The organism is Quatrionicoccus australiensis (assembly GCF_020510425.1).
Lineage (GTDB): Bacteria > Pseudomonadota > Gammaproteobacteria > Burkholderiales > Rhodocyclaceae > Azonexus > Azonexus australiensis_A.
Genome location: NZ_JAHBAH010000001.1, coordinates 3,982,237 through 4,096,984, shown reverse-complemented (window position 1 = coordinate 4,096,984; position 114,748 = coordinate 3,982,237). Strand labels below are relative to the sequence as shown.

Below are 114,748 nucleotides of genomic sequence, written 5' to 3'. Positions count from 1 at the left end.
CTGTATTGCGACACAAGGATCATCCGCCTGCTCGAGCGGAACCAGGGCACTGACCCGCACGCCGAGCAGCCGGATCTTCTGCTCCAGCGGCACGCGCTTCAGGCATTCGCCGGCGGCCTGGCGGATTTCCGGGCCGCTGCTGATCGCGACCGGCAGGCTCAGGTCGCGCGTCACCGCGTGGAAATCGGCATAACGCAGCTTGATGCCGATGGTTCGGCCGGCGTAGCCCTTGCGTTGCAGATCGTCGGCAACGCGCATGCACAAGGCGGTGAAAATCTCCGATAAGGCCGCCCTGTCCTGGCGCGCATGCAGATCCCGCTCGAAGGTGCTTTCCCGGCTGATCGACTTGGGTTCCGATTCGGTGACGACCGGGCGCTCGTCGATGCCGTGCGCGACACGATGCAGCCAGGCGCCGGTACGCTCGCCGAACTTTTCGATCAGGAACCCGAGCGGTGCCGCCGCCAGTTGGCCGATGCTGACAATACCGAGCCGGGCCAGGCGCTCGCTCGCCTTGGGACCGATACCGTTGATCTTCTTGGCGGGCAGCGGCCAGATCCGGCTTGCTACCTCCTCCATGCCGAGAATGGTGATGCCGTCCGGCTTGTCGAGGTCGGAGCAGATTTTTGCCAACAGCTTGTTGGGCGTGATGCCGATCGAGCAGGTCAGGCCGGTGGCGTTGAACACCGCCTGCTTGATACGCCGCGCCAGCGGCTCGCTGGCTTCCGGAATGTCGCTCAGGTCGAGGTAGATCTCGTCGATGCCCCGGTCCTCGATCTTCGGCGCAATGCTTGCCACCGCGGCCTTGAAGCGTCGCGAATAGTCGCGGTAGGCATCGAAATTGGCCGGGAGCAGGATCGCATCCGGGGCAAGCTGCGCCGACTTCATCAGGCCCATGCCGGAAAAAACGCCGAGGGCACGCGCCTCGTAGGTCGAGGTGGTGATGACGCCGCGCCCGACATAATCGCCGAGGCGGGCAAAGCGCTTGCTGCCGTCGGGCTGTTCGACCGGCTGATGCACGTTGCGCCCGCCGACCACCACCGCCTGACCGCGCAGTTCCGGATAGCGCAGCAATTCGACAGAGGCGAAAAACGCGTCCATGTCGAGGTGGGCAATTCGCCGATTACTGTTCATCCACACAGTATAGCGAAATTGCTTACACCCTCGCCGGCCGATTCGGCCTGGGCGCGATGCTGCGTGCGGCAACGCACAGAGAAAAGCAGCCCGGACAAGGATGATTGCGAATACGCAACCACCGACGCGGGCTTGGCCACGCCGTCGATCCACATCGAAGGGGTGCCCTGATCCGCACCGCCCACGGAGACTTTCATGTCACATTCCCGCCTGCTGCTTCCCCCGATATTCCTCGCCCTTTCCCTGAGCCTGTTCTCCCTGCCGGTGATCGCCGATGTCGTTTGCGGCCCGATGCAGGACCATGGCTTTGCCAGCGACTACGGTGCCCAGCGCATGGCGCAACGGCAGCAAAAGCTGCATGCAGCACTGAAACTCGACAGCACGCAGGAAAGCGCTTGGAAAGAGCTGCTTGAGTCCGAGAACGGAATGCGCCGGCAAAGTAGCCGCAATATCGACGGCTGGGCCAGGCTGAGCACCGTGGAGCGGGCCGAACGCATGCAGGAAAGCCTGCAATCCCGGCTGCAGGCAATGCGCGAACATCTCGTCGTCCTCAAGGCCTTCTATGGCGGTTTGAGTGTCGAGCAGAAAAAGATCTTCGATGACTTTCACGTCACCCCTAGCCACCGTCCGCGCGCCAAGCCCATGCCCCAGGCACCGAGAGCGGAAGCGAGTGCGCCTTGAAGAGGAAATTCCTGCGCAGCGCGAGCCTGATCCTGCTCGGCCTGGCGGTCAACCCCGCAAAAGCAGCCGAAACCGGCGCCGACTGTGCCGCCCGCAGCGACGACGCGCAACGCCTGGCATGCTACGACCGCCAGGCCGGCCGCAGCGCCCCGCCTGGCCCGGTAGCGGCCAGCACGGCCGTGGTGCCACAAGCACTCGATGACCACGACGCCGGCCGCACGCCCTCGGTGATGTCCAAGGTCTGGGAGCTGGGCGCGACAGACAAGCGCGGCAAATTCGTCGTCCGCACCTACCTGCCCAATTTCCTGCTGCCGGTGCATTACACGAGCAACATCAACCGCTCGCCGAGCAGTCCAACCCAGCCGGCCGGCGCCGGCAACCCGGACTACCGCAGCATCGAGGCCAAACTGCAGATTTCGCTGCGCGCCAAGATCGCCGAAGACCTCTTCCTGCCCGGCGCCGACCTGTGGTTTGCCTATACCCAGAAATCGCTGTGGCAGATCTGGGACCAAAACGACTCGGCGCCCTTTCGCAGCACCGATTACCAGCCCGAGGCGATCTACGTCATCCCGGTGCCGCCGGCGATTGGCGAGCTGCCTTTCGGCTGGAACCTGCGCATGCTGCAGGTCGGCTTCGCCCACCAGTCGAACGGCCAGAGCGACCCGCTGTCGCGCAGCTGGAACCGGATCTATACCGGCATCGGCCTGGAACACGGCGATGTCGGTGTCAGCCTGCGCCTGAACGGCCGTCTGCCGGAGAACAAGAACGACCAGAACCCTGATCTGACCAGCCATATCGGGCGCGGCGAACTGGCGGTGAACTGGTTTCCCGGCGTCAGCACCCTCGGCCTGACCTGGCGCAGCAATTTCAGCAACTTCAACCGCGGTTCGCTGCAGCTCGACATGACCCACCCGGTCTTTGCCGACAAGCCGGCCGGCCTGCGCTGGTATCTGCAACTGTTCACCGGCTACGGCGAAACCCTGCTCGACTACAACCATCGGCAAAGCCGCATCGGGCTTGGCCTCAGCCTGTTCCAGTTCTGAGCGGAGAGCGTCATGCATTGCAATTAGCAGTTGAAATGCCCGGCAAAAAGGTCGAACATGCTGCCCCTTTCGCCCATCGCCGGCCATCCGTCAGCGACCGGCGCAGCAACCAGAACAGGTATCCGGACCGTGGCTTTCAAAGACAACTCTGCAGAACTCAAGCTGATCGATATTGCACTGATCGAACCTGATCCGGCGCACCCGCGCCGGCATTGCGACGAGGTCGGCCTCAAGGGCCTGGCCAACTCGATCCAGAGCAAGGGGCTGATCCATCCGGTGCTGGTCCGCCCGGCCGATGCCGCCGGGCGCTATCGCCTGATCGTCGGCGAACGCCGCTGGCGTGCAGCCCAACTGGCCGGCGAAACGCAGCTGCCGGCGCTGGTCCGCGCCTGCGACGGCGACGAGGCGCTGGAAATCCAGGTCTTCGAGAATCTCGGCCTGGGCCTGCGTGCACCGCTCGAGCCGCGTGAAATGGCCGGCGCCATCCAGACTATCGCCGAACGCTTCGAGAGCCGCGAGGCCGCGGCCGAACATTTCGGCCGCAACCCGACCTGGCTCAACCAGGCCACCGCCGCCGCCAACCTGTCGCCAAAAGTGACCGCCCTGCTCGACTCCGGCAAGATCGCCAGCACCAGCACGGCAATCCAGCTCGAACGCCTAGCTCAGAAAAACGTCGCCAAGGCCGACACCCTGATCGATCAGGTCGAACAACTGCCGGAAGGTGAAAAACTCTCGAAAACGGTAGTCGACCGTGCGCTGAGCGAAGAAGGCCTGCGCCGCAGCAAGAAGAAGCCGGCTGTGGAAGAAGCCGAAGCGCCCGTTGTGACGACACCTGCCTGGGAAAGCCCGGAGCCGGTCGCCGCAACGACCACCGCCGTCAGTGCTCCGGTCGCCGCCCCGACACCGCAGCCAAGCGCCAGCCGCCGCGTCCATCCTTCGAAGATCCGCCTGGTCGCCGAGATTCTCGGCCTGGCCGATGGCGACGAGGAAGAAGTCCTCTCCCGCCTGGTCGACGAGTTCCTGGCCATGCAGGGCGACGCCGGCTCGGCCGCCTGAAGCGCAGAGAAAGCCCGCCATGAACGCAGACAACCAGAACGACATCGCCGACGACGCAGACAGTGCCATTTTCGAGGCGCTGCTCTGGCGCAACAAGGGCTGGACGGCGCGCGTCATCAAGAACGAGGACGACGAAGGCTGGGCGGTCGCGATGATCAAGGACGGCGAGTCGGAGCCGGCCCTGGTCGGCCCGTGGACCATGGGCCGCGACAAGAAGAACCCGAAGCCGCTCGACGCCAATGCCTTCGCGACCCTGGTCAAGACTGCCTCGGAAGTCCTGCGCCGGCATGAACACCACCTGCATGCGCTGTATCACCAAAAGATCACGGTGACGACCGAAGCCGGCCCGGTCAGCGTCACGCTCGACATCGTGCCCGACGAAGACGACCCCTATGCCGTGCTGGCAGCCTACGATATCGCTGGCGAGCAACTCGCCGAACAAAAGGTCGAGGCCAGTTTCAAGCTCAGCATGAAGAGCGCCAGCGCCTGGATCGCCAGCGAGTTCCGGCGCCCCGGCTAGATCAGATCGCCTCTGCCGCCTGCGCGACCAGGCTGAGCGAGCGCAGGCGCAGCGCCGGATCGAAGACGTCGCAGACCAGCATCATTTCATCGGCCGCCGTTGCCTGCTGCAGTTCGCGCAGACCGGCTGCAACCTTGTCCGGCCCGCCAACCACACCGGCGCCGAGAAAGCCCTCGATGCCGGCAAGTTCCTGGCGCGACAGGCCGGCCAGATAGTTTTCTTGCGGCGGCGGCAGGCAGCGCCGGTCGCCGCGCAGGATGCCGAGCACGCGCTGGTAGGTGCTGCTGGCGAGGAACTCGGCCTCGTCATCGTTGGGCGCAGCGATTACCGGCACGCCGATCATCACGTAAGGCTGAGCCAGTTTTTCCGAAGGACGGAAATTGCGTCGGTAGATTTCGATGGCCTGCAACAGCATGGCCGGTGCGAAATGCGAGGCGAAGGCATAAGGCAGGCCGCGCTCCGCCGCCAGGCGGGCAGAGAACAGGCTGGAGCCGAGCAGCCAGATCGGCACCTCGGTGCCGTTGCCGGGCACGGCGATGACCTGCTGCTCCGGCTGACGCGGTCCGAGCAGGCGCTGCAGTTCGGCGACTTCGCGCGGGAAGTCGGCTTCGGTCTCGATCCGGTCACGCCGCAATGCACGCATGGTTTGCTGGTCGGTGCCCGGCGCCCGGCCGAGTCCGAGGTCGATGCGCCCCGGATAGAGTTCGGCCAGCGTGCCGAAGGCTTCGGCAACGACCAGCGGCGCGTGATTGGGCAGCATGATGCCGCCCGAACCGACACGGATGCGGCTGGTCGCCCCGGCGATGTGGCCGACCAGCACGGCTGTGGCCGAACTGGCGATGCCCGGCATGTTGTGGTGTTCGGCCAGCCAGTAGCGCGTGAAACCGAGATTCTCAACGTGTAGGGCGGTATCGCGGGCGATGTTCAGCGCCTCGCCCACCGTGCCGTTTTCGCGGACGGTGACGAGATCGAGCATAGCCAGTTTCGGCTTCACGAGCGTATTCATGTTTTTTCCTCAATGACCCTGGCCGGATTGCGCCGGCTCGCTGCCCAGCCGAGCAATGAAAGTAGCGCCAGACCGCTGCCGATCAACAGGATTCCGGCAATCTCGGTGCTCTTGAAGGCTTCGCCGAAAATCAGGCGCGACGACAGGATGGCGACGACCGGCGTACCAAGTACCGACAGGCTGGCCTCCCAGGCCGGCACGCGATCGAGGATGTAGATCCACAGCCACCAGCACATGGCGGTGCTGGCAATCGACATGAAAGCAAGGATGCCGAGATAACTGCCGCTCCAGTCGGTCGACCGCTCGGGAATGAGCAAAGCCAGCAGTACCAGCGGTATTGCGCCGATGATCATCTGCCACATGGTCAGAGTCAGCAGGTCGACTGGCGTCTTGCCGCGCAGGCGCTTGATCAGGATGGTGCCAGTCGCCCAGCACAATGCCGCCATCAGGCCGAGGAACTTGCTGAACAGGCTGGCGTGCATGTCCCAGGGCTCGATGATCAGCAACAGGCCGCCCAGCGTACTCGCCGCAGCCAGCCACTGCTTGCCGCGCACGCGCTCGCCGAGAATCGGCCAGGCAAGCAGCAGGGTCCAGATCGGCATCGTGAAGATGAGTACCGCCGTCTTGCCGGGGCCGCCTTCGACCAGCGCCCAGGTCTGGAAAATCATGAAGCCGGCAACCTGCGCCAGGCCGATGGCGATGGTCTGACGTGGCGCGACCAGGCTCAAGCGGCGGCCACTGAGCTTGACCGCGATGATCAGTGCCAGCGCGGCACCGACACAGCGTTCGGCGGCAAAGGCAAAGGGCGGCGCGTAGGCCAGGCCCTGCTTGGCGAGCACCCAGGTGTAACCCCAGGTCAGGGAGAGAACGATCAGGGCGAGCGCAGGCAGCCAGCGGCGGTATTCGGACATGAAATTTCCGGGAAAAACGGCCCCGGCCGGCGGTTGACCGGTCGGGGCACGGGGTGAATCAGAAATCAGGCAGCCAGCGTCGGGTAATCGGTGTAACCCTCGGCACCGCCGCCGTAAAGCTTGTCGGCACGCAGTTCGTTGAACGGCTTGTCTTCACGCAGGCGACGGACGAGGTCCGGCGTGCTGATGAAGGGCCGGCCAAAGGCGACCAGATCGGCCTTGCCGTCGGCGACGTTATCGATCGCCAGTTGGCGCGAATAGCCGTTATTGAGCATCCAGGCGCCCGGGAAAGCACGGTGCAGGGCCTCGTAGTCGAAAGCCTTGCCTTCTGGCGTGCGCGTACCACCGGTTTCGCCTTCGATCACATGCAGGTAAGCCAGACCGAACGGTGCGAGCTGTTCGACGATATAGCCGTAGAGCGCCTGCGGATCGCTGTCGAGCGGTGCCGTGAAGGTGGTCATCGGGCTCAGGCGCACACCGGTGCGACCGGCGCCGATTTCCTTGCTGATCGCTGCGACGACTTCGAGCAGCAGGCGGGCGCGGTTGGCGATGCTGCCGCCGTACGGGCCGCTGCGCTCATTGACGCTGTCGCGCAGGAACTGCTCGATCAGGTAGGTGTTGGCAGCGTGGATCTCGACGCCGTCAAAGCCGGCATCGATGGCATTGCGCGCAGCAAGGCGGTAATCCTCGATCAGGCCGGGAATCTCATCGTCACGCAGGGCGCGCGGCGTGGATACGGGAACGAAGCCGTCCTTGGTGAAGGTCGAGGCATTCGCGACCTTGTCGGTCGACGACACCGGAGCAGCGCCATCCGGCAGCAGCGAGCTGTGCGAGACACGGCCGACGTGCCAGAGTTGCAGCACGATCTTGCCGCCGGCCGCATGCACGGCATCGGTGACCTGGCGCCAGCCGGCGACCTGCTCGGCGCTGTAGATGCCCGGGGTATCGAGGTAACCCTGGGCGATCGGGCTGATCTGGCTGGCTTCGGCAATGATCAGGCCGGCCGTGGCGCGCTGACGGTAATACTCGGCAGTCATCGGACCGGCGACATTGCCGGCGATGGCGCGGTTACGCGTCAGCGGCGCCATGACGATACGGTTGGCGAGTGCGATGTCGCCGATCTGGATGGGGTCGAACAAGGTAGTCATGGGTGATTCTCCTTAACGGGGTATTCCGAAAAATAAATTAGACCGGTCGTCTAAACTTTGATTTAAAAAAAGGCTGATTCAGGACGTCGACCGCTAAAGCACTTTCGCCTTAGCGGGAAAACAGGGTTTGCGTGAACTGCATGGCGTTATCGAGCGCTTCGCTGTTGCGATGCAGCTTGCCGAGCAGGCTGGCACCCAGCCACAGCTGGTAAAGCATTTGCGCGGTAGCGAGCGGCGCCAGCGGCGGCAGCGAGCCATCGGCAACGCCGGCTTCGATCAGCGCGGCAATCCGCGCCACGATCTGGTCGGTACCGTCGCGCAGCGTGATACGCATGGTGTCCGACAGATCGGCGACTTCGGCGCTGAGCTTGACGACCAGGCACTTCTGGTCGGAACAGGCCGCCGCGCACTGCTTGTCCAGCCAGCGCTGCCAGTAGCGCATCAGGCGCTCGTGGCTGGACGCCGCTTCGGCTTGCAGCAACTCGTCGATGCCGACCAGGTAATTGGCGAAATAGTCTTCGAGCAAGGCCTGACCGTACTGCTCCTTGGATTCGAAGTAGTGATAGAAAGAGCCTTTCGGCACACCCGCCGTCTTCAGGATCTCGTTCAGGCCGACGCTGGAAAAGCCCTTGCCGGCGATGATCCCGTAACCGATATCGATGATGTGCTGACGCGTATTGTCGTGACGTAAGTTCATGGGACGGCAGTCTGCCACGAATTAGACCAGTCGTCTAGTAACAAATTTGGGGGCACAGGAAGGTGCTTTTTCAGGCTTACAATTCCGTCTAACTGTTCATGTGTTACATTAGATAAATTATCCTTGTCTTTGTTTTATAACTTATTAACTATTCATCAAGGCAACAAAATTCTCCGCCGACACCGGGTAGCTGAACAGGAAGCCCTGCCCGCCATCACATTTCTCATCGCGCAAGAAAGCCAGTTGTTCGGCCGTTTCTATCCCTTCGGCGACCACCTTCTGCTTCAACTTTTGCCCCATGCCGATCACCGCGCTGACAATGGTGGCGTTGTCAGCGTTGGTCGCGATATCGCGCAGGAAGGACTGGTCGATCTTCAGCGTATCGATCGGAAAGCGGTTCAGGTAGCTGAGGCTGGAATAGCCGGTCCCGAAATCGTCGATCGCCAGATTCAGCCCCATGCCCTTGAGTGCGGTCAGCATCGACTCCGACGATGCCGCCTCGTGCATCAGGATGCTTTCAGTCAGTTCCAGTTCGAGATAGCCCGGTGGCAGGCCGGTTTCCGCAAGAATCGCGGCAACGCTCGGCAGAAAATCGACATGGCGAAACTCCACCGCCGAAATATTGACTGACACCGGCACCGCTGGCTGACCGGCTGCCAGCCAGGCCTGTACCTGGCGACAGGCCTCGCGCAAGACCCAGCGCCCGATCGGCACGATCAGACCGCATTCTTCGGCAACCGGGATGAACTGGCCGGGATAGATCATGCCGAGCTTCGGGTCCTTCCAGCGCAGCAGCGCCTCGCTGCCGATCATCCGGCCGGAGGCGATGTCCATCTTCGGCTGGTAGTGCAGTTCGAACTCGCCTTTGCTCAAGGCACGGCGCAGGCTGTTCTCGACGAGCAGGCGCTGCACGGCGCGGGTATTCATGTCGCTGGTGAAAAACTGGTAATTGTTGCGGCCATTGGCCTTGGCGTAATACATCGCGGTATCGGCGTTCTGCATGGCGCTGTCGGCGCTGATGCCGTCGTTCGGGTAGATGCTGATGCCGATGCTCAGGGTCACATGCAGTTCGTGGCCATCGATCAGATGCGGCGTGAGCAGCGAGGCAAGCAACTTTTCGGCAATCTGCGCCGCGTCCTGCGGCTGTTCGATCTCGGCGAGCAGGATGACGAACTCGTCGCCGCCCTGGCGGCAGACCGTATCGGTATTGCGCACGCAGCTGGCGAGGCGCCCGGCCACCGATTGCAGCAACTGGTCGCCGATGAGGTGCCCGAGCGAGTCGTTGATGTTCTTGAAATAGTCGAGATCGAGAAAAAGCAGCCCGACCTGCTTGCGGTGACGGTGCGCCTGGCCGATCGCCTGCGACAGCCGCTCGGTGAGCAGCAGCCGGTTCGGCAGGCCGGTCAGGAAATCGTGCTGGGCAAGATGCGACATTTTCTGCGCCATCGCCCGCGAGGCGCTGACATCGTGAAAGACGATCACCGCACCGGCCACCTTGCCGTCGCGGTTATGAATCGGCGCCGAGGAATCCTCGATCGCCGCTTCGCTGCCATCGCGCCGGATCAGCATGCTGTTGGCAGCCAGCCCGACCACCCGGTCCTCGCTCATCGCCCGCAGGGCCGGACTCTCTGCCACTTTCCGGCTCTGCCCGTCAACGATCCGGAAGACCTCGGCGAGCGGCCGGCCCAGCGCATCCTCGCGCGACCAGCCAGTCATCGCCTCGGCGACCAGATTGAGATAGGTCACATTGGCCTGCAGATTGGTCGTCAGCACGGCATCGCCGATCGAGTTGAGCGTCACCTGGGCACGCTCCTTCTCCGCGAACAGGTCTTCCTGTATCTGTTTCAACTCGGCTTCGACGGCCTTGCGGGCGGTGATGTCCTCGACGATCTGGACGCGCCCGCGCAAGGTCCAGCCATCGCGCATCGCCGCCGCATTCAGGCGCGTCCAGACGATGCTGCCATCACGGCGCAAAAAGCGCACCTCGGCCTGGAAGGCTTCGTCGCCGCGCACCGCATCGCGCCAGGCGATGACAATGCGTTGCCTGTCGTCCGGGTGAATCGCCATGCTCCAGCTGGTGCCCAGGGTCTGTTCCAGGTTGAGCCCGGATATCTCGTGGTAAGCGGCATTGGTGTAGATGCAGTCGCCCTGCGCATCGGACACGAAAATACCGAGCGGCGACGCGTCGCTCATCGCGCGAAAGCGTGCCTCGCTCTCGCGCAGCGCTTCCCGCGTTGCCTTGCGTTCGATCAGGTAATGCAGGGCACGCGGCAGCCAGTGCGCATCGACGTGGCCCTTGACGAAATAATCCTCGGCACCGCGCTGCACGGCGAGACGGGCGATTTCTTCGTCGGCCGGCGCACAGAGCAGAATGATCAGGATGCCGGGCTGCATCATGAAGACGCGCTCGAAGAGGGCCATGCCCTGCCCGTCCGGCAAGCCCAGATCAATCAGGACGACATCGATTTTGCCCTTTTCCAGGCGGTCGACCGCTGCCGCCTGGCAATTTGCCGTCGCGACAGAAAACACCTGCCCGGGCGCCCCGGCCAGGGCACCGGTAATCAGCCCGATTTCGCCCGGGTTGTCCTCAACCAGCAGAACCGTCGTCAGCAAATCGCTCATCGCGGGGCATCCTTGAAAAGTCGGAAAAGTGGCGATCCGAAAGTAAAAATCGCCGCTGCAAGCTGCTCGTCGGTGATGCGGGTTTGAATGGAGTACGACCCGCTCAGCGTCGACTGAGCAAGGCGCCGATGACCAGGCCGGCGGTCGCTGCAATGCCGACGATGGTCCACGGATTGCGGTGCACGTACTGCCGGGTCGCGGCCGACATGCAGCGTGCCTTGCCGGCAACGACGCCAGCTTCGGCCGCGATGACCTGCCCGGCCTGATCGATGAGTTCGCCGGCACCGCCGACCATTCCCTTGATTTCGTTAGCAACGGGTTTCCTTGCAACCGACGATGGGTGCGCTATTGATTTCGGTAGTCATCATGCCTCCTGGGTAACTGGGAAAACAGGCAAGCCTGCCACCAGGCAAGGCTTGCCGGATACCGGGTTCGCCCGGCATCCGGACAAAAGTTCCCATGGAAGTCATCTCCCGGTCTGTGTGCCAGGCAACAGACTGTGCCGGGGCAATCGCCAAGAATGCGATCACTGCAATCAGTGCAGCCATTTCGCCCGGTTGGGCGGCGCACTTTGCGCGAACTTTCCGTCAGGAGGACTTAAATGACACTGGGAACAATTCTGCTGATCATTCTTGTATTGATGCTGCTCGGCGCCATCCCCGCCTGGCCGCACAGCCGCGGCTGGGGTTACGCGCCAAGCGGCGGTATCGGGCTGGTTGTACTGGTGCTCGTCATCCTGGTCCTGACCGGCCGCCTCTAGCCTTTGTGAAACCCCGCCCCGACTGGCGTCGGCGGCAATTTTCAGCTTTTTCGGAGTAAAACCATGAACACCAAGCAATTCAAGCTACTCGGCTTTTCCCTGATCCTTGCCGCCGGACTCACCGCCTGCGACAAACCCGGCCCCGCCGAATCGGCAGGCAAAAAACTCGACGAGACGGCCAGCGATGCCGGCAAGAAAGTCTCCGAAGCAACCGACAAACTGGACAAAAAGCTGAGCGATGCCGGCAGCAAGACCGGCACCGCAATCGAGGACACCGAGATCACCACCCGCGTCAAGACGGCCTTCCTCGCCGAACCCGGGCTTGACTCCCTGAAGATGACCGTCGATACCGTCAATGGCGTCGTCACCCTGGGCGGCACGGTCGACACCGCTGCGCTCAACGACCGGGCCAAGACGCTGGCTGCCGGTGTCAGCGGCGTCAAGAACGTGGTCAATCACCTGACGACAACCGCTGGCAAATGAGTCAGAACAGAAAAGGAATGAGCGTGGAAAACGAAAACATCTATCAGCAGAAAATGGCAGCCCAACTCAAGGAGTGGAACGCCCAGATCGTTCTGCTCGAAGCCAAGATGGGCAACGTCGCCGCCGATCTTCGCTTGCACCGGACTGAGGAGCTGCAGGCACTCCGCCTGAAGCAGCAGGCCGCCTCCGAGAAAATGCACGAATTGGGCAGGTCGACCGGTGCCGCCTGGGAGCAGCTCAAACTGACCGCCGACAAACTCTGGGACGACTTCCGCGTCGGCATCAATGCCGCCCAGGACAAGTACAAGTAAGCCCACCGGACAGGCCGCGCCCCGCAAGGTCGCGGCCTGTCTTCGCGAAAGAAGCAATTGATGAACCTGAAACTGATCCTGGTGCTGACCCTCTCGGTCCTGGCGGTGCTTTTCATCGCCCAGAACGTGGCGATCGTTGAAATTTCGTTTCTCGTCTGGCAGACCTCGATGTCGAGCGCCCTGCTGATCTTTTTTACCCTGGTGACCGGCGTGCTGCTCGGCTGGTTCCTGCACGCCAACCTGCAGCATCACCGGGTCAAAGCAGCCGCCTGAGCGCTGGCTGCGGCCGGCGAACCGGCGCTTCGGTCGGCGTCACGGTTTTTGCCCCGTCCAGAGGGTCGACCGCTGGCGGAACAAGCGGCGCCCAATGTGCGCACCCCGGATGATTTGCCGGATACAACTTGCCACGGCGCGGCAGTTCTTCGTTCATGCTCTTCTCTCCTGAAAATGCAGGCCGAACGCCGCCGCTAGACATTGAAGCGGTAATCGTCAGCGGCATACAGACGCCAGCTGCCGTCACCGACCAGCTCGAGCACCTGCGGGTGATACTTGAGAATGGTCGGACGATGGCCGATGCTGATCAGCGTCGTGCCGCTCGCCGCCAGTTGGCGGTAGAGACTGTCTTCATTGGCGATGTCGAGGGCGCTGGTCGCCTCGTCGAGAATCGCGTAACGCGGCGCAGCGAGCAGCACGCGCGCCATCGCGACACGCTGTTGCTCACCGACCGATAGCACCTTGGCCCAGTCAAGCTCGGCATCGAGCCCACCGAAATGCGCCGCCAGATTGGGCAGATTGACCCGCTGCAGCAGGGCGAGCAGATCCTCGTCGCCGATTTCCCGCGCCTGCAGCGGGTAAAGCAGTTGCTGGCGCAGGCTGGCCAGCAGCATGTAGGGACGCTGCGGCAGAAAGAGCATTTCATCGGAATCCGGGCGCAGGATGCGGCCGCTGCCGGTGTGCCAGAGGCCGGCGATGGCGCGCAGCAAGGAGCTTTTGCCGCAGCCGCTGGCGCCAACGATGAGCACGCCCTGCCCCGGCGCGATACGCAGCGACAGATCGCGAATCAGCGTGCGTTCGCCGTTCGGCGTTTGCAGGGTGAGGTGCTCGATGATCAGTTCCGGGTTGTCGACAAAGCCGATGCGGGCAGCCGTTGCCGGCGGCGGCTCGCCCCGGCCGGCGAGAAAGTGCGCGAAGCTGTGCAGGCGGTCGATACCGGCCGCGAATTTGCTGAAGCTGTCGAAGTTGTCGATGATCACGGTCAGGGCGCCGAGAATCGCGGCGAAGGCACCGGCCGCCTGGATCGCCCGGCCGACTTCGAGCTCGCCGGCAAGCACCCGGCCGGCGATGATCGCGCTGGGCAGGATGACGGTCATGAAGCTGTAGCCGTACTGAAAGAGATTGAGGTTCAACTGCACCCGGATCAGCTTGCTGAAATTGCTGAAGGCTTCGTTGAAATGCCGGCCAACCTGCGCCGACTCCTGCACCTCGCCGCGATAGAAGGCGATCGCCTCGGCGTTTTCGCGAATGCGCACCAGGCTGAAACGAAAATCCGCCTCGCGCTTCAACTGGTAAAAATTGAGCCCGATCAGCACCTTGCCGAAGACGAGTACGGTAATTGCCGTGCCGGCCAGCGCATAGAAGATCAGGAAGACCACCAGTTCGCGCGAGATCGACCACAGCACGCCGGAAAAGGCGATCAGCTGCAGCAGCGCGCCGATCACGACCAGCAGGAACTGCAGCGACTTCTGGGTGAAGGTGGCGATGTCCTCGGCGACGCGTTGGTCGGGATTGTCGATCTCGGCGCTGCCGTTCAGCTCGTAATAGGCGCGGTTGGCGAAATAACGGCCGAGAAAGTGCCGGGTCAGCCAGCGCCGCCAGTAAAGGCCGAGCGAGTCGCGCACGTAGTAGTAGAAAGCGTAGATCGGCACGCCGACGACCAGGATCGCGAGACAGGTACGGATCGCCGCCCAGAAGCGGTCCTCGTCGCGCGCCGCGAGGGCCGACGTGAATTCGCCGGTCTGCTCGTTGAAGAACACGGCAAAGCCGGTCTGGCCGAGCAGCAAGAGAACAAGCAGGAGCAGCAGGCCGCGCGCCTGCCATTTTTCATCATGCAGCCAGTACGGGGCGGCGATGACCCGAAAGCGTCGCCACAGATGCCGGTCGAACTGGATCATTCGCCCTTGGCGACGAACATCAGCTTGACCGGCGCGCCCGTCCGGCTGGCGCGAATCCGGCGTTCCTGCCAGAACGCATCGATTTCAGCCGCCACCCGATAGGCGCCCGGCGCCAACTTCAGGTAAAGAATCGGGCCGTCGCTGATCCCGGTATAAACGGTACGGCCAGCGCCATCGAGGACGCGAAAGGGAACGCTGGCGAGATAACTGCCGCTGCGACTGCTGAACACGATATGGACGTTATAAGCGGACGCCACCTTGCGTATTTCAAGCAGTGCTTCGTCGCCGATGCCACCGCTCAGCCAGGGCGTTTCGGCCTGGGCTGCACTGTGGGTGTTGGCTTCGGCAACAGCCGGAGGCACCTGCGCCAGCACGGATGTCGACGCCAGCGCGAGGGCCAGGCAGAGGCCGGAACGGGAAAGCGGACGGGAAGTACGGGGAAGGTTGCGCAAGGTATTCATGTTCTGCTCCGAAAAATGGTTTGCGGCGACGGTCGACCGATACAAAACGGCATTTTTGCCGCCCGGTCGTCGTTGCTGCGGATTCAACTGCGCGGTTCGCCGCGGCGATTGACGCTCAGCGTGCGGCCCGGTGGCGAGGTCATCTGCACTTGATGCTCGATGCCGCGAAAGCGGTAGGTGACATCCCAGTAATCCGGCTGCGTCTGGCGCACATTCTCTTCGCAGCGCTGCACATCGCGCCCGACCGTGCGCTGGCCGTCAGTGCTCCTCCCGACATTGGCACCGATCGCGGCGCCGCCGACGGCACCGCCCACCGTGGCGATATCGCGACCGCCGCCGTTGCCGATCTGATGACCAATGATGCCGCCGATCAATGCCCCGGCGAGCGCGCCCGACACATTGGCCCGGCTCTGTTCTTCGACCACCTGTTCACGTTCGATCCAGCAGCGCCGTTCCGGCGGGCCGACTACGGCACGCACGGCAATGACTTCGGCCTCGTAGAGACGTTCGTTGTTACGTCGGCGGTTGTCGTAGACCGGATCGGGCGCGACCATGACCAGATCGTCATCGATTCGTTCGTTGCGGCCAACGCGGCGGACCGAGGAAACCCGGTCGTTGAGCCCCATCGTGGCCAGCGAACGATAACGTCCGGGCGAGAGCACCGCGCAGCGCCCGCCGAACCGGACGTCATCACAGACCTGCCAGCGCTCGCTGAGCACGATCACCGACGAGGCCCGGTCGTTGAAACCCTGGCGCTCGAAATTGGCGATCTGGGGCTTCTGCGGCGAAAAGGAACGCCCGGAAAAGTTTTCCCGTTCGTAAAAGGTGACCTGGGCGAACGCGTGTGTCGCGGCCAGGGTACCGGCAAGCAGCAGGGCCGATTTCAATAAGCTGTTCATGACGTTCTCCGAAGCTGAAAATGGCAAGCCTGCTGGCCTGGCCCGGGCAGCAGATCGCCACCTGGCCGGCTGTTGCCTGCGTGACCAGACAACAGCCGGCCAGGCCGATCTCCGGCACGCTGATCGGGGGTGATGCCCGAACAATCGCACCGGACAAACACTGCTTACTTGCCGTACTTCAGCTTGGCCTGATCGATACAACGATCCTTGGCATTGCCGGCCATCGCGTCGCACTTTTCCTTGGCGACGGCGTAATTGGCATCGGTCTTGTCGGCGCTGGCATCCTTGCGCGCATCGCTGGTCTTTTCGTTGGCCGTGGCATTGGCATCCGAGGTCTTCATCGCGGCCTTGGCATCAGCCTTGGCGGCGGTTTCAGTGGCCTTGGCTTCCTTGACGCAGACATCCTTGACGTTGCCGGCCTTGTCGTCACAACGCTCCTTGGCGACGGCATAATCGGCTTCAGCCTTGACGACGCGAGCTTCATGTTGCGTCTTGGCACTCGGCTTGTAGGCTGCGTCGAGATCGGCCATGCCGACCTTTTCCTTGCCCTTGGCTTCGGCATCGCAGATATCGCCGGCATTGCCGGACATCGACGAACAGGCGGCCTTGGCATTCTTGTACTCGGCGCCAATCTTGTCCTTGGCGGCGCTGTAGTCGGCCTTGTTCATGTTTTCGGCGCTGGCACCGGTACTGAAAGCCAGGCCAAGCGCCAGGGCAAGCATGCTGAGATTGAGTTTGTTCATTGTCGTTCCTTGATGAATGGGTTGCGAATGTGATGCCAGGGCGGGCAAACCCGCCCTTCTCTTCGCCAGGAACGCGCCGCGTCAGGCCTTGCGCATTGGGCAGTACGGCTTGCACCACCGTTGGCTCCGATAGGTCGAGCATAGGCAGCGCCTGGATCGGCGTCTGTGGGCTGACGCACAAAACCGGGAAGCAAAATATTTACGACTTTTTTACGCAAGGCCGGCGAGAATCGTCAGCGTTTTTATACGGGTTTGCCTAATCTGCAATCACCCCAGCACCGGAAGCACGACATGGAAAACAACAGCGCATTACTGGCAAGCCAAGCGGAAAGAATCACGCCGCTCCGGGCACAAGTCCTGACCGTGTTGGCCTGCATCGGCACGACGGCGCTGGCGACGCCGCTGCTCGGCTATCTCGATCTCGCCAACATCGTCATGCTCTTCCTGCTCACCGTGCTGCTGGTGGCGGTCAAGCTCGGCCGCAATGCCGCCATCGTCGCATCGGTGCTCAGCGTCCTGCTCTTCGACATCTTTTTCGTACCGCCGCGCTTCTCGCTGGCGGTCAGCAATATCCAGTACCTGGTGACCTTTGCCGTGATGCTGGTCACCGCTCTGATCACCGCCCACCTCGCCGCCGGACTGCGCCAACGCGCCGAGGAATCGCAACGCCGCGAGCAACAGACGCAAGCCCTCTATCAGCTTGCCCGCCAATTGGCCGGCACGCTGACCATCGAACAGGTTGGCGAAATCGTTCAGGCTTTCCTCGCTCAGCAGCTCGCCGCGCAATCGGCCATCCTGTTGCCCGATGAGCGCGCACCTGCGCTGCAGGCCATTGCCCTGCCCGATACGCTGCTGATCGAATCGCATCTCGCCCAGGTTGCGCTGACCAGCGGTCAACTGGTGCGCAGCGACGAAATTGCCAGCCTCGGCTACGCACCGCTCTACCTGCCGCTGCGCGCCTCGATGCGCATTCGTGGCGTGCTCGCCGTACGCTTTGCCGAAACCTCGCCGGAACCGTCGGCCGAGACGACCTCACTGCTCGAAGCGCTCGCCTCGCTGATTGCCGTCGCCGTCGAGCGCCTGCATTACGTCGATGTCGCCCAGGCCAGCGAGGTCAGGATGCTGACCGAACGCCTGCGCAGTTCCATCCTGTCGGCGCTGTCGCATGACCTGCGCACGCCGCTGACCGCACTGGTCGGTCTCGCCGATTCGCTGTTCCTGGTCAAGCCGGTGCTGCCGCCGACCGCCCTCGAAACGGCGCAGGCCCTGCACGAACAGGCCGAACGCCTGGCCGGACTGGTCGGCAACCTGCTCGACATGGCCCGCCTGAACGCCGGCCAGGTCACCCTGCGCCGCGAATGGCAGCCGCTCGAAGAAGTCGTCGGCGCCAGCATCAAGCTGCTCGGCAGCGCATTGGCCGGGCATCCGCTCAAGGTCGACCTGGCGCGCGACCTGCCGCTGCTTGAGTTCGACGCCGTACTGATCGAACGCGTGCTGTGCAACCTGCTGGAAAACGCCGCCAAATATGCGCCGAGCGGCAGCACCATCGACCTGCAGGCGCAGGTTCGGGGCGAAGCCGTCGAAATCGGCATACTCGACCGCGGCCCGGGCTTCCCCGCACAACAGCGCGACGAGTTGTTCGAGATGTTCGTGCGCGGCGCCAGTGAATCGGGCAAACCCGGCACCGGGCTTGGCCTCGCCATCTGCAAGGCGATCGTCGAGGCGCATGGCGGCAGGATCGCCGCCGAGAACCGGCCGGATGGCGGCGCCTGCGTCAGCTTCACGCTGCCGCGCGGCATCCCGCCCATTGTCGAGGAAGAACTGCCATGAACACGACACCGGCCAAGGTCCTGCTCATCGAGGACGAAAAACAGATCCGCCGCTTTGTCCGCGCCGCCGTCGAAGAGGAAGGCTGCCAGGTCGCGGAGGCGGAAACCATGGCGCAGGGCCTGATCGAAGCCGGCACCCGCAAGCCGGACCTGCTGATTCTCGATCTCGGTCTGCCCGACGGCAACGGCATCGACCTGATCCGCGATCTGCGCAGCTGGTCCGATGTCCCGGTCTTGATTCTTTCGGCCCGCTCGCAGGAAACCGACAAGATCGATGCGCTCGACGCCGGTGCCGACGATTACCTGACCAAGCCATTCAGTGTCGGCGAACTGCGCGCCCGTGTCCGCGCCCTGCTCCGCCGGCGTGCCCGCAGCGGCGAGGCGGCGTCGCCGCTGGTCGAATTCGGCGATGTCGCCGTCGATTTTTCGCGCCGCACGGTGACGCGGGACGGTGTGCCGGTGCATCTGACGCCAATCGAGTATCGCCTGCTGTGCACGCTGCTCGCCCAGCCCGGCAAGGTGCTGACCCAGCGCAACCTGCTGCGCGAGATCTGGGGCCCGTCTTACATCGAAAGCAGCCATTACCTGCGTGTCTATGTCGGCCACCTGCGGCAAAAGCTGGAACTCGACCCGACCCAGCCGGCCCATTTTTTGACGGAAACCGGCGTCGGTTACCGCTTTCAGCCCTGAGGAAACTAGGATGCAACAAAAACAGGACAACAAGCGCCTGGCCACGCTCACGCTCGCTGCGCTGGGCATCGTCTACGGCGACATCGGCACCAGCCCGCTCTATTCGCTGAAGGAAGTCTTCGGCGGCGCCCATCATCCGGTACCGATCACGCCGGACAACGTGCTCGGCATCCTGTCGCTGTTCTTCTGGTCGCTGATCATTGTCGTCACCCTGAAGTACGTCGCCTTCATCATGCGTGCCAACAACAAGGGCGAAGGCGGCATCATTGCGCTGATGACGCTGGCGATGCAAAAAGGCACGCCCGGTTCCTGGCAACAAAAGCTGCTGGTCACGCTCGGCCTGTTCGGCGCCGCGCTGTTCTATGGCGATGGCGTCATCACCCCGGCGATTTCGGTGCTTTCCGCCGTCGAGGGGCTGGAGATCATCACGCCAGCCTTCACGCCCTACATCCTGCCGATCACGCTGATCGTGCTGATCGGCCTGTTCATTTTCCAGCGCAAGGGAACAGCCAGCGTCGGCGCGCTGTTCGGACCGGTCATGCTCATCTGGTTCGCGGTCATTGCCGCACTGGGTGGCGCCGCCATCATTGAAAACCCGGCAGTGCTGGCAGCGGTCAACCCGCTTTATGCCGCCAATTTCCTGCTCGGCAATTCCGTTCTCGGCTTCTTCGCACTCGGTGCCGTCGTTCTCTGCATCACCGGGGCCGAAGCCCTCTATGCCGACATGGGGCATTTCGGTGCCCGCCCGATCCAGTACGCCTGGCTGGGCTATGTCCTGCCGGCCCTGGTCATCAACTATTTCGGCCAGGGCGCGCTGCTGCTCGCCGATCCGGCTGCCGTTGAAAACCCGTTTTACCTGCTGGCTCCGGAATGGGGTCGCTATCCGCTCGTCATCCTCGCCACCGTGGCCACCGTGATTGCTTCGCAGGCGGTCATCTCCGGCGCCTTCTCGATCACCCAGCAGGCCATGCAGCTCGGCTACACGCCGCGTCTGGCGATCCAGCACACCTCGGACCGCGAAATGGGGCAGATCTACCTGCCGGCAATCAACTGGCTGCTGCTGATTTCCATCATCCTGCTCGTCGTCGAGTTCGGCTCCTCGTCGAAGCTGGCTGCCGCCTACGGCATCGCGGTGACCGGCACGATGCTGATCACCAACATTCTCGCCATCGCCGTTGCCGTCCGGCTGTGGAACTGGAGCCCGGCCCGTGCGGTTCTCGGCGCCCTGCCCTTCATCTGCATCGACCTCGGCTTCTTCCTCGCCAACTCGGTAAAAATTCCCGATGGCGGCTGGTTCCCGCTGGTCTTCGGTCTCGCCGTCTTCATCCTGCTCACCACCTGGAAGCGCGGCCGCGAACTGCTTGGCGCACGCCTCGCCGCCGATGCCATGGGCCTGCGCCCTTTCCTTTCCAGCCTCAGCGAATGCGACGTGGAACGCGTGCCGGGTACGGCCGTCTTCATGACGCCCGACCCGGAAGCTGTGCCGCATGCCATGCTGCACAGCCTGAAGCACTACAAGGTGCTGCATGAGCAGGTCGTCATCCTCAGCGTCAAGGTTTTCGATATTCCCTTTGTGCCGGAGGTCGACCGGGTGGAAGTGCATCGCCTGCCGAACAACTTTGCCCAGGTCGTCGTCCAGTACGGCTTCAAGGACGAGCCGGACATTCCGGCGGCGCTCGCCCTGACGGCCGAAGCAGGACTGAGCCTGGACATGATGGACACCTCCTTCTTCCTCGGCCGCGAAACGCTGATTCCGACCTTGCGTTCGAGCATGCCTTACTGGCGCACCCTGATCTTTGTCGCGATGTTCCGCAATGCGGGCAGTGCGACGGCCTTCTTCAAGATCCCGTCGAACCGGGTGGTTGAACTGGGATCGCAAGTGGTTCTGTGAGTTGAGCTTGATGCCGGCACTGCCGGCATCAATGCTATGTGCGCCATCGAACAGTATTGCGGCGCCATCCTGCCTAGTCTGTCGTCTGGAAGTCACCTGCCGGCAAGCCGCCATGTGTCCATCCGCCCATCGGACTACTCAAAGGATATCGCCATGACCCAAGCCCAGCGCGTTTTACAGCGTTTTCTCCTGGTGGCAGCCGCCACCCTGTCGCTGGCTGCATTCAGCCACCAGGCCAGCGCCGCCTCCGCCGAAGACCTGAATGCAGATGCCGCCCAGGCCCTGCAGACCTTGTACAAGACCCACCCGGAAGCCGAAGCCCTGTCGAAAAAGGCGCGCGCCATCCTAGTCTTCCCGAAAATCATCAAGGCCGGCCTGGTCTTTGGCGGCAGCTACGGTGAAGGCGTGCTCAACCGTGACTCGCAGGTCGTCGGCTATTACAACTCGGTCTCCGCCTCCTGGGGCTGGCAGGCCGGTGCCGAATCCTACGGCTACGTCGTCTTCCTGATGAGCAACAAGGCCGTCAAGTATCTCGACGCCTCCAAGGGCTGGGAAATCGGCGTCGGCCCGACGGTTGTCGTGGTCAATGAAGGCGTCGCCAAGAACCTTTCTTCATCGACCCTGAAGGACGATGCCTATGCCTTCATCTTCGACCAGCAGGGCCTGATGGCCAGCCTCAGCATCGAAGGCACCAAGATCAGCCGCATCAAGCGCTGAAACCTTCGCCGGTCACCCCGACCGCCAGCCCCGTTCTTTCCGGACGGGGCTTTTTCATGTCGGCTGGCGCAACCATTTGAGCAGGGTTGCATAGAGGATTTCGGGATAAACCGGTTTGCTGATGAAATCGTCCATGCCGGCCGCAAAGCAGCTTTCCTTGTCTTCGGCGAAGGCATTGGCGGTCATCGCGAGGATCGGCAAGTTCTTTCTGTCGGGCAGCAGACGTATCTTGCGGGTCGCTTCCAGCCCGTCCATCTTTGGCATCTGCATATCCATCAGGATCAGCGCATAGTCATGCTGGCCGACCTGCGCGATCGCTTCCAGTCCGTTTTCGGCCAGATCGACCGTCAAACCGGCATCGAGCAACATCGCGAGCATCACTTCCTGGTTGATCGGCTCGTCCTCGACCAGGAGCACCCGACTGCCGGCATGCTCGCCGCGCAGGATGTTTTCAGCCGACGCATCGCCTGGCGCAGCCGAACCGGTCGACGCTCGTCCGGAAGCCTTTTTCAGACGTACCGTGAACCAGAAGGTGCTGCCCACCCCGGGCGTGCTGCGGACACCGGCTGCGCCGCCCATCGCTTCGGCCAGCTTGCGGGTGATGGCCAGCCCGAGACCGGTTCCGCCATAGTTGCGGGTGGTCGAGTTGTCCGCCTGTTCGAAAGCGCAGAACAGGCGGGACAGTACTTCCGGCGCGATGCCGATGCCGGTATCTTCAACCTCGAAGCGCAGCAAAACATCACTGGGCGACTCCTCGTCGAGCCCGACGCGCAGCGTGACACTGCCGGATTCGGTGAATTTGAGTGCATTGGCAGCGTAATTCAGCAAGGCCTGCTGCAAGCGTCCGGCATCACCCGACAAGGCAAAGGGGAGCGACAGGGGCTGGGCAACCAGGCTGATGTTCCTGGCCTGTGCCAGATCAAAAAGAATGGAAACCACGTTGCCGGCGATGGCCTCGACATTGACATCGGTCTCTTCTAGAACGAACTTGCCGGCCTCGATTTTCGACAGATCGAGGATCGCATTGATCGTTTCGAGCAGATGCTGCCCGGCCGTTTCCAGCTTGCCAAGGCGCTCGCCCTGCTCCGCCGACACCCCGGCGCGCCGGATCAGGTGAGCCATGCCATTGATGGCGTTGAGCGGCGTACGGATTTCATGCGACATGTTGGCGAGAAAAGCGCTTTTCGCGACATTGGCGCTCTCCGCCGCGGTTTTCGCCTGCATCAACTCGGCCGTGCGCTCGGTAATCAGTTGCTCAAGATGCAACTGGTAATGCGCCAGTTCATGGCTGAGCCGCTTGTTTTCGGTAATGTCTTCCTTGACCGCCGCGTAGTGGGTAATCTGCCCGTCCGGCTGGCGAATCGGCGTGACGACGGCATATTCAATGTACTCGCTGCCGTCCTTGCGCCGGTTGAGAAACTCGCCTTTCCATATCTCGCCCTGGGTGATGCTGGACCACAACGCAGCATGCACCTCCGGCGCCGTTTTCCCTGAGTGCAGGATGTTCGGATTCTGGCCAATGGCTTCCTCCCGGCTGAAGCCGGTCGCCTCGGTAAACGCCTGGTTGACGTATTCGATCTGCGCGTCGAGATTGGTAATCACGATACTTGCCGGACTTTGCTCGACGACCTGGGAGAGCTTGAGCAACTGCGCCTCGGCCAGCTTGCGTTCGGAAACATCCATCAGAACGGCGCGTACCGATCGCCCGGCGCTGTCGGCAAGCAGTTCGACATGCACATGAATCCGGGGCGGTGTCCGATCGCGGATATCCAGTACCAGCTCGCCACTTTCCCGGCCCGACGAGGTAAATGCCCGGCCCAGCAGTTCGTTGAGTGCCTGGCGTGACTCCGCGGCAACAAAATCGACAAAGCGCCGACCGAGCAAGGGTGAACGCTCCCGGCCAAGAAGCTGGGCGCCGGCCCGGTTGAACAGGCGGATATTGCCGCCCCGGTCAAGGCTCAGATAGCCGACCGGCGAGAAGTCGTAAAGATCGGCATAGCGTGCGCAGGCAGTGTCGGCCTCGGCGCGTGCCTGCTGCAATTCCTCGTTCTGCATTTCCAGCTCAATCTGATGGACGCGCAACTCATGCAACAGGCGCGGCTGATCGCCGTCAGCATCCTCCACCATGCTCCCCGCCGGCTGTTCCGCCACGACGGCCTCGGCCAGGCGGCGCCGCTCCAGCGCATCCCTGTCCTGCCATTCATGCACCATGATCAGCCCCCGGATTCAGTTTTCTCAGCTCGCCTTCCAGGCGCTTTATCTCGGTGATGTCGATGAAGGTGATGACCACTCCGTTGATCATGTTCTCATGCGTTCGGTAAGGCATGACGCGTACGCGAAACCAACGGCCGTCACCGGTCGAGACGGTTTTTTCCCGGAAAATCAGCGTATCGAGCACGGCCAGCGCATCGTCACGCAATTGCGGGTAATCGAGATCGGAAACGATATCGGACAAGGCGCGCCCGACATCGCCGGGAATCAGCTTGAAAAGGTGCGTCGCATGCGTCGTGAAGCGGCGCAGCTTCATCTCGTTGTCGAGAAAGATGGTCGCGATTTCGGTGCTGTTCAGCAGGTTGGTCATGTCGTTCTGGACCCAGGTCATTTCATCGACCCGGGTCTGCTGCTCGGTATTGACCGTCTGCAACTCTTCGTTCATCGACTGCAGCTCTTCCTTCGAGGTGGTCAGTTCCTCGTTGGTTGCCTGCAGTTCTTCATTGGCCGACTTGACCTCTTCCAGCGAGGACTGCATTTCTTCCTGCGTCGTGCGCAAGGCTTCGCGCGTCTGGTTGAGTTCCTGCAGCAGTGTCGTTTCGCGCTCCGAGGCCTGGCCTTTGCGCGGCTTGCGGCCGGCGGCACCGGATTTGACGTCGGAGAAGACGATCAGCACACGATTGCGCAGCAGATCCGGCTTTTCCAGACCCTGCACGGTCAGATTGACGATCTGCGTCGTGCCATCGTTATCGACCTCCAGGCCATTCAGGACGATAGCCTCGCTCTGGCGCAGCGCGTTGCGGATGACGCCGGTCAGTGCATCGCGCAAGCCTTCACGCGCCATCGCGTGAATGTTGATATTGACCTTGCCGGCGGCCGGCTCCAGGTATTTGCCGGTGCGCCCGCTGATGTACAGGATGTCGCCGTCGGCATTGACCAGCACCGCCGCCGGTGCATAACTCTGCTGGATCAGCTGGTCGGTCAGATACTCGACGCTTTCGCGGTAATCGGCCTGGCCGGGCTCGCCGGACGAGTTGGCGACGGGGCGCGGCGCCGCCGAGATGCCGGACCATGACGGCGACGAAACCTGCTCGACGCGGCGAAAGACCCGCACCTTGCCATCGAGGGGCGCGAAGCAGTCGGTGAAGTCGCCGACGCTCTCGGCACTGCCCAGCACCAGGATGCCGTTGCGGGCCAGTGCGTAGTGAAACTGCGGCAGCAGCCGTTTCTGCAACTCCGGGCCGAAATAGATCAGCAGGTTGCGGCAGGACAGCAGGTCGAGCTTGGTGAACGGCGGGTCGGAAATGATGTTGTGCGGCGCAAACACCACCATCTCGCGGATGTCCTTGTTGACGCGGTAGCCGCCATCTTCCTCGGTGAAATAGCGGGCCAGGCGATCGGGCATGATGTCGACCGCGATGTTGCGCGGGAAAAAGCCGCGCCGCGCCTTGTCGACCGCATCGACATCGAGGTCGGTGGCGTAGATCTGCAGCGAGAAATGGCGCTCCGGCACCAGCCGCCTGACCACTTCCTTGAACAGGATGGCCAGCGAATAGGCCTCTTCGCCGCTGGAACAGGCCGGCACCCAGGCACGCAGCGTCCGGCCATCCGGATAATCGGCGAGCAGACCGGGAATGGCCGTCGTGCCAAGGAACTCCCAGAGGGCGGGATCGCGGAAAAAATTGGTGACCCCGATCAGCAGTTCCTTGAACAGCAGGTCCAGCTCCTGCGGATTCTCGCGCAGGTAGGCGACATAGCCGGCAATGCCGTCGATCTGCAGCAGGGCCGTGCGCCGTTCGATGCGGCGATACAGCGTGCTCGTCTTGTACAGCGAAAAGTCGTTGCCGCTGCGATGCCGCAACAGGATGATGATCTTGTCGAGAGAGCTCTGCAGATCGGCCTGCGCTTCGACCTGCGCCGGCAGTTCGGCAAAAGGCTGCCGGTGCAAATAGCTGACGATGCGCCCCGGCAGGCTTTCGGGCGGCGCCACGATATCGGCCACGCCGGCCCGGATCGCGCTTTTCGGCATGCTGTCGGCCTTGGCGCTCTGCGGTTCCTGGACCAGGGTCAGACCCGATTTTTCCTTGATTGCGCCGAGGCCGAGCATGCCGTCCGAACCCATACCGGAAAGCACGACACCGATCGCCTTTTCCCGGCAATCGTCGGCCAGCGAGCGCAGGAAGAAATCGATCGGCAGGCGCAGGCCACGCTGCTCGACCGGCTCGATCAGATAGAGCACGCCGTGCAGCAGCGACAGATCCTTGTTGGGCGGAATCACATAGACGCAGTCCGGCAGCAGCGCCATGCGATCGCCGGCTTCGACCACCGGCATCGGCGTCACCCGTTGCAGCAGTTCGGCCAGCGCGCTGCTATGGGTGGGATCAAGGTGCTGGATGATGACGAAAGCCATGCCGCAGGACGCCGGCACATGACTGAGAAAGGCTTCGAGCGCCTCCAGACCACCGGCCGAGCAGCCGATACCGACGATGGGAAATTCACTGCCGGGCTGCGCCGAGGCAACTGCCGGTGAGATGAAGGTGGTCGCGGTGACGGGCGACGACCTGACTGCTTTGTTCATGCGTATTCCCGGTCTCGCCTGTTGATGCCGCACCTTACTCTGAATCGGCCGCAGAGACCCGACCATTCGCCAGCGACCGGGCATTTTCCTGAATTTTCGGCGGTCGACCGCTACATCCTGGCCATTTTGCCGCGCCAACTCTGTGCGATAGCACACATACGCGGCGCGCCATCGCGCCTAAGCTGCATTTCGTCCTTGAGCCAATCAGCACCGGCCTTGCCCGGATTTGCCCCGCCCCAACGGCAGCTGGCGGCTGCGCCCCGGACCAGGAGAAGCAAAATTGAAACACGCATTTGAGGCGGTCACGACGACCCTGCATGAACTGAGCAACACGCTGCGCCACTGGCCGAGCCGCGGCAAATATGCTGCCGCCGAGCCGCCCCTGCGCGCCGAGCTGTTCGGCGCCGACCAGATGGAACGCCACGGCCGGACGTTGGCCACCGCCCACAAGCTGGCCGCCGGCGCCGGTCCCGACCAGCTGCTGGCCCGCCTCGCCGATAACGAGAACGTGCTGCTCGCCGCCTACAACCTGCTGCGCACGGCGCTGAAAAAGGAACACCGCATCACGCCGGCCGGCGAGTGGATGCTCGACAATTTTTACCTGATCGAAGAACAGATCCGTACCGCCCGCCGCCACTTCCCCAAGGGCTACAGCCGCGAGCTGCCCCTGCTCGCCAACGGCCCGTCGGCCGGCCTGCCGCGCGTCTACGACATCGCCCTCGAAGCCATTGCGCACGGCGACGGCCGCGTCGATCCGGAAAGCCTGAACCGCTTCGTTGCCGCCTACCAGAAGCTGGCCGATCTCAAGCTCGGCGAACTGTGGGCGATTCCGATCATGCTGCGCCTGGCGCTGATCGAGAACCTGCGCCGCGTTGCCACCCGGGTTGCGGCCGGCATGCTCGACCGCAACCAGGCCGATGGCTGGGCCGACCAGATGGTCGAGGTCGCCGAATCCGACCCGAAAAGCCTGATCCTGGTCATCGCCGACATGGCGCGCTCGAATCCGCCGCTGGTCGATGCCTTCGTCGCCGAACTGGCGCGCCGCCTGCAGGGGCACAGCTCGGCGCTCGCGCTGCCGCTGACCTGGATCGAGCAGCGCCTGTCCGAATGCGGCCAGACCATCGAACAGCTGGTCCAGTCGGAAACCCAGAGCCAGGCCGCCAACCAGGTATCGATCAGCAACAGCATCGGCAGCCTGCGCTTCCTGCTCGCCGTCGATTGGCGCGAGTTCGTCGAAACGATGAGTGCCGTCGACCAGAAGCTGCGCGAGGATCCGGACGGCAGCTACGGCCGCATGGATTTCGCGACACGCGACCGCTACCGTCACGTCATCGAGAAGGTGGCGCATGCCAGCCCGCTGTCGGAAATCGAAGTCGCCCGCAAGGCAATCCAGCTCGCCCATCTGGCGAGCGGTCTGGCCGATGCCCGCGCCGGCCACGTCGGCTACTACCTGATCGATCAGGGTCTGGCCGATCTCGAGCGGGCCGCCGAAACCCGCCTGCCGGGCAGTGAAAGGCTGCGCCGCCTCGGCCGCCGCTTCCCGCTGTCGTTCTATCTCGGCGCCATCGCGCTGCTCAGTGCCCTGTTGGCCGGCAGTTTCCTCGCTCTGGCCAGTTTCGATCAGGTACCCGCCTGGCTGCTGGCGCTGAGCATCGTACCCGCCCTGCTTGGTGGCAGCCAGCTGGCGATCACGCTGGTGAACTGGCTGGCCACCCTGTTCGTCGCGCCGCACCCGCTGCCGCGTCTCGACTTCAGCCGCGGCATTGCGCCCGAAGCGCGCAGCCTGGTCGTCGTGCCGACCATGCTCGGCAGCCTGTCCGGCGTCGAGGAACTGATCGAGGCACTGGAAGTGCGCTTTCTCGCCAACCGCGATCCCTGCCTGCACTTTGCCCTGCTCACCGACCTGCGCGATGCGGCGAGCGAAACCCTGCCCGACGATGCCGAACTGCTCGCCCTTGCCGCGCGGCGCATCGAAGAACTCAACCGCAAATACGACAGCATCGGCAACGATGCCTTCCTGCTCCTGCACCGGCCGCGCCGCTGGAATGCCGGCGAAGGCATCTGGATGGGCTACGAGCGCAAGCGCGGCAAGCTCGGCGATCTCAATACCCTGATCCGTTGCGGCAACCGCCTGCCGTTTGCGCTGATCGTCGGCGACACGACCCAGCTTCAGCACGTCCGCTACGTCATCACCCTGGATACCGACACCAGCCTGCCGCGCGATGCCGCCCGCGAATTTGCCGCGACCATGGCGCATCCGCTCAACCGGCCGCAGATCGACCCGGCGACGCAGATGGTGGTCGGTGGCTACGGCATCCTGCAGCCGCGCATGGCGGTCAGCCTGCCCAGCACCAATCGCTCGCGCTACGCCCGGCTGTGCGGCTCGGAAGCCGGTGTCGATCCTTACACGCGCGCCGTTTCCGACGTTTACCAGGACCTGTTCGGCGAAGGTTCCTTCATCGGCAAGGGCATCTACGACGTCGAAGCCTTCGAGCTATCCCTGCAGGACCGCTTCCCGGAAAACCGCATCCTCAGCCACGACCTGCTTGAAGGCTGCTACGCGCGCGCCGGCCTGCTCAGCGACGTGCAGCTCTACGAAGACTACCCGGCGCGCTACAGCGCCGATGTCAGCCGCCGCCGGCGCTGGATACGCGGCGACTGGCAGATCGCCAGCTGGCTATTGCGGCGCGTCCCCGGCCTCGGCCGCAGCCGGCTGCGCAACCCGCTGTCCATGCTGGCGCAGTGGAAACTGTTCGACAACCTGCGCCGCAGCCTGGTCCCGGCCGCCCTGATCGCCCTGTTCCTGCTCGGCTGGCTGCTCATGCCCTCAGTGCTGGCGTGGACGCTGTTCGTCGCCGGTATCGTCTTTTTGCCGCCGCTGCTCACCGCTGCCCTGGCGGTTTTCCGGAAACCGGCCGAGATGCGTTTCGGCCAGCATTTTGCCGGTATTTTGCAGTCGACCGCCCTGGCCCTGGCGCAGGCCGCCTTCAGCCTGGCCTGTCTGCCCTACGAGGCGTTTTTCAGTCTCGATGCCGTTGTCCGCACCACGGCCCGCGTTGTATTCACCCGCCACCGCCTGCTTGAATGGAATCCGTCCGGCGAAGTGCAGCGTCAGTACGACAACAGCCGCCATCCCGAGCCGGGCAGCGTCGGCGACCTGCTGCGCACGCTCGCGACGATGTGGCTGGCGCCGGCCGGCGCGCTGACTGCCGCGCTCGTGCTGCTCGCCCTGCGCCCGGCGGCGCTGCCGGTGGCGGCCGCCGTCCTGCTGCTCTGGCTGAGTGCGCCCGCCCTCGTCTGGTGGATCAGCCGGCCGCTGCAACGGCAAACGGCCAGCCTGCCGGCGGCGCAGCGCTTTTTCCTGCATCGTCTGGCGCGCAAGACCTGGGCCTTCTTCGAAACCTTCGTCACCGCCGACGAGCATTGGCTGCCGCCTGACAATTATCAGGAACAACCGAGCGCAGCGCTCGCCCACCGCACTTCGCCGACCAACATGGGGCTCGCCCTGCTCAGCAACCTGAGCGCCTGCGACTTCGGCTACATATCGGTCGGCCAGTTGCTCGAACGCACCGCCAATGCGCTCGCCAGCATGCAGATGCTGGCTCGCCACCAGGGGCATTTCTACAACTGGTACGACACGCAGACCCTGCAACCGCTATCGCCGCTCTACGTTTCCTCGGTCGACAGCGGCAACCTGGCCGGTCACCTGCTCACCCTCAAGCCCGGCCTGCTCGCGCTGGCCGACCAGAAAATCCTCGGCGTCCGCAGCTTTGCCGCGCTCGGCGAAACTCTGGCTATCCTGATCGAGGCAGCCGGCGACAATCCGCCGTCCGAACTCGCGCGCCTGCACGCCGATGTCGAATCGGCCGACGACGCGTCCCCGCCGAGCACCAGCGCGGCGCGCAACTGGCTGGAAAAACTGATCCATTCGGCAAACACGCTGGCCGCCCAGTTCGCGGCCCTGGACGACAAAAATGCCCTCGCCGAATGGTGGACCGCTGCGCTGCTGCGCCAGTGCGGCGACGCCCTCAACGAGCTCGACTTCCTTGCGCCCTGGCACCAGATCACGCTGGTGCCGGCCAGCCTGCGCCCGGCGGTCGACGGCCTCGGCGGCCTCAAATTGCTGCCCACCCTGCGCGAACTGGCCAACCTGGCAACGGAGGCCAGCCGCTTGCCGGCCCTCGATCCGGCAGCCGACAACAATGCCGAGGTCAAAGTCTGGCTCGCCGGCTTCCACGGCCTGCTCGCCCTGGTCAGCCGGCGTGCCGGCGAGCGCATCGCGAGCTGCGAAAGCCTCGCCCGCCAGGCCGGCGAAATGGCTGTCGTCGATTACGATTTTCTCTACGACAAGGGGCAGCACCTGCTCAGCGTCGGCTACAGCGTCGAGCAGCGTCGCTGCGATACCGGCAATTACGATCTGCTCGCCTCCGAATCGCGCCTGTCGAGCTTCGTTGCCATCGCCCAGGGCGCCATTCCGCAGGAAAGCTGGTTCGCCCTCGGCCGCCTGCTCACCACCGCCGGCGGCGAGCCCATCCTGCTTTCGTGGAGCGGCTCGATGTTCGAATACCTGATGCCGCTGCTGGTCATGCCGAGCTACGAGAACACCCTGCTCGACCAGACCTGCCTCGCCGCCGTCCGCCGCCAGATCGCCTACGGCAAGCAGTGCGGCGTGCCCTGGGGGCTGTCCGAATCCGGCTACAACGCCGTCGACACCCGCCTCAACTACCAGTACCGCGCCTTCGGCGTGCCCGGTCTCGGCCTGAAGCGCGGCCTGGCCGACGACCTGGTCATCGCGCCCTACGCCTCGGCCCTCGCCCTGATGGTGCTGCCCGAAGCCGCCTGCCATAACCTGCAACGTCTCGCCGCCGACGGGCTCGAAGGCCGCTACGGCATGTACGAAGCGATCGACTACACACCGGGCCGTCTGCCGCGCGGCCAGGACAGTGCCATCGTGCGTTCCTTCATGGCGCACCACCAGGGCATGAGCCTGCTCGCCCTTGCCCACCTGCTGCTCGACCGGCCGATGCAGAAGCGCTTTGCCTCCGATCCGCTGTTCCAGGCCACCGCCCTGCTGCTGCAGGAGCGCGTGCCGAACACGACCAGTTTCCACGTGCATACGCCGGAGCTTTCGGAAAGCCGCAGCGAGACGAACGGCCCGGAAATGCCGATGCGCGTCATCAGCAGCGCCGATACCCCGATTCCCGAAGTGCAGTTGCTGTCGAACGGGCGTTATCACGTCATGGTCACCAATGCCGGCGGCGGTTACAGCCGCTGGAAGGATCTCGCCGTGACCCGTTGGCGCGAGGACGGCACGCGCGACCACTGGGGCAATTTCACTTATCTGCGCGACGTCGCCAGCGGCGAGTTCTGGTCGTCGGCGCACCAGCCGACCCGGACGCGCGCCGACAGCTACGAGGCGATCTTCTCCGAGGCGCGCGCCGAATTCCGCCGGCGCGACCACGACTACGAGACGCATACCGAGATCGTCGTTTCGCCCGAGGACGACATAGAACTGCGCCGCCTGCGCATCACCAATCGTTCCACGAACCGTCGCATCATCGAGATCACCAGCTACGCCGAAGTCGTGCTCAACAGCCCGGCCGCCGATGCGCTGCATCCGGCCTTCAGCAATCTCTTCGTGCAGACGGAGATCGTCGCCGACCGCCAGGCCATCCTGTGCACCCGCCGGCCGCGTGCCGTCGACGAGGCCGTGCCGACCCTGTTCCACCTGCTCGCCGTGCATGGCGCCGAGGCCAGTGCCGCCAGTTACGAAACCGACCGCGCCCGCTTCATCGGCCGCACCCGCGACCTGGCGAACCCAGCCGCAATGTGCGAAGCCCTGTCCGGCAGCGCCGGTTCGGTGCTCGACCCGATGCTCGCCATCCGCACCCGGATCACGCTGGCGCCGGAACAGACGGTAACCGTCGACCTGGTCTACGGCGTCGGCGAAACGCGCGATGCGGCACTGCGCCTGGTCGGCAAGTACCGTGACCGGCATCTCGCCGACCGCGTCTTCGACCTCGCCTGGACGCATAGCTGGGTCAACCTGCAGCAGATCAACGCCAGCGAGTCCGACGCGCAACTCTTCAACCACCTCGCCGGCTCGATCATCCACGCCAACCCGGCGCTGCGTGCCGATATTGCCACCCTGGGCGGTAACCGGCGCGGCCAGTCCGGGCTGTGGGGCTATGCCATTTCCGGCGACCTGCCAATCGTGCTGCTGCAGATAGGCAGCCCGGACAACATCGAACTCGTCCGCCAGCTCGTCCAGGCGCATGCCTACTGGCGCCTCAAGGGCCTGGCCGTCGATCTGGTGATCTGGAACGAGGACCACGCCGGCTATCGCCAGGTCCTGCAGGAACAGATCCTCGGCCTGATCGCCGCCGGCGTCGAAGCCAACCTGACCGACCGGCCGGGCGGCATTTTCGTGCGCGTTGCCGAGCAGATTTCGCGCGAGGACCGCACCCTGTTCCAGACCGTCGCCCGCGTCATCATCGCCGACAGCCTGGGCACGCTGGCCGAGCAAATCAACCGCCCGAACGCTCTGCATCGGGTGCATGTGCCGCGCCTGGTAGCGAGCCGCGTCCACCGCCCGGCGCCGCCACCGGCCAGCCCGGCAACGCCCGGCGATCTGCAGTTTTTCAACGGCTACGGCGGCTTTGCGCCCGATGGTCGCGAATATGTCATCACCAGCCAGCGGGCGACGCCGGCACCATGGTCCAACGTCATCGCCAATGCGCATTTCGGCACGGTCATTTCGGAGAGCGGCAGCGCCTACACTTGGAGCGAAAACGCCCACGAATTCCGCTTCACGCCCTGGCACAACGACCCGGTCAGCGATCCGGGCGGCGAAGCGATCTACCTGCGCGATGAGGAAAGCGGCCATTTCTGGTCGCCGACGCCGCTGCCCTGCGCCGGCACAGGCCCTTACGTCACCCGGCACGGCTTCGGCTACAGCGTGTTTACGCATAGCGAGGACGGCATCCACTCCGAACTCAGCATCCACGTCGATGCGCAGGCTGCGCTGAAGTTTTCGGTGCTCAAAATCCGCAACGACTCCGGCCACTGGCGCCGGCTCTCGGCAACCGGTTACGTCGAATGGGTGCTCGGCGACCTGCGTCCCAAATCGGCCATGCACGTGATCACCGAAATCGACCCGGCGAGTGGCGCGATCTGTGCCCACAACCCGTACAGCGCCGAGTTCGGCGACCGCATCGCCTTCTTCGATGCCGATGCCGCGACCCGGCTGGCCAGTGTCTGCGGCGACCGCCGCGAATTCATCGGGCGCAACGGCAGCCTGGCCAGGCCGGCGGCGCTCGGACGCCTGCGCCTGTCGAATACGGTCGGCGCCGGGCTCGACCCCTGCGCCGCGTTGATGGTGCCCTTCGATCTCGCCGCTGGCGAGGAACGCGAAATCATTTTCCGCCTTGGCGCGCGCGGCCGGCGCGGCACCGATGCCGGCGAACTCGCCCACCGACAGCAGGGAACGGGCGCGGCCCAGGCCTCGCTGGCTGCCGTCAGCACCTACTGGACCCACACGCTGGGCGCCGTTCAGGTCGACACGCCCGATCCGGCGCTCAACCTGCTCGCCAACGGCTGGCTGCTCTACCAGACCATCGCCTGCCGCCTCTGGGCGCGCAGCGGCTATTACCAGTCGGGCGGCGCTTTCGGCTTTCGCGACCAGTTGCAGGACAGCATGGCCGTGGTCCATGCCGAACCGGCCCTGTTGCGCGAGCATCTGCTGCGCAGCGCGGCCCGCCAGTTTGCCGAGGGCGACGTGCAGCACTGGTGGCATCCGCCGGCCGGGCGCGGCGTCCGCACGCATTGCTCGGATGATCTGCTCTGGCTGCCGCAGGCGGTCTGCCGCTATATCCGGCTGAGCGGCGACCATGCCGTGCTCGACGAGAATATTGCCTTTCTGGAAGGTCGACCGGTCAACGCCGAAGACGACTCCTATTACGACCTGCCGGCCCGCTCGGCCAGCGCCGCCAGCCTCTACCAGCATTGCGTGCGCGCCATCCAGCATGCCTTGCGCTTCGGCTGGCACGGCCTGCCGCTGATCGGCTCGGGCGACTGGAACGACGGCATGAACCTGGTCGGCGCCCAGGGCAAGGGCGAGAGCATCTGGCTCGGCTTCTTCCTGCACGATACCCTGAGCCAGTTCAGCGACCTGGCGATCCGGCAAGGTGACGGCGTTTTCGCCGAACGCTGCCACGCCGAAGCCGAACAGTTGAAGCGCCATCTCGAACTGCACGGCTGGGATGGCGAGTGGTACCGGCGTGCCTATTTCGACGACGGCACGCCGCTCGGCAGCGCCGCCAACCCGGAATGCCGCATCGATTCGATCGCGCAGAGTTGGGCCGTGCTCTCCGGCGTCGCCGATGCTGCACACGCGCGGCAGGCGATGGCAGCGCTCGACCAACACCTGGTGCGCCGCGAGCACCGCCTGATCCAGTTGCTCGATCCGCCTTTCGACAGCTCGCCGCTCAACCCCGGCTATATCCGCGGCTACGTGCCCGGCGTCCGCGAAAACGGCGGCCAATACACGCAGGCGGCGATCTGGGCGACGATGGCCTTTGCTGAACTGGGCGACAGCCGGCTCGCCTGGGCACTCTTCGACATGATCAACCCCATCCGCCATGCCGATTCGCCGGCAGCAATCGAGACCTACAAGGTCGAACCCTATGTCGTCGCTGCCGACGTCTATGCCATGGCGCCGCACCAGGGGCGCGGCGGCTGGACCTGGTACACCGGTTCGGCCGGCTGGCTGTACCGGCTGATTCTCGAATCCCTGCTCGGTCTGCGCGTCGAAGCCGGGCAAATGGCATTCAAACCCTGCCTGCCGGCCGACTGGAAGGCGTTCAGCCTCACCTACCGTTATGGACGAACCCCTTACCGGATTGCCGTGCAACAAACGGATTCGGGCGACCCGGCCGGCATCCGCGTCGACGGCAGCATTAACGCAGGTCATTTGATCAAGCTGCTTGATGACGGCCTGGAACATGCGGTAGAAATCATCATTCCCGGCCGATTGTTGCCACCCCACAACAGGAAGAACGATCAATGAACGCCAGCCAGCAATTGCACGCCCTCGGCCAGAGTCTCTGGCTCGACAACATTTCGCGCGACTTGCTCGACAACGGCACGCTGCAGCGCTATTGCACCGAGCTGTCGGTCACAGGCCTGACCTCCAACCCGAGCATTTTCGAGCAGGCGATCGGGCGCGGCACCGCCTACGATGCGGCGATCCGGCAAAAGTCGGCGGAAGGCAAGACGGGCGAAACGCTGTTCTTCGAGCTGGCAATCGAAGACCTGACGCGCGCCGCCGCCATCTTCCAGCCGCTGCACGCCGCCAGCGGCGGCCTCGACGGCTGGGTGTCGCTTGAAGTCTCGCCGCTGCTTGCCGACGATGCTGCCGCCACGCTGGCCGAGGCCAAACGCCTGCACGCGCAGGCGGCCAGCCCCAACCTGCTGATCAAGATTCCCGGAACCCCGGCCGGCGTCAAGGCGATCGAGGAAGCGATCTTTGCCGGCGTGCCGGTCAATGTCACCCTGCTCTTTTCCCGCGAGCAGTACATCGCCGCCGCCGATGCCTACTGGCGCGGCATCCAGCGCCGGATCGAGGCCGGCCTTGACCCCAAGGTCGTTTCGGTCGCCTCGATCTTCATCAGCCGCTGGGATGTCGCCGTCGCCGGCCAGGTGCCGGCGAACCTGGGCAATCAGCTCGGCGTCGCGATTGCCCGCCGCATCTACAAGGCGGCCTGCCAGCGCCAGGGCTATTCCGCCTGGAAGAAGTTTGCCGCGGCCGGCGCGCTACCGCAGCGCCTGCTCTGGGCCAGCACCGGCACCAAGGATCCGCAGATGCGCGACACGCTCTACGTCGAAACGCTGGCCGCGCCGGGCACGATCAACACCCTGCCGGAAAAGACCCTGCTCGCCTTTGCCGACCACGGCGAACTGAATGGCGTCATGCCCGAGGATGGCGGCGATGCCGAAATCGTCCTCGCCGACTTCGCGCTGGCCGGCATCGACATCGCCGCACTGGCCACCCGCCTGCAACGCGACGGCGCGCTATCCTTCGTCAAAGCATGGACCGAACTGCTCGCCGCCGTAGCCGAAAAATGCCGGCCGCTCACCTCTGGAGTACCCACCCCATGACTCATTCCACTTCCGCAACGGTCGACGCCCCGCTCAGCCCCGATTTGCTGCACAAGATGCACGCCTGGTGGCGCGCCGCCAATTACCTTTCGGTCGGTCAGATCTATCTCTACGCCAATCCGCTGCTCCGTGAGCCGCTCCGCCTCGAACACGTCAAGCCGCGCCTGCTCGGCCACTGGGGCACGACACCCGGCCTCAATTTCATCTACGTGCACCTGAACCGGCTGATCAAGGAACAGGACCTCGACGTCATCTACATCACCGGCCCCGGCCACGGCGGCCCCGGCATCGTTGCCAATACCTGGCTCGAAGGCACCTACAGCGAGGTTTACCCCGACATCTCGCAGGACGTCGACGGCATGCAGCGCCTGTTCAAGCAATTTTCCTTTCCCGGCGGCATTCCCAGCCATGTCTCGCCGGAAACGCCGGGCTCGATCCATGAAGGCGGCGAACTCGGCTATGCGCTGTCGCACGCGTACGGTGCAGCCTTCGACAACCCGGACCTGATCGTCGCCTGCGTCGTCGGCGACGGCGAAGCGGAAACCGGGCCGATGGCCACCAGCTGGCATTCCAACAAGTTCCTCAACCCGGTACATGACGGCGCCGTGCTGCCCATCCTGCACCTCAACGGCTACAAGATCGCCGGCCCGACCGTGCTCGCGCGCATTCCGCATGCCGAGCTGGAAGCACTGTTCCGCGGCTACGGCTACACGCCCTATTTCGTCGAGGGCGACGACCCGGACGAAATGCACCAGAAGATGGCCGCCACGCTCGAACGCGCCATTGCCGAGATCAAGCGCTACCAGAGCGATGCCCGCCTGAACGGCTTCACGGTGCGCCCGGCCTGGCCGATGATCATTTTGCGCTCGCCGAAAGGGTGGACCGGTCCGAAGATGGTCGACGGCAAGCCGGCCGAAGGCACTTTCCGCTCGCACCAGGTGCCGATGAGCGACATGAGCCAACCCGGCCACGTCGCCCTGCTTGAAAGCTGGATGCTGAGCTACCGGCCGGAAGAACTGTTCGATGCCGGCGGCCGCCTGCTGTCGGAAATCGCCGAACTGGCACCCAAGGGCCAGCGCCGGATGAGCGCCAACCCGCATGCCAACGGCGGCCATCTGCTGCGTGACCTGCGTTTGCCGGATTTTCGCGAGTTCGCCGTCGCGGTTTCCGTGCCGGGTGCGGTGGATGCCGAATCGACCCGCGCCCAGGGCGTTTTCCTGCGCCACGTGATGCAGCACAACCCGGCCAACTTCCGCGTCTTCAGCCCCGACGAAACTGCCTCCAACCGCTGGGGTGCGCTGTTCGAAGTCACCAAGCGTTGTTCGACGGCGGAAATTCTCGCCAGCGACGACCACGTCGCACCCGACGGCCGTGTCATGGAAATGTTGAGCGAGCACCAGTGCGAAGGCTGGCTCGAAGGCTACCTGCTGACCGGCCGGCACGGCTTCTTCTCGTGCTACGAGGCCTTCATCCACATCATCGACTCGATGTTCAACCAGCACGCCAAGTGGCTCAAGGTGTGCAACGGTATTCCCTGGCGGGCGCCGATCGCCTCGCTCAACTACCTGCTCTCGTCGCACGTCTGGCGCCAGGACCACAACGGTTTCAGCCACCAGGACCCGGGCTTCATCGACCACGTCATCAACAAGAAATCGGAAGTCATCCGCGTCTATCTGCCGCCCGACGCCAACACCCTGCTCAGCGTCACCGACCACTGCCTGCGCAGCCGCAATTACGTCAATGTGATCGTCGCCGGCAAGCAGCCGGCACCGCAATGGCTGGACATGGACGCGGCGATCAAGCACTGCACCGCCGGCATCGGCATCTGGGAATGGGCAAGCAACGACAAGGGCGACGAGCCGGACGTCGTGATGGCCTGCGCCGGTGACGTGCCGACCCTGGAAACCCTGGCCGCCGTCGAACTGCTCAACACGCACTTCCCCGAGCTGAAAATCCGCGTCATCAACGTCGTCGACCTGATGACCCTGCCGCCGCCGGGCGAGCACCCGCATGGCCTGTCCGACAAGGATTTCGACGTGCTGTTCACGCGCGACAAGCCGATCATCTTCGCCTACCACGGCTACCCGTGGCTGATCCACCGCCTGACCTACCCGCGCACCAACCACAGGAACCTGCACGTACGCGGTTACAAGGAAGAAGGCACGACCTCGACGCCGTTCGACATGGTGGTGATGAACGACCTCGACCGCTTCCACCTGGTCGCCGACGTCATCGACCGCGTGCCCCAGCTCGGCCCGCGCGCCGCCTACGCCAAGCAGGCGATCCGCGACAAGCTGATCGAGCACAAGCAGTACATCGCGCAATACGGCGAAGACCTGCCGGAAATCCGCAACTGGAAGTGGACGCCGGGCAACAAGGCCTGACCAGGCTCCCGCCCCTGACAAGGGGATAAGCAGAGACTAAGCCGCCATCGTTTGGCGGCTTAGTCGGTTGCTTGGTAGTTCCATCAGCAGATTGCGGCTTGGGCCCAGGCGGTCGACGCCGGTTCAGGGGCCTTTTTCAGCCGCAGATCAGGCCGGCTTGCCGAACACCTGTCGCTTGGCCGCTTCGCTGACCGCAACGATGGCCGGATGCGTCAGCCGGCGTTCGGTGGTGATCGCATAGAGCTGCTCGACCACCGCGTCGATGCGCCCGACCTCGACCACGTTGTATTGCCGGCAGACCTGCTCGGCAATCGCCGTCGGTGCGACAAACAGGCCGGCGCCGGCCTGCCCGAAGGCCTTGATCAGCGCGCTGTCGTCAAACTCGCCGACGATGAGCGGCCGCAGATTGTGCTTGTCCAGCCATTGCAGCAGGCGCGGCCGCACCGCCACATCCTCGCCGGGCAGTAGGAACGGTGCGTTGTTGAGCAGGGCCGGAAACTCGCCGCTCAAACGAGCAGCCAGCGCCGGCGCGGCAAATACGGTCAGGCCGCATTCACCGAGCAAGTGGCTGTAGCCACGCACATTCAGCTTGGTCGGCATGGCGCGATCGGCAATCAGCATGTCCAGGCGATGCACCGCCAGATCGGCCAGCAAGGACGACAAACGTCCTTCCCGGCAGATCAGGCGCACCGGTTCCTCGACATGCAGCGCCGGCTCGAGCAGGCGACAGGCGACCGACTTCGACACCGAATCGGCGATCCCGATGTTGAAGGGCAGCGTTTTCTTCGTTTTTTGCTCGTGTACCGCATCAAGCAACTCGTCGCCGATGGCGAAAATCTCCTCGGCATGGCCGAGGATGCGCCGCCCCGCTTCGGTCAGTTCCAGACCCCGTCCGGCGCGCCGGAAAAGCTTGGTGCCGAGGCTGTCCTCGAACTCCCCGAGCTGACCACTGATCGACTGCGGCGTCAGGTGCAGTTGTTCGCCGGCACGGGCAATGCTGCCGGTTTTGGCAACCATCCAGAAGTAGCGCAAGTGTTTGAAATTGAGTGTCGTCATGGCGTCCGTGGCGGTTTAACACATCGAAAATCTGGATGTTTGGCTAAATTATATTCGACTGGATCGTTGTATCGTTTATCACTATTCTCCGCCGCCTGTAGCCCAACCCGGAGAAACAATGAGCAAATCGAACAAGATTCACCCCTTGATCGGGGTCGTCATGGGATCGGATTCCGACTGGCCGGTGATGCAGGCCGCCGCCAAAATACTGGATGAGCTGGAGGTTCCTTACGAGGCCAGGGTGGTTTCAGCCCACCGCACGCCTGATCTGCTCTTCGAATATGCCACGACCGCACGCGAACGCGGTCTCCGGGCGATCATCGCCGGCGCCGGCGGTGCCGCGCATCTGCCCGGCATGCTGGCCGCCAAAACAACCGTGCCCATCATGGGCGTGCCGATTCCCTCGAAGCACCTCAAGGGCATGGACTCGCTGCTCTCCATTGTGCAGATGCCGCGCGGCGTGCCGGTTGCCACCTTCGCCATCGGCGAAGCCGGCGCCGCCAATGCCGCCCTCCTCGCCGTTGCCATGCTGAGCACCAGCAACGACAGCCTGGGCCGCGAACTCGCCGGCAAACTGGACGACTTCCGGCAACGCCAGGAAGAGAAAGTGCTGGGCATGCAACTGGCGAGGCCGCAATGATCCTGCCGCCCGCAACACTCGGCATGCTCGGTGGCGGCCAGCTCGGGCGCTACTTTGTCATCGCCGCCCAGCAACTGGGTTACCGGGTCATGGTCCTCGATCCGGACGAGAACAGTCCGGCCGGGCGCATTGCCGATCATCACCTGGTCGCTGCCTACGCCGACCGTGAAGCCCTGACCCACATGGCGGTCAGCTGCTCGGCAATCACCACCGAATTCGAGAGCGTCCCGGCCGAAACCCTGGCCTATCTTGCCCGTTTCATTCCCGTACAGCCCAGCGCCGAAGCTCTCGCTATCTGTCAGGAACGCTCGGCGGAAAAAGGTTTTCTCAAGAAGCACGGCTTGCCGCACGCGCCCTACGCCGACATCCGCAGCGAAGGCGATTTGCAGGATGTGCCCGACGGCCTGTTCCCCGGCATTCTCAAGGTTGCCCGCTTCGGCTATGACGGCAAGGGCCAGATCCGCGTCAAGGACAAGGCTGCCTGCCGCGCCGCCTTTCGCCAGTTCGACCACGAGCCTTGCGTACTGGAAAAGCAGATGCAGCTCGAACACGAGCTGTCACTGGTCCTGACGCGCAGCGCGGCGGGCCAGACAAAGTGCTTCCCGGTCGCCGAAAACCATCACCAGCAGGGAATTCTCGATCACTCCATCGTGACCGCCGAGCGTGCCAGCGACGCGCTGGCCGCCGAGGCAAGTGCGCTGACCGAGAAGATCGCCGCCAGCCTCGACTATGTCGGCACGCTGAGCGTCGAGTTCTTCGTCGTCGATGGCCGGCTCTGCGTCAACGAACTCGCGCCCAGGCCCCACAACTCCGGCCACTACACGCTGGATGCCTGCCTGACCAACCAGTTCGAGCAGCAGGTGCGCGCCCTGTGCGGTTTGCCGCTGGGCGATGTCTCGGCACATTCGGCCGCGGTCATGGTCAATCTGCTCGGCGATCTGTGGTTTGCCGGCAACCCGGAACAGGCGAGCGAACCCGAATGGGAAAAGCTGCTCGCCTATCCTGACCTGAAACTCCACCTGTACGGCAAGCACGAGGCCAGACCAGGGCGCAAAATGGGCCACTTTACGGTACTCGGTGAAACGCTGGAGCAGCCCTACCAGATTGCGATGGCAGCGCGTGCAGCGATCGGCATCAGCGCCCGCCACGATTGAGCCCGCCCTTGCCCACGCCACGCAGCAAAAGACAACTTTTAAACAGGACGAGCGATGAAGTACTTATCTGAACTTTTCGAAAAGAACCGGGTGTGGTCGCTGCAACAACTGCAGGAAGATCCCGATTACTTCCAGCGCCTGGTCAAGCAGCAGGCCCCGAAATACCTCTGGATCGGCTGCTCCGACAGCCGCGTGCCGGCCAACCAGATCACCGGCCTGAATCCGGGCGAGGTCTTCGTCCATCGCAACATCGCCAATGTGATCGTGCACACCGACCTCAACTGTCTCTCGGTGGTGCATTACGCCATCCAGGTCCTCAAGGTGCAGCACGTCATCGTCTGCGGCCACTACGGCTGCGGCGGCGTGCGCGCGGCGCTCGACGGTCAGGCCAACGGCATGATCGACAACTGGCTGCGCCACATCGAGGATGTGCGCGAACGGCATGCCGGGGTGCTCGATGGCATGGCCGACTACGACGCCAGATGGGCAAGGCTGTGCGAACTGAACGTGATCGAACAGGTGCGCAACCTGGCCCGGACCACGCCGGTCAGTGAAGCCTGGAAATCAGGTCAGGAGCTGATGTTGCATGGCTGGATCTATGGCCTGCAGGACGGTCGCCTGGTCGACCTGAACATGAGCGCCGCCCGCCGCGACGAGCTGGATCAGGCCTACGCCGAAGCCGTGGCCGGCTAGAACGAACGCCAACCAGCCCCGGCCCGGCTCTGCGTGCCGGGGGCTTTTTTTCAGCGGCGGATCAGGTAGCGGATGGTCGGCCCGTCCTGGATGACGTCGAGGACTTCGTAGCCGTGATTGCGCGCATCGAGCGGGATGTTGTTGATCGACTGCGGGCAATCCGAAATCACTTCGAGGATTTCACCCGGCTGCAATTGCGGCATCGCCTCCAGCGTCGCCACGGCCGGATACGGACAGGGTTCGCCCATCATGTCGAGGCGATAGTTGGGTACGTACTCCGGCTTGCTCATGCGGCCTCCCTGGCCAGTTCGGGTTGGCCGGCCTTGCCGGCAAAGAAACGTTTTTCCCACCACAGCACGGCAAGCAGGGCCAGCAGCAGCATCAGGTAGGTGGCGATCAGGCCGCCCTGCGGGCCGAACACGGCGAGCAGATTGACCTTCTCGTAGTTGGTCGCCAGCGCCGGCGCGATATCGTCCCACCAGGCGGCAAGCAAGGTGGCGCCAATGATGTTGCCGAGACCGACCCACCAGTAATGCACCTGACCTTCGACCGCCCGGTACATCCAGCCGGTTTCGCAGCCGCCGGCGAGCACGATGCCGAAGCCGAAAAGCAGCCCGCCGATCACCGAATTCGGGCCGGCCCACATGATCTTCGGCGACACGCCAAGCTGGACATAGCTGAACACGCCGATGGTGCTGACCGCCATGCCGATGATGATCGCCTTGGCCATCTGCGTGCGGCCGGTCAGCCACAGGTCGCGGAAAGCCGAGGTGAAGCACACCTGCGCGCGCTCGATGATCAGGCCGAAGGCGAGACCGAACAGCGCAGCCAGGCCGAGCTTGGGCGCATCCAGCGTCTTGGCAACAGCCCACAGGAAGAAAGCGGCAAAAACCAGCATGCCGAGGCGGAAGCGGCGCGTCGCACGGTCGACGTCCTGCACGATCGTTTTTGCTGCCGACACCTTCTGCAATTTAACCGGCGTGCGGAACACGGGCAGCATTGTGAAGCGCGCGCCAAACCACGAACCCGCCGCCGTCGCCAGCGCAAAGAACCAGGCGTGCAGCGAAAACTGCGGAATCCCGGTGAAGAAGGCGGCCAGGTTGCAGCCCATCGCCAGACGCGCGCCAAAACCGGCAATGATGCCGCCGGCCACCGCCTGCACGATGCGGATGCGATGCTGCGGCACGCGCAGCTTGACGTTGTTGGCCCACAGCGCCGCCGACAGGCAGCCGGCAAACATGCCGATGATCATCAGCCCGTCGATCCGGTCGAGCGGCGTGCCCTCCAGATGCAGGACCTTGAAATAGCCCCAGGTCTCCGGGTGGTAACCGAGAAACTGCAGCAGATGCCCGCCCCAACGGGTGAACTCGCCGGTTACCGCCCAGAAGGTGCCGGTGATCCCGAAATAGTAGGCCGACAACACACCGGCCGCGATAACCGCCGGAACCGGCGCCCAGAAACGCACCAGATAATCGCGCTTGAAATTTTCCCAAAGCATGGATGGGTGAACCTTTATGAAAAATGGCCTCCGGCCGCGCCCGGCGCGCCGAAAGGCAAAATCACCTTGCCAGCAAGGCGATCAACAAGCCTGAGTCAGGCTTTCGAGGGGCGGCATGTTCAAGCCTTTTCGGGGAAATGGCAATGCCGGAAGTACGCAGACCGGCAGATCAGGAGCGAGCGCCCTTGCGCCCCTGCGTTGTCCAGTAGGAAAACTCTTCCTCGTACACCTCGACATCCAGCTCCCCAACCCAAGCCTGCAGGCGGGTCTGCGCGTCGGCCACGCCCTTGTTATAGATCGCCGGCCCGACTTCCTTGAGGAAGAAGGAAAGCAGCGCCCCCGCCTCCAGCCCGCCAATCGGCTCATCCATGTTTTCCTTGAAATAGCGCTGAATGGAGGCGATGGCTGCCTTGCTGGCGTCACTGGAGATTTCAATGGTCATGTTGGCTGCGCCCGAGAGCTGGAAAGAAAGGCGGATTGTCGGCGCTTTGGCGGCAAAGGAACAGACTAGGCAAGGCGGGGAAAGTCTGAGCAAAAACGCGATTTCTGACCGGTCGACCGGTCGGGAGGGCCCGATTTCAGCCGCCGCGAATCTGTCCGGCGGCATGGGCAAGCCGGGGCAGCGCCCGTATCGACCCGACCGTCAGTGTTGGCGACTCGCACAACGGCACCAAGGCCCGTTAAGCTTGCGCCTGGCCGCCGACTCACAAGGACAACAGGAACATGCAGCATGATCTCGCATCCCCCAAAGCGCAAACGCCACATCGGGCCGGCAGTCCGGGCGAAGTCCTCGGCGCTTTCCTGAAACTCGGCCTGACTTCCTTCGGGGGACCGATCGCCCATCTCGGCTATTTCCGTGCCGAATTCGTCGAGCGGCGCCGGTGGCTCGATGACAACAGTTATTCCGACCTCGTTGCCTTGTGCCAGTTCCTGCCGGGGCCGGCGAGCAGTCAGGTCGGCATCGCCCTCGGCCTGAGCCGGGCCGGTTGGCTCGGGGCTTTCGCCGCATGGCTGGGCTTCACCCTGCCCTCGGCTATCGCACTCATCCTCTTTGCCTTGGGCGTCGCCGGCCATGGTGATCTGGCTCAATCTGGCATCGTGCATGGGCTGAAAGTGATGGCGGTGGCTGTCGTCGCGCAGGCCGTCTGGGGAATGACGAAGGCGCTCTGTCCGGACCGCCAGCGCGGCGCGATTGCGCTCACGGCGGCGCTCGTGGTGCTCAGCCTGAACTCGCCATTCAGCCAGCTTTTTGCGATTGCCGGCGGAGGCCTGGTCGGCTGGCGTCTGTTGACGCTGCCGCACCTGCCTGCCGCCAACCATCGGGACTACGGCGTGAGTCGCGGCGGCGGGGCGCGCTTGCTCGCCTTGTTCGCCGTCTTGCTGCTCGCCTTTCAGGCGCTGGCCGTATTTACCGATTCCGCGGCCGGAGCTGCGATTGCCGGCTTTTACCAAGCAGGTTCGCTGGTCTTCGGCGGTGGGCACGTCGTCCTGCCCCTTTTACAGACGAGCGTTGTCGTTCCCGGCTGGGTCGGCAACGACATCTTTCTCGCCGGCTATGCTGCGGCACAAGCCGTGCCCGGCCCCCTGTTCACATTTGCCGCCTTTCTCGGGGCTGCCATGCCTGCGCCGCTGGGGGGCTGGCATGGCGGACTGCTCCTGCTCCTGGCCATCTTTCTGCCGTCCTTCCTGCTGGTCGGCGGCGCATTGCCGTACTGGGAAGCCTTGCGCCAACGCGATGGCATCCAGCGCGCGATGGCCGGGATCAACGCTGCCGTCGTCGGCATTCTCGGGGCGGCACTTTATGACCCGGTATGGACGAGCGCCATTCACGCCAGAACGGATTTCGCCCTGGCGCTGGCCGCCTTCGGCCTGCTGCTGTTGACCAGAATTTCCCCGGTTGTCGTTGTCGCGCTGGCAGCCCTCGCCGGCGGCCTGATGCAGCCCTGACTTGCGGCCGGCGCATGCGTCGGCCACTGGGCGCGGGGCATCCCGCCAGACGCCCATTCACCCCGCATTCTTGTTTCTCCCGGCTACGCATTTCCCGCTGGACAGCCCGCCCCGGCGCGCGTAGCATCGCCGCCCCTTTGCCCTGGCCGCCCCATGCCTCTCACCTCCCCTGCCCGCGCCTGCGGTATCGATTTCGGCACATCCAACTCCACCGTGGGCTGGTTGCGGCCGGGGTCGCCGACCTTGCTGGCGCTGGAGGATGGCAAGGCGACACTGCCTTCGGTGGTGTTCTTCAACGCCGAGGAAAACACGGTCAGTTTTGGCCGCGCCGGGCTGGGCGAGTATCTCGACGGGCACGAAGGCCGGCTGATGCGTTCGCTGAAGAGCCTGCTCGGCAGCAGCCTGATCGACGGGCGCACCGACGTGCAGGGCACGGTGATCGCCTTCCGCGATCTGCTGACGCGTTTCATCGGTTCACTCAAGGAGCGCGCCGAGACGCAGGGTCAGCGCGCGTTTGACCAGGTCGTGCTGGGCCGGCCGGTGTTCTTCGTCGATGACGATGCGGCGGCCGACCGGGTTGCCGAAGAAACCCTGGGCGAAATCGCCCGCGCCGTCGGCTTCAAGGACATCAGTTTCCAGTTCGAACCGATTGCCGCTGCCTTCCACTACGAAACCACGCTGAGCCGCGAGGAAGTGGTGCTGGTTGCCGACATCGGCGGCGGCACCTCCGACTTTTCCATCGTCCGCCTGTCGCCGCAGCGCGCCAAAGCCAGCGAGCGCGGCAGCGACGTGCTGGCCAATGGCGGCGTGCATATCGGCGGCACTGATTTCGACCGGCAACTGAGCCTGGCCTCGGTCATGCCGCTGCTCGGCCACCGCGGCAAGCTGAAGAACGGCCGGGCGATTCCGGCCAGCATCTATTTCAATCTCGCAACCTGGCACAGCATCAACTTTGCCTATGCCCGCCCGGTCTGGGCCGAACAGCAGCGTCTGCTGCTTGATGCGATGGAGCCGGAAGGCATCCAGCGCCTGCTGGCGCTGATCCGCGAGCGCGCCGGGCACTGGCTGGCGCACCAGGTCGAGCAGGCCAAGATCGCCCTCTCCGACGGCGACACCGCCCTGCTTTCGCTCGAGCGTTTTGCGCCAGGCGAACAACAGTTGCTGACGCGCAGCGAGTTCGACCTGACCACCGGCATTCTCGTCGACAAGGTGGAAAGCGCCGTCACCCGCCTGCTGCCGGAAGCCGGTCTGACGTCCAGCGGCATCGACACGGTGTTCTTCACCGGCGGTTCGAGCGGCATTCCGCAATTGCGCCGGCGCATCGCCGCGCTGCTGCCGCAGGCCCGTGTCGTCGAAGGCGACCTGTTCGGCAGCATCGGTGCCGGGCTGGCGGTCGATGCGGCACGGCGTTATGGCAACGGGAGCGCCGCATGATGGCAGCCGAAGCCTGGCTGGCGGCGCAAAGCCCCGCCGTCCGCGCCGAACTCGACAATCTGCTCGCCTACCGGCCGGAGGAAGAGTTCATCCGGACGCTGGCCGAGTTGCTGCCGGTCGTGCCTTGCGCCGGGCTGATCGACCTGTATTACGACATTTTTTACTGCTGCCGGCCGGTCTTCCGGATTGCCGTCCGCCAGTTGCACGACCCGGATGAACTCGCCGTCTTCCTGCAGACCGCCGAGCGCGCCCTGCCCGAGACCGAGGATGCCGCGGCCTGCACGGCAGCCTGTGCCGACATGGATGATGTCGATGAAGTCATTTTCTGGTTGAAGCGGCATACACGGGCGCGCTGAAAATGCCCGGTTTTTAGCGGTCGACCGTCTGGATTGCCCATTTTTGCGCCGGACTGCCCGGCCAGCACAGCGCCAGACAAATCGCCGATACCCGCCGGGCGCTTGGTAGAATCAGCGCCCCTCACCCGCCCGATTGTTGTTGCCGCCCATGTCATCCCCACCGAAATTGCGTACGACGTTCGACCGCCTGCGCCAGGTCTTCCTGTTCGAAGTGGGCGGACTGCTGCTGATCACGCCGCCCTTCATCTGGATTTCCGGTGTGCCGCTGCACGACTCGCTGGGCCTGATGGTCGCCATGGCGATCATCGCCGGGGTCTGGAATACCCTCTACAACATCGGCTTCGACTGGGTGGATGCCCGTCTTTCCGGACGCAGCGCCGACCAGCGCCCGACGGCCTGGCGCATCGTGCATGCACTGGGTTTCGAAGGCGGCCTGCTGCTGATCAGCCTGCCCATGGTCATGATGTGGACCGGCATGGACTGGCAGCAGGCGCTGATCGCCGACATCGGCCTGGCGGCGGCTTACGTGGTCTATGCCTACGTGTTCAATCTCGGCTACGACAAGATCTTCCCGGTAGCTCAACCTGACTGATTGAAAACCGGGATTTTCCAGCGGTCGACCGCTGGGAACGGGTGTTTTTCAGTACTCAGGCCGGAGCCGCATTACCCGGCAAATGCAGCGCAAACTCGGTCATCCCGTCGACAACGCCGACCGTGATCTCGCCCTGATGCGCCCGCGCAATCGAACGACTGATCGCCAGCCCGAGGCCGCTACCTTCGGAAGCCGGATCAAGGCGCACGAAACGGTCGAAAATCTGCGTCATCACTTCCGCCGGAATCACCGGCCCGGAATTGCGGATGGCGATTTTTGCCATGCCGTCAGTCAGGCTGAGCACGACCATGACCGAGCCGTTTTCCGGCGTGTGGTGAATGGCATTGACCAGCAGGTTGCCGATGACACGCTCCAGCATCAGCCGGTCGCCAGCCACGCTGATCGCATCGCCGCTCAGACGGATGTCGATGTTTTCGGCGAGCAGGCCGTAATACTCGAGCAGGCGGGCGCAGAGCGGCTGCACGGCGACGTTTTCGCAGTGCGGCACGAGCAGGCCGTGCTCGGCCTTGGCGAGAAAAAGCATGTCGGCAATGATTTTGGCCAGGCGCTCGTACTCTTCCAGATTGGAGGCCAGCAGGTCGCGGTATTCATCGACATCGCGCGAGCGGTTCAGCGTCACCTCGGTCTGCATGCGCAGATTGTGGATAGGCGTACGCAACTCGTGGGCAAGATCGGCCGAAAAGTCCGAGAGACGGGAGAAAGATTCCTCCAGTCGTTCGAGCATGGCATTGAAGGCCAGCACCATTTCGGCCAGTTCGGGTGGCACCTCACGGTCGACGATGCGTTCAGCCAGTTTTCCGGCGGAAATCCGCCCGGCCGCCTGCGCGATGGCACGCACCGGACGCAGGCCGCGGCGCACGATCAGCACGCCGAGAAATGCGGTAAGCAGGCAGGCGGCAAGCAACGCCAGCCCGAAATCGCGCTGCAACTGGGTGAGAAAATCAGTGTGATGTGCAATGTCGCGTGCCACGACCACCCGTACGTTATCTCCCCAGCCGGTCAGCAGCGGCCCGGCGACGACACGAAAATCGCGGCCGTTGATTTGCAGGCGAACCGGTATTTCGCCGACCGCAGCAGCCGCTTGCGCCAGTTCGGGCGGCGCCTGTTCCGGCCAGCTGAAAACCGGGGTGTTTTCATGGTCGACCGTCACGATCACGCCATGCTCGCCAACCAGCGCATCGGACAGGCGAGCCGCCAGGCCGGCCGGCGAGTTTTCCTGACTGCCGACGTGGCGGACCAGCGCCAGTTTGCCCATCAGTTCGTGCGCATCAAGCTCGGTCATGTGATTGTCGGCCGAGCGATCGAGATAGATGCCAAGCACCGCAAAAACCAGCATGGTGAGCAGCGCAAAGGCTGCCGACAGGCGAACCGTGATCGAATGCTTCCAGTTCATCGGCATTCCATCACGTAACCCATGCCGCGCAGGGTGTGGATCAGCTTCGGCGAAAAGTCGTCGTCGAGCTTGGCGCGCAGGCGGCGCACCGCGACGTCGATGACATTGGTGTCGGAATCGAAATTCATGTCCCAAACCTGCGAGGCGATGAAACTGCGTGACAGCACCTCGCCCTGCCGGCGCAGGAAGAGTTCGAGCAGCGCGAACTCCTTGGCGGTCAGGTCGATGCGCTGGCCGGCGCGACTGGCGCGGCGTTTCAGCACGTCAAGTTCGAGGTCGGCGAGGCCGAGGCTGGTCACTTCGCGCGCCCGGCCCCGGCGCAGCAAGGTGCGGACACGGGCGAGCAGCTCGGAAAAGGCAAAGGGCTTGACCAGGTAATCGTCGGCGCCCAACTCCAGTCCCTTGACGCGATCCTCGACCTGATCGCGCGCGGTCAGGAAAAGCACCGGAAAATCGCGCCCGGCGGCGCGCAGCGCCTTGAGCACCTGCCAGCCGTCGAGGCCGGGCAGATTGACATCGAGAATGAGCAGATCGAACTCGCCGGACAGCCCTTCATGCATGCCGTCCAGCCCGTTGCGCACGAGATCGGCGGTAAACCCGGCCTCGGCCAGCCCCTGCTTCAGGTAGTCGCCGGTCTTCGCTTCGTCTTCGACAATGAGAATCTTCATGCGCGCATTTTGCCCGAGGCGGCAAGCTATTTGTCAGTGAATCAGTAACCCCAATCCTCGTGCCGGACCGGCAGGGCATTCAGTTCATCACGCAGATGCTGCCATTGCGGCATGAACAGCGCCATCAGCGACACAAAGCGTGCGTTATGGCTCGGCTCCAGCAGATGCGTCATTTCATGCACGACGATGTATTCAAGGCATTCCGCCGGCTTCTTGGCGAGGTCGGTATTGAGACGAATCGCGCCCGTTGCCGGGTTGCAGCTTCCCCAGCGGGTTTTCATGCGCTGCACAAAAACGCGGCCGACCTTGACGCCCAGCACGGGCTCCCACTTGGCGATCAGTTCCGGCACGGCAGCGCGGATTTGCTCGCGGTACCAGGCATCGAGAATCTCGCGACTGCGTAACTCGTTCGTCCCGGGGCGCACCTGCAACACCAGCTTGCTATGTTTCAACTCGATGGCCGAGGCCGCTTCAAGCTCGACACGCTTGAGCAGATAACGCCGGCCCCAGACGTAGTGGCTTTCGCGGTCCACATATTCGCGTGGCGCTTCGCGTTGCTGCACCTGCATCTTGCGCTGCTGCGCCTTGATCCAGGAGAGTCGGGAGATAACGAAGACGCGGATGGTATCCAGGTTCATGTGGCCGGGCGCCGCGATACGCACGCGGCCGAGGGGCGGCAGGACACTCAGGTGAAGATTCTTAATCTTCTTCCGCAACACCTCGATCTGCAGGTTGCCCAGATCGATCTGCTCGACCATCAGTACTCGCCCCTCTGGGCAAAAATGATCGGGAACAGGCGATTCACCTCATCGATATTGCCCAGCACCTTGAACAACTCCTGTTTGAGCATCTGTTCGCGGGCGGTCACGCCGCGCCAGTCAGCCTGACGTTTTTGCTTGATGATTTCGTCGATACGCAGCGCCAGGGCAAGCGCGGCATCCGTTTCGCCATAACCGGCAGATGCTTGTGCGGCCTGGTTGCCGGCAACGTGATCCTTGAGGTTGTTGTAGAGCGCCAGTCGGCCCGCCGTATTCAACACCGCAGACGTTTCCGCTCCCCTGCCCGTCTGCACCTGCTTCGCCACTTCGGCAATGCGCTGCAGATACTCCTCGTACTCGATGGCCTTTTCCTTGCGCAGTTTGATGATCTCATCGAGCAGCGCCGACATCCGGGCGAAAAAAGCCGGATCGGTCAGATGCTCCTTGATGATCTTGCTGCGCACATTGTTTTCGATGCACTCGGCAATCGCCTCGTGGTTTCCCTTCAATTCGCCCAACTGCCCGGCAATGGCATCGGCAATGCCAGTCTTGACGATCAGGTCAAGCAGGCCGATATCATCGAAGGGCGAAATCTTGCGTGGTGCCGACGCCTCGATGTAAGTGTCGATCAGGTGCCGCATGTCGGCCTCGAAAGGCTTGAGGTCCAGCGTCTCGCCAGCCACTCGGCGGATATACTCGCGCAGGTCGAGGTAATGTTTCTGGCGGCGCTTGATGCCTTCGATTTCGGCCACGCTGTAGCCGGCCGGTTCCAGTTCGTCGGCAATATTGGCGTAGGCGCGGATCAGCGCGACGACGCCCCGATAAAGCGCGACGCGCTGCGGCTCGTGGGCGGCCAGATCGGTGGCGATCTCGGTATTGCCGCAAAAATAGCGGCTATGGTCGAGATCGGCTTTCGGCGGCTCGACCGGTTCGCAGAGCAGTTCCAGAGTCTCGAAAGCCGCTTCCAGGCGCTCGCGCCAGAGACTCAGGCGGTCTTTCAGCAGGATTTCCGGATCGCCGCCCGGTGCGCTGCGATCGAGTTCTGCGATGTAAACGGCAATCGCCTTTTCGACCTTGGGAAATAGCCCTTTGTAGTCGACGATATGGCCGAAATCCTTGTCCTCGCCATCAAGCCGGTTGGTCCGGCAGATCGCCTGGAACAGGCCATGATCCTGCATTTTCTTGTCGATGTAGAGATAGGTACAGGGCGGCGCATCAAAGCCGGTGAGCAGCTTGTCCACAACGATCAGCAGCTTCATGTTGGCCGGTTCCTTGACGAACAGCGCCTTGACCTTCTCCTCGTAGGTTTCGGTTTTGTTCATGCCGGGGCCGGCCACAACACCCTTCAACAGCGTGTTGTAGGTGTTGTAGATGAACTGCTTGTCAGTTTCGGTCTGGGCGCCGATTTCTTCCAGCGTCACGTTGCTGGCCTGCGGGTCGTACGAAGTCACCACCGCGCAGCGCTCCTTGAAGCCGGTATGCCCGGCCGAGAACAGCGTGAAATACTTGCAGGCCTCGTAAATGCTCGAAGCGACCAGCAGCGCGTTGCCGCGCTCGTTCGACAGGCGCGGCTTCACGGCAAAGTCGTAGATGATGTCATTGACCACGCGATCCATGCGCGAGCGCGAACTGAGCACATTCTGCATCGTCCCCCAATGGCTTTTCAGCTCGTCCTTTTGCCAGGCGTTGAGGCCCTTGGTCTTGATTTCGAACCACTGGTCGATCTGCTCGGTCGAGCCCAGTTGCTGGTCGATATCGCGTGCCTCGTAGATCAGGTCGAGCACCACGCCGTCTCCCACCGCCTCGCCGAACTTGTAGGTGTGGATGTAGCCGCCGAATACTTCCTCGCTGGTCGCCTTGTCGTCCTTCTTCAACGGCGTGCCGGTGAAACCGATGAAAACGGCATTCGGCATCATCGCTTTCATGACCCGGTTGAGCCGACCGCTCTGCGTGCGGTGGCATTCATCGACGAAGACGAATACCTCACCCAGCGTCGGGCTCGGCTGCGCCTGCAGTTCCGCGATGAAAGCCTCGAACTCATGTTCCTTCTTACCACGCGCCCCTAGGCCGAATTTATGTACCAGCGAGCACAACAGACGCGGGCTGGCCTGGCCGAGCTGGTGCATCAAATCGCGGCCGCTGCTGGTCCGGTAGATGCTCTCGCCCGCCTCGGTAAACACGCGCATGATCTGCTTGTCCAGTTCATCACGGTCGGTGACGATGGCCACCCGGGCATGCGGATTGTTGGCCAGTATCCAGCGCGCCAGCAGCACCATCAGGATGCTCTTGCCTGCCCCCTGGGTGTGCCAGATGATGCCGCCGCGCTTTTGCCGGACATGCTCCTGGGCCGCCTTGATGCCGAAATACTGATGCACGCGCGGCAGCTTTTTGATGCCGTTCTCGAACAGCACAAAATCGCGCAAGAGTTCGACCAGACGGCCTTTTTCGCACATTTTCAGCAGGTATTTATCGAGCAGATGACGGCTGGCATCCGCCTCGTCTTCCTTCCATTTCAGAAAGTACTTTTCCTCGGTCTTGATCGTGCCGTAGCGCAGGCCTTCCGAATCATTGCCGGCCAGCACCAACTGCACCGTACTGAAAAACCAGGCGTTGAATTCCGGCAACTGGTTCGACAGATTCTGACGGATGCCCAGGCCGATATCCGAGCGGCTATTCTTCAATTCCAGCACGCCGATGGCGATACCGTTCAGGTAAAGCACAACGTCCGGCCGCCGCTCGTGGCCGCCCTTCAAGGTCACCTCCTCGGCCAGCGCGAAATCGTTTTTCCCGGGTTCGTGCCAGTTAACCAGGTGCACCGTTTCGGTCACCTTCCCGGCCTCGATCTTCACCGGCACGCCGTAGCGCAACAGGCTGTACACCGCCTCATTGTTGCCGTACAACGAACGGCTGTGGTTGTCCGCCTCCCGATGCAGGATATCGAGCGCCCGGCCGATCTGCGCCGGCGAATAACCAGCGCCGCCCAGGTAGGCCGTCAGTAGTGGCCCGTCGATATTGCTGTTGGCCGCGCGGTCGCTCCAGTCGCCCAGATAGCGATAGTGCAGTTCGTCGCGAAAGAGCGCGATGACGCGATTCTGCGTAGCGCGTTCGGGTTGGCTGATGCTGCTCACTTCAATACCTCCCAGTGGCCGCCCTTGCGCGGACCGACAAAGCGTAGACGTCCCTCCTTGACCAGCTTGGCGGCAGCACGCTCCACTGCGCGGGTAGACTTGCCGATGGACGATGCAAGGTCCGCCAATGTCAGTTCGGGATTTGCCACCAAGATGGCGAGTACTTGTTCCGGCGTTTTTACCGGCGTTTTTACCGGCGTTTTTACCGGCGTTTCTTCAATTGAGGTAGTAGCCGACGGCAAGCCAGCAGCCGCCAAATGCTCCGGATTCGCCTTGAAAGTCAGCATCAGCCCCGACATCTCAAAGTCATAGCCAGGAGGCTCAATGCCGTGCCCCTGACATTCACGGGCAATTTTCTCGATGCCCCGCCCCCAGGATTCGATATAGCCCGCCCGAAAGAAGGCATTGGCGAGCAAGGGGTTGGCCGGCCGTGAAGGATGCTTGCCAAGCAGGCGTTCCATGGTCCAGCCCTCCGGCATATAGCCGGAATTCCAGATGACGATCTGATGTTCATAGACGCTGATCTGGATCGGGATGCCGCTACAGTAATCCTTGTGGATCACCGCGTTGAGCAACGCCTCGCGCAAGGCTTGGCGGGGAAACAGGAAGGTTTCCAGGCGCTGGATGCCTTCATAGCTGATATAGGCCTTCAGGTATTTGGTGTGCAGCAGATCCAGCGTCTTTTCCACCTGGGAAAACAGGTCGCCATGGATTTCATCCTGGTAACGCAAGTCATCGTCGGTGATAAAAAACCCGATCTTGATCCAGGCCCCTGGCACAAAACGCTCAGGCTGTTTGCCGAACAGCAAGGCCGTAGCCCGCTTCAGGAAAGCGCCATCCTCCAGTTGCAGGCTGCTCAACAAGGCCGCGTCACCATCGGCAAGCACCGCTTCATCCACCCGGCCACTGCGCACCGCCTTGTCGCGGAACCATTGCAGCGCCGCAGGCTGGCAATCGGCCAGCGACAGGCCGGGCACCGGCACACCATCCCAATGTAGCCCCTGCTTCTTGAGCAGGAAGCGGCTCAGCGCCGCCCCCTTCAACTCCTGCTTGGTACTGCCGCTGCGATAGTGATATTCGCCCTTGTAACTGATCGGGCTCGGGTAAGGAGCGACGCGGATTTCCAGCAACTCCTTGCCGGCTTCCACCAGCAGATTCACATCGACCATAATGCCCAGCACATCGCGTACCTTGTTCGGAATATCCTCCAGCAGCTTTTTTGCATCCCTGACGCCAACCGGCTCGCCACGGTCATTACGCCCGATCACCAGCACGCCGCCCTCGGCGTTGGCGAAACCGCAGAGCCATTTCAGGTACTCGTCCCGCCAGGATTCCTTCCACTCGACCTGCTGGCTCTCTTTACTGGTCGGCATCAGCCCGCCGCCTCGCAAACCTGCTTGATGATCTGTAAAATCCAGCCGCTGATGGCCCGTGTGTCGTTGAGGACGGCATGGCGCAGTTTTGGCTCCAGCCAGCGGCGCAGGGCATCGATCACCGCCGCATCCACCCGCTCCTTGCCAAGCGCCTTCAGTGCCTGCACCAGCAGGCCGCTTTCGCGGTACTTGAAGCCGACATCCTTGAGCGGCGCCTTGCGGAAAGCCAGCACCTGTCGACCTTCTTCGCCAACAGGATACTCGCGGCTCGGCCCGTCGGAAAGATAGACCCAGCGGCCCGGCACCTGCGTAGACAGACCGAGCAGATTGAGCGCCGCCTCGCCCGAGGGCTGGATGCGCCAATTGAACTTGCGCGCCAGCGCCCCGGCCACCTGGTCGATGTCCGGGCTCAGATTCTGGGCGAGCAAATCGCTGTAGCGCGGGTAGTCGTAAACGCCGTGACAGACCCGGCGAATCCGCCCGCCGCGGGCCAGCGTAGACAGCGCCTGGTGGATATTGGCCTCGCCAAAATCGGCGATAAAATCCGTCTTGGTAAACGCCCAACCCCTACCGCGCCCATAAATTCTGGAAAGTATTTTTTGTTCAACGGCTTGCATGAACGAAAGAATAAAGTTTTTTCAGGAAAATGCTAGCACTTCCCTGAAAACATAGCCGATGACCAGAGGATTGTTTTGCCGACTGTCCGAGGTGATGCAGCTGATCTCGCCAACAAACCCACCCGGTCGCAGCTCGACCCCGGATTCAGGCGGACGGCTCACTTTCACCGAACTTGTCCCACAAGGCCGTTTTGAACCAGACCGGCATCAGGTCGGTCTTGACCTCAATTTCCTCGCCACCCGTCACCTCTGCGATCCAGACGCGTTCGTGACCCGAGTTATCAAAAATGTAGGCGCGATCAGCAAAGCTCACAGCATCGGACAGAAGGTCGAGCGAATTGGCATAACGACTGATGATCTTGTCTTCCGGCACCGGATGCCCGCCCGTTTCGACCCGATGCCGCACGCGATCAACATTGATTTCCGGGTCGGCGGTTGCCACGAAATAGAGGTAGGTCCGAAAACCGGCCTGCTGTGCCTTGCGTAGGAATTCCACCTTATCCGGTGACGACATCACCGTCTCGAACGTGAAGGAAATCCTGGCGGCCAACAACTTGTGCCGGATGAAGTCGGCCAGCACGGAAGCGAAATAGGAATTGACGGCCACGCCACCAAAGCGAATTTCGTCGCCAATCAGTTGCAGTTGCTCAGTTTCCGCCAACAAACCCGCCTTGCACAACAAGGTAGACTTGCTCAGAAACGCATGCAGTTCGGCATCCGAGCCGCTCACCTCGAAAGCACTCAAGCCGAGATGGCCCTGTGCGCGGATGGTTTTCTCGATCTCGTCGGCATTGATATACACCCCCAGCCACTCGGCAGGCAGCACTTCCTTGATGGTGCTTTTGCCCGAACCGTTCGGCCCGGCAAACACCCGCAAACGAGGAACCGAAGTGTTCATCACTTGCGCGTCCGCACCCGCTTGCTGCCCGGCGTTACCGCCACCGGCGCCGGCAGGTTGCGAATCAGCCGCTGCCCGCCCTCGGCCGTGGTTTCCACCAGCTTGCCGTTGACCGCCTCCAGCACCTTGCCGCTCGTCGTCAGCGCCTGGTAGTAGGCTTGTTTGACGGCATTACCCGCCAGTTCCGGGATGTGGGCCTCCATGGCCTGCATGGTCTTTTCATTCAAAACGCCTTTCCTGCCCATGACCTATTCCTTTTCCTGACTGCAACAGTTGCAAAGATACCCGTTTGGCGTAGGTTTTGTCTCCCGAACCAAGCGAACGCCCCTTGATCGACATCTTTGATGCCCCTCTCCCACGCCAAAAAAACGAAAAATTACGGTCGACCGCAGCATTTTGCTTAACGTGCGCCAAAAATTTCAGTGTTCTCCAAATAAGGTATTGCACCGAATAATGGCGTGTTCGATGTTGTCGTCGGAAAAAATCGGCCGATCCAGCTTGGCCTGCCATTCCGGATTCGAACGGATGACTTCCTTTACCGAATCCAGCCTGACTAAGCAGCCAGCACGGCGCAAATCTTCCATTGCCATATCGACCGTGGCCAGCAATTCGAGATCGTCATTCGTCTTCCGGCGGAACTGCTCCAGCCAGTCCAGAACATCCTCGCCATACCATTTCAGGAAATAAGTCTCTGCTTCGCCGATATGCTCGCCGGCAACAAACCCGGAAAACTGTTCGCGGGTGTGCTGCTGGACGTAGCCTTTCTTCAGCGCAATGCCTTCCGGCCCGCCGTACTTGGTTGCCGGGTTGTAGGGGCCGGCCCTTTTCTTCAAATAGCCTTCGGCCTGCCGCTCGACATGACGATGCAACAGGTAGGAAAGCTTCGTATAGCGTTTGCGCCCCAACGGCCATTGCGCCGAACCGAAATGCTTGGCCAGCACCGAAATAACCACCGCTTCGTTGATCTGCCAGTTGTGCGACTTGCCTTTTTCCGGTTTGGCCTCTTCCTTTACCGGAAAGGGAATGACCTCGGCCTTGGGCTGAACCAGGCGTATCCGCCCGGTCAGCAATTCCTGCATCATGCCCTGCTTGAGCTGGCGGGCCTTGGTGAGTCTGGTTTCGAGCGCGGCGAGTTCGGCGTCCAGGTCGGAGAGGACGGAGGCGATGGCGGTTTGTTCTTGTTCGTTTTCAGGCATCTCAATTTGAAACGCCTTCACATCTATTGAGTTCACTGAATCAAACGTAGAACCTTTGGAAAGCATTGCCCAAAGAGGTTCCTTGGCAATTAGTGCATGGAAAAGGAAGTCGTTTGGGTAACGGATTGCACAGACCCCTCGTCCGAGACACACGTCGAATATGGCAATAGAAATTTCTCCGACCGGAGCGCGAACAGACATAAGGATGTCGTCACGCCTTCCTTGCTTAGTGACCTCTGTTGTAAATACTCGCTTTATAGTTTTGCGATTCGAGATGTCTGCATTGCCTTGAATCAAAGGCAAGCCATCCCCTTTTGCGTTGTAATTAGCTGAGCGTGGAGACTGTCCCATAACGATCTCTGCAATGTCTCCCAGTCGCGTAACCGCCCAATTATCCCCAAACCCCGGCAGGCGCTTTTGGCCGGTGAGGAGTTCCTGCATCGCGCCTTGCTTGATCTGGCACTTTTTGGCGAGCAGATGTTCCAGTGATTCGATCAGCGCATCCGCATCGCTCAGGGCTTCGGCGATGGCTTGTTGTTCGGGACGAGGAGGCAGGACTATTTTCAGTGACTGGAAAGCCGGCATATAGATGCTGTTATGCGTACTTCCAGCCATCAGTTTTTCCCATTCGGGCGCCATCCAGCGAAAGAGGTAAACCAGGAAATAATTGAAAACTCGCGGACCACAGATGTAATTTGCAAAATCCTGGCTTGTCGCCATATCTCGACCAAGCGTCGTTACCTTCCCCACTGTTGCTGTCCGGGAAAACACAACCGTTCCTTTCGGTAACAAGCGAGCCGAAGAGTGCTTGATACCTTCGTTCGTAACTGTCTGAGAGGTTGTATAGATTTCACGGCCACCTAGAGAATCAGTGTCGTGCAACGAAACCCATGGAATGTCGCCCCCCCAGTATTCAGGATGCCTACGACTAGGGGTGTGTCCGCTCTCCAGTTTTGCAACATGCGTCAATTGGACGCAATCCCAATCCTCCGGAATCACCCCAACCTCAGTCTGTTTGAACCCCGGCTTCACGAGATAGCGGGCGTTCGGCTCCCTCACTTCCATGCGAAGCCCATCCTTTCGAGGTGGCGGCTGACGCGAGCTTCCAATTCCGCCCCCCGGTCGACCATCTGCGGCAACGGGTTTTCGTAGCGTTCGGCCAGTTCGCGGACGCGGCCGGTCAGGGTCTGGCTGACACGGTCCATTTCGCCGTGGATGGCGGCGTCGAGGGCGGCCAACCATTTGTCTTCGACGACCAGGGTCTTGATCTCGGTCTGGCTCAGCGTCGGGTAGTGGGCGTAGGCTTTCAGGTCGAGTACGGTTTCCGCTTCGCGGAGTTGCTTTTTCAGCGCCGTTTCTTCGGCGGCCAGGGACAGCCAGTGCTGGAGGACGGCGAGTTCGGCTGCGGCTTCCTTGTCCTTGGCGCTGACTTTGCCAATTTCCCTGATGCGGTCCTTGACCCCGGCGGCATTGATCTTGTCGAAGCCGGTAAAGACGTCATCCTCACCGCCGTGTTCTTCTTCGAGTTCAGCCAGTTGCGCGGCAACGGCTTCGAGATCAGCGCCCAGTTGCTCAATGGCGGCCTGTTCGGCGGCGAAGTAGCGGGCGACGACCAGGGGCTTGGGCAGCAGGTCGCAGGCCCAGCCCTTGTCCTTTTCCTTGCCCTTCTTGTCCTTTTCGATGATGCGGTAGGTTTTGGCCTGCCAGCCGTCGGTGGCGATCAGGTAGGCGTCGTCCTGCATCGTGCTCGCCCAGTAGTCGCGCAGATGCTGGTAGACGTCGTAGGCGTCGATCAGCGGGCGGTCGGCGTAGTGAGCGAGCAGGCTTTCGCCGATGTCGACGATGAGTTGCTTGGGATGGAAGCCGGGGGCCAGGGCTTTCAGCTTTTGCGTCCATTCGTCGCGCCAGACGGCGAAGTGGCGGTTCATGCCGGCGATGAAGGCGGTGAATTCGGGGTGGTCGTGGATGCTGGTCTTGATGGCGCTTTTGTCGACGGCCAGATCAAGGTAGCCGGGGCGCTTGTCTTGGAACAGGCTCGCCCTGAGTTGCGGGCAGACGGCCCAGTAGAGGGCCAAGGCATCGACATCGGCGAGAGGGATGCCGCCTTTGAGGTGGCCTTCGATGTCCTGCTTGTCTTCGCGCTGGCTGGCGTCGATGTAGCGCGGCAGGTTGAGGTTGTAGTCGTTCTTCGCGATTTCGTCGCGGCCGACCATGCGGGCGTAGCTCGGCTCACTGTCATCGAGGCGGCTGAAGACGTCGACGATCTTGTGGATATCCTGCTCACGCAGGCGGTTCTTCGGACCGTCCTTCATGTAGCCACGGCTGGCGTCGAGCATGAAGATGCCTTTGCGTGCGGCAGCGCCGGCCTTGTCGATGACGATGATGCAGGCCGGAATGCCGGTGCCGAAAAAGAGGTTGGCCGGCAGGCCGATGATGCCCTTGATGTAGCCGCGCTGGATCAGCTTGCGACGGATCTCGGCCTCGGCATTGCCGCGAAACAGCACGCCGTGCGGCAGGATGCAGGCGCCGGTGCCGGTGGGTTTGAGCGAGCGGACGATGTGCAGCAGGTAGGCGTAATCGCCCTGCTTGGCGGGCGGTGCGCCGAAGGTCTGGAAACGGTCGAATGGGTCGTGCAACGGGTCCAGCCCGGTACTCCAGCGTTTATCGGAAAAGGGCGGATTGGCGACGACATAGTCGAAAGTCTTGAGCGCCTCGCCGTCACGGAATTTCGGATCGGTCAGCGTATTACCTTGCAGGATCAACGCACCGGGATTGCTGTGCAGGATCATGTTCATGCGCGCTAGGCCGCTGGTTGCCGCGTCCTTTTCCTGGCCGAAAAGCGTGACGTCGGCGCTGGCTTCCTCGCTGACTTTTAGCAGCAGGGAGCCCGAGCCGCATGTCGGGTCATACACGGTCGTGGCGTTGCTGGTGGCAGCGCTACCGATGCCCGTTACCTTGGCAACAATGCGACTGACTTCGGCCGGGGTGTAGAACTGGCCCTTGCTCTTGCCGCTGTCCACGGCGAAATGCTGCATCAGGTATTCGTAGGCGTCGCCGAGGATGTCGTCACCGTCGGCCCGATTCTTCGAGAAATCCAGCGCCGGGTTCTCGAAGATGGCGATCAGTTCGCCGAGGCGCTCGACTTTTTCCTTGCCGGAGCCAAGCAAGGCCGGATCATTGAAATCGGCCTTGATGGTCAGCTGGTTTGCCTTTTCCAGCGGCGCGATGATGCACTTGTTGATCAGGTCGCCGATCTCGGGATTGCCCTTGAGCGCCACCATGTCGGTAAAGCTGGCGCCGGCCGGCACCTGGATGGGCGCGAAAGCCTGATTGGCGTACTTGTCGCTGACGTACTTGATGAACAGCATGACCAGCACGTAGTCCTTGTACTGGCTGGCGTCCATGCCGCCACGCAGGGCGTCGCAGGAGGCCCAGAGAGATGAATAAAGCTCGGATTTCTTGATGGCCATGGAGTGTTTTAGTTTTAACGGCGGGCAGCGAGGGCGTAAGGATACTTGCTACGTCTGCATTCGCCCAGCCGGTATCGCCACTGTCACCGATACACGCTGTTGCAAAACTCCTGTTGAAATCTGCCGCGTCAGGCGGCAACCTTGCGGCAACAAAAATCCGGCACCATGGTCGGCGCTTCCCGCTCTGGCGCGTTAAGCGCGTAATGAACACTTCATGGGCCGTCACAGAACAGCAAGCCATGGCCATCGACCTCTTCCCGCTTTTCGCTCAAATTCCGGCGTCGGCCGTCCGGACGCCGTTCTGCGCCCGTCGCCTCCGGAGCGGCCTGGGCGCCGGTGTCCTCGCCCTGCTCTCCGGCTGCACCCTGCTCGGCCCGAATTACGTGGCGCCGACCCTGAGCAGCACCGAAGTGCCCGAGCAATGGACCTCGAAAACCAATGCCACCGGCGAAAACGTCGCGCCGGACGACAAGCAGGCCGTAGCCGGCAACTGGTGGGGTGAATTGGCCGACCCGGTGCTCGACCGTCTGGTCGGCGCCGCCTTCACCACCAGCCCGACCCTGGAAGCCGCGCTGGCGCGGGTCAGCCAGTCGCGCGCCCTCTACGCCCAGAGCAATGCCTCGGCCCTGCCCACGGCGCAGGGTGGCGCCGGCAACGACACCAGCCAGAGCGACAACACCGGCGGCATTTTCAACCAGAGCTGGCTGTCGCTCGGCGCCGCCTGGGAAATCGACCTGTTCGGCGCCGTCCAGCGCGGCAAGGAAGCGGCCAAAGCCCGCACCGAATCGCAGCTGGCCACATTGGCCGACGTCCGGGTCAGCCTCGCCGCCGACGTCACCGACGCCTACCTGAGCTACCGCGCCTGCCAATCGTATGAAGCACTCAGCGCCGAAGACGTCGCCTCGCGCCTGGCCACCGAAAAGCTCACCGCAGCCAGCGTCCGCGAAGGCTTTACCGCGCCCTACCTGGCCATCCGCAGCCGCGCCTCGGTCGCCGAGGCGAAGACCCAGCTCGCCGCGACGCATGCCTTTTGCGAACGCCAGGAAAACCTGCTCACCCGCCTGACCGGCATTCCCCGGCCCGAGCTGATGACGGCGCTCGCCGACAAGCCGACCGGTCTCGACCGCCTGCCGGTGCCGCGCCATTTCGACATCGCCATTCCCGGCCAGGCGCTCACCCAGCGCCCCGACATCCGCGCCGCCGAGCGTCGTTTGGCCGCCGAATCGGCCAACATCGGCGTCGCCGAAGCCGACCGCTACCCGCGCCTGACGCTGAACGGCGCCCTCGGCTATTCGGCCGGCAGCGGCGTATCGCTCGGCAACTGGTCGTTCGGGCCGTCGTTCAGCCTGCCGATTTTCGATGGCGGCCGGCGCCAGGCGGCGGTCGAACAGGCCAAATCGAAATACGACGAGGCGCTCGCCGACTACAAGGCAAAGACGCGCGCCGCCATCCAGGAGGTCGAAGACGGCCTGACCCGCTACGCCGCCGCTCACGAGCGCGCCGAAAACGCCCGCACCTCAGCCAACCAGTACCAGAGCTTTTTCGACTCGGTCGAGATCCGCTACCGCGAAGGCGCCAGCAATCTGCTCGAACTCGAAGACGCCCGCCGCGCCATGCTGAGCGCCCAGCAAACCCTGCTCAGCGTGCAGCAGGAACGCCTGCAGGCCTGGGTCGCGCTCAACCGCGCCACCGGCGGCGCCGCCCAGTACGCTCCCACCCTGCCCCGGCCGATCGAAACGGCCGGCGCCCGGACCACACCCGTGAATTGAGTTGCCCATGTTCCCCGCAAATACGCCCCGCAATCGCATCAAGGCCGCCGCGCTGCTCGCTGCCCTCGCCTTGCCGATCACGCTGGTGATCGGCGCCACGCCCTTCACCCCGCCGCCCGGCGCCGCCCAGATTCCCGTCGTCACCAAACCGCTGGCAGCCGCCGCCAAAGCCGAACCGGCCGCGCCGCTACGCCAGGTCGCCGTACTGCGGGCCAAAACCGAGAACTGGCCGGAACGCCTGGAGGCGAGCGGCAATGTCATGCCCTGGCATGAAAGCCGGATCGGCACCGAAGTCAGCGGCCTGCGTCTGGCCAGCGTGTTGGTCAACGAGGGCGACCTGGTCAAGAAAGGCCAGGTGCTGGCCCGCTTCGACACGGCCAGTGTCGAAACCGATCTCGATGTCGCCAACGCGCAGCGCGTCGAGGCCGAAGCCGTGCTCGCCCAGGCCAGCGCGACGCTGGAACGGGCCAACCGGCTGGCCCCGTCGGGCGGCGTCAGCCGGCAGGAACTGACCCTCTACGAAACGCAGAAGCACACCGCCGAAGCCCGCCTCAATGCGGCGCGCGCCCAGGTCAAGCGGCAGCAGATCAAGATGGAGCTGGCCACCGTCAATGCCCCCGACGACGGCCTGATTTCATCGGCTTCGGCGCTCGAAGGCAGCATCGTCCAGGGCGGCAGCGAACTGTTCCGGCTGATCCGCCAGGGCCGCCTCGAATGGCGCGCCGAAGTGCGCGGCGACATGCTGCTCAAGCTCGCCGCCGGCCAGGAAGTCGTCATCCACAGCCCGCTCGGCAACGACATCAAGGGGCGCGTGCGGCGCATTTCGCCGACCATCGACATCGCAACGCGCAACGGCTACGTCTATGTCGACCTGCCGCAGGGCACCGACATGAAGTCCGGCCTCAGCGTGACGGGCAGCTTCAATCTCGGCAAGAGCAAGGCGCTGGTCATTCCATCCGCGGCCCTGCTGCGCCAGGGCAAGAGCAGCCAGGTCCTGGCGGTCGACGCCGATGGCAAGATCGAAATGCTCGAAGTCACGACCGGGCGCACGCGCGACGACTGGGTGGAAATCCTCGGTGGCCTGGACGATCAGACGCCGATCGTGGCGCGCAATCTGAAGGGACTGAAGGACGGCGACTTGGTCACACTATCGACCAAAACGGCCGACAACGGCCAGCCCTAGTTTTTCCGGCGCCGATCGGCGCCCGGAGCGGCAGGCGAGGATTACAAACTTGTAATCCTCGCGTCAGCCACCTGTTGCCCGCAAGCGACGAAAATTCCGCATCACCAACGCTGATAAGGAATTCGCCGTGCGCCCGACTATCTCCCTGCTTTCCGCCCTGCTCTTTGCCCCGTTCCTTGCTGTCAGCCTGCCTGCCCAGGCCCAGCACGACCACCATGCGATGCCGGCAGCCGGTCAGGCGGCACCGCTGAGCGACGGCCTGGTCAGGAAAATCGACAAGGCCGCCGGCGAAATCGTCATCCAGCACGGCCAGCTCGACAGTATCGGCATGCCGCCGATGACGATGAGCTTCGGCGTTGCCGACAAGACCTGGCTGAACAAGCTCAAGGCCGGCGACAAGATCCGCTTTGCCGCGGAAATGAAAGGTGGCAGCGCCATCGTCAGCCGCTACGAAATGGCCAAGTAGCCAACATGCCGGAAATCCTTCCCAACTGGCATCCCGCGATCGTGCATTTTCCGATCGCCCTGACCATCACTGCCACGCTATTGCTGCTAGTCACCTACCTGCGCCCCGCCAATCCGCAACTGCTGCCGACGGCCCGCCTGTTACTCAGGCTGGCCGCAGGCGGTGCAGTTGTGGCCGCAATTTTCGGCGGACTGGCCTTCCAAAATGTCGAGCACGATGCGGCGGGACATCTCGTCATGCTCAGCCATCGCAACTGGGCGTTGGCCAGCACTGCCGGGCTGATCCTCGCGGCTCTCCTGGATGGCTTTGGGAAATTTGGCCAGCGCAGCCTGACGCTCGCCCTGCTGGCACTGTCAGTCAGCGTCGGCATCACTGCCTGGCTAGGCGGCGAGATGGTTTATCGGCACGGTATTGGCGTATCAGCGACCGCCCTTGCAGCAGAAGCCGAGCCGCAGGCAGCAACAAACGAGCCGCTGGTAACTCCTCCGGCAGCCTCACCATTGTTGCCGGGCGAGCATATTCACGCCGATGGCAAACGCCATCATCATTGAGATAGGCATGGTCATGACACGCTGCCTGATACTCGCCCTCCTCCTGACGGTGCAGCCGGCCATGGCCGGTGAAACCTTGCCTGGCACCAGCGTTGAATCGTTGCTTGCCGCAGCCCGCGCCAACAGTGCCGATCTGCGCATGGCGCGCCTCGAAGCGGAAGCGGCACGCGAACGCATCCAGCCGGCCGGCGCCCTGCCCGACCCGGTGCTACGTATCGAACTGGAAAACATCACCAAGAACGGCAGCCAGAGCGCGACCCTGTCGCCTTCCGGTGTCGGCGACACCAAGTACACCTTGATGCAGCCGCTGCCTTTCTGGGGCAAGCGCGATCTCAAGCGCGAGGTCGCCAGCGCCGAAGCCGAGCAGGCTGCGGCGCGTTCGGCCGACACCTGGGCCGAAGTCGCCAACCGCATCAAGACCCTCTACGCGCAATACTGGCTGACCGGCCAGACGCTCAAGCTGGTGCGCGAGAACATCGCACTGACCCGTCAGCTCGAGCAGATCGCCCAGGTCCGCTACACCGCCGGCCTCGCCGCGCAGCAGGACGCGATCCGCGCCCAGTTGGAGCGCAGCAACATGGACAGCGAACTGCTCGGCATGGAAAGCGAATACCGGCAGCTCGCCGGCTTCATCAATGCCATGCTCGCCCGCGACAACCGCGCCGCGCTGGCCGAGCCGGCCGCGCTGCGTCCCGTGCCGGCCGGGCTCGATGCGGAACGCCTGAACGAACGCCTGCGCGCCGCCAACCCGCAGCTGGGCGCCGAAAAGGCGCGCGTGGACGGCGCTGGCAAGAGCCGCGAACTGGCCTACCGCAACCGCTACCCCGACTTCACGCTGGGCGTGGCGCCGATGCAGGTCGGCAACAAGGTCGATGCCTGGAGCCTGATGCTGGAAATGAACCTGCCGCTGCAGCAGGAAACCCGACGCAGCCAGGAACGCGAAAGCGAACGCATGCTGGAAGCGGCGACGGCGCGCCAGGAAGCGCTCGGCCACCGCCTGCACGGCGAACTGGCCGGCACGCTGGCCAATCTTGAAGCGGCGCACGGCACGGAACGGATCACCCGCGACCGCCTGCTGCCGCAGGCCGAACTGACTTTCAAATCGGCACTGGCCGGCTACGAGAACGGCAAGGTCGATTTCGCCACCCTGCTCGACGCCCAGCGCCAGATCCGCAATGCCCGCCTGGCGCTGCTGCGCACCCAGGCCAGCCAGCAAATGCGCCTGGCCGACCTCGAACGCCTGCTTGGAGAAGACCTGTGAAAAACGGCCCCACCCTGATCGCCCTGCTCGTTGCCGTCGCCGCCGGCGGCATCGGTGGCCACTACCTGACGACCGGCAGCGGCCCGCAAAACGCCGCAGCGGTCGACGGGCAAAAACCGGCCAAAAAGCTGCTCTACTACCGCAACCCGATGGGCTTGCCCGATACCTCGCCGGTGCCGAAAAAGGACCAGATGGGGATGGACTACATCCCCGTCTATGCAGGCGAAGACGCCACCGCCACCGACAGCGGCCTGAAAATCAGCGCCGAGAAAATCCAGAAAATGGGTGTCAAGGTCGAAGCCGCCAAATTGCAGATGCTCGACCGCACAGTGCGCGCCAGCGGCCGTGTCGAGATCGACGAAAGCCGCAGCTACACGGTGACCGCCAAGTTCGAGGGCTACATCGAGCGCCTGCACGTCAACACCACCGGCCAGCCGGTCGGCCGCGGCCAGCCGCTGTTCGAGGTGTACAGCCCGGAACTGGTCTCGGCGCAGCGCGAATACGCGATCGCCGCGCAAGGCGTCGGCAAGCTGAACGAAGCCGGCAGCGAAGCGCAGGCGGCAATGCGCCAGCTCGCCGATTCCAGCCTGCAACGCCTCAAGAACTGGGATATTTCCGAAGAACAGGTCAAGGCGCTGGCCAGTTCGGGGAGCGCAAAACGCACGCTGACCTTCCGCTCGCCGGTAAACGGCATCGTCACCGAGAAAAAGGCCATCCAGGGCATGCGCTTCATGCCCGGCGACACGCTGTTCCAGATCGCCGACACCTCGGCCGTCTGGGTTCAGGCCGACGTTTTCGAGCAGGACATCGCAGCGGTCAACCTCGGCCAGAAGGCAAAAATCAAAATCAACGCCTACCCGGGCGAGGTTTTCGCTGGCCGCATCGCGTATGTGTACCCGACGCTCAATGCCGCAACACGCACGGTCCCTGTCCGCATCGAACTGGCCAACCCGAAAGGCCGCCTGAAGCCGGCGATGTTCGCCGAAGTGGAGATTCCGGTCGCCGGCGCAACGCAAGTCGTCACCGTGCCGAACTCGGCGGTCATCGACAGCGGCAGCAAGCAGGTGGTCATCGTGCAACTCGGCGAAGGCCGCTTCGAACCACGAAATGTGCGCCTTGGCCTGCGCGGCGGCGAATTCGTGCAGATCCTGGACGGGATCAGGGAAGGCGAAATGGTGGTTGCCGCAGCCAATTTCCTGATTGATGCGGAAAGCAACCTGAAAGCCGCGCTGGGCGGCATGCAAGCGGCGCCCGAAGCGACTGCGGCCAAACCGGCGACAGTCGGGCACCAGGCGGTTGGCGTCCTGAACGCGATTGATGCCGCAGCCGGGACGGTGACGATTTCGCATGAGCCGGTGGCGAGCTTGAAGTGGCCGGCAATGAAGATGGATTTCGTACTGGCGAACCCGGCGCTGGTGGCCGGGCTCAAGCCGGGGGCGGGAGTCAGGTTTGAGTTTGTTGAGAGGAAGCCGGGGGAATGGGTGGTGACTTCCCTGGAGGGGAAGTGATGGCACACCGTTTTTCTCTCTTGAACACAGTTTTACCGGGGTCTTCCGCGCTGCGGGGCGTCTCGCCTGCGGCAGCGGTTGCTCCTGTTGAGCGTGATTATTCGACCCTGCGGACGGGCTTTGCCTTGGTTTCGGCTACGGAGGATGCTGCTCTTGCTTGGCGTGATGTTTCCGCCTTGCGGGCGGGCGTACTTTCTTTTGCTTCGCCAAAAGAAAGTAGCCAAAGAAAAGGCGACCCCAGGCTACGCGGTCGGCGTTGCCGACTTCCCTGCGCTACTCGCTGCCGGCGGGCGCTGCGGAACTCGGGGCTACGCCCCTCAGACAGTCCTCGCGCTTTTTCCGCCAGCAGCTCCGTTGCTCGGCGCTCCACATGGGGACCCGGAAAGGCGTCTCGGAACGACGGCTCTGCCCAGGAAGAAAAAAAGAAATGCCTTGTTTTTAACGGTCGACCGCTGGAAACAACCCAAAACCATCTCTACCGGTTCGGCGGCGACGCCTTTCGGGTCCCCCTGAGAGGCGCTGAGCAACGCAGGCTGGCCGGGGGTTTCGGCTTGCGTCTGTCTGAGCCGAAGGCGAGTTTAGCAAGCCGCCCGGCCAGCCGAGTAGCGCAAGGAACCCGCGCAGCGGGCGCCGACCCGGGGGTCGCCTTTTCTTTGGCTACTATCTTTTGGCGAAGCAAAAGAAAGTACGCCCGCGCCGCCAGCGCGGAACCCAACCGCCAAACAAGAACCACACTCCCCGTAGCCGCAACCAACAACGGCAACCAACGCCGGAAAGCCAGCCAATGCTGAACACCCTCATCACCTGGTCAGCCAAAAACCGCTTCCTGGTCCTGCTCGCCACCCTGTTCACCATCCTCGCCGGCCTCTGGTCAATCGCGAAAACGCCTCTCGACGCCATCCCTGATCTCTCCGACGTGCAGGTCATCCTGTACACCGAATTCCCCGGCCAGGCGCCGCAGGTTGTTGAAGACCAGGTCACCTACCCGCTGTCCACCGCCCTGCTTTCGGTGCCGAAATCCAAGGTCGTGCGCGGTTTTTCCTTCTTCGGCGCGTCCTTCGTCTATGTCATTTTCGAGGACGGCACCGACATCTACTGGGCGCGTTCACGCGTGCTGGAGTACGTCAATTCGGTGTCCGGCAAGCTGCCCAAGGGTGTCACGCCGACGCTCGGGCCGGATGCGACCGGGGTCGGCTGGGTTTACGAATACGTCGTACTCGCCAAGAACAAGACCCTGGCCGAGCTGCGCACCTTGCAGGACTGGTACCTGCGCTACCAACTGGCCAAGGCGCCGGGCGTCGCCGAGGTGGCGAGCATTGGTGGTTTCGTGCAGCAGTACCAGGTCACGGTCGATCCGGTGAAACTACGAAGCTACGGCATCCCGCTGATGCAGGTCGCCGAGACGATCCGCAATTCCAACCGCGATGTCGGCGGGCGCACGCTGGAGATGGCCGAGACGGAATACATGGTGCGCGGCCGCGGTTACCTGCGCGGCAAAGGCGACATCGAAGGGCTGGTCTTGAAGGCGCAGAACGGCACGCCGGTGCGCGTTGCCGATATCGGCCGCGTCGAACTGCTGCCCGACGAGCGGCGCGGCATTACCGAACTGAACGGCGAAGGCGAAGTGGTGGCCGGCATCGCGATGGCGCGCTTTGGGCAGAACGCGCTCGACGTGATTGCCAATCTCAAGACCAAAGTCGGCGAAATCAGCGCCGGCCTGCCCGAGGGCGTCAGCATCCAGGCCGTCTACGACCGCTCCGAGTTGATCGAACGCGCGATCACTACGCTCAAGCGCACGCTGCTTGAGGAAAGCCTGATCGTTGCGCTGGTCTGCGTCGTCTTCCTGCTCCACCTGCGTTCGGCGCTGGTTGCCATCCTGATGTTGCCGGTCGGCATCCTGACCGCCTTCATCGGCATGCATGCGCTCGGCATCAACGCCAACATCATGAGCCTGGGCGGCGTGGCGATTGCCATCGGCGCGATGATCGACGCCGCCATCGTGATGATCGAGAACGCGCACAAGCATCTTGAGCGCCTCAAACCCGGCGAATCGCGCGCCGAGGCAATCATCGCGGGTTGCCGTGAAGTCGGCCCGGCGCTGTTCTTCAGCCTCTTGATCATCACCGTCTCCTTCCTGCCGGTATTTACCCTCGAAGCCCAGGAAGGTCGCATGTTCGCGCCGCTCGCCTGGACCAAGACCTTCTCGATGGCCGCCGCCGCGCTGCTCTCGGTGACGCTGGTGCCGGTGTTGATGCTCTATTTCATCCGCGGCCATATCCGGCCGGAAGCGGAAAACCCGGTCAACCGCTTCCTGATCCGCATTTACCGGCCGATCATCGCCGGCGTCATGCAGTGGAAGAAGACGACCATCGCCCTGGCCGCGCTCGCGCTGGCGGTCAGCCTGATCCCGGCCAGCCGGCTGGGCAGCGAATTCATGCCGACGCTCAACGAAGGCACGCTGTTCTACATGCCGACCACCCTGCCCGGCCTGTCGGTGACCAAGGCGGCCGAACTGCTGCAGACGCAGGACAAGATCATCAAGAGCTTCCCGGAAGTTGCCTCGGTCTTCGGCAAGGCCGGCCGCGCCCAGACCGCCACCGATCCGGCGCCCATGGAAATGTTCGAGACGGTGATCAATCTCAAGCCGGAAGCCGAATGGCGCGCCGGCATGACCACCGACAAGCTGATCGCCGAACTCGACAAGGCACTGCAATTCCCCGGCGTCGCCAACTCCTGGACAATGCCGATCAAGGCGCGCATCGACATGCTGTCTACCGGTATCCGCACACCGATCGGCATCAAGGTCTTCGGCACCAATCTCGTTGAAATGGAACGCCTGGCGCGCGAAATCGAAACGGTGGTCAAGGCCGTGCCCGGCACCAGCAGCGCCTTCGCCGAGCGCATCACCGGCGGCTTCTACCTCGACATCGTGCCGGATCGCAATGCGCTGGCCCGCTACGGCCTCTCCGTTGGCGAGGTCATGGATGTCGTCAGCGCGGCGCTGGGCGGCGAAATGGTCACCACCACGGTTGAAGGCCGCGAGCGTTTCGGCGTCACCGTGCGCTACCCGCGCGATTTGCGCAGCGACCCGCAGGCCATTGCCCGCGAGGTGCTGGTGCCGGTGCCGGCCGAGATGGGCGCCCCGGCGACCATGGTGCCGCTCGGCCAGTTGGCGGCGGTCAAGATCACCACCGGCGCGCCGGCCATCCGCACCGAAAACGCCCTGCTCTCGGCCTATATCTACGTCGACATCCGCGAGCGCGACATCGGCTCCTACGTCGCCGAAGCCCGCAAAGCGGTCAACGAACAGGTCAAATTCACGCCCGGCACCTACGTCACCTGGAGCGGCCAGTTCGAATACATGGAGCGGGCGGCGGAAAAGCTCAAGATCGTCGTGCCAGTCACGCTGTTGATCATCTTCCTGCTGCTCTACCTCAACTTCCGGCGCATCACCGAGACGCTGATCGTCATGCTTTCGGTACCCTTCGCGCTGGTCGGCGGCATCTGGCTGATGTGGGCGCTCGGCTACAACCTGTCGGTCGCCGCTGCCGTCGGCTTCATCGCGCTGGCCGGCGTCGCCGCCGAAACCGGCGTGATCATGCTGATCTATCTCGACCACGCCTGGCTGGCCGTGCAAGAGAAATGTGCCGCCGAAGGCCGTCGACCGCTGGCCGCCGATCTCTACGGCGCGATCATGGAAGGCGCCGTCGAACGCGTCCGCCCGAAGATGATGACGGTGACCGCAATCATGGCCGGCCTGCTGCCGATTTTGTGGGGCACCGGCACCGGCTCGGAAGTGATGAGCCGCATCGCCGCGCCGATGGTCGGCGGCATGCTGTCTTCAACCGTGCTGACCCTGGCCGTGATCCCGGCCATCTACGCGCTGTTGATACAGCGGCAAATTGAAAAACGCCTCAAAGCGGACGTCGACCGTTGATGATGCGGAGCAGGATGACGACGATGGCGATCACCAGCAGGATGTGGATGAAACCGCCGACGGTATAGGACGTGACCAGTCCGAGCAGCCAGAGAATGAGCAGAACGACGGCAATGGTATAGAGCATGATGTTTCCTTCGCGGTGACGATCCGGAGCGGCCCTGCAACAGGGCCGTTTCCATGACCGGGGTTCACCACAGACTACGCCGTCCTGCCCATCGGCGATGTGCGCTGGCTAACACATCGCCGGCACGTCACAGAATGAAGTGGGTATTGATGAAGTTGGACTTGTTGCCGAGCACGATGGCGTCGAGCAGCTTTTTCGAGGCCTCGGTCTGCTTGGCGGCAACCATGGTGCGGATCGAGAAGGCACGCAGCGCATCATGCACGGACAGCGTGCCCTCGGCCGAATCCTTGCGCCCGACGAAGGGAAAGACGTCCGGCCCGCGCTGGCACTGGCAGTTGATATTGACCCGGCAAACCTGGTTGACCAGCGTATCGACCAGCGAGGCGATCTGCTCGGGATCGCTGCCGAAGATGCTGACCTGCTGGCCGTGATCGGAGGTGATCACGTAGTCGAGCGGCGTTTCGATGTCCTCGAAGGTAGCCACCGGGATGATCGGCCCGAACTGCTCCTCGCGATAGAGCTTCATGCCTTCCCTGACCGGGAAAAGCACGGCCGGATAGAACAGCGTCTCGACCGTCGTGCCGCCGCCCGGATTGATCACGCGCGCGCCCTTGCCCACCGCGTCGGCAATGCATTCGTTCATGTAGGCGACCATTTCCATCTCGGGCAGCGGCGTCAGCATGACGCCCGGCTCCCAGGGCATGCCGATCGCCAGTTTGCCGACCTCTTCGCAGAAGCGACGCAGGAAGCTTTCGGCAATCGACTGGTGCACCAGGATCATTTTGATCGCCGTGCAACGTTGACCGTTGAAGGACAGCGCGCCGGTGATGCACTCCTTGACCGTCAGTTCGATGTCGGCATCCGGCATGATGATTGCCGCGTTCTTGGCGCCCAGCCCGAGAATGGCGCGCAGGCGGTTGGTTTTCGGGTGCGACTTCTTGAGTTGGTCGGCGACTTCGGAAGAGCCGATCAGCGCCAGCACATTGACCTTGCCGGAACCCATGATGTGCGGCACGACGACATGGCCCTGACCGTAAACGATGTTGATGACGCCCGGCGGGAAGGCGCTGCGGAAGGCTTCCAGCATCGGGTAGTAAAGCAGCACGCCGAAGCGCGGCGGCTTGAAAAGCACGACATTGCCCATGATCAGCGCCGGGATCAGCGTGCTGAAGGTTTCGTTCATCGGGTAGTTGTACGGCCCCATGCACAGCGCGATGCCGACCGGCGAGCGGCGGATCTGGGCGATCGTGCCGTCGACGATCTCGAAGCGCGAATTGCTGTTGTCGAGGCGCTTCAGTTCCTCGATGGTGGCGCGGATGTAATCGATGGTGCGGTCGAATTCCTTTTGCGAGTCGGCCAGGCTCTTGCCGATTTCCCACATGATCAGGTTCACGATCTCGCGCCGGCGGGCGACGATCTGGCCGGTGAAATCGACGACGCAGGCGATGCGCTCGGCCACCGACAGGTTCGGCCAGGCGCCGCGCCCGTGATCGTAGGCGGCAACCGCCGCGGCCAGCGCCGCATCGGCCTCGCTCGTGCCGGTCACCGGCACGCTGCCCAGTTCGACATGCGCCAGCCTGCCTGCGTCATCGGCGACGCAGACCGGTGAAAGCACCGGCCGCGTCTCGCCCTTCCATATCTGCATTTCGCCGTTGATCAGGATAGCGCGCTGATGGATTGGCGCCAGGATGCGGCAATCGGCGGGAATGGCATCTTCGCGGGGAAACAGCCCCGCCAGTTGTTCGGCTGTTGGCATGCTGATCTCGACAAGGGAAAAAGCCAGTTAAGCGCGAATCGCGTTACAAAAGCAAGCTTCCGTGCAGCGCTCAGGCCAGCAGGTCGCGCATGTCGTCGGCGTGCTGCTCCTCGACGGCCATGATGCCGATCAGCATCTGCCGCGTCGTCGGGTCGGCATCGCCAAGCGCCTCGATCATCAGACGATAGGATTCGATGGCGACGCGCTCGGCGATCAAGTTGGCCTTGATCATCGACTGCGTATCGCGCGATTCATCGTATTCGGCATGGCTGCGTTCGCTGAGCGTGGCCGGATTGAAATCGGGATGGCCGTTCAGCTGGACGATGCGCTCCGCCAGCAGATCGGCATGGCCCTGCTCTTCCAGCGCATGCTGCAGGAACTCAGCCTTGATCGGACCGTTCTGCAGGCCGGTCGCGGTGTAGTAATGCCGCTTGTAGCGCAGGACGCAGACCAGTTCGGTAGCCAGCGCGCCGTTCAGCATTTCGACCACCAGCTTGCGATTGGCCTGATAACCGCCGGTGACGGCGCCATTTTCAAAATTCTTCGCAGCGGCGCGAATGGCATCGGTATCGATGCCGACGAGTGCAGCTTTCTTGGCCTTGTTCATGGTGTTTTCCTGTAGGAGTGAGCGAAAGGAATCGTGAAACACGATTGCCACTTCCTTTTTAGGCCGTAATGCCGCGCCCTTCGGTTCGCTGCCACGCATTGGCGCCCGGGCCGGGCGCTGACCAGCTAATCAGGACGCGGCAGGCAGAATGCCATCCAGATCCGTCACCGCCACTTCCACCCGGTTGCGCCCCTGCGCCTTGGCGCGACCAAGCGCCGCTTCGGCATACTCGAGTGCTTGCCCGGATGATGGGTCGGTCGGGTTCATCGACGCAATACCGATACTGACGCTCATGGCCACCTGGCGTTCGCCGATGCTGACCGAGGTCACCGCCACCTTGGCCCGGATACGTTCGGCGAGGATCATCGCGGCATCGAGATCGGCTTGCGGCATCAATACGGCAAACTCGTCATCGACAAAGCGACCGGCGATATCGACCTTGCGCAGCTCATCGTGCAGCAGCGCCGAAAACAGCCGCAGCAAGGCATCGCCGGCGGCATGTCCGAGCGTGTCATTGACCATCTGGAAGTGATCGAGATCGAGCAGCATCAGGGCAACCGGGTGATCAGCCTCGCGCTGCAGGCCGGCATGGGCTGCCTCGAGATGCTCCAGGAAATGCGGCCGGTTGGCGAGTGCGGTCAGCGCATCGGTCGCCGCCAGGCTGCGCAGTTCCGCCTCCATCGCCTTGCGCTTGCTGATGTCGCGGGTAAAACCCACGGTTCCCACCAGCTTGTCATCGACCACCACCGGCGACTTGTAGGTTTCAAACCAGCGTTCCTCGCCGTGCACCTCGACCTTTTGTTCCAGGCTTCTTTTCTCGCCACTGCACATGATGGCCTGGTCATCCGCCTGGTACGCATCGGCGAGTTCGCGGGTGGTGATATCGAAATCGGTCTTGCCGACCGGCGCCTCGACCGAGGACCAGTTGTAATTCAGTGCAAACGGCGCGTTGACTGCCAGGTAACGGCTCTGCTCGTCCTTGAGCCAGACCATGAAGGGAAAGTTGTCGAGCAAGGCGCGCTGATAGCCCTCCCGCTCGCGCAGGGCGCGGCTTGCTTCCTTCTCTGCGGTGATGTCGATCACCACCATGCGGCATTCGCGACTGCTTTCGTCAGGCACCGCCTCGATTCTGACCGTCGCCTCGGGACGCTGCTCGGTGGCGAGCAACACGATTTCGCAATGGGTTTTCGCCTTGTTGGCGAGGACTTCTTCCTGGAAGGCATTGAAGGCCGGCAAATACGCAGGTTTGACCGCTGCCGCGAAACGGTAACACCCGTGCCGCGAACGCTTGATGCCGAGCAGGATGGCGCCGGCCAGATTGAGCTGGAGGATGACGCCTTGCACATCGAGCGTGAAATAGCCGACCGGGGCGAAGTCATAGATATCGGCGTATTTCTCGCGCAGGGAGTCGGCTTCGCCGTAGGCATGGCGCAACTCCTCGTTGTGCATTTCCAGCTCGACCTGATGCACCTGCAATTCGTGCAGCAGCCGGTCGCTGTCCCAGGCGCTTGCCGGGCTGGCGGCCTGCGTCTGCTGCAGGCGGGCTTCGGCGCGCTGGCGCAGGGTGGCCGGATTCGGGCGCAGCCGGTTCTTGGGCAGGATCGGCGACGTCAGGCGAAACAGCCGGTCGTACTCGGATTTGACGATGGCGTAGCACTCGCAGACCCGGGCTTCCAGGCCCGGCCGGTCGCAAACCGTGATGTGGCCGCGCCGGTACTGGATCAAGCCGGCCGCCTGCAGCTTGCCGGCCGCTTCGGTGACGGCTTCGCGGCGCACGCCGAGCATGCCGGCGATCAGTTCCTGCGTCATGTTGATCTGGTTGCCGCTCAACTGGTCGAGACTGAGCAGCAGCCAGCGGCAAAGCTGCTGGTCGACCGAATGGTGGCGGTTGCAGACGACGCTTTGCGCCATCTGGGTCATCAGCGCCTGGGCATAGCTCAGGCAGAGCCGCAGGAGATTTCCGCCCTGGTCAAGCTCCCAGACGATCACTTCGGCGCGCAGGCGGTAGGCGGCACCGGCGCTTTGCACCACGACCTTGTGGGTGGTCGTTTCGCCGCCGAGCACCAGCGGAATGCCGAGCAAGCCGTCATTGCCGGTCATCGCCAGTTCGGCCGACGAGCCGTTCTCGGTGGCAAAAACCAGCGAGACGATGCAGGTCGTTGGGAAGTAGACGAATTCGAGGCTGTCGCCGGCATCGTACAAAATGCGGCCGAGCGGCAGGTCGACCAGTTCCAGGTCATCCTCCAGCCGCGCGAACTCGCTGAGCGGCAGCGCGGCCAGGATGCGGTTGAGCTTCGGGCTTTGAATCGATATTGACGGCATTGTGCTCCTCGGCTTGTTCAGCCCTGGCCGGATCGAATCCCCTTGCGGAAACACCACCCCTATTCGTAAAGCATAACCCGTGCAGGTCTTTCGATATGCGCGATAGCGCACATATCCGGACTGACGGCTGCCGTATCTTGACCCCATTGTGGCGCGCCGTGTCGATTCGATCTCCGGAAACAGCCGGCCTGCCGCATCGCCAAGGAGTTCATCGCATGCGCCGCCTTCTCTTAGCTCTCTCGCTACTCGCCCCGCTCGCCACGGTCCACGCCCAGATCGGGGTCGAAATCGGCCTGCCCGGCGTCAATATCGGCATCAACCTGCCGGTTTATCCGCAACTGGTGCTGGTGCCCGGCTCACCGGTCTACTACGCGCCGCGGGCCAATTCCAACTACTTTTTCTACGACGGCCTGTACTGGGTCTATCGCGACGACAACTGGTATTCCAGCGGCTGGTACAACGGCCCCTGGCAATCGATCAACCCGATGGACGTGCCGCTCTTCGTCCTGCGCGTGCCGGTCCGCTACTACCGGCAACCGCCGTCCTATTTCCACGGCTGGCAAGCCAATGCGGCACCGCGCTGGGGCGACCACTGGGGGCGTGACTGGGCGGCCCGGCGCCACGGCTGGAATGACCGCAAGCAACATGCCGCGCCGCGCCCGGCCCCGCTCCCCGGCTATCAACGCAACTACAGCGGCGATCGCTATCCCGGCGCGCGCGAGCAGCAACAGGTGATTCGCGCCGAGAACTATCGCTACCAGCCGCGCGAAGCCGTGACCCGCCAACACTTTGAACAACCGGCCAGGCCGGACGCCGGGCCACGAGAACAGAGCCGCCCGATGCCGAGCGAGCGCCCGCCGCAAATGCAGTCGCGGCCAAACACCGCGCCTCGTGAAAGCCGCCCGCCCGAAGCAGGCAATGCGCGTGACGGCCAGCGTGAGCGTGCGGCCCCGCAAAGCCGGCCGGAACGCACGCAGGAGCGGTCCCAGGAACGCGTCGAACAGCGCGCCCCGGAGCGGCAGCCGAACCAGGCGCAAGGCAATGCCCAGGATCGTGGCCAGGACAGGAATCAGGAAAGAAGTCAGGAGAGAGGTCGGGACAAGGGTCGCGACAACCGCAACGACGAGCGCGGCCCGGACCGCCGCTAGACCAGCCGCAGGCACTGCCGCCGGTGCCTGCTTTCCCCAAATGAAAAAAGGGGGCCGAGTTTGCGCTCGGCCCCCTTGCCACGCCACGCCGGATCAGCGCGTCGGCGGCACCACAATGACGGTGCTGCCGGTGGTGTTGACCGCGCCGGTCTTGCCCTTGGCGCCGGTTGCACCGGTATTGCCCTGGGTGCCGGTCGCGCCGGTTTCACCGACCGCGCCAGCCGAACCCTGGCTACCCGTTTCGCCCGTCGCGCCGGTATAACCGGTATTGCCCTGATTGCCGGTCGCCCCCTTGGCACCGGTATTGCCGGTGCTGCCCGTGTTACCGGTATTCCCCGTATTGCCGGTGTTGCCGCGTTCGCCCTGCGGGCCGGCCGGACCGGCACAGGCGCCCAGACCAAGGGCGGCGATCAGCAAAATGCTGGCTAGTGAATAGTTCATGGCAATTCCTTTTTCAGTTGTCGGCGGCCGGAAGAACCGCATGCTTCAGAATGAGGGCAAGCACCTGTCCGGTCTGTTGGCTGGCGTACATATCGCCCGCCGGAACGCCGGTCAGCGCGCGGCAGGACGGCGCAGGGCATCGAGTTCAGCCTGCAACTCGCCAATGCGCTGGATCAGCGTCAGGGCGAGCGCCACTCCGTGATGATCGAGCTGGAAATCGTCGCGCAGGCGCCTGGCGCGCTTGACGGTCAACACCTGGCAAAGGTGAAAAACCACCGTTCCAGCCGGTCGACCGCTGGGCACGATGACACCGATGTCGACCAGGTCGCTCACCTCGCCAATCGACAGTCCGGAGACTTCGGCCAGATGTTCGATATCGCAGACCGCCGCATCATTCAGCCAGACCGCCTCGCTCAATTGCCTGTTCATGCCGCTGCTCCCGTCAGGAAATGCTGTCTTGGGTTGAATCCGGAATTCGCTGCCAGCTGTTCGAACAACACCCGTTCGCGCGGACCGAGCGCCGCCGGCACCTCGATTCGGACCACTGCGTAGAGCGCACCGGCGCTGCCATCCGTCTTGCCCAGCCCGCGCCCGGCCAGGCGCAGCTTTTGGCCGGCCTGCGTACCAGCACTGATTTTGAGTTCAACCACGCCACCCGGTGTCGGCACCTCGACCGTCGCGCCGAGCACGGCCTCCCATGGGCTGAGCGGCAAATCGAGGTAGAGGTCGCGACCGCTGACCCGGTACAGCGGATGCACCTGCACCGCCAGCGCCACGTAAAGATCACCGGCCCGGCCACCATTGAAGCCGCTGCCCCCCTTGCCGGCCAGACGCAGGCGCTGACCGTCGGCGGCGCCGAGCGGAATGCTGATGCGAAACGTCCGGTCGACACGGTGGGCCAGGCCATTCTTGTCGTACTCCGGCAATTCGGCGCGCACCTCGATTTCACCGCCGCGAAAAAGCTGTTCGAGCGAAATATGCGCCGCCACTTCGTAATCCTGACCGGCAACCGGCGCCGGCTGGCGTTGCCGCCCGGAACGGCTGAAGGCGGCAAAGATGTCGGCAAGATCGACATCGTCAAAGCCGGCGGCATCGGTCTTGTAACGCTGCTGCCAGTCCGGCGGCGGCGTGAATTGCTCGCCGGCCGGGCGGCTACCCAGATTGTCGTAGGCCTGCCGCTTTTCCGGATCCTTCAACGTCGCGTAGGCCTCGGCCAGCTCCTTGAATTTTTCCTCACCCGCCGGGTCCTTCGAGACATCGGGATGGTACTGGTGGGCAAGCTTGCGATAAGCCTTCTTGATCGCATCGGCCGAGGCCGTGCGTTCAAGGCCCATGGCCTGGTAGTAATCCTTGAATTTCATTGGGCTGCCTGCTGAGGTTGCCGGATGAAGGCGGCATTATTCATTTTGCCAGGCAGTGACCTGCAACTCTGTGCGGCAGCGCACATAACCCGGAGCGCCCGGGACGAATCAGGTTCGGCCAATTCAATGAAGAGTAAGTGAGGGAACATGACTTTCCGCCCCTCGTACAGGTCATCTTCGGCTGCAGACCAGAAAATGCCGTCGTCGCACCTCGTAGGAATTTCCCTACACCGCCTCGTCGGAAACCTACGTTTAAATCAACCAACGCTGATATTTCCTAACGCCATACTCACCCATGCTATGGCCACCTATTCAGCCCAGAAGCAAGCCATGGAAAAAGCCGCCGATTCTTGCCTACCAATGGATTCCACAAAATCGGAAGGCATCGGTGAAGCATATTTCCATAAGCAAATACCCTTTATGCTGCATGGCATTTTCTGCATTCTCGTTATCCTGATCTACACCGGTCTGACCCTGACCGGCTTCCTTCTCGCCTTGCTTGTCGCGTGCATCAGCCTGGCCGGTGCGATGTGGTCGGCACGGCAGCTCCGCCAGCAAATCGGCAAGGCCGTCGAAATGGCTTTGTGCGCAGCAAGCAGCAGCCGATTGGCACAACAGCCGCATAGCATCCCCGGCCTGGAGCAACTTTGCCTTGGCGTCCTGCCGGTATGGTCGGGGCAGATCGAAATGGCGCAAAGCCATACCGAAGAAGCTGCCATCGCGCTCGCCCAGCGCTTTGCCGACATTTCGCAACGCCTCGAAGGCACCTTTTCTTCCTCGCCTGCTGCGGTGGACGGCGAATCGGGCGGCCACAAATTGATTGCCCTGCTCAACTCGGCGCAAGGCGAGCTCGATTCGATCATCACCTCATTGCGCGCCGCCCTGTCCACCAAGGAGACCCTGCTCCACGAGGTAACCAACCTGTCGAGCCAGACCACGGCCCTGCAGCGCATGGCCCAGGATGTCGGCGACATCGCCAAGCAGACCAACCTGCTTGCCCTCAATGCCGCGATCGAAGCTGCCCGGGCCGGCGAGGTCGGGCGCGGCTTTGCCGTGGTCGCCGATGAGGTGCGCAAGCTGTCGACCTTGTCCGGCGAAACCGGCAAGAAGATTGCCGACACGGTCGACACCGTAAACAAGGCAATTGCCGAGACGCTGCAGATATCGCACCAGTATGCCGAGCAGGATGAAGCCCTGGTCAACGATTCGAGCCAAGTCATCGGCCATGTGATCTCCCGCTTCGGGCAGGCCGCGACCAATCTTGCCGAAAACTCCGAAAACCTGCGCCAGCAAGGCGTCCAGGTCGGCCAGGAAGTGGCCGAGGTACTGGTTGCCCTGCAATTCCAGGATCGAGTCAGCCAGGTGCTCAATCACGTCAATAACGACTTGAAGAAACTGCAGCAGAACATCCGGGAAAGCGAACTCCAGCCCACCGACAGCCAAGGCATGCCGGTCGATGCCGCGCAATGGCTGAGCGAGTTGTCGCAGACCTACACCATGCCCGAGCAACATGCGGTCCATCACGGCGGCACAGCGACGAGCGCGGCCAGCAACAACGAAATCACATTTTTCTAAAGGTAATACCCATGGCAAAGACCATCCTGATAGTGGACGACTCGGCCTCCCTGCGGCAGGTCGTCAGCATTGCACTGAAAGGCGCCGGTTACGACGTCATCGACGCCTGCGACGGCAAGGATGCACTGAACAAGCTCGACGGCAGGAAGATCCACCTGATCATCAGCGACGTGAACATGCCCAACATGGACGGCATTTCCTTCGTCAAGGCAGCCAAGCAGCTTCCGGCCTACAAATTCACGCCGGTCATCATGCTCACCACTGAAGCTGGCGAAAGCAAGAAAGCCGAAGGCCAGGCTGCCGGCGCCAAGGCCTGGGTGGTCAAGCCCTTCCAGCCGCCCCAGATGCTCGCGGCCGTCGCCAAGCTGATCCTGCCCTAAGACTCGTCATGCCCAAACTGCCGGAATCAGCGCAACCCGTTTCCGCGCTCGCCGGCACGTCGACCGCATTCATCGCCAGGGCCCTCCGGGAAGGTTTGCCCGATGCCCTCGCGCTGACGGACAGCCGGGATATCGAGATCAATCTGGCCGACATCGGCGAACTCGATGGCGCCGCCCTGCAGCTTCTGGTTGCAGCCAAGCGGGAAGCCGCCGACCAGGGCAAGAACATTCGTTTCATCAACCACCCCGACCCGGCCTTGAAGCTGCTCGAACTATGCGACCTGGCCGGCTTTTTTGCTGCCTGGCAGGCGCCGGACGGCTCGCCGGAAAACACCTTGCAACCGTCTTCGCCTTAAGGAAAAAGCCATGTCCGACCTGTCCGAATCAAGCGTCCCGGCACTCTGCGTGGCCGGCGAATTCACCATCTTCACGGCTGGCGAACTCAAGGGACGCTTGCTCGAAGCCATTGCCCTCTGCACCAGCGGCGATATAGAAATTGATCTCTCCGATGTCACGGAGATCGATTCGGCCGGTCTGCAATTGATGATCATGGCCAAGCGCGAGGCGGCCTGGCAGAGCAAGACGATCCGTTTTTGCCGGCATAGCGACCCCGTTCTCGACCTGATCGATCTCTGCGACCTGGCGGGCTTTTTCGGCGACCCGGTCCTGATCCGCTCGAAACTGCAGGGGTGACGCCATGGATATGGAAGAGGCCTTCGCTGCTTTCATCCGGGCCAGCCGCCAATATCTCGAAAGCACCGAGGTTCAAGCGATGGAAAAGCCGGTCAGGCACAAGATCAAGCAGCCCGGCCGTGTTTTTCGTGCGACGCCCTCACCCCGGAAATTTCCGGCCTTTCCGCCGCCAAAGCCATCGGCTCAGGCTCTGCTGGAGACGGGGCAATACTGCACGGAACTGAGCGTACCGAGCCACCTGGCCGCTCATTTCATCCGCGAAAACCTGCTTGAAGCCGTTGCCCACTTCGAAATATGGGAAATCGTCATCGATCTTGGCGAACTCGGCGAGATCAATGACGACAGCCTGCAACTCATCGTGATGGCCAAGCGAGCAGCTGCCCGCCTCGGCAAACACATCCATTTCCACCAATCTGTCGATCCGGTCATCCACTTGCTGGATCTGTGCGAGCTGGCCGGCATTTTTGCGCGGCCGGCACCTGCCCGCCACATACATTGAGGTTAACCGCATGAATCTTGACGACGCCCTCAAGACATTTGTCATCGAAAGCCGCGAACTCCTCGAAAACATGGAGGAAGCCCTGCTCAAGGTGGAGCAGGCACCCGACGATGGCGACCTGATTGCCGCCATTTTTCGGGCCGCCCATACCATCAAGGGATCGGCCGGCCTGTTCGGTCTCGATCATGTCGTTGCCTTCACCCACAACGCCGAAAATGTGCTCGACATGGTACGCGCTGCCGAATTGCGCATCACCGGCGAACTGGTCGCCCTTTTTCTCGAGATCTGCGACCACATGGGGGCCTTGATTGACCACGTCGAAGCTGGCCAGAATCCCGCACCCGAAACCCATGCCCGCAGCGCCGAACTGGTGGCCAGCCTGAACACCCTCTCCGGCCAGCCGGCCCCGCCCACCGAAAATACCGCGCCGGTTCGCCACGAAGCCGAATTCGTGCGGGAAAACGACGAACAGGGTAACGGCGTCGGGTCCGACAACTGGCACATCTCTCTGCGCTTCGGGCGCGATGTCCTGAAGAACGGCATGGACCCGGTGGCCTTCATCCGCTACCTGACCACCTTCGGCCAGATCGTCACCATCGTCACCCTGAGCGAGAGCATGCCGCCGGCCCCCGAGATGGATCCGGAAGACTGTTACCTCGGTTTCGAAATCAACTTCCGGACCGCGGCCGACAAACAGACCATCGAAGGCGCCTTCGAATTCGTCCGCGACGATGCCCGTATCCGCATCCTGCCGCCGCACAGCAAGATCGATCAATACCTCGATCTGATCCAGGGCATGCCGGAAGAAGAATTGCGCCTGGGCGAAATCCTCATCCGCTGCGGCACGCTGACCCAGGCCGAAATCGAAGCTGCACTGGAGGCACAGGCGAAGGCCCGCAAACAGGGCGAAGCCGAGCATGCGATCGGCGAAGTCCTAGTCGCTCAGCATGTCGTCCAGCCCGCCGTGGTTGCTGCCGCATTGCAGAAGCAAAAGCAGGTCAAGGAAAACAAACAAGGGGATGCCGCGCTGATCCGGGTCAATGCGGAGAAGCTCGACGAACACATCAACCTGATCGGCGAACTGATCATCGCCAGCGCCGGCATCAACCTGTCGGCACTGAAAAGCGGCATTCCTGAATTGCTCGAAGCCGCATCGGTGATGAACCGGCTGGTCGAAAACATCCGCGATTCAGCACTGCAGTTGCGCATGGTCCAGATCGGCGCCACCTTCAACAAATTCCAGCGCGTGGTGCGCGACGTCTCGAAGGAAATCGGCAAGGATATCCGCCTCGAAATCAGCGGTGCCGAAACAGAACTCGACAAGACGGTCGTCGAGAAAATCGGCGATCCCCTGACCCACCTCGTGCGCAACTCGATGGATCACGGCATCGAGTCGGCCGAACTGCGCCTGGCCCGCGGCAAACCGGCCCAGGGCACGCTACGCCTCAACGCCTACCATGACTCCGGCAGCATCGCGATCGAGGTCTCCGACGACGGCGGCGGCCTGCCCCGCGAGCGCATCCTGGCCAAGGCCATCGAACGCGGCCTGGTCAAGCCGGAACAGACGCTCAGCGACAGCGAGATCCACAATCTCATTTTCGAACCCGGCTTCTCGACCGCCGAACAGGTAAACAACCTGTCCGGACGTGGCGTCGGCATGGATGTCGTGCGTCGCAACATCACTGCGCTGCGCGGCAGCATCGAGATCGAAAGCTGCGAGGGGCTGGGCACCACGATGCGCATCCGCCTGCCGCTGACGCTGGCCATCATCGACGGCTTCCTGGTCGGCGTCGGTGCCTCGTCCTTCGTCGTCCCGCTCGAGATGGTCGTCGAGTGCGTCGAACTCACGCAGGAGGAAATCGATGCCTCGCAAGGCCGCGACCACCTCAATCTGCGCGGCGAACTGCTGCCTTTCATTCGCCTCAAGGACCTCTTCGAGATTCCCGAACCGCCGCCGGCCGAGGAGGAATATGACGAATATGACCTGCGCCGGCAGATCGATCCGGGGCTGGCTTTGCTGCTGCAACCCTTGCAGCGGCAAAACGTCGTCGTGGTCAATTACGCCGGACACCGGGCCGGCCTAGTCGTAGACACCCTGCAGGGCGAATACCAGACGGTCATCCGTCCGCTTGGCGCCGTTTTCAACGGATTGCAGGGAATCAGCGGCTTCACCATCCTGGGCACCGGCCGGGTCGCACTAATCCTCGACGTGCCCGGCCTGGTCCGCCGGGTTGCCGGTCGTGAGGGACGGCGCAACCTTCTCGCCGCGACTTGCGCCGCGCTGGAGTGAAAAGCGATGCCGCATTCCGAGTCCTTCTTTCCGCCCGGAGTCGCTCCGGTGCTCCGGCAGCAATTGCCTCATCCGCTCGCAAACAGGCACACCAGATGGCTGGTGGGCTCCATCGAAACAACTTTTTTGATCCCCAAGGGAAATTGAGATGAAACTCACCGTCGCGCAAAAAATGGCCTTGCTGGCCGGTTCGGCCCTGTTCGGAATCGCCTTGCTGACCGGGCTTGGCCAATACCAGATGGGCAAGGTTTTCGATGCCGCCAACTACGGCAACACCAATGCCGTTCCCAGCCTGGTGGTCCTCGACGACTTGCGCAAGCAGGTCCTGCTGCTCCGGGTCGGCGCCAACCGTCACCTGATCAACTCCGACCCGGCCAAGCTTGCCGAAATCGAAAACATAATCAAAGGCTTCCGCACCGCCATTCATGCCGCTTTCAAGAGATATGTCGATGACGGCCTGGTCTCGGACGAAAAGGACAAGGACCTGCTCGATCAGGAAAGGAAGCTGTTCGAGCAATACGATCCCCTGCTCGAGCCTATCTTTGCCGAATCGCGCGCCGGCCGCACGGAACAGGCGCTGAAGCTGGCCGAGAACGCCGCCCCGTTCGCCCGCAAGCTTTCCGAGGTGATCGACGAGCAATTCGAACACAACGTGAAGCTCGCGAAAAAAGGCGCCGAAGACGCCAATGCGGTGCGCACCTCGTCGTTCTACATTTCCCTGCTCATTGCCGCGCTGACCCTGGCTGCCGTCGGCATCATCAGCTACACCATCGCCCGCGCCTTTCTCAAGCAACTGGGCGGAGAACCCGATCACGCAGCCGAAATCGCCAACCGGGTCGCGGTCGGCGACCTGTCGAGCAATATCCAGCTGGCGGCGGGCGACAACACCAGCCTGATGGCCGCCATGCAGCAGATGAGCACCAGTCTGCGCGCCTTGCAGGCCGACACCAACCAGCTGATCCAGGCAGCCACCGAAGGAAAACTCGATGTACGGGCCGATGTCAGCAAGCATCAGGGCGATTTCCGCAAGATCGTCGAAGGCATCAATGCCACCCTGGACGGTATCGTCATTCCGCTCAACGAATCGATCGCCGTCCTTGTCGAACTCGAAAACGGCAATCTGACCCGTACTGTCACCGGCGATTACAAGGGCCAGTTGATGGATTTCAAGAACACCGTCAACAACACTGTCGAAAAACTCGCGCAGACCATTGCCGAAGTGAATAGCACGGCCGAAACCCTGGCTTCGGCAACAACCCAGGTTTCGTCCACGGCCCAGTCGCTGTCGCAGGCTTCGAGCGAACAGGCGGCCTCGGTCGAGGAAACCTCGGCCTCAATCGAACAGATGGCTTCCTCCATCCAGCAGAACACCGAAAACGCCAAGATCGCCGACGGCATGTCGGCCCAGGGCAGCACGAAGGCAGCGGAAGGCGGCCAGGCAGTCAGCGAGACGGTCGGCGCCATGAAGCAGATTGCCAAGAAGATCGGCATCATCGACGACATCGCCTACCAGACCAACCTGCTCGCCCTCAACGCAGCGATCGAGGCCGCCCGCGCCGGCGAACACGGCAAGGGCTTCGCGGTCGTCGCCGCCGAAGTGCGCAAGCTGGCCGAGCGCTCGCAGGTGGCCGCGCAGGAAATCGGCGAGCTGGCGGTCAACAGCGTCGGCATGGCCGAAAAGGCCGGCAAGCTGCTCGACGAGATCGTTCCCGCCACGAAGAAGACTGCCGACCTCGTCCAGGAAATCACCTCCGCCTCCGAAGAACAGACGGTCGGCGTGAACCAGGTGAATACCGCGATGAGCCAGCTCAGCCAGATCACCCAGCAAAATGCCAGCGCCTCCGAGGAACTGGCCGCAACCGCCGAGGAAATGTCTTCGCAGGCCACCAACCTGCAGGAAATCATGTCCTTCTTCCGCGTCGATAACGGGCGCGGCCATGCCCGTCCGGGCGTTTCGCCGGGCAAGAACCAGGCGGCCAATTCGGTTGCAGCCGGGAATGTTGCGCCGCTGACCAGGAAGGGTGGCGGCACGACGCACCCCGACGAAACCAACTTCGCCCGTTTCTGAGGAAGCACGAGGCCATCATGAGCAGCCCGACCACTCAACTCACTCCCACGGCCCAGGCCGGCCAGCCGGCCGGTCCGGATGCGCTGACCGAACAGCAGCAGTACCTGACCTTCAGCCTGGGCGAGGAGATGTTCGCCATCGGCATTCTCGCCATTCGCGAAATCATCGAATACGGTTGCCTGACCGAGGTGCCGATGGTGCCGCCCTTCATCCGGGGCGTCATCAACCTGCGCGGCTCGGTGGTCCCCGTGGTCGACATGGCGGTACGCTTCGGCCGGCCGGCCGGACAGATCACCAAGCGCACCTGCATCGTCATCATCGAGACCGGTGATCTCGGCCAGGGAGGGCACGGACAGCAGATGGGGATCGTCGTCGATGCCGTATCGGAAGTGCTCGAAATCCCGTCCGGCGATATCGAGCCACCGCCCGAGTTCGGGGCGCGCATCCGCATCGATTTCATCAGCGGCATGGGCAAGGTGAACGGCAAGTTCGTCGTCATGCTCGACGTCAATCGCATTCTCGCCCTTGACGAAATCGCCGTGCTTGCCGCCGTCTCCCAAGCTGAACGGAGTGGGACCTGAAAGCTCCCCCGTCTTTTCAAACCAAGCCGAGCACCACCAGGTAAATGACCCATCCGAGCAAACCCTGCGACGACTTCCGCTTGCTGGCAGAAAGCCTGCCGGATGGCATCGCCCGTTATGATCGGGTGGGACGCCTGACTTATCGCAACAAGGCGTACCGGCGCCTGGATCCGGATTTGCGGGCTCTTGCCGTAACACCAACGGTAGACGGCGCTAATCTCGCCAAATCGACCTTGTATGACCAGTTGCGGACGGCCATCGCCAACGGCACGCCCGGCGCCATCGATCTCTGCTGGCAGGACGCCGCCGGCCAGACGCAACATGTCGAACTACGCGCCACCCCCGAGCTCAATGCTGCGGGCGAGATCGACGGCGTCCTCGCCGTCGCCCGCAACATATCGAAACAGAGGGAAACGCAGCGGCAACTCTGCCTGCTGAAATTCGCACTCGATCACGTAACAGAAGCGATATACCTGATCGACGAAAATGGCAGGCTACTGCATGTCAACGACGCCAGTTGCCGTTCGCTCGGTTACTCCTACGCCGAACTCATGACAATGAGCGTTTTCGATATCGATCCCGATTATTCGTCGAACGACTGGAATCAGCACTGGCAACAGATGCTGCACACCGGCTCACGCACCTTGACGAGCCGCCACCAGCGCAAGGACAAGCGCCTTTTCCCGGTGGAGATCAGGGCTGCCCGCTTCGAATTCGACGGCAGCATCTACAATTTCGCGCTAGCCCAGGACATTACTGAAAGGGAACTGGCGGAACAGGCTGCACGGCAGCGCCAGAATGAGTTCACGACGCTGATTGAAAACTCGCCGGACACCATTGCTCGCTACGATCGCAATTGTCGCCGCCTGTACAGCAATGCCAGTCTGATTCGTCTGGCCGGCATGTCTGCTGAACAGATGCTCGGCCAACGCCCGTCCGAATACAATCTCAGCAACAGCGCCCTTGCCTACGAGAAGGCACTGCTCACCGTCATCACCAGCGGCGAAGCTGATGAAATCGAGCATACCTGGCCGGCCGCCGACGGTCGCACGTTGTGCAGCCACCTGATCCTGACGCCGGAGTTCGCGGCCGACGAGCAGGTCACCAGCGTTCTTGTCATCGGCCGCGACATCACCGCGCTCAAAGAAAGCGAACGCCGCCTGCGCCAGGCCGAAGCCATGGCTCGCCTGGGACATTGGCAATGGGAGCTTAGTAGCGGCAAGAAAGTCAGCGTTTCCGCCGAGATGTGCCGGATATTCGGCAAGAGTGCCGATTGGCAGCCAAAAATCAATCAGGTTTTTTCCATGATCCTTGATGAGGACAGGAAGCCCTTGCTCAAGGCCTACCGCGACGCCTGCGAGCGGAAGGAGACCGAGCTGACACTCAGCGGCTACCGGATACGGATTGCCAAACAAGTACTGCACCTGCACACCCACATTTGCATCGAGTATGGACAGGAAGGCAAACCACGCCGCCTGATCGCAACGACGCAAGATATCAGCGAGCTGAAAAACTACGAGTCGCGCCTGCAGGAAATGGCCTTTCACGACTCGTTGACCGGTCTGCCGAACCGCATCCTGCTCGGCGAGCGCCTCAATCATTGCCTGGAAAGGGCAACCCGGCACGGCGGTACGCTCGGCCTGATCATTCTTGACATCGACCGCTTCAAGGAGGTCAACGATACTCACGGCCACGATCTCGGTGACCTGCTCCTGCACGAAGCGGCCGAACGCCTGCGCCGCCTGGTGCGCGACTACGATACGGTAGCTCGTCTGGGCGGCGACGAATTTGCCGTCGTCCTGCCCAACATTCGCGAGGCAGCCGATCTCGGCAGCATTTCGCGGAAAATACTGGATGTCCTGGCCCAACCATTCCAGTTGGGGTCGCAGGAGGCGTTCATCTCGGCCAGCATCGGGATCGCCGTCTTCCCGAGTGATGGAAGAACCGCAACCGAACTCTTCCAGTACGCCGACTCGGCGCTCTATGACGCAAAGGACCGCGGGCGCGCCGGCTTCCGCTTCTACTCGGCCGAACTGAGCGCCAAATCGAAGGAACGGGCGATGCTGGAATTGGCCCTGCGGCGCGCCGAGACTGCAGGCGAACTGGAAGTCTTCTACCAACCGAAAATTGATCTGGCGAACGGTCGCCTGGTCGGTGCAGAAGCCCTGCTCCGCTGGCGTCATCCAAGCTTCGGCATGGTCCAGCCTGACAAGTTCATCGGCATCGCCGAAGATACCGGCTTGATCGTCAGCATCGGCGCCTGGGTTCTGAACCAGGCCTGCCTGGCCGCCAGACGCTGGAACGAGAGCGGCGAACGGCGGCTGAAAATCGCTGTCAATCTCTCCTCCCGCCAATTTCGCGACAACGATCTGGTAGCAACGGTGCTTCGAGCCTTGCGCCTGACCGGCTGCAAGCCCGCCTGGCTCGAATTCGAGATTACCGAAAGCCTGCTGCTCGACGACAACAAGGAAATCGGCGTCGCCCTGAAGGCTTTCCGGGACATGGGCATCAGCATCGCCATCGACGATTTCGGCACCGGCTACTCCTCCCTAGCCTACCTCAAACGGTTCCCGATCAATGTCCTGAAGATCGACCGTTCCTTCATCAGCGACGTCATGCTTGACCGCGACAGCACCGAACTGGTCAAGGGCATCATCACCATGGCACACAGCCTGCGCCTCGAATTGGTGGCGGAAGGCATAGAAACCGAAAAGCAGGAGCTATTCCTGCAAGCCCATGGCTGCCATCTTGGCCAGGGCTATCGCTACAGCAAGCCGATTCCGGGCGAGGCCTTCGAGCGCCTGCCTCAAATGCTCAACGAAACGCAGCCTCGCATGTTCCCTGCCCTCGATCGGGATGCCGCCAAACCCGATGCGGCCACACTGCAGTAAGCCAGAGTCGGCACATTCCCGATTGGAGATCCTTTGAACGATTCATCACAGCTCGGCAACATTCCGATCAGCAATGCTGAATTCGGCTTGTTCCAGAAACTGACTTTCCAGATCGCTGGCATCAGCATCTCGGAAGCCAAGAAAGTCCTGCTCGTCGGGCGCCTGTCTCGGCGCCTGAAGGCACTCGGCTGCGACAACTTCAGCCAGTACTACAAGCATGTCACAACCGGCGACTGCGCCGCCGAACGGCAGACCATGGTCGACCTGCTGACCACCAACGAAACCTATTTCTTTCGCGAACCGAAGCACTTCGACCATCTTCGCCAACTGGCGGCCAGCCGGCGCAAGGGCAATACCTTTCGCGCCTGGAGCGCGGCGGCGTCGAGTGGTGAAGAGGCCTACACCATGGCCATGGTGCTCGCCGAAACCCTCGGTAACAGCCCATGGGAAATCGTCGGCACCGACATCAGCAGCCGCGTCCTGGCCAAGGCACAGGGGGGGCATTACCCGATGGAGAGGACGGACGGCATCCCTCCCCACATGCTGAAAAAATACTGCCTCAAAGGAATTCGCGAACAGGCCGGCACCCTGCTCATCGCACGGGAGCTACGCGAGCGCGTCAGGTTTCAGCAGTCCAACCTGCTGCAGCCAAGCAAGGGCATCGGCCAGTTCGACGTGATTTTCCTGCGCAACGTAATGATTTATTTCGAGAGCGAAACCAAACGCAAGGTCGTGGATAACCTTTTGCCTTATCTGAAAAGCGATGGCCATTTCATCGTCGGCCATTCCGAGTCCCTGAATGGCCTGACCGACAAGCTCGTCACCGTCGCGCCAACCATCTATCGCCACGCCAAGGCCTCATGAAGCGGCACATGCCAGCCCTCGATGTCTTTCTGCATCCGGGAGAATTCCATTTTGCAGCCGGGCCGGGACGTATCGGCACCCTGCTCGGCTCCTGCGTATCGGTAACATTGTGGCATCCCGGTCAATTCATCGGCGGCATGAGCCACATCCTGCTCCCGGCGCGCGGGCGAGGCCATCGCGGGCCGCTCGATGCACTCGACGCACGCTACGCCGACGAAAGTGTGGAATTGTTGTGCAACGAACTGCGGCGCCGCCATATCGCGCCGGCCAGCTGTCAGGCCAAGCTGTTCGGCGGCGGCAACATGTTCCCCGGCACCCGCGCCATGGATATCGGCCACCGCAACATCGAAGCCGCCCGCCAGGCGCTGGCTCGCCATGGCTTCAAGCTCGTCGCCGAACATGTCGGCGGCACGAGTCGTCGCCGGCTCTATCTTGATCTCGCCAACGGTGATGTCTGGCTGGCCGCCCACCGCCACACCACAGTTTCGGAAGATTGACACATGCAGAACAAAATCAAGGTCATGATCGTGGATGATTCGGCACTCGTCCGTCAGGTCGTCACACAGGCAATATCGAAGGACCCTTCGATCGAAGTCATCGGCACGGCGCAGGATCCGGTCTATGCCCTCGCCAAGATGCAGGCCAACTGGCCGGATGTCCTGGTACTGGATATCGAGATGCCGCGCATGGACGGGCTGACCTTTCTCAAGAAGATCATGGCCGAACATCCGACCCCGGTAATCATCTGCTCTTCCCTTGCCGAACGCGGTGCACAAGTCACCATGGAAGCGCTGGCGGTCGGGGCAGTCAACATCATTACCAAGCCAAAAATCGATCTCAAAGCCTTTCTTGAGGACTCTGCCAACGACATCCTGAGCGCCGTCAAGGCAGCGGCCCGCACCAACATCGGTGCCCTGCGCCGACTGACCAGTACGCCCACGCCCATACCAAGCCGAGCCAGGATTTCAGCCGATGCCATGCTGCCAAGCAGCCATTTCGGGGCAAAGATGTACGGCACAACCGATAAGCTGGTTGCGATCGGCACCTCGACCGGCGGCACCCAGGCGCTGGAAGCGGTCTTGACCCGGTTGCCCGCGGTGTGCACCGGCATCGTCATCGTGCAGCACATGCCGGAAAAATTCACCGCCATGTTTGCCGCCCGACTCGACAGCCTCTGCCAGTTGGAGATCAGGGAAGGCAAAGATGGTGACCGGGTACGCCCCGGCCTCGCCTTGATCGCGCCGGGCGGGCGCCACATGATGATCAAGCGCAGCGGCGCCCAGTATTACGTCGAGGTCAAGGACGGCCCTCTGGTCAATCGCCATAAACCATCGGTGGACGTGTTGTTCCGCTCGGTTGCCCAGGTCGCCGGCAAGAACGCCCTCGGCATCATCATGACCGGAATGGGTGACGATGGCGCCCGCGGCTTGAAGGAAATGTCTGAGAGCGGAGCAACAACCATTGCCGAGGACGAGTCGACTTGCGTGGTGTTTGGCATGCCCAAGGAAGCGATCAAGCTGGGCGGAGCCGACAAGGTTGTTCCCTTGGACAAAATTCCGCAGGAAATCATCACCTACGGCACCTGAGACCTGCCGAAACGCCAGGGACGAGTAAAATGCAGGAAACAATGTGCCGGCAACTGAACCGGCGCTCACTTTATTGTGAAAAAAAAGTGGAATTTTCCGAACTTGGCACAACAGGTAGCAACATTTTACTGGTGGGCAAGGCGACGCGGCATCGCTTCCAGATAACCCGCTTTCTTCTTCAACAAAGTTACGCGGTACATTCAAGCGAGAATATCGAAGAGGCACTTAGCTACATCGAGAATAAGCCACCTGATCTCATATTGCTCGATTTTGCGCCGCTCGACCTGGGTACTTGCGCCTTGTGTGCCCGTCTCAAGTCGATTCGGAATATCGGCGAAATTCCGATGATTTTCATCAGCCAGACGAATACCGATGAAGAACGAATCCGGGCCTTTGCCAGCGGCGCCACCGATTACATCAGCACCCCGATCATCATCCGCGAACTGCAAGTCCGCATCACGACGCATCTGGCATTACGTGATCGCCAGCTCATCCAGCGCCAAGTGCCGTGTACGCGCATGGCCGAGCTGGAAATGCAGAACAGCCGACTGATCACGAAAATAGCCGGCCTCAAGCAGGAGAAGCAGACCTTGCGCGAACGCAGTGCGCTGATCAACTGCCTGTTCGAGGCAAGCACGATAGGCATCGTCTTCTGGCGCAGCGATGGCACGCTGATCGACGCCAACAGCGCTTTTTTGCAACCCTTGGGCTTACGCCAGGAAGATATCCTCGATGAAAGCATCAACATGCTGCAACTGGTCGTTCCGGAAGAACGCGAATTGACTGCCCTTAATCTGGCAAACCTCAGTCCTGGCCGGCGCTACCTGCCCTATGAAAAACATTGTCTGGACAGGGAAGGCAATGTCATTCCCCTGCTTGTCGGCAGTGCTCACCTTGAAGACAACGAAGACATCGGCGTTTCCTTTGTCATGGATCTCTCCGAACAAAGACGGATGGAAAAGGAGCTGTTCGAATCGCGGCAACAACTACGCGACTTGGCAAGCCATGCCGAAAATGCCATGGAAAACGAGCGCAAGCGTATTGCCCGGGAAATCCACGACGGACTGGGTTCATTGCTGACCGCCATGAAAATGGATCTTTCGCTGCTTCGTATGGAAACCCAAGAACCGACCAAGGATTTTCGCCGCCGCCTTTATTCCATGCAACGCATTCTGGAAGACGCCGTCAGGGTGACTCGTCAGATTGCCAGCGAACTGCGCCCGGCCGTTATCAATCTTGGTCTGCTCGCGGCGGTCGAATGGCTGGCCGAGAACTTTCGCCAGCGTAGCGGAATTGCCTGCAGTATTGAGGCTTGTGGCGAAATTCCACTGGCCGACGCGCGGGCCACAGCACTGTTTCGTATCATTCAGGAGTCACTGACCAATGTTGCCCGCCACGCTCACGCCAGCGAGGTCATCATCAACATTGCACAGGACAATGGTGTGCTCAAGCTGGAGATTGCCGATAATGGCTGCGGCTTTGATCCGGGCGCAATTGGCAACCAGTCATTCGGTCTGCTCGGAATCCGCGAACGTCTGGAAGCACTTGCCGGCAATCTTGTCATCGACAGTTCACCAGGCCGCAGTACAAACCTGCACATCACACTGCCGATTGAGGAAATTGCATCATGATCCGTATCCTGATCGCCGACGATCACAGCATAGTCAGAAGTGGTCTGAAACAGATCATCGCCACCGACAAGGACTTCACGGTTGTCGGTGAAGCCTGCCATGGAGCCGAAGTACTCTGCAAACTGCAGCAGGGCGGCATCGACCTGCTACTGACCGACCTCAGCATGCCCGGCATCAACGCCCTGGACCTGATCTCTCGGGCCCGGGCCGAAGCGCCCAGGATTCCCATCGTCGTTCTCAGCATGCACAACGAAAGCCAGTTAGTCTCCCGTGTCCTGCGCGCCGGTGCTTCCGGTTACGTAACCAAAGGTAGCGATCCGGCCATCCTGCTCGCGGCAATCCGCAAGGTCGGACAGGGGGGGCGCTTCATCGATCCCAACCTGGTCGATGCCATCGTCTTTGGTACGCCGGAAGACGCCCCGCCGCACGCTATCCTGTCCGATCGCGAATATGAAGTGCTGCAACTTCTCGCGCGCGGGCTGTCGCTGGCCGAAATTGGCAGCAAGCTGTTCGTCAGTTCAAAGACCGTCAGTACGCACAAGGCACGCATGATGCAGAAGCTGGGAATCAACAATAACGCTGATCTGGTGCGCTACGCCCTGCGGCACGGCATGGTTCAGGAATAGATGCGGAGCGGAAGCTCGCAACGCATCATCAGGATACCCGTTAGCGCACCGCCTCCGCGACAACGTCTGCGAGCAGTTTATCGACCAGCGCCGCCGCCTTGCCCTGCGGCCGGCGATAGCTCAGCCAGACCTTGCCGGCTTCGCCTGGCAGCGTGTAGATCGAAAGTGCGAACGGGCACATCACGATGTTGTGCGGGTCAAGCTCCATCATCTTGCGCGACAGGCCGGCCGAGCAGAACTCGATGATCTCGGCTTCCGCGAATATCTTGCGGCCGGCACCGATGTCGGCCCCGGTCCGGGCCAGCATGTCGGCGATGTGCGAGGTGTAGTTGATGACCAGGCCACGGTTCTCGATGGCCATCACCACCGCCTCCTTGGCGTCGGCAAAACTGCCCGTCACCTGCTGCCGGCTGACCCAGTCGTCGGCCTGCACCAGTGCTGTATTGAGAAGGCAGATCAGGCTGAGCAGCAGGCGACGCATGGCGGACTCCATAAGAAAAATCGAATACTTTATTGTAAGGCGCAAGCCGGAAAATATCGTCATCGCCTGACGCCGCTCCGGATGGCGGCAAAAACAAAAAACTGTCCGGCATCCGGTTTTCGTGACTATAATCCGCGCCATTCGGGTATCCCGGTTTGCGATCGCAGGCCGGGATTAAACGGGAAGCCGGTGAAGAAGACGTTGCCCCGCAACGTTCCTCCATTCCGGCACAGCCCCCGCTGCTGTAAGCCAGACGACTCCACCCCACGCCACTGTGCAGTGCATGGGAAGGTTGGTGGAGAAGGATGATGGCGAGTCAGAAGACCGGCCCGATGCTTGTGTCGCACCATTCTCCGGGGTTCTGGGAAGGGTCTGAAGATTCGCCGTTGCTGCGTGCCTGTGCACCCATTGTCCCAATCCGGCCCATCCTCCGATCTCACCTTTCATACCCCGGCGGTTTAATTTAGCTTCGGGGATGAAGTCATGCACATCATGGAAGGTTTCCTGCCGCCGGCGCACGCCCTCGGCTGGAGTCTGGCCGCCCTGCCCTTCGTGGCACTCGGCGTGCGTTCGCTGCGCCGGCAACTGCAGGCGCAACCGGAGCAGCGCATGCTGCTCGGCGTTGCCGCCGCCTTTTCCTTCACGCTGTCGGCGCTGAAGCTGCCGTCGGTCACCGGCAGTTGCTCGCATCCGACCGGCGTCGGGCTCGGTGCGCTGTTGTTCGGACCGGCCGCGATGGTGCCGGTTGGCCTCGTCGTGCTGCTTTTCCAGGCGCTGCTGCTGGCGCACGGCGGGCTAACGACGCTCGGCGCCAACCTGTTCTCGATGGCCATCGTCGGGCCTTTCGTCGCCGCCGGCCTGTTCCGCGCCGGCCGCGCCCTCGCCCTGCCGCTTTCCGCCTGTGTCTTTACCGCCGCCGCACTTGGCGACCTGGCGACCTACGTGACGACGGCTATCCAGCTCGCCTGGGCCTTTCCCGATCCGGCCGGCGGCTTTGCCGGCTCGTTTGCCAAGTTCGGCGCCATTTTCGCGATCACCCAGATCCCGCTGGCGATCAGCGAAGGCCTGCTCACCGTGCTCGTGGTTAATGCGTTGCGCCGCTTCAATGCCGAAGAGCTGCAAAAGTTGCCGCTGTTCGGTCAACGCGAGGCCAAGGCATGAAACTGCGCAACTGGCTGATTCTGGCCGCCGTCGTGCTGTTGACCGTGCTGCCGCTGTGGCTCGCCGCGCCGCCGGCAATCGGTCCGGATGGCATCCCCGGCGAGCACTTCGGCGGTGCCGACAATAAGGCGCAAGAAGCCATCGGCGAGATTGCGCCGGGTTACAAACCGTGGTTTTCGCCGCTGCTCGAACCGGCGAGCGGCGAAATCGCCTCGCTGCTCTTCGCCTTGCAGGCAGCGCTCGGCGCCGGCTTCATCGGCTACTGGCTGGGCGCCTCGGTGACGCGCGAACGGCTGCGCCGGGAAATGAACGAAAAGCTGAACGGAAAACCGGCCGGGTCAGAGGCCGCGCCGACGGCAAGCGCCCAATCCGGCGAAAGCGCAGCGCATGCTGATTGAGCGCGCCGCCTACGGCAATCGCTGGCGCGCCGTCAGCCCGGCCGCCAAAGGCCTGCTCGCACTGGCCGGACTAGGTGCCGCGCTGCTTGCCGGCTCGCCGACTGCTGCCGCAATGATCGCCGGCCTGCTCATGCTGGCAACCCTGCTCGGTGCCGCGGTACCGCTCACGCTCTACCTGCGCGTCGCGATGCCGGCGCTGGGCTTTCTTGCCCTGTCCGCCCTGTCGCTGCTTTTCTCGCTGAGTGCCGATGCCGCCGGACAGCTTTCCTGGCAGATTGCGCCGGATGCCGCAGCCAACATCGCCGCCGTCACCGGCCGCTCCCTGGCGGCGCTCGCCGCCCTGCTCGGCCTCGTGCTGACCACGCCGCTGCCCGACCTGATCGCCCTGCTCCGCCGCCTGCGCGTCCCCGACGTGCTGCTCGACCTGATGGTGCTCTGTTACCGCATGCTTTTCGTCTTTTCGACTGCCATCGAAGAAACGCGCACCGCCCAGGCAGCCCGCCTCGGCTACAGCTCGCCGCGGCGCAGCCTGAATTCGCTCGGCCTGCTCGCCGCCGGTTTGAGCGTCCAGGTCTGGCAACGCGCCCGCGCCCTGCATCTCGCCGCCGAAGCGCGTTGCGGCAGCGGCGCGCTGCGTTTCCTGACGCCGCAATTCCAGCATGCCGGCCGCGATACGGCGCTGGCCGGGCTGGCCGGCGGCCTGCTCTTGGCCATCGGAGGCTGCGCCGGATGAGCCCGCTGATCGAACTGCACACCGTCGAACATCGCTACCCGGACGGCAGCGCCGGTCTCGATGGCTGCTCGCTGCGCATCGCGCCGGGCAGCCGCAACGCCCTGCTCGGCGCCAATGGCTCGGGCAAGACGACGCTGCTGCTGCATCTCAACGGCCTGCTCCAGGCCAGTGCCGGGCGCATCGACTTTGCCGGCCAGCCGCTAGCCAACGGGCGCGATGGACTCAACGCGCTGCGCCGCCGGGTCGGCCTTGTCTTCCAGAATCCCGACCGGCAGTTGTTCTCGGCCAGCGTCGTCGAGGATGTCTCGTTCGGGCCGCTCAATCTCGGTCTCGACGAAGCGACGGTGCGCCGGCGCGTCGGCGAGGCGCTGGCCGCGGTCGGCCTCGCCGAGTTGGCCGACAAGCCGGTGCATCACCTGAGTTTCGGCCAGAAGAAGCGCGTCTGCATCGCCGGCGTGCTCGCCATGCAACCCGAGGTGCTGCTGCTTGACGAACCGATGGCCGGGCTCGATGCCGGCATGCAGAACGAACTGCTCGGCGTGCTCGACGCGCTGTCGGCGCGCGGCATCACCATCCTGCTATCCACGCACGACGTCGATTTCGCCTATCACTGGGCCGAACAGATCCACCTGCTGGCCGCCGGGCGCTGCATCGCCTCCTTCGCTGCCGATCAATTGCCGCAACAGGCGAGCGCCCTGCACGCCGCCGGCCAGCCGCTACCCGCCGTCGTCGACCTGCACCTGTCGCTGTGCTGCCTCGGCCACCTCGCGGCATCACCCGTACCGCGCAGCCTGGGCGAACTCGCCAGCCTGCTCAAACAAGAGGAACACGCATGCAAATTAGCCTGATTTCGGCGGTCGACCGCCTGGAGAACCGATAAATGCCCGGCAAGATCTGGTTTGTCGGCGCCGGCCCCGGCGATCCCGACCTCCTCACCGTCAAGGGTCGCAAGCTGCTCGAAGCGGCCGGCGCAGTGCTTTTCGCCGGCTCGCTGGTCGACCAGGCGGCGACGCTGTTCAGCCCGCCCGGCTGCGAGATCCGCGACTCCAAGGACATGACACTGGAAGAAATGAGCGCCTGGCTGATCGAACGGGCTGCCCGCCATGCAACCGTGGTCCGCCTGCAAACCGGCGACCCCGGCCTCTATGGCGCGCTGATCGAGATGACCCGGCCGCTGACCGCCGCCGGTATCGAATGGGCCGTGGTGCCCGGCGTGTCGTCGGCGATGGCGGCTATGGCCGCGGCCGGCGAAACGCTGACCCTGCCGGAAGTGACGCAGACGGTGATCCTCACCCGTGTCGCCGGGCGCACGCCGATGCCGCCCGGCGAAGAACTCGAAGCCCTCGCCGCACACAAGACGACGCTCTGCATTTACCTGTCGATCACCCTGCTGCACAAGGTACAGGACGCGCTGCGCGCCGCCGGCTGGGCCGAGGATGCGCCGATCCTGGTGGTGCAGAAGGCGAGCTGGCCGGGCGAGGAAAAGATCGTGCGCGGCACCCTGGCCGACATCAAGCGCCGCTGCCAGGACGCCAAGATCGCCAGCCAGGCCATGATCGTCGCCAGCCCGACGCTGGGCGCCGCCGACTGGCCGGAACTGATCCGCTCGAAACTTTACGACCCGACTTTCACCCACCGCTTCCGCAAGGCTACGGAGACCCAGAATGACTAATGCCACCACCATCCTGCTCGTCGGCCACGGCTCGCGCGGCCGCGCGGGCAATACCGAAACCATCAATTTCGCCGCGCAGTGGCGGGAACGCCATCCCGAATGGCGCATCGAGACCTGCTTCATCGAGCACGCCGACGTGCTGCTCGACGAAGGTCTCGACCGGGCGGCGCGCCATGCCGAAAAAGTGCTGGTCATTCCCTTCATCCTGAACGCCGCCGGCCACGTCAAGATGGAACTGCCGGCGGCGCTGGAAAACGCCCGCCAGCGTCATCCCGGCGTCAGTTTCAGCGTCAGCCGTCATCTCGGCATGGGGCGCGAGATCTTTGCCGTGCTGCAAGGCCAGCTCGATCGCCTGATGAAGCAACTGGCGATGCCCGATCCGATGACCACCGGCGTCATCCTGCTCGGCCGCGGCTCGTCCGACGCCGGCGCCAATGGCGAACTGGCCAAGATGGCGCGCTGGCTGTTCGAGGAAAACGAGCACGAACTGGTCGATCTCGCCTTCACCGGCGTCACCTGGCCGCGCCTGGAAAGCGTCGTGCAGCGCCAGGTCCGGCTCGGCATGATGCAGATCGCCATCGTGCCGGTCTATCTGTTCACCGGCGTGCTGATCGAACGCATCCAGTTGCAGCTGCAACGCCTGCAGCAGCAGTACCCGCAGATCAGCTTCGCGCTCGGTACGCATTTCGGCTTCGATCCGGGCATTTTCGAATTGCTCGACAACAAGGTCAGCGGCGAGCATGCCGCCGGCCCGATGCTCGAATGCGACGGCTGCAAATACCGCGAACTGGCCGAGGCAGAACACCTGCACGACCACAGCCACACCGCGCTCGCCGGCGGACACGGCTGCGCACATGGCCACGACCACCCGCACGATCACCCGCATGAGCATGACCATGCCTGCGTGCACGCCTGAGAAAAAGACATGAGCAAAAACACCGTTACCGAGCAGTTGACCGCTGCCGGCCGTGCCATCGAGCACGACTCCTTCGCCGTCATCGACGCCGAGGCCGGCCCGCACAATTACAGCGCCGAACAGTGGCCGCTGGTGCGTCGCATGATCCACGCCAACGCCGATTTCGAATTCAACGGCCTGACCGCCTTCCACCCGGACGCGATGCGTGCCGGTTTCCAGGCCGTGCTGCGCGGCGGCACACCCATCGTCGCCGATGTCGAGATGATCTGCGTCGGGCTGTCGAAACCGCGTTTGCAGCACTTCGGCCTGACGACGCACCATTACATTTCCGACGCCGACGTGATCGCCGCCGCCCAGGCCGCCGACACGACGCGCGCCGTGCAGGCCATGCGCAAGGCGCAGCGCCTCGGCAAGCTCGAGGGCGCCATCGTCGGCATCGGCAATGCGCCGACCGCGCTGATCGAACTGGTCCGCTTGATCCGCGAGGAAGGCGTGCGCCCGGCGCTGGTCGTCGGTATGCCGGTCGGCTTCGTCTCGGCCGCCGAATCGAAAGACCTGCTGATGACCGTGGACGAAGTGCCCTGGGTCGCGATCAAGGGCCGCAAGGGCGGCTCGACGCTGGTGGTCGCGGCGATCCACGCCATGCTGTCGCTGGCCGAAGCCGAACAGCACGGCAGCCCGCGCTAAATGGCTGAAAACGCAAAACCGGACAAGATCCGCAAGGGTGACGGCAAGCGCCAGCGCGGCAACCGCAGCGGCTTCACGACCGGCGCCTGTGCGGCCGCCGCAGCGCGGGCCGCGACGCTCGGCCTGGTCCTCAGCGAAGTGCCGGAGACGATTGTCTGCCACCTGCCCAACGGCAGCGATGTCAGCTTTGCGGTGACCGACGGCTGCGTCGAAGAATCGTCCGGCACGGCGCACGCCGTGGTCATCAAGGATGCCGGCGACGATCCGGATGCGACCAACGGCGCCCACCTGACCGCCGACGTCCGCCTGCTGCCGCACCGCGCCGGCGAAATCCTGCTCGCCGGCGGCCCCGGCGTCGGCATCGTGACCAAGGACGGACTCGGCCTCGAAGTCGGCGGCCCGGCGATCAACCCGGTGCCGCAACGCAACATCCGCGACAACGTGCGTGCCGTGGCCGGCGAACTGCTCGACCACGACGGCCTGGAAGTGACGATTTCGGTACCCGGCGGCGAGGAAATGGCGAAAAAGACGCTGAATGCCCGGCTCGGCATCCTGGGCGGCATTTCCATCCTCGGCACCACCGGCATCGTCCGCCCCTACTCGACTGCCGCCTTTCGCGCCAGCGTCGTGCAGGCGGTCGATGTCGCCGCCAAGCAGGGCCAGACCAGCGCCGTATTCACCACCGGCGGGCGCACCGAAAAATTCGCCATGGCCCAGTTGCCGGAGCTCGACGAATCCTGCTTCGTGCAGATGGGCGACTTCGTCAAGGCGGCCTTTGCCAGCGCCATCAAGCGCAAGCTGCCGCATGTCTATGTCGGCGCGATGGTCGGCAAGCTGACCAAGATGTGCCAGGGACTGGCCGTGACGCATGCCTGGAAGGCCGAGGTCGACCGCGACATCCTCGCCGAATCGGCACAGGAAGTCGGCGCCCCGCCCGACCTGGTCGAGGAAATCCGCGCCGCCGAAACCGCACGCTTCGCCGCCGAACGCCTGGCCGGCCTCGGCCTCGCCGTCGAATTCCACCGCAGGCTGGCGATCAAGGCGATCCGCAGTCTCAAGGGCATGCACCCCGGCCCCTACCACCTGACCGTACTGGTCTGCGATTTCGAGGGCAATTTCATCTGCCGCGTCGAGGAAGAAGAAGCATGACGAAAACCCAAAACTGCATCCTGCTCGGCATTCTCGACGACGGCTGGGCCGGCCTTTCCGACGCCGCCCGCCAGCATCTGCACGCAGCCGACCTGGTGATCGGCGCCGGCCGTACGCTCGATCTGGTCCGCCCGCAGCTCGCCGAGCACAGTGAACTGCGCGATATGGACGGCCAACTCGCCGCCGTATCGGGCTGGATCACTGCTGCCACAAGCGACGGCCGGCACGTCGTCGTGCTCGCCACCGGCGATCCGCTCTGCCACGGCATCGCCGGCTGGCTGGGCGGCAAGCTCGGCGCGGAGGCGCTGACCGTGATACCCGCCGTCTCGACGCTGCAACTGGCCTTTGCCCGCTTCCAGACGCCCTGGGCGGAGATCAAGATCGCCTCCTGCCACAGCGCCGATGCCGGCGAATGGGTGGTCGGGGCGACGCCGACGCACGGCCTTTACCCGCTGATGCGCGCCATCGCGCTGCACCCGCGCGTCGCGCTGTTCACCAGCCCGCAGAACGATCCGGCGCGCCTGGCGCGGGCGCTGTTGATCGCCGGCTACCCTGAGGCGCGGCTGTCGGTGGCTTGCCGGCTGCTGCTGCCCGACGAGGCAATCCATATCGGCCTGGCAGCGGTCGACGCCGCAAAAATGGCCTTTTCCGGCCCCAATGTCGTGTTGGTCGAACGCCCGCCGGAAAGCGCGCCGGCTTTCGGGCGCGACGATCTCGCCTACATCCAGCGCTCGCCCGAGAAGGGCCTGATCACCAAGCAGGAAGCGCGCGCCTTGTCGCTCGCCAAATTGCAGATCAAGCCGAACGCCATCGTCTGGGACATCGGCGCCGGTTCCGGCTCGGTCGGCCTCGAAGCCGCCGGGCTGGCGCCGCTGGGCCATGTCTGGGCGATCGAGAAGAACGCCGGCGATGCCGCCAACGCCTGCGCCAACGCCGAGCGTTTCCGGATCGGCAACTACACGCTTTGCGAAGGCAAGGCGCCGGCGCTGCTCGACACCTGGCCGGACCCGGACGCGGTGTTCATCGGTGGATCCGGCGGCGAGCTGGACGAACTGATCCGCCTGATCCTCGCCCGCCTGAAACCCGGCGGCCGGCTGGTGATGAACTTCGTCACGCTGGAAAACCTGGCGACGGCGACAACCACGCTCAAGGCCGTCGGCGCCGGCTGGGACGTGGTGCAACTGCAGGCCAGCCGCAGCCAGCCAATTCTCGACATGCATCGCATGGCGGCGCAAAACCCGGTGTGGATCGTCACCGCCTGGGCACAAGACAAGGAAGCTCAATGACGCAACAACATTACGGCAAACTCATCGGCGCCTCGCTCGGCCCCGGCGACCCCGAACTGATCACCCGCCGTGCCTGGGCGGCGCTGCAATCCGGCGCGCGCTGGCTGTACCCGGTCAAAAAGGCCGAGGAGTCCTCCTACGCGCTGGCCATCGTCGAACGCGGCGGCATCGCCGTGCCGGCCGACGCCGTCGAGCTGGTCTTCCCGATGACGCGCGACGCCGAGATCCTGGCCAAGGCCTGGGCGCGCGCCGCGACGCAGACCGTCGAACTGCTCGCCAGCGGCCGCGACCTCGTCTTCCTGGTCGAAGGCGACGCCTCGACCTTCGCCACCTTCGGCCACCTCGCCCGCGTCGTCCGCGAACTGGTGCCCGAGGTCAAAGTCGAGACCATTCCCGGCGTCTCCTCGTTTGCCGCCGCCGCGGCGACCACCGGCACGACGCTCGCCGAGGAGGACGAAACCTTCGCCATCATCCCGGCCGCCTACGGCGTCGGCGTCATCGACCACCTGCTCGACGAGTTCGACACCCTGGCGCTGCTCAAAGTGAAGCCGCTGCTCGACGAGATCCTCGACCTGCTCGAACGCCGCGAGCTGCTGGCGACCTCAGTGTTCATCGAGAAGGTCGGTTCGCCGCAGGAGCGCATCGTGCGCGACGTCGCCAGCCTGCGCGGCGAGAAGGTCAATTACCTGTCGCTGCTGCTCGTCCAGAACCCCAAGCGCGTGCGCGGCGAACTGCGACGCGGTTGCCGCAAACGCAAGGAGGTGGCAAATGCCTGAAACAATCCGCAAGTGCACGCCGGCTGATGCCGAAGCGATTGCAGCCCTGATCGGCAAGCTGAGTCATTATTTTGTGGCCGATGCCGCTGCCGCCAGTGTCCAGCCCTTCCTCGCGACCTTTCGCCCCCCTGCCATCGCCGAGCTACTGGCCAAGCCGGAGTTCGTCAGTCTGGCGGCAGAGGAAGACGGGCGCCTGGTCGGCGTCATCACCTTGCACCGTCCGGCCCATCTGCACCATCTCTTCGTCAGCCCGGATACGCATCGGCGCGGGATCGCCCGCAGTCTGTGGCGTGCCATCCAGGCCGAGTTTCCCGTGCCGGCAACAGTCACCGTCAATTCCTCCGAATTTGCCGTGCCGGTCTATCAACGCCTCGGGTTCGTCGCGACGGCTGAAGTACAGGAGCGGAATGGCGTGCGCTACGTCCCGATGTGCCGAACGCCCGATTTAGCCGGAGCAAATGAATGAAATACGCTGTCGTCTCCATCACCAAACATGGCATCGCGCTGGCCGCGAAAGTCGTTGCCGCACTGCCCGGCGCGCAACTGTTCGCGCCCGAAAAATTCCGCGTCGAAGCCGAGGCCGCCGCGCCGGGCGCCGCCCATTGCTATGAGGGCAAGGTCGGCGACCAGATCCCGGCGCTGTTCGCCGCCTTCGACGGCATCATCGCCATCGTTTCGCTCGGCGCCGTGGTGCGCCTGATCGCGCCGCACCTGAAAAACAAGGAAAGCGATCCAGCCGTCGTCGTCATCGACGAAGCCGGCCGCTTCTCGATTCCCGTGCTCTCCGGCCACCTCGGCGGCGCCAACGCGCTGGCCGGCCACCTCGCCACGGCGCTCGGCGCGCAAGCCGTGCTGACCACCGCCTCGGACGCCCGCCAGACGATCGGCGTGGACCTGCTTGGCCGCGAACTGGGCTGGACCTTCGAAGCGACGCACGCAGAACTGGTGCGGGTCAGCGCCGCGATGGTCAATGACGAAGCGGTCGCGCTGGTCCAGGAAGCCGGCTCGCCCAACTGGTGGTTCAACCACGCCAACGGCCGCACCGGCCCCTTGCCGGCCAACGTCACGCTGTTTGAAAAACTCGAGGAAATCGATGTTGACCGCTACGCCGCGGTGCTGTGGATCAGCGAGCGGGCGATGCCGGCGGAGTACGCGGTACGGCTGGCGGGGCGGCAGGTGACGTATCGGCCGAAGGCTGAAGGCTGAACACAGCAATGGCAAAACCAAATACATCTGGCGCGACCACGCTGATCGCCCGACGCCCATCGCTTGCGCGGCTACCGGCTGAGTGGAGGCTGTTTGCCCGTCCGGTGGACACGGAAAAGAGCTTGGTCGCCACCGAACTGCTGTTTTCCGCCGTGGCGCGGCGTCTTACTTTCTTTGCTTCGCCAAAGAAAGTAAGCAAAGAAAGGCGACCCCTACGTTCGCGCCGGGCCTGTGGCCCGGTTCCCTGCGCTGCTCAAGCCGCCAGGGGGCTCGCTAAACTCGCCTGCGGCTCAAACAACGCGAGCCCACTGCTCCTGGCGGCTCTGCGCTGCTCGGCGCTCTCGAAGGGGGGCTTGTCTACACTCCGCTCTCTTTTTGGTCCGTTTTTCTGGGTTCGGGAGTTTTCCTTTTGAAAATCGCCCTCGGCCTCGGTTGCGACCGCAACACCCCTGCCATCACCATCGAACGCTGCATCGCCCAGGCGCTCGCCGCCTGCGGCGCTTCGCTGGCGGACGTCTGGGCGGTGGCCAGCATCGACCTCAAGGCCAACGAAACCGGACTGCTGCATGTCATCGAAAGCCACGCCTGGCCGTGCCTGTTCTATACGGCAGCCGAACTGGCAGCGGTCGACGTGCCAAATCCGTCGGAAACCGTCCGCAAATACACCGGCACGCCTTCCGTCTCGGAAGCAGCGGCGCTGCTCGCGGCCGGCGCCGACAAAAGTCATCTACTCATCGAAAAACACAAGCTGCGCGGCCTGGACGGCCGCAACGCCACCGTCTCCATTGCAAGGATCCCCACATGAACGCACCAGAAAACACCGGCAAAACCGGCAAGATCATGCTCGTCGGCCTCGGCCCGGGCAGCCACGACCACCTGACGGCGCGCGCCCGCACCGCGATTGCCGAGGCCGACACGGTGATCGGCTACGTCACCTACATCCGCCTGGTCGCCGACCTGGTCGAGGGCAAGGAAGTCATCAAGAAGTCGATGACCGAGGAGCTCGACCGCGCCATCGAGGCGCTCGACCGCGCCCGCCAGGGCAAGAAGGTGGCGCTGGTGTCGTCGGGCGACGCCGGCGTGTACGGCATGGCCGGACCGACTTTCGAGGTGCTGTTCCAGGCCGGCTGGACGCCGGATTCGGACATTGAAGTCGAGATTGTGCCCGGCGCTTCGGCGCTCAACACCTGCGCCGCACTGGTCGGTGCGCCGCTGACCCACGATTTCTGCGCCATTTCGCTGTCCGACCTGCTGACGCCGTGGCCGACCATCGCCCGCCGGCTCGATGCCGTGGCCTATGCCGATTTCGTCGTCGCGCTGTACAACCCGAAGAGCGGCCGCCGCACGCAGCAGATCGTCGAGGCGCAGCGCCTGTTCCTGCGCCATCGCGATCCGCAGACGCCGGTGGCGATCGTCAAATCGGCCTACCGGCCGAAGCAGCGCATCGAGTTCACGACGCTGGAAAAGATGGCCGAGGCCGATATCGGCATGCTGACCACGGTGCTGATCGGCAATTCCAACACATTCGTGCGGCACGGCCTGATGGTGACGCCGCGCGGCTACGCCAACAAGTACGCGGTGGCCGACGGCGAACGCAACACGCACGCCGGCGAACAGGCCGGCCGCTCGCTGTCGACCGGACTCAACGGCTGGATGGCGGAAATCCAGGCAAGCGGCAAGACGGCCGCCGAACTAGCCGTCGATTACCGCCTGCCCGCAGACTACATCGCCGCCGTGCTGGCAACTCAAATACCGGAAGAAGGCGAAGCCAACGAGGTCGAAGCATGAGCGAAGCCGTCAAGCCGAAGATCGGCGCCTACAAACGCCACCTGCTGGTGTGCACCGGCCCGCGCTGTACGGTCAACGGCGAATCCGAGGCACTTTTCGGCCGCCTCGGCGAAACGCTGAAAGCCGCCGGGCTGGACCAGGGCGAGCTGCGCGTCAAGCGCACCAAGGTCGGCTGCTTCGCCGCCTGCAAGGGCGGCCCGGTGATGTGCGTGCAGCCCGACGGCACCTGGTATTACAACGTCACCGAGGACAACCTGGAACGCATCGTCGAGCAGCACCTGAAAAACGGCGAAGTCGTCGCCGATCTCGTCTTCCACCAGGCGGAACCCGGCGCATGCTGACGTCCTCGCCTTTTCCTCCCTCCCCCTTTCCGCCCGGCAGCGTGGCGCTGGTCGGCGCCGGTCCCGGCGATCCGGAACTGCTGACGCTGAAGGCGTTGCATCGCCTGCAGCAGGCCGAAGTCATCGTCTACGACAATCTGGTGGCGCCGGAAATCCTCGCTTTTGCACCGTCGACCGCCGAGCGCATCTACGTCGGCAAGGCGGCCGGCAATCACACCTTGCCGCAGGAAGACATCTCGCAACTGCTGCTTGAACTGGCCCGCGCCGGACGCCGCGTCGTCCGCCTCAAGGGCGGCGATCCCTTCGTCTTCGGGCGTGGCGGCGAGGAAATGGAAGTGCTGCTCGAAAACGGCATCGCGGTGGACATCGTGCCCGGCATCACCGCCGCGCTTGGTGCTGCGGCCGCCTTCGGTTTTCCGCTGACGCACCGCGACCACGCACAAAGCTGTGTCTTCGTCACCGGCCATCTCAAGGATCACACGATAGACCTGAACTGGGCCGCCCTCGCCCAGCCCAACCAGACGGTCGTCATCTACATGGGCGTCAAGGGCCTGGAGATCATCAGCGAGCGCTTGCAGGCCGCCGGCCTGCCCGGCGACACACCGGCCGCGCTGATCTACAAGGCGACCTGGCCGCAACAGCGCATCTATCCGAGCCGGCTCGACCACCTGCCGCAGACGGCAAGGGAATTCGCCGTGAAACCGCCGACCCTGCTCGTCATCGGCAGCGTCGTCGGCCTGCTCGACAAGGAGAAAGTACACACCGGCATTTAAGGAATTTCCGGCCGGATACGTCCGGCCGGATCAAGGCAACAGGTGCCCGCCGCCGCAAGGTGTCGGGTGAAACGGGAACGGGGTGCGCGACGCAAATGCTCGCAAAGCCCCGGCTGCCCCCGCAACGGTAAGTCAGTGCGGATGCATCACGGCGACTCGCAGGAGCCGCCAGCCACTGGCCGGCAACGTGGCATTGCCCAGAGCAATGCGCGCGAACCGGTCGGGAAGGCGATGCCTCAAGACTGACCAGCCCGGAGACCGGCCTGTTGTTTCATGCCATGCGGCGCAAGTGCCGCCTGGCGTTTTGCAATGGACCGTCTGCGGGGTTGCGGAGGGCTGCGAAAACACCATGCCGGAGCGCATGGCGCGCAGCATTCCGCGTGGACGGTCGAACCAGGGAGTTTGACCATGCAAGACCTTCATCACTCAGCATCCGGATGCTTTCCTTCAATGGCGCGACTGCCGCTCGCCGTCATCGCGGCGCTGGCCAGTCTGGGCCCGGCTCATGCCGAGACCGAACTCGCCCCCGTCGAAGTGACGGCCGGGCGCGACGTGGCCAGCCTCGGCCTTGACCAGGCGAGCAGCAGCGGCAGCCGCACCGGCGTCACCGCGCGCGAACTGCCGGCGAGCATCGAAAGCGTCGACAGCCTTACCGTCCAGGAGCGCGGCGACTACACGATCATGGATGCCATCACCCGTGCCGCCGGCGTCAGCGGTGTCGGTTCCGGCGGCAACGGTGCGATGTCCTTTTCGACACGCGGCTTCACCGGCACCAACTCGGTCGGTCTGGCCGAGGATGGCATGCGCCTGTCGACCGGTTCCGGCACCCAGAACTACCCGAACGACAGCTGGGGTTACGAACGCATCGACGTGCTGCGCGGCCCGGCCTCGGTGGTCTATGGCAGCGGCACCGTCGGCGCCACGATCAACGCCGTGCGCAAGGCGCCGAGCCGCAATGCCAGCGCCGAAGCCCTGTTCGGGATCGGCAGCGACGGCACCGGCCGGATCGGTCTGGGCGGCAGCGGTACGCTCGGCGAGATCGCCAGCTTCCGCGTCGATGCCTATGCCCACACCACCGACGGACAGCGCGACCTGGGCAATGCCAGCGGCAGCAAGCTGATGACGACGCTGCGCCTGCAGCCGAACAGCGATCTGCGCTTCGAGCTGCTCGCCGATTACAGCAAGCAGAAGCCGGAACGCTACTGGGGCACGCCGAACGACAAGGGCCGCATCGTTTCCAGCCTGCGCGACGAGAACTACAACGTCAGCGATGCGATCATCAGCTACGAGGACAAGCGCCTGCGCGGCCGCGTCGAATGGCAAGCCAACGACTGGCTGAGCCTGCGCGACGAGGTGTATTACTTCGAGGCCAACCGCCACTGGAAGAATGTCGAGCAATACAGCCTGAATGCCGCGGCCGGCACGGTCGACCGCTCGGATTACCTCGAAATCAGGCACAACATGGATCAAACGGGGAACCGTCTGGAGGCCGGCATCCGCAGCGACCGGCATCGCGGCGTCGTCGGCTGGGAGGTGGCGCAGGTCAATTTCCGCCATAGCAACAATTCGCCCTATGGCGGCACGTCGACCGTGTCGGCGGCTGATCCGGCGCATGGCACCTGGTCCAGCCCGGACCCGACGCTGGCCAAATTCGACACCCGCTCCACCCTGCAGGCCTTCTACGCCGAAGATGCCTGGCAGTTCGCCGATAAATGGCTGCTGCTGGCCGGCATCCGGCACGATGTCGCCGACGTGTCGCGCCACGAACTGGTCAGCGGCAGCGATTTCGCCAAGACCCTGCACGGCAACGCCTGGCGCCTCGGCCTGACCTATCGGCTGAACCCGGCCACCAGCCTGTACGCCCAGGCCAGCGCCGGACACGACCCGGTGACCAGCATCATCACGATGAACCTGAGCAACAGCAAATTCACGCTGACCAAGGGCCGGCAGGTCGAAACCGGGGTCAAGCAGAGTCTGGGCAACGGCCGGGGCGAATGGACGGCGGCGCTGTTCCGTATCGACAAGGACGACATCATCACCCGCGACCCGGCCAACCCGGCGCTGTCGGTACAGGGCGGCAGCCAGCACTCGCAAGGCATCGAGTTGAGCGCCGCGCTGACGCCGTGGAAGAACTGGCGCGTCGAGGGCAACTACGCCGTGCTGCGCGCCCGCTACGACGAATTGCTCGAAGCCGGCGGCGTCGACCGCGCGGGCAAGCGGCCGACCGACGTGCCGGAACAGGTCGCCAACCTGTGGCTGCATCGCCTGATCGGGCCGGTACAGGCTTCGCTGGGCGGCCGTTATGTCGGCAAGCGCTACGCCGACAATGCCAACAGCGTCACCCTGCCCGGCTATGCCGTGGCCGACGCGGCGCTGGCCTGGAAGTATGACAGCCAGACAACCCTGCGCCTGATCGGTCGCAACCTGACCGACAAGGTCTACGCCACGACCTCTTACGGCAGCCAGCAGTTCGTGCTTGGTCAGGGGCGTAGCGTCGAACTCGTCGCCGAGCTGAAGTTCTGAGATGAGTCCGGCGAAACTCGCACGCTGGCTGCATCTGGGCCATCGCTGGCTGGGCATGGGCTTGGGGCTGATGCTGCTGCTCTGGTTCGGATCCGGCGTGGTGATGCTTTTTGTCGCCCGGCCGCAGTTGACCGATGCCGAACGGCTCGCTGCCCTGCCGGCGCTGGCCGCCGAGCGCGTCCGGGTTTCGCCGCTCGCCGCCTGGCAGGCCCTCGGCCTGACGGGCTGGCCGGAGGTCGTCCGCCTGAACATGGCGGGAGATCGTCCGGCCTATCGCTTTTTGGCACAAAAACACTGGTCGACCGTCTATGCCGACGATGCCAGTCTTTTCGCCACGCCCGACACGGCGCAGGCACTGCATCTGGCCGCAGCCCATCTCGGCGACGCCGGTGTTGCCGCCGTGACGCCGCTGGCGCTGGATCAATGGACGGTTTACCGCCAGTTCGACGCCTGGCGGCCTTTCCTGCGCATCGAACTGGCCGATGGCCGGGATTACTACCTGTCGACCGGCAGCGGCGAAGTCGTGCTCGATACGAACCGGTCCGAACGAGCCTGGAACTGGATCGGCAGCGTCGTGCATTGGCTCTACTTCACCCCGCTGCGCCAGCACGGCGAACTTTGGCGCGGTCTGCTGCTGTCGATCAGCTTTGCCGCCCTGCTCATGGCGCTGGCCGGTCTGTACCTGGGCTGGCAACGTCTGCGCCTGCGTACGCCCTACCCCGGTGGACGCCGAACACCCTATCGCGCGGCGTGGAAATACTGGCATCACCTGCTCGGTCTCAGCGGCGGAATATTCGTCGTAACCTGGCTGCTCAGCGGCTGGCTGTCTCTGGCGCCGCTGGGGCTAGCCAGAGGCGTTTATCCAACACCCGCCGAGCAGCAACAGCTGGCCGGCGGCGAGTTAAGTGCCGACGTTCTCGACTGGCTGCCCGAAATCACCCCGGCCACGCGGGAGGTCGACTGGCTGCGCTTTGCCGGCCAGCCACTGGCCCGGCTGCGCCAGCTCGACGCCGAGCAAGTCATCGTCGAACGCAACGGGCAGCACCGCCGGCAACTCGGCCTCGATGAAATTGCCCTCGCGGCAGCCGCACTGCGGCCCGCTACGGCATATCAGGCGCAATGGCTGAACGAGCCGGACAGCCGCTATTTTTCACTGCGCCACCAGCCGCGCAGCTTTCCCGTGGCCCGCCTCGATTTCGCCGACAGCGAACGCAGTGTCTTCTACATCGATCCGCTGAGCGGCCGCATCGTCACTCAGGCCAATCGCCACGACAGTGCCCATCGCTGGCTCTACCTGGCGCTGCACCGCTTCGATTTCGCGCCCCTGCTCGCCCGGGCCTGGCGGCGCGATACGCTGATCATCTTTCTCTCGCTGATCGGCGGCGCGCTCTGCCTGAGCGGCTGCGTTCTTGGCTGGCGTCGTGTGGTCCGGCCGCACCGGCCGGTCGACGCTTCAAATCAGGGCAAAATTCCTGATCAGGACATATAGCCCGGTGCCGGCAAGGATGCTCAACAAGGGATTGCGGCTCTTCAATTGCAGCAGCACAACCACCGCGACTGCCGCCAGCTCGGGCCAGGGGCCGGCGGCGTGTTCGCCGGCGGCCCCATGCACGGCGTGCAGCAGCAACAGCGTCATGATGGCGAGCGGCAGGAAGCGCCCGAGCCGGGCAACCCACGGGTGCTTGCCCAGCCATTGGGCCGCCAGGAAAGGCAAGGCGCGCAAGGCAAAGGTGACCAGCGCCATCGCCAGCAGCACCGTGATGATGTAGAGATTGTCGCTCATGGCTTTGCCTCGCCTGACAACTTCGCGCTTTCCGGCTTGCGCCACAGGCCAACCAGAATGCTCAGCACGATGGCGATCAGCAGCGCGTGCGGCGGCGCCAGCCACTGGGCGATGCCGTAGGCAAGGAGCGCCACCCAGATCGGGAAGGCATCGCGGCGCGCTCGCCACTGCTCCACCGTCAGCACGGCAAACAGCGCCGCCAGGGCAAAGTCGAGGCCAACCAGCGGCACCTTGGCGCTGGCGCCGATCAGGGCGCCAAGCAGCGTGCCGAGCAGCCACCAGCCCTGATTGAGCAGCGCAATGCCAGCCATCTGCCGGTGGCTGACCGTTTTGGGCAGGGAAGTCAGTAGCGAATAGGTCTCGTCGGTCAGCGCGAAAATCAGATACCAGCGCAGCAGACGCTGGCGCGGCATTCTTTCGAGCAGCGACAAGCCGTAGAAAACATGGCGCAGATTGACGATCAGCGTTGCCAGCGCGATTGCACCGACCGGCAGGCCGGCGGCGAGCATCGGGATCATCATGAACTGCGCCGCCCCGGCATAGACGCAGAGACTGGCGAGCACGGCCAGCCACCACTCGGCACCGGCCTGAACGAAGAGAAAGCCAAATACCGAGCCGAGCGGCACGTAGCCCATCGCCACCGGCGCGGTCAGCGCCAGGATGGAGAGGCGGGATGCTTCAGGCTGTTCGGGGCGGATCATCGGCAAGACGAGAGAAGGGAAAGCCGCGGATTATGCCGCAGGCGGCCGGCACCGTGACGAAGGTCCGCCGCATCAAAAATCGTAGCGCAGCGCCAGCGCGACGAACTTGTTGTCGTAGCGGCTGTTGGCCGAGCTTCTCGCCTCCGCAGCCAGCCGGGCCGAGACTTTCGGACTCAGGCGGGCGCGGTAGATCAGGCTGTTGACGACGATATCGCTGGCCGGCTGGATGGCCTCATCGATATCGATGCGGGCATGCCCGA

Annotated in this window: 100 protein-coding genes, 1 pseudogene and 2 riboswitches (2 of these 103 running past the window's edge); of the genes and pseudogenes, 62 read left to right on the top strand and 39 right to left on the bottom strand. The window is 63.3% G+C overall.

Annotation, left to right across the window (positions count from 1 at the left end; translation table 11 throughout):
- Positions 1-1,131 carry the 5' portion of a DNA polymerase IV gene (gene dinB, locus KIG99_RS19575; RefSeq protein WP_226461701.1) on the bottom strand. It extends 18 nt beyond the left edge of the window, so the window shows 1,131 of its 1,149 coding nt (coding positions 1-1,131); the start codon lies at positions 1,129-1,131; its stop codon lies beyond the left edge, outside the window.
- Between the two features lie 195 nt (positions 1,132-1,326).
- Here dinB and KIG99_RS19570 point away from each other — a divergent pair, with 195 nt between their 5' ends.
- From KIG99_RS19570 to KIG99_RS19555, 4 genes are all read left to right on the top strand, one after another.
- Positions 1,327-1,812 (top strand): Spy/CpxP family protein refolding chaperone, encoded by a 486-nt coding sequence (locus tag KIG99_RS19570; protein ID WP_226461700.1) that lies wholly within the window; start codon positions 1,327-1,329, stop codon positions 1,810-1,812.
- Positions 1,809-2,855, top strand: a complete 1,047-nt coding sequence (locus KIG99_RS19565) for a phospholipase A (protein ID WP_226461699.1) — start codon at positions 1,809-1,811, stop codon at positions 2,853-2,855. Before KIG99_RS19570 ends, KIG99_RS19565 begins: the two co-directional genes overlap by 4 nt.
- 129 nt (positions 2,856-2,984) lie before the next feature.
- Positions 2,985-3,911 (top strand): ParB/RepB/Spo0J family partition protein, encoded by a 927-nt coding sequence (locus tag KIG99_RS19560; protein WP_226461698.1) that lies wholly within the window; start codon positions 2,985-2,987, stop codon positions 3,909-3,911.
- 19 nt (positions 3,912-3,930) lie between these two features.
- The gene (locus KIG99_RS19555) at positions 3,931-4,431 is read left to right on the top strand and encodes a hypothetical protein (protein ID WP_226461697.1); all 501 of its coding nucleotides are present in this window, start codon (positions 3,931-3,933) and stop codon (positions 4,429-4,431) included.
- Position 4,432: 1 nt separating this feature from the next.
- Here the strand turns inward: KIG99_RS19555 and KIG99_RS19550 are convergent, their stop codons facing one another.
- The 6 genes from KIG99_RS19550 to KIG99_RS19525 form a co-directional block, all read right to left on the bottom strand.
- The gene (locus tag KIG99_RS19550; RefSeq protein WP_226461696.1) at positions 4,433-5,437 is read right to left on the bottom strand and encodes an LLM class flavin-dependent oxidoreductase; all 1,005 of its coding nucleotides are present in this window, start codon (positions 5,435-5,437) and stop codon (positions 4,433-4,435) included.
- Positions 5,434-6,348, bottom strand: a complete 915-nt coding sequence (locus KIG99_RS19545; RefSeq protein WP_226461695.1) for a DMT family transporter — start codon at positions 6,346-6,348, stop codon at positions 5,434-5,436. The genes KIG99_RS19550 and KIG99_RS19545 overlap by 4 nt, the downstream gene beginning before the upstream one ends.
- 65 nt (positions 6,349-6,413) lie before the next feature.
- Positions 6,414-7,496 carry an alkene reductase gene (locus tag KIG99_RS19540; protein WP_226461694.1) on the bottom strand — a complete coding sequence of 361 codons (1,083 nt, stop codon included), beginning with the start codon at positions 7,494-7,496 and terminating at the stop codon, positions 6,414-6,416.
- A gap of 109 nt (positions 7,497-7,605) precedes the next feature.
- The gene (locus tag KIG99_RS19535) at positions 7,606-8,193 is read right to left on the bottom strand and encodes a TetR/AcrR family transcriptional regulator (RefSeq protein WP_226461693.1); all 588 of its coding nucleotides are present in this window, start codon (positions 8,191-8,193) and stop codon (positions 7,606-7,608) included.
- 144 nt (positions 8,194-8,337) lie between these two features.
- Positions 8,338-10,815: an EAL domain-containing response regulator gene (locus tag KIG99_RS19530; protein WP_226461692.1), complete on the bottom strand. Its 2,478-nt coding sequence runs from the start codon at positions 10,813-10,815 to the stop codon at positions 8,338-8,340.
- Positions 10,816-10,918: 103 nt separating this feature from the next.
- A complete protein-coding gene (locus tag KIG99_RS19525; protein ID WP_226461691.1) occupies positions 10,919-11,110 on the bottom strand; it encodes a DUF883 family protein in 192 nt (63 codons plus the stop codon).
- Between the two features lie 306 nt (positions 11,111-11,416).
- Between KIG99_RS19525 and KIG99_RS19520 the strand changes: the two genes are divergently transcribed.
- The 4 genes from KIG99_RS19520 (at position 11,417) to KIG99_RS19505 (ending at position 12,642) form a co-directional block, all read left to right on the top strand.
- Positions 11,417-11,575 carry a DUF3309 family protein gene (locus KIG99_RS19520; protein WP_226461690.1) on the top strand — a complete coding sequence of 53 codons (159 nt, stop codon included), beginning with the start codon at positions 11,417-11,419 and terminating at the stop codon, positions 11,573-11,575.
- A gap of 63 nt (positions 11,576-11,638) precedes the next feature.
- Positions 11,639-12,058, top strand: coding sequence for a BON domain-containing protein (locus KIG99_RS19515; RefSeq protein ID WP_226461689.1), 420 nt, complete (start codon positions 11,639-11,641; stop codon positions 12,056-12,058).
- 23 nt (positions 12,059-12,081) lie between these two features.
- Complete coding sequence (locus tag KIG99_RS19510) at positions 12,082-12,369, top strand: sll1863 family stress response protein (protein WP_226461688.1); 288 nt, start codon at positions 12,082-12,084, stop codon at positions 12,367-12,369.
- A 60-nt stretch (positions 12,370-12,429) separates the two neighbouring features.
- Positions 12,430-12,642 carry a lipopolysaccharide assembly protein LapA domain-containing protein gene (locus tag KIG99_RS19505; protein ID WP_226461687.1) on the top strand — a complete coding sequence of 71 codons (213 nt, stop codon included), beginning with the start codon at positions 12,430-12,432 and terminating at the stop codon, positions 12,640-12,642.
- Here KIG99_RS19505 and KIG99_RS19500 read toward each other — a convergent pair.
- The 5 genes from KIG99_RS19500 to KIG99_RS19480 form a co-directional block, all read right to left on the bottom strand.
- Positions 12,626-12,799, bottom strand: coding sequence for a hypothetical protein (locus KIG99_RS19500; protein WP_226461686.1), 174 nt, complete (start codon positions 12,797-12,799; stop codon positions 12,626-12,628). The two genes, KIG99_RS19505 and KIG99_RS19500, sit on opposite strands and share 17 nt — an antisense overlap.
- A gap of 37 nt (positions 12,800-12,836) precedes the next feature.
- Entirely contained in the window at positions 12,837-14,540 is a 1,704-nt protein-coding gene (locus KIG99_RS19495; protein ID WP_226461685.1) for an ABC transporter ATP-binding protein/permease, read from the bottom strand.
- Entirely contained in the window at positions 14,537-15,001 is a 465-nt protein-coding gene (locus KIG99_RS19490; RefSeq protein ID WP_226461684.1) for a hypothetical protein, read from the bottom strand. The genes KIG99_RS19495 and KIG99_RS19490 overlap by 4 nt, the downstream gene beginning before the upstream one ends.
- An 83-nt stretch (positions 15,002-15,084) precedes the next feature.
- Positions 15,085-15,900, bottom strand: a complete 816-nt coding sequence (locus KIG99_RS19485) for a beta/gamma crystallin-related protein (protein ID WP_226461683.1) — start codon at positions 15,898-15,900, stop codon at positions 15,085-15,087.
- 164 nt (positions 15,901-16,064) lie between these two features.
- Entirely contained in the window at positions 16,065-16,643 is a 579-nt protein-coding gene (locus KIG99_RS19480; RefSeq protein ID WP_226461682.1) for a hypothetical protein, read from the bottom strand.
- Between the two features lie 291 nt (positions 16,644-16,934).
- Between KIG99_RS19480 and KIG99_RS19475 the strand changes: the two genes are divergently transcribed.
- The 4 genes from KIG99_RS19475 to KIG99_RS19460 all read left to right on the top strand — a co-directional run bounded on the left by KIG99_RS19475 (position 16,935) and on the right by KIG99_RS19460 (position 21,770).
- Positions 16,935-18,473, top strand: coding sequence for a DUF4118 domain-containing protein (locus tag KIG99_RS19475; RefSeq protein ID WP_226461681.1), 1,539 nt, complete (start codon positions 16,935-16,937; stop codon positions 18,471-18,473).
- Complete coding sequence (gene kdpE, locus KIG99_RS19470) at positions 18,470-19,162, top strand: two-component system response regulator KdpE (protein ID WP_226461680.1); 693 nt, start codon at positions 18,470-18,472, stop codon at positions 19,160-19,162. Before KIG99_RS19475 ends, kdpE begins: the two co-directional genes overlap by 4 nt.
- 10 nt (positions 19,163-19,172) lie before the next feature.
- A complete protein-coding gene (locus KIG99_RS19465; protein ID WP_226461679.1) occupies positions 19,173-21,053 on the top strand; it encodes a potassium transporter Kup in 1,881 nt (626 codons plus the stop codon).
- A 153-nt stretch (positions 21,054-21,206) separates the two neighbouring features.
- Complete coding sequence (locus KIG99_RS19460) at positions 21,207-21,770, top strand: lipid-binding SYLF domain-containing protein (protein ID WP_226461678.1); 564 nt, start codon at positions 21,207-21,209, stop codon at positions 21,768-21,770.
- Positions 21,771-21,824: 54 nt separating this feature from the next.
- Here KIG99_RS19460 and KIG99_RS19455 read toward each other — a convergent pair whose 3' ends face one another.
- The gene (locus KIG99_RS19455) at positions 21,825-23,981 is read right to left on the bottom strand and encodes a PAS domain S-box protein (RefSeq protein WP_226461677.1); all 2,157 of its coding nucleotides are present in this window, start codon (positions 23,979-23,981) and stop codon (positions 21,825-21,827) included.
- On the bottom strand, positions 23,971-26,559 hold the full coding sequence (locus tag KIG99_RS19450; RefSeq protein WP_226461676.1) for a chemotaxis protein CheB: 2,589 nt from the start codon (positions 26,557-26,559) through the stop codon (positions 23,971-23,973). Before KIG99_RS19450 ends, KIG99_RS19455 begins: the two co-directional genes overlap by 11 nt.
- A gap of 280 nt (positions 26,560-26,839) precedes the next feature.
- Here KIG99_RS19450 and KIG99_RS19445 point away from each other — a divergent pair, with 280 nt between their 5' ends.
- Genes KIG99_RS19445 through KIG99_RS19435 form a run of 3 tightly spaced genes read left to right on the top strand, consistent with a single transcriptional unit; the run spans position 26,840 to position 39,101 of the window.
- Positions 26,840-35,626, top strand: coding sequence for a GH36-type glycosyl hydrolase domain-containing protein (locus tag KIG99_RS19445; protein ID WP_226461675.1), 8,787 nt, complete (start codon positions 26,840-26,842; stop codon positions 35,624-35,626).
- Entirely contained in the window at positions 35,623-36,717 is a 1,095-nt protein-coding gene (tal, locus tag KIG99_RS19440; protein WP_226461674.1) for a transaldolase, read from the top strand. The genes KIG99_RS19445 and tal overlap by 4 nt, the downstream gene beginning before the upstream one ends.
- Entirely contained in the window at positions 36,714-39,101 is a 2,388-nt protein-coding gene (locus tag KIG99_RS19435) for a phosphoketolase family protein (protein ID WP_226461673.1), read from the top strand. Before tal ends, KIG99_RS19435 begins: the two co-directional genes overlap by 4 nt.
- A 147-nt stretch (positions 39,102-39,248) precedes the next feature.
- Here the strand turns inward: KIG99_RS19435 and nhaR are convergent, their stop codons facing one another.
- Entirely contained in the window at positions 39,249-40,157 is a 909-nt protein-coding gene (gene nhaR / locus KIG99_RS19430) for a transcriptional activator NhaR (protein WP_226461672.1), read from the bottom strand.
- Positions 40,158-40,275: 118 nt separating this feature from the next.
- Here nhaR and purE point away from each other — a divergent pair, with 118 nt between their 5' ends.
- From purE to can, 3 genes are read left to right on the top strand one after another with little or no spacing between them, the layout of a single operon-like run.
- The gene (gene purE, locus KIG99_RS19425) at positions 40,276-40,797 is read left to right on the top strand and encodes a 5-(carboxyamino)imidazole ribonucleotide mutase (protein ID WP_226461671.1); all 522 of its coding nucleotides are present in this window, start codon (positions 40,276-40,278) and stop codon (positions 40,795-40,797) included.
- Positions 40,794-41,951 carry a 5-(carboxyamino)imidazole ribonucleotide synthase gene (locus KIG99_RS19420; RefSeq protein WP_226461670.1) on the top strand — a complete coding sequence of 386 codons (1,158 nt, stop codon included), beginning with the start codon at positions 40,794-40,796 and terminating at the stop codon, positions 41,949-41,951. The genes purE and KIG99_RS19420 overlap by 4 nt, the downstream gene beginning before the upstream one ends.
- A 54-nt stretch (positions 41,952-42,005) precedes the next feature.
- Positions 42,006-42,644, top strand: coding sequence for a carbonate dehydratase (gene can / locus KIG99_RS19415; protein ID WP_226461669.1), 639 nt, complete (start codon positions 42,006-42,008; stop codon positions 42,642-42,644).
- A 50-nt stretch (positions 42,645-42,694) separates the two neighbouring features.
- On the opposite strand, the gene yedF is transcribed toward can, so the two are convergent.
- From yedF to KIG99_RS19400, 3 genes are all read right to left on the bottom strand, one after another.
- The gene (gene yedF / locus KIG99_RS19410) at positions 42,695-42,934 is read right to left on the bottom strand and encodes a sulfurtransferase-like selenium metabolism protein YedF (RefSeq protein ID WP_226461668.1); all 240 of its coding nucleotides are present in this window, start codon (positions 42,932-42,934) and stop codon (positions 42,695-42,697) included.
- Complete coding sequence (yedE, locus tag KIG99_RS19405) at positions 42,931-44,142, bottom strand: selenium metabolism membrane protein YedE/FdhT (protein ID WP_226461667.1); 1,212 nt, start codon at positions 44,140-44,142, stop codon at positions 42,931-42,933. The genes yedF and yedE overlap by 4 nt, the downstream gene beginning before the upstream one ends.
- A gap of 169 nt (positions 44,143-44,311) precedes the next feature.
- Positions 44,312-44,584 carry a DUF2164 domain-containing protein gene (locus tag KIG99_RS19400; RefSeq protein ID WP_226461666.1) on the bottom strand — a complete coding sequence of 91 codons (273 nt, stop codon included), beginning with the start codon at positions 44,582-44,584 and terminating at the stop codon, positions 44,312-44,314.
- A gap of 281 nt (positions 44,585-44,865) precedes the next feature.
- Between KIG99_RS19400 and chrA the strand changes: the two genes are divergently transcribed.
- The 4 genes from chrA (at position 44,866) to KIG99_RS19380 (ending at position 48,471) form a co-directional block, all read left to right on the top strand.
- A complete protein-coding gene (gene chrA, locus KIG99_RS19395) occupies positions 44,866-46,089 on the top strand; it encodes a chromate efflux transporter (protein WP_226461665.1) in 1,224 nt (407 codons plus the stop codon).
- A 153-nt stretch (positions 46,090-46,242) separates the two neighbouring features.
- On the top strand, positions 46,243-47,523 hold the full coding sequence (locus tag KIG99_RS19390; RefSeq protein WP_226461664.1) for an Hsp70 family protein: 1,281 nt from the start codon (positions 46,243-46,245) through the stop codon (positions 47,521-47,523).
- A complete protein-coding gene (locus KIG99_RS19385) occupies positions 47,520-47,879 on the top strand; it encodes a hypothetical protein (protein ID WP_226461663.1) in 360 nt (119 codons plus the stop codon). Before KIG99_RS19390 ends, KIG99_RS19385 begins: the two co-directional genes overlap by 4 nt.
- 148 nt (positions 47,880-48,027) lie before the next feature.
- Positions 48,028-48,471, top strand: a complete 444-nt coding sequence (locus KIG99_RS19380) for a PACE efflux transporter (RefSeq protein ID WP_226461662.1) — start codon at positions 48,028-48,030, stop codon at positions 48,469-48,471.
- Positions 48,472-48,526: 55 nt separating this feature from the next.
- Here the strand turns inward: KIG99_RS19380 and KIG99_RS19375 are convergent, their stop codons facing one another.
- From KIG99_RS19375 to KIG99_RS19330, 10 genes are all read right to left on the bottom strand, one after another.
- Positions 48,527-49,885: a heavy metal sensor histidine kinase gene (locus KIG99_RS19375; protein ID WP_226461661.1), complete on the bottom strand. Its 1,359-nt coding sequence runs from the start codon at positions 49,883-49,885 to the stop codon at positions 48,527-48,529.
- Positions 49,882-50,553 carry a heavy metal response regulator transcription factor gene (locus tag KIG99_RS19370; protein ID WP_226461660.1) on the bottom strand — a complete coding sequence of 224 codons (672 nt, stop codon included), beginning with the start codon at positions 50,551-50,553 and terminating at the stop codon, positions 49,882-49,884. The genes KIG99_RS19375 and KIG99_RS19370 overlap by 4 nt, the downstream gene beginning before the upstream one ends.
- Positions 50,554-50,594: 41 nt before the next feature.
- On the bottom strand, positions 50,595-51,311 hold the full coding sequence (locus KIG99_RS19365; protein WP_226461659.1) for a M48 family metallopeptidase: 717 nt from the start codon (positions 51,309-51,311) through the stop codon (positions 50,595-50,597).
- Complete coding sequence (locus tag KIG99_RS19360; RefSeq protein ID WP_226461658.1) at positions 51,311-54,439, bottom strand: type I restriction endonuclease subunit R; 3,129 nt, start codon at positions 54,437-54,439, stop codon at positions 51,311-51,313. The genes KIG99_RS19365 and KIG99_RS19360 overlap by 1 nt, the downstream gene beginning before the upstream one ends.
- On the bottom strand, positions 54,436-55,812 hold the full coding sequence (locus KIG99_RS19355) for an ATP-binding protein (RefSeq protein WP_226461657.1): 1,377 nt from the start codon (positions 55,810-55,812) through the stop codon (positions 54,436-54,438). Before KIG99_RS19355 ends, KIG99_RS19360 begins: the two co-directional genes overlap by 4 nt.
- Positions 55,812-56,429 carry a DUF6088 family protein gene (locus KIG99_RS19350; protein ID WP_226461656.1) on the bottom strand — a complete coding sequence of 206 codons (618 nt, stop codon included), beginning with the start codon at positions 56,427-56,429 and terminating at the stop codon, positions 55,812-55,814. The genes KIG99_RS19355 and KIG99_RS19350 overlap by 1 nt, the downstream gene beginning before the upstream one ends.
- Before the next feature lie 145 nt (positions 56,430-56,574).
- A complete protein-coding gene (locus KIG99_RS19345) occupies positions 56,575-57,300 on the bottom strand; it encodes a zeta toxin family protein (protein WP_226461857.1) in 726 nt (241 codons plus the stop codon).
- Positions 57,301-57,326: 26 nt separating this feature from the next.
- Entirely contained in the window at positions 57,327-57,554 is a 228-nt protein-coding gene (locus KIG99_RS19340) for a hypothetical protein (RefSeq protein WP_226461655.1), read from the bottom strand.
- A 192-nt stretch (positions 57,555-57,746) separates the two neighbouring features.
- Complete coding sequence (locus KIG99_RS19335; protein WP_226461654.1) at positions 57,747-59,588, bottom strand: restriction endonuclease subunit S; 1,842 nt, start codon at positions 59,586-59,588, stop codon at positions 57,747-57,749.
- Positions 59,579-61,993, bottom strand: a complete 2,415-nt coding sequence (locus KIG99_RS19330; protein WP_226461653.1) for a type I restriction-modification system subunit M — start codon at positions 61,991-61,993, stop codon at positions 59,579-59,581. The genes KIG99_RS19335 and KIG99_RS19330 overlap by 10 nt, the downstream gene beginning before the upstream one ends.
- 203 nt (positions 61,994-62,196) lie before the next feature.
- On the opposite strand from KIG99_RS19330, the gene KIG99_RS19325 reads away from it, so the two are divergent.
- From KIG99_RS19325 to KIG99_RS19295, 7 genes are all read left to right on the top strand, one after another.
- On the top strand, positions 62,197-63,762 hold the full coding sequence (locus KIG99_RS19325) for an efflux transporter outer membrane subunit (RefSeq protein WP_226461652.1): 1,566 nt from the start codon (positions 62,197-62,199) through the stop codon (positions 63,760-63,762).
- A 7-nt stretch (positions 63,763-63,769) separates the two neighbouring features.
- The gene (locus KIG99_RS19320; protein WP_226461651.1) at positions 63,770-64,945 is read left to right on the top strand and encodes an efflux RND transporter periplasmic adaptor subunit; all 1,176 of its coding nucleotides are present in this window, start codon (positions 63,770-63,772) and stop codon (positions 64,943-64,945) included.
- 127 nt (positions 64,946-65,072) lie between these two features.
- A complete protein-coding gene (locus KIG99_RS19315; RefSeq protein WP_226461650.1) occupies positions 65,073-65,411 on the top strand; it encodes a copper-binding protein in 339 nt (112 codons plus the stop codon).
- Between the two features lie 5 nt (positions 65,412-65,416).
- Positions 65,417-65,962: a DUF2231 domain-containing protein gene (locus KIG99_RS19310; protein ID WP_226461649.1), complete on the top strand. Its 546-nt coding sequence runs from the start codon at positions 65,417-65,419 to the stop codon at positions 65,960-65,962.
- 13 nt (positions 65,963-65,975) lie between these two features.
- The gene (locus KIG99_RS19305) at positions 65,976-67,223 is read left to right on the top strand and encodes a TolC family protein (RefSeq protein WP_226461648.1); all 1,248 of its coding nucleotides are present in this window, start codon (positions 65,976-65,978) and stop codon (positions 67,221-67,223) included.
- A complete protein-coding gene (locus tag KIG99_RS19300) occupies positions 67,220-68,731 on the top strand; it encodes an efflux RND transporter periplasmic adaptor subunit (protein WP_226461647.1) in 1,512 nt (503 codons plus the stop codon). Before KIG99_RS19305 ends, KIG99_RS19300 begins: the two co-directional genes overlap by 4 nt.
- A 784-nt stretch (positions 68,732-69,515) precedes the next feature.
- Positions 69,516-72,668: an efflux RND transporter permease subunit gene (locus tag KIG99_RS19295; protein ID WP_226461646.1), complete on the top strand. Its 3,153-nt coding sequence runs from the start codon at positions 69,516-69,518 to the stop codon at positions 72,666-72,668.
- On the opposite strand, the gene KIG99_RS19290 is transcribed toward KIG99_RS19295, so the two are convergent.
- The 4 genes from KIG99_RS19290 to KIG99_RS19275 form a co-directional block, all read right to left on the bottom strand.
- Positions 72,646-72,795 carry a lmo0937 family membrane protein gene (locus tag KIG99_RS19290; RefSeq protein WP_226461645.1) on the bottom strand — a complete coding sequence of 50 codons (150 nt, stop codon included), beginning with the start codon at positions 72,793-72,795 and terminating at the stop codon, positions 72,646-72,648. The genes KIG99_RS19295 and KIG99_RS19290 overlap by 23 nt on opposite strands.
- Before the next feature lie 127 nt (positions 72,796-72,922).
- Positions 72,923-74,551 carry an NADP-dependent glyceraldehyde-3-phosphate dehydrogenase gene (locus KIG99_RS19285; RefSeq protein WP_226461644.1) on the bottom strand — a complete coding sequence of 543 codons (1,629 nt, stop codon included), beginning with the start codon at positions 74,549-74,551 and terminating at the stop codon, positions 72,923-72,925.
- A 70-nt stretch (positions 74,552-74,621) separates the two neighbouring features.
- Complete coding sequence (locus KIG99_RS19280; RefSeq protein ID WP_226461643.1) at positions 74,622-75,158, bottom strand: ferritin-like domain-containing protein; 537 nt, start codon at positions 75,156-75,158, stop codon at positions 74,622-74,624.
- A gap of 129 nt (positions 75,159-75,287) precedes the next feature.
- Positions 75,288-77,480: a diguanylate cyclase gene (locus tag KIG99_RS19275; RefSeq protein WP_226461642.1), complete on the bottom strand. Its 2,193-nt coding sequence runs from the start codon at positions 77,478-77,480 to the stop codon at positions 75,288-75,290.
- Between the two features lie 215 nt (positions 77,481-77,695).
- Between KIG99_RS19275 and KIG99_RS19270 the strand changes: the two genes are divergently transcribed.
- Complete coding sequence (locus KIG99_RS19270; protein ID WP_226461641.1) at positions 77,696-78,628, top strand: hypothetical protein; 933 nt, start codon at positions 77,696-77,698, stop codon at positions 78,626-78,628.
- Between the two features lie 93 nt (positions 78,629-78,721).
- Here the strand turns inward: KIG99_RS19270 and KIG99_RS19265 are convergent, their stop codons facing one another.
- The 3 genes from KIG99_RS19265 to KIG99_RS19255 all read right to left on the bottom strand — a co-directional run bounded on the left by KIG99_RS19265 (position 78,722) and on the right by KIG99_RS19255 (position 80,430).
- Positions 78,722-79,069 carry a collagen-like protein gene (locus tag KIG99_RS19265; protein WP_264180439.1) on the bottom strand — a complete coding sequence of 116 codons (348 nt, stop codon included), beginning with the start codon at positions 79,067-79,069 and terminating at the stop codon, positions 78,722-78,724.
- A gap of 111 nt (positions 79,070-79,180) precedes the next feature.
- Complete coding sequence (locus tag KIG99_RS19260; RefSeq protein WP_226461640.1) at positions 79,181-79,498, bottom strand: chaperone modulator CbpM; 318 nt, start codon at positions 79,496-79,498, stop codon at positions 79,181-79,183.
- The gene (locus KIG99_RS19255; protein ID WP_226461639.1) at positions 79,495-80,430 is read right to left on the bottom strand and encodes a DnaJ C-terminal domain-containing protein; all 936 of its coding nucleotides are present in this window, start codon (positions 80,428-80,430) and stop codon (positions 79,495-79,497) included. Before KIG99_RS19255 ends, KIG99_RS19260 begins: the two co-directional genes overlap by 4 nt.
- A 963-nt stretch (positions 80,431-81,393) precedes the next feature.
- Here KIG99_RS19255 and KIG99_RS20950 point away from each other — a divergent pair.
- From KIG99_RS20950 to KIG99_RS19185, 14 genes and pseudogenes are all read left to right on the top strand, one after another.
- A pseudogene (locus tag KIG99_RS20950) lies at positions 81,394-82,005 on the top strand (methyl-accepting chemotaxis protein); the annotation flags it as partial.
- An 11-nt stretch (positions 82,006-82,016) separates the two neighbouring features.
- A complete protein-coding gene (locus KIG99_RS19245) occupies positions 82,017-82,385 on the top strand; it encodes a response regulator (protein WP_226461637.1) in 369 nt (122 codons plus the stop codon).
- An 8-nt stretch (positions 82,386-82,393) separates the two neighbouring features.
- Positions 82,394-82,741 carry an STAS domain-containing protein gene (locus KIG99_RS19240; protein ID WP_226461636.1) on the top strand — a complete coding sequence of 116 codons (348 nt, stop codon included), beginning with the start codon at positions 82,394-82,396 and terminating at the stop codon, positions 82,739-82,741.
- Positions 82,742-82,751: 10 nt separating this feature from the next.
- Positions 82,752-83,078, top strand: a complete 327-nt coding sequence (locus tag KIG99_RS19235) for an STAS domain-containing protein (protein WP_226461635.1) — start codon at positions 82,752-82,754, stop codon at positions 83,076-83,078.
- A gap of 4 nt (positions 83,079-83,082) precedes the next feature.
- Positions 83,083-83,577 carry an STAS domain-containing protein gene (locus KIG99_RS19230; protein ID WP_226461634.1) on the top strand — a complete coding sequence of 165 codons (495 nt, stop codon included), beginning with the start codon at positions 83,083-83,085 and terminating at the stop codon, positions 83,575-83,577.
- A gap of 10 nt (positions 83,578-83,587) precedes the next feature.
- On the top strand, positions 83,588-85,867 hold the full coding sequence (locus KIG99_RS19225; RefSeq protein ID WP_226461633.1) for a chemotaxis protein CheA: 2,280 nt from the start codon (positions 83,588-83,590) through the stop codon (positions 85,865-85,867).
- A 148-nt stretch (positions 85,868-86,015) separates the two neighbouring features.
- Positions 86,016-87,935: a HAMP domain-containing methyl-accepting chemotaxis protein gene (locus KIG99_RS19220; protein WP_226461632.1), complete on the top strand. Its 1,920-nt coding sequence runs from the start codon at positions 86,016-86,018 to the stop codon at positions 87,933-87,935.
- Between the two features lie 17 nt (positions 87,936-87,952).
- Entirely contained in the window at positions 87,953-88,516 is a 564-nt protein-coding gene (locus KIG99_RS19215; protein ID WP_226461631.1) for a chemotaxis protein CheW, read from the top strand.
- Between the two features lie 44 nt (positions 88,517-88,560).
- On the top strand, positions 88,561-91,407 hold the full coding sequence (locus tag KIG99_RS19210) for an EAL domain-containing protein (RefSeq protein ID WP_226461630.1): 2,847 nt from the start codon (positions 88,561-88,563) through the stop codon (positions 91,405-91,407).
- 33 nt (positions 91,408-91,440) lie between these two features.
- Positions 91,441-92,271, top strand: a complete 831-nt coding sequence (locus tag KIG99_RS19205; protein WP_226461629.1) for a CheR family methyltransferase — start codon at positions 91,441-91,443, stop codon at positions 92,269-92,271.
- 8 nt (positions 92,272-92,279) lie between these two features.
- Positions 92,280-92,768 carry a chemotaxis protein CheD gene (locus KIG99_RS19200; RefSeq protein ID WP_226461628.1) on the top strand — a complete coding sequence of 163 codons (489 nt, stop codon included), beginning with the start codon at positions 92,280-92,282 and terminating at the stop codon, positions 92,766-92,768.
- A 3-nt stretch (positions 92,769-92,771) separates the two neighbouring features.
- Positions 92,772-93,857: a protein-glutamate methylesterase/protein-glutamine glutaminase gene (locus tag KIG99_RS19195; protein WP_226461627.1), complete on the top strand. Its 1,086-nt coding sequence runs from the start codon at positions 92,772-92,774 to the stop codon at positions 93,855-93,857.
- Positions 93,858-93,886: 29 nt separating this feature from the next.
- Entirely contained in the window at positions 93,887-95,488 is a 1,602-nt protein-coding gene (locus KIG99_RS19190) for a histidine kinase (RefSeq protein WP_226461626.1), read from the top strand.
- Complete coding sequence (locus KIG99_RS19185; RefSeq protein WP_226461625.1) at positions 95,485-96,114, top strand: response regulator; 630 nt, start codon at positions 95,485-95,487, stop codon at positions 96,112-96,114. Before KIG99_RS19190 ends, KIG99_RS19185 begins: the two co-directional genes overlap by 4 nt.
- A 40-nt stretch (positions 96,115-96,154) precedes the next feature.
- Here KIG99_RS19185 and KIG99_RS19180 read toward each other — a convergent pair whose 3' ends face one another.
- Positions 96,155-96,595, bottom strand: a complete 441-nt coding sequence (locus KIG99_RS19180; protein ID WP_226461624.1) for a DUF302 domain-containing protein — start codon at positions 96,593-96,595, stop codon at positions 96,155-96,157.
- A 126-nt stretch (positions 96,596-96,721) separates the two neighbouring features.
- Positions 96,722-96,942, top strand: a riboswitch (cobalamin riboswitch).
- 136 nt (positions 96,943-97,078) lie between these two features.
- On the opposite strand from KIG99_RS19180, the gene KIG99_RS19175 reads away from it, so the two are divergent.
- The 18 genes from KIG99_RS19175 to KIG99_RS19090 all read left to right on the top strand — a co-directional run bounded on the left by KIG99_RS19175 (position 97,079) and on the right by KIG99_RS19090 (position 113,493).
- The gene (locus KIG99_RS19175; protein ID WP_226461623.1) at positions 97,079-97,756 is read left to right on the top strand and encodes an energy-coupling factor ABC transporter permease; all 678 of its coding nucleotides are present in this window, start codon (positions 97,079-97,081) and stop codon (positions 97,754-97,756) included.
- Positions 97,753-98,154 (top strand): energy-coupling factor ABC transporter substrate-binding protein, encoded by a 402-nt coding sequence (locus KIG99_RS19170; RefSeq protein WP_226461622.1) that lies wholly within the window; start codon positions 97,753-97,755, stop codon positions 98,152-98,154. The genes KIG99_RS19175 and KIG99_RS19170 overlap by 4 nt, the downstream gene beginning before the upstream one ends.
- Positions 98,144-98,887: a cobalt ECF transporter T component CbiQ gene (cbiQ, locus tag KIG99_RS19165; RefSeq protein WP_226461621.1), complete on the top strand. Its 744-nt coding sequence runs from the start codon at positions 98,144-98,146 to the stop codon at positions 98,885-98,887. Before KIG99_RS19170 ends, cbiQ begins: the two co-directional genes overlap by 11 nt.
- The gene (locus tag KIG99_RS19160) at positions 98,884-99,735 is read left to right on the top strand and encodes an energy-coupling factor ABC transporter ATP-binding protein (protein ID WP_226461620.1); all 852 of its coding nucleotides are present in this window, start codon (positions 98,884-98,886) and stop codon (positions 99,733-99,735) included. The genes cbiQ and KIG99_RS19160 overlap by 4 nt, the downstream gene beginning before the upstream one ends.
- A 32-nt stretch (positions 99,736-99,767) precedes the next feature.
- The gene (cobM, locus tag KIG99_RS19155) at positions 99,768-100,559 is read left to right on the top strand and encodes a precorrin-4 C(11)-methyltransferase (protein ID WP_226461619.1); all 792 of its coding nucleotides are present in this window, start codon (positions 99,768-99,770) and stop codon (positions 100,557-100,559) included.
- Positions 100,552-101,475 (top strand): sirohydrochlorin chelatase, encoded by a 924-nt coding sequence (locus KIG99_RS19150; protein ID WP_226461618.1) that lies wholly within the window; start codon positions 100,552-100,554, stop codon positions 101,473-101,475. Before cobM ends, KIG99_RS19150 begins: the two co-directional genes overlap by 8 nt.
- A gap of 9 nt (positions 101,476-101,484) precedes the next feature.
- The gene (locus KIG99_RS19145; protein WP_226461617.1) at positions 101,485-102,162 is read left to right on the top strand and encodes a precorrin-8X methylmutase; all 678 of its coding nucleotides are present in this window, start codon (positions 101,485-101,487) and stop codon (positions 102,160-102,162) included.
- Positions 102,163-103,311: a cobalt-precorrin-5B (C(1))-methyltransferase gene (locus KIG99_RS19140; protein ID WP_226461616.1), complete on the top strand. Its 1,149-nt coding sequence runs from the start codon at positions 102,163-102,165 to the stop codon at positions 103,309-103,311.
- Complete coding sequence (gene cbiE, locus KIG99_RS19135) at positions 103,308-104,597, top strand: precorrin-6y C5,15-methyltransferase (decarboxylating) subunit CbiE (RefSeq protein ID WP_226461615.1); 1,290 nt, start codon at positions 103,308-103,310, stop codon at positions 104,595-104,597. The genes KIG99_RS19140 and cbiE overlap by 4 nt, the downstream gene beginning before the upstream one ends.
- Positions 104,594-105,373 carry a precorrin-2 C(20)-methyltransferase gene (gene cobI / locus KIG99_RS19130; protein WP_226461614.1) on the top strand — a complete coding sequence of 260 codons (780 nt, stop codon included), beginning with the start codon at positions 104,594-104,596 and terminating at the stop codon, positions 105,371-105,373. The genes cbiE and cobI overlap by 4 nt, the downstream gene beginning before the upstream one ends.
- Positions 105,366-105,839: a GNAT family N-acetyltransferase gene (locus tag KIG99_RS19125; protein ID WP_226461613.1), complete on the top strand. Its 474-nt coding sequence runs from the start codon at positions 105,366-105,368 to the stop codon at positions 105,837-105,839. Before cobI ends, KIG99_RS19125 begins: the two co-directional genes overlap by 8 nt.
- A complete protein-coding gene (locus KIG99_RS19120) occupies positions 105,836-106,579 on the top strand; it encodes a cobalamin biosynthesis central domain-containing protein (protein WP_226461612.1) in 744 nt (247 codons plus the stop codon). The genes KIG99_RS19125 and KIG99_RS19120 overlap by 4 nt, the downstream gene beginning before the upstream one ends.
- Before the next feature lie 409 nt (positions 106,580-106,988).
- Positions 106,989-107,384 (top strand): cobalamin biosynthesis protein, encoded by a 396-nt coding sequence (locus KIG99_RS19115; RefSeq protein ID WP_226461611.1) that lies wholly within the window; start codon positions 106,989-106,991, stop codon positions 107,382-107,384.
- A complete protein-coding gene (gene cobJ / locus KIG99_RS19110; protein ID WP_226461610.1) occupies positions 107,381-108,367 on the top strand; it encodes a precorrin-3B C(17)-methyltransferase in 987 nt (328 codons plus the stop codon). Before KIG99_RS19115 ends, cobJ begins: the two co-directional genes overlap by 4 nt.
- Positions 108,364-108,708 carry a (2Fe-2S) ferredoxin domain-containing protein gene (locus KIG99_RS19105; RefSeq protein ID WP_226461609.1) on the top strand — a complete coding sequence of 115 codons (345 nt, stop codon included), beginning with the start codon at positions 108,364-108,366 and terminating at the stop codon, positions 108,706-108,708. The genes cobJ and KIG99_RS19105 overlap by 4 nt, the downstream gene beginning before the upstream one ends.
- The gene (cobA, locus tag KIG99_RS19100; RefSeq protein WP_226461608.1) at positions 108,702-109,481 is read left to right on the top strand and encodes a uroporphyrinogen-III C-methyltransferase; all 780 of its coding nucleotides are present in this window, start codon (positions 108,702-108,704) and stop codon (positions 109,479-109,481) included. The genes KIG99_RS19105 and cobA overlap by 7 nt, the downstream gene beginning before the upstream one ends.
- 23 nt (positions 109,482-109,504) lie before the next feature.
- A riboswitch (cobalamin riboswitch) is annotated at positions 109,505-109,762 on the top strand.
- A gap of 169 nt (positions 109,763-109,931) precedes the next feature.
- The gene (locus KIG99_RS19095) at positions 109,932-112,004 is read left to right on the top strand and encodes a TonB-dependent receptor (protein ID WP_226461607.1); all 2,073 of its coding nucleotides are present in this window, start codon (positions 109,932-109,934) and stop codon (positions 112,002-112,004) included.
- A 1-nt stretch (position 112,005) separates the two neighbouring features.
- A complete protein-coding gene (locus KIG99_RS19090; RefSeq protein ID WP_226461606.1) occupies positions 112,006-113,493 on the top strand; it encodes a PepSY domain-containing protein in 1,488 nt (495 codons plus the stop codon).
- On the opposite strand, the gene KIG99_RS19085 is transcribed toward KIG99_RS19090, so the two are convergent.
- The 3 genes from KIG99_RS19085 to KIG99_RS19075 form a co-directional block, all read right to left on the bottom strand.
- Positions 113,458-113,787, bottom strand: coding sequence for a branched-chain amino acid transporter permease (locus KIG99_RS19085; protein WP_226461605.1), 330 nt, complete (start codon positions 113,785-113,787; stop codon positions 113,458-113,460). The two genes, KIG99_RS19090 and KIG99_RS19085, sit on opposite strands and share 36 nt — an antisense overlap.
- A complete protein-coding gene (locus KIG99_RS19080; protein WP_226461604.1) occupies positions 113,784-114,488 on the bottom strand; it encodes an AzlC family ABC transporter permease in 705 nt (234 codons plus the stop codon). Before KIG99_RS19080 ends, KIG99_RS19085 begins: the two co-directional genes overlap by 4 nt.
- A 72-nt stretch (positions 114,489-114,560) precedes the next feature.
- Positions 114,561-114,748, bottom strand: partial view of an OprD family outer membrane porin gene (locus tag KIG99_RS19075; RefSeq protein ID WP_226461603.1) — the end only. It continues 1,129 nt past the right edge of the window; 188 of the gene's 1,317 nt are visible here — the last part of the coding sequence; the start codon falls outside the window, past its right edge; its stop codon occupies positions 114,561-114,563.

What these genes read in the sequence shown, in the direction of transcription:
- KIG99_RS19570 (WP_226461700.1), top strand. Translation starts at nt 1,327, where the DNA reads ATGTCACATTCCCGCCTGCTGCTTCCCCCGATATTCCTCGCCCTTTCC.
- KIG99_RS19555 (WP_226461697.1), top strand. Translation starts at nt 3,931, where the DNA reads ATGAACGCAGACAACCAGAACGACATCGCCGACGACGCAGACAGTGCC.
- KIG99_RS19550 (WP_226461696.1), bottom strand. Translation starts at nt 5,437, where the DNA reads ATGAATACGCTCGTGAAGCCGAAACTGGCTATGCTCGATCTCGTCACC.
- KIG99_RS19545 (WP_226461695.1), bottom strand. Translation starts at nt 6,348, where the DNA reads ATGTCCGAATACCGCCGCTGGCTGCCTGCGCTCGCCCTGATCGTTCTC.
- KIG99_RS19540 (WP_226461694.1), bottom strand. Translation starts at nt 7,496, where the DNA reads ATGACTACCTTGTTCGACCCCATCCAGATCGGCGACATCGCACTCGCC.
- KIG99_RS19535 (WP_226461693.1), bottom strand. Translation starts at nt 8,193, where the DNA reads ATGAACTTACGTCACGACAATACGCGTCAGCACATCATCGATATCGGT.
- KIG99_RS19530 (WP_226461692.1), bottom strand. Translation starts at nt 10,815, where the DNA reads ATGAGCGATTTGCTGACGACGGTTCTGCTGGTTGAGGACAACCCGGGC.
- KIG99_RS19525 (WP_226461691.1), bottom strand. Translation starts at nt 11,110, where the DNA reads ATGGTCGGCGGTGCCGGCGAACTCATCGATCAGGCCGGGCAGGTCATC.
- KIG99_RS19520 (WP_226461690.1), top strand. Translation starts at nt 11,417, where the DNA reads ATGACACTGGGAACAATTCTGCTGATCATTCTTGTATTGATGCTGCTC.
- KIG99_RS19515 (WP_226461689.1), top strand. Translation starts at nt 11,639, where the DNA reads ATGAACACCAAGCAATTCAAGCTACTCGGCTTTTCCCTGATCCTTGCC.
- KIG99_RS19505 (WP_226461687.1), top strand. Translation starts at nt 12,430, where the DNA reads ATGAACCTGAAACTGATCCTGGTGCTGACCCTCTCGGTCCTGGCGGTG.
- KIG99_RS19500 (WP_226461686.1), bottom strand. Translation starts at nt 12,799, where the DNA reads ATGAACGAAGAACTGCCGCGCCGTGGCAAGTTGTATCCGGCAAATCAT.
- KIG99_RS19495 (WP_226461685.1), bottom strand. Translation starts at nt 14,540, where the DNA reads ATGATCCAGTTCGACCGGCATCTGTGGCGACGCTTTCGGGTCATCGCC.
- KIG99_RS19490 (WP_226461684.1), bottom strand. Translation starts at nt 15,001, where the DNA reads ATGAATACCTTGCGCAACCTTCCCCGTACTTCCCGTCCGCTTTCCCGT.
- KIG99_RS19485 (WP_226461683.1), bottom strand. Translation starts at nt 15,900, where the DNA reads ATGAACAGCTTATTGAAATCGGCCCTGCTGCTTGCCGGTACCCTGGCC.
- KIG99_RS19480 (WP_226461682.1), bottom strand. Translation starts at nt 16,643, where the DNA reads ATGAACAAACTCAATCTCAGCATGCTTGCCCTGGCGCTTGGCCTGGCT.
- KIG99_RS19475 (WP_226461681.1), top strand. Translation starts at nt 16,935, where the DNA reads ATGGAAAACAACAGCGCATTACTGGCAAGCCAAGCGGAAAGAATCACG.
- kdpE (WP_226461680.1), top strand. Translation starts at nt 18,470, where the DNA reads ATGAACACGACACCGGCCAAGGTCCTGCTCATCGAGGACGAAAAACAG.
- KIG99_RS19465 (WP_226461679.1), top strand. Translation starts at nt 19,173, where the DNA reads ATGCAACAAAAACAGGACAACAAGCGCCTGGCCACGCTCACGCTCGCT.
- KIG99_RS19460 (WP_226461678.1), top strand. Translation starts at nt 21,207, where the DNA reads ATGACCCAAGCCCAGCGCGTTTTACAGCGTTTTCTCCTGGTGGCAGCC.
- KIG99_RS19455 (WP_226461677.1), bottom strand. Translation starts at nt 23,981, where the DNA reads ATGGTGCATGAATGGCAGGACAGGGATGCGCTGGAGCGGCGCCGCCTG.
- KIG99_RS19450 (WP_226461676.1), bottom strand. Translation starts at nt 26,559, where the DNA reads ATGAACAAAGCAGTCAGGTCGTCGCCCGTCACCGCGACCACCTTCATC.
- tal (WP_226461674.1), top strand. Translation starts at nt 35,623, where the DNA reads ATGAACGCCAGCCAGCAATTGCACGCCCTCGGCCAGAGTCTCTGGCTC.
- KIG99_RS19435 (WP_226461673.1), top strand. Translation starts at nt 36,714, where the DNA reads ATGACTCATTCCACTTCCGCAACGGTCGACGCCCCGCTCAGCCCCGAT.
- nhaR (WP_226461672.1), bottom strand. Translation starts at nt 40,157, where the DNA reads ATGACGACACTCAATTTCAAACACTTGCGCTACTTCTGGATGGTTGCC.
- purE (WP_226461671.1), top strand. Translation starts at nt 40,276, where the DNA reads ATGAGCAAATCGAACAAGATTCACCCCTTGATCGGGGTCGTCATGGGA.
- KIG99_RS19420 (WP_226461670.1), top strand. Translation starts at nt 40,794, where the DNA reads ATGATCCTGCCGCCCGCAACACTCGGCATGCTCGGTGGCGGCCAGCTC.
- can (WP_226461669.1), top strand. Translation starts at nt 42,006, where the DNA reads ATGAAGTACTTATCTGAACTTTTCGAAAAGAACCGGGTGTGGTCGCTG.
- yedF (WP_226461668.1), bottom strand. Translation starts at nt 42,934, where the DNA reads ATGAGCAAGCCGGAGTACGTACCCAACTATCGCCTCGACATGATGGGC.
- yedE (WP_226461667.1), bottom strand. Translation starts at nt 44,142, where the DNA reads ATGCTTTGGGAAAATTTCAAGCGCGATTATCTGGTGCGTTTCTGGGCG.
- KIG99_RS19400 (WP_226461666.1), bottom strand. Translation starts at nt 44,584, where the DNA reads ATGACCATTGAAATCTCCAGTGACGCCAGCAAGGCAGCCATCGCCTCC.
- chrA (WP_226461665.1), top strand. Translation starts at nt 44,866, where the DNA reads ATGCAGCATGATCTCGCATCCCCCAAAGCGCAAACGCCACATCGGGCC.
- KIG99_RS19390 (WP_226461664.1), top strand. Translation starts at nt 46,243, where the DNA reads ATGCCTCTCACCTCCCCTGCCCGCGCCTGCGGTATCGATTTCGGCACA.
- KIG99_RS19385 (WP_226461663.1), top strand. Translation starts at nt 47,520, where the DNA reads ATGATGGCAGCCGAAGCCTGGCTGGCGGCGCAAAGCCCCGCCGTCCGC.
- KIG99_RS19380 (WP_226461662.1), top strand. Translation starts at nt 48,028, where the DNA reads ATGTCATCCCCACCGAAATTGCGTACGACGTTCGACCGCCTGCGCCAG.
- KIG99_RS19375 (WP_226461661.1), bottom strand. Translation starts at nt 49,885, where the DNA reads ATGAACTGGAAGCATTCGATCACGGTTCGCCTGTCGGCAGCCTTTGCG.
- KIG99_RS19370 (WP_226461660.1), bottom strand. Translation starts at nt 50,553, where the DNA reads ATGAAGATTCTCATTGTCGAAGACGAAGCGAAGACCGGCGACTACCTG.
- KIG99_RS19365 (WP_226461659.1), bottom strand. Translation starts at nt 51,311, where the DNA reads ATGGTCGAGCAGATCGATCTGGGCAACCTGCAGATCGAGGTGTTGCGG.
- KIG99_RS19355 (WP_226461657.1), bottom strand. Translation starts at nt 55,812, where the DNA reads ATGCCGACCAGTAAAGAGAGCCAGCAGGTCGAGTGGAAGGAATCCTGG.
- KIG99_RS19350 (WP_226461656.1), bottom strand. Translation starts at nt 56,429, where the DNA reads ATGCAAGCCGTTGAACAAAAAATACTTTCCAGAATTTATGGGCGCGGT.
- KIG99_RS19335 (WP_226461654.1), bottom strand. Translation starts at nt 59,588, where the DNA reads ATGGAAGTGAGGGAGCCGAACGCCCGCTATCTCGTGAAGCCGGGGTTC.
- KIG99_RS19330 (WP_226461653.1), bottom strand. Translation starts at nt 61,993, where the DNA reads ATGGCCATCAAGAAATCCGAGCTTTATTCATCTCTCTGGGCCTCCTGC.
- KIG99_RS19325 (WP_226461652.1), top strand. Translation starts at nt 62,197, where the DNA reads ATGAACACTTCATGGGCCGTCACAGAACAGCAAGCCATGGCCATCGAC.
- KIG99_RS19320 (WP_226461651.1), top strand. Translation starts at nt 63,770, where the DNA reads ATGTTCCCCGCAAATACGCCCCGCAATCGCATCAAGGCCGCCGCGCTG.
- KIG99_RS19310 (WP_226461649.1), top strand. Translation starts at nt 65,417, where the DNA reads ATGCCGGAAATCCTTCCCAACTGGCATCCCGCGATCGTGCATTTTCCG.
- KIG99_RS19305 (WP_226461648.1), top strand. Translation starts at nt 65,976, where the DNA reads ATGACACGCTGCCTGATACTCGCCCTCCTCCTGACGGTGCAGCCGGCC.
- KIG99_RS19295 (WP_226461646.1), top strand. Translation starts at nt 69,516, where the DNA reads ATGCTGAACACCCTCATCACCTGGTCAGCCAAAAACCGCTTCCTGGTC.
- KIG99_RS19290 (WP_226461645.1), bottom strand. Translation starts at nt 72,795, where the DNA reads ATGCTCTATACCATTGCCGTCGTTCTGCTCATTCTCTGGCTGCTCGGA.
- KIG99_RS19285 (WP_226461644.1), bottom strand. Translation starts at nt 74,551, where the DNA reads ATGCCAACAGCCGAACAACTGGCGGGGCTGTTTCCCCGCGAAGATGCC.
- KIG99_RS19280 (WP_226461643.1), bottom strand. Translation starts at nt 75,158, where the DNA reads ATGAACAAGGCCAAGAAAGCTGCACTCGTCGGCATCGATACCGATGCC.
- KIG99_RS19275 (WP_226461642.1), bottom strand. Translation starts at nt 77,480, where the DNA reads ATGCCGTCAATATCGATTCAAAGCCCGAAGCTCAACCGCATCCTGGCC.
- KIG99_RS19270 (WP_226461641.1), top strand. Translation starts at nt 77,696, where the DNA reads ATGCGCCGCCTTCTCTTAGCTCTCTCGCTACTCGCCCCGCTCGCCACG.
- KIG99_RS19265 (WP_264180439.1), bottom strand. Translation starts at nt 79,069, where the DNA reads ATGAACTATTCACTAGCCAGCATTTTGCTGATCGCCGCCCTTGGTCTG.
- KIG99_RS19260 (WP_226461640.1), bottom strand. Translation starts at nt 79,498, where the DNA reads ATGAACAGGCAATTGAGCGAGGCGGTCTGGCTGAATGATGCGGCGGTC.
- KIG99_RS19255 (WP_226461639.1), bottom strand. Translation starts at nt 80,430, where the DNA reads ATGAAATTCAAGGATTACTACCAGGCCATGGGCCTTGAACGCACGGCC.
- KIG99_RS19245 (WP_226461637.1), top strand. Translation starts at nt 82,017, where the DNA reads ATGGCAAAGACCATCCTGATAGTGGACGACTCGGCCTCCCTGCGGCAG.
- KIG99_RS19240 (WP_226461636.1), top strand. Translation starts at nt 82,394, where the DNA reads ATGCCCAAACTGCCGGAATCAGCGCAACCCGTTTCCGCGCTCGCCGGC.
- KIG99_RS19235 (WP_226461635.1), top strand. Translation starts at nt 82,752, where the DNA reads ATGTCCGACCTGTCCGAATCAAGCGTCCCGGCACTCTGCGTGGCCGGC.
- KIG99_RS19230 (WP_226461634.1), top strand. Translation starts at nt 83,083, where the DNA reads ATGGATATGGAAGAGGCCTTCGCTGCTTTCATCCGGGCCAGCCGCCAA.
- KIG99_RS19225 (WP_226461633.1), top strand. Translation starts at nt 83,588, where the DNA reads ATGAATCTTGACGACGCCCTCAAGACATTTGTCATCGAAAGCCGCGAA.
- KIG99_RS19220 (WP_226461632.1), top strand. Translation starts at nt 86,016, where the DNA reads ATGAAACTCACCGTCGCGCAAAAAATGGCCTTGCTGGCCGGTTCGGCC.
- KIG99_RS19215 (WP_226461631.1), top strand. Translation starts at nt 87,953, where the DNA reads ATGAGCAGCCCGACCACTCAACTCACTCCCACGGCCCAGGCCGGCCAG.
- KIG99_RS19210 (WP_226461630.1), top strand. Translation starts at nt 88,561, where the DNA reads ATGACCCATCCGAGCAAACCCTGCGACGACTTCCGCTTGCTGGCAGAA.
- KIG99_RS19200 (WP_226461628.1), top strand. Translation starts at nt 92,280, where the DNA reads ATGCCAGCCCTCGATGTCTTTCTGCATCCGGGAGAATTCCATTTTGCA.
- KIG99_RS19195 (WP_226461627.1), top strand. Translation starts at nt 92,772, where the DNA reads ATGCAGAACAAAATCAAGGTCATGATCGTGGATGATTCGGCACTCGTC.
- KIG99_RS19190 (WP_226461626.1), top strand. Translation starts at nt 93,887, where the DNA reads ATGCAGGAAACAATGTGCCGGCAACTGAACCGGCGCTCACTTTATTGT.
- KIG99_RS19185 (WP_226461625.1), top strand. Translation starts at nt 95,485, where the DNA reads ATGATCCGTATCCTGATCGCCGACGATCACAGCATAGTCAGAAGTGGT.
- KIG99_RS19180 (WP_226461624.1), bottom strand. Translation starts at nt 96,595, where the DNA reads ATGCGTCGCCTGCTGCTCAGCCTGATCTGCCTTCTCAATACAGCACTG.
- KIG99_RS19175 (WP_226461623.1), top strand. Translation starts at nt 97,079, where the DNA reads ATGCACATCATGGAAGGTTTCCTGCCGCCGGCGCACGCCCTCGGCTGG.
- KIG99_RS19170 (WP_226461622.1), top strand. Translation starts at nt 97,753, where the DNA reads ATGAAACTGCGCAACTGGCTGATTCTGGCCGCCGTCGTGCTGTTGACC.
- cbiQ (WP_226461621.1), top strand. Translation starts at nt 98,144, where the DNA reads ATGCTGATTGAGCGCGCCGCCTACGGCAATCGCTGGCGCGCCGTCAGC.
- KIG99_RS19160 (WP_226461620.1), top strand. Translation starts at nt 98,884, where the DNA reads ATGAGCCCGCTGATCGAACTGCACACCGTCGAACATCGCTACCCGGAC.
- cobM (WP_226461619.1), top strand. Translation starts at nt 99,768, where the DNA reads ATGCCCGGCAAGATCTGGTTTGTCGGCGCCGGCCCCGGCGATCCCGAC.
- KIG99_RS19150 (WP_226461618.1), top strand. Translation starts at nt 100,552, where the DNA reads ATGACTAATGCCACCACCATCCTGCTCGTCGGCCACGGCTCGCGCGGC.
- KIG99_RS19145 (WP_226461617.1), top strand. Translation starts at nt 101,485, where the DNA reads ATGAGCAAAAACACCGTTACCGAGCAGTTGACCGCTGCCGGCCGTGCC.
- KIG99_RS19140 (WP_226461616.1), top strand. Translation starts at nt 102,163, where the DNA reads ATGGCTGAAAACGCAAAACCGGACAAGATCCGCAAGGGTGACGGCAAG.
- cbiE (WP_226461615.1), top strand. Translation starts at nt 103,308, where the DNA reads ATGACGAAAACCCAAAACTGCATCCTGCTCGGCATTCTCGACGACGGC.
- cobI (WP_226461614.1), top strand. Translation starts at nt 104,594, where the DNA reads ATGACGCAACAACATTACGGCAAACTCATCGGCGCCTCGCTCGGCCCC.
- KIG99_RS19125 (WP_226461613.1), top strand. Translation starts at nt 105,366, where the DNA reads ATGCCTGAAACAATCCGCAAGTGCACGCCGGCTGATGCCGAAGCGATT.
- KIG99_RS19120 (WP_226461612.1), top strand. Translation starts at nt 105,836, where the DNA reads ATGAAATACGCTGTCGTCTCCATCACCAAACATGGCATCGCGCTGGCC.
- cobJ (WP_226461610.1), top strand. Translation starts at nt 107,381, where the DNA reads ATGAACGCACCAGAAAACACCGGCAAAACCGGCAAGATCATGCTCGTC.
- KIG99_RS19105 (WP_226461609.1), top strand. Translation starts at nt 108,364, where the DNA reads ATGAGCGAAGCCGTCAAGCCGAAGATCGGCGCCTACAAACGCCACCTG.
- cobA (WP_226461608.1), top strand. Translation starts at nt 108,702, where the DNA reads ATGCTGACGTCCTCGCCTTTTCCTCCCTCCCCCTTTCCGCCCGGCAGC.
- KIG99_RS19095 (WP_226461607.1), top strand. Translation starts at nt 109,932, where the DNA reads ATGGCGCGACTGCCGCTCGCCGTCATCGCGGCGCTGGCCAGTCTGGGC.
- KIG99_RS19090 (WP_226461606.1), top strand. Translation starts at nt 112,006, where the DNA reads ATGAGTCCGGCGAAACTCGCACGCTGGCTGCATCTGGGCCATCGCTGG.
- KIG99_RS19085 (WP_226461605.1), bottom strand. Translation starts at nt 113,787, where the DNA reads ATGAGCGACAATCTCTACATCATCACGGTGCTGCTGGCGATGGCGCTG.
- KIG99_RS19080 (WP_226461604.1), bottom strand. Translation starts at nt 114,488, where the DNA reads ATGATCCGCCCCGAACAGCCTGAAGCATCCCGCCTCTCCATCCTGGCG.